Below are 115343 nucleotides of genomic sequence, written 5' to 3'. Positions count from 1 at the left end.
ACCAACTTGTATAACCCCTACTACATACCTTTTATCTGCGAATGATCACACCACTTCGTACCTCGGGACCCACAGAGATCTGACGACCGTCTGTGTCAGCATCGCCTTCACGACATACAATGCCTGCGGACTCGTGTCCGGTCACCATCAGAAGTCGGCCATCTGCACCATTGCCCTGAATGCTCTCAAGCTCCGCCCCTTTACACTGGTGCAAATGAACCAACGGACCTTCGGTGATCTGCGCCTGCAATTCAGCGATATGCAGATGTTTTGCATGAGCACATTGGATACCACTGCGAGCTTGCACGTTGTAACGCTGGATGATCACCCCATCCAAAGGCAGTTCCGGCAATCCACTCACAAGCAACGCAGTGTCGGCACCGGCACAGACCACATCCGATATACGAATATCCCGGAACACTGGCGTCTCTTCGCTAATCTCCTGAGACAGATCACTGCCCCGGGCAGACCCTTCCTGATTTGCATAGAAAAAGGAAAACGAGATCGCTTCCATAATGATATCTTTCATATATATGCGCTCAATCTGAATGTCTTCAACCACTCCGCCGCGCCCACGTGCGCTTTTGAAGCGAAGTCCAATGTCCGTGCCGATAAACGTACAATCCGATACTCGCACATGCCGCACACCACCGGACATTTCACTGCCAATCACAAATCCGCCATGACCGTGATACACCGTGCAATCCCGAATGGTGATGTACTCCGATGGAAGACCCAGTTCACGGCCTTCGGCATCCTTGCCTGATTTCAGACAGATCGCATCATCACCGACATCGAATACACTCTTCTCCACCACCACATGACGGCAGGATTCAACGTCCAGCCCATCTCCATTCTGAGAAAACCACGGATTCCGCACACTCACGTTACGAATGGTGACATGCTCAGATGCCCAGGGGTGCAGATTCCATGCAGGCGAGTTCTGGAAGGTTGGACCGTCCAGCAATACCCGGTTGCATCTCCGTAAACTGACCATGTTGGGACGTAAAAAGTCTCTGACTTCTTCATAGGCAGCGACATCACGCACCTGCTCCTGATGCAATCGATTCGCGATAGCGCCGCCCTCAAGTGCAGCTGTGGTAGGCCACCAGATTTCTTCATCTCCGCCGGATTGCTCTACAACACCACCGGAAGCGACCAATTTGTTCCATTGTGAAGTGTTCATTTTGGAGCGTTTCACCGGACGCCATGCCTCCCCGCCACCATCCCATATCCCCTCACCAGTAATCGCAATATCCTCCAGTTGATCACCATCGATCGGGGATTGGCAACGTACCACTTGCCAACCTTCGAAGCTTGATGCAATTAATGGGTATTGATCAAAATCTCGGCTAAACGTAACCAGTGCCCCTTCTTCCACATGTAGTTCGATCCGGCTGCGCATTACAATCGGACCTGTGAGCCATACCCCGGCCGGAATTACGATTCTCCCACCTCCTGCTTCAGCACATGAAGCGATGGCAAGTCGGAACATCTCCGTATTATCTGTTACGCCGTCTCCAACAGCTCCATAGTCTGTAAGCTGAAAATCCTGTACAGGAATGACAGGCAAATTGGCTTCATAAGCTCGAACATCGGACTGGGCACTTGCTCCTGTTGATATTGGGGAGTGATATGTATTCATCGTGCAGAATCATCCTCTCTACATGTAATGGAATTGTTATAGGGTCAATACATCGCTTTTACTTTCCTTACTTACGTTCAAACGGACGCTCTCTCGTTCCATCATATCAATGGCATGACGTGTAGGGTTGAGCTTTCTTGCCATGTACACGTGGAACTTGATGCTATTTGTTTTGTTAATCAGAGTCATAAATCAAACATCACTTTCAGTATACTCTATACAACTATTCCAAAGGTTGGAAAGCAACTAGGAGAATAGATTCATTTTTCTGTCAGGATTCGTCACAAGGAGTTTAATAACATGACAGATATATAACATATTTTCTGGCTATAGCCCTAGGGAACCCATTACTTATGTCATGTTTTATCACAAACCAATTGCCATAAGCAGGATGACTATGTATGATTAAATAACTAGTTTCAATTTATTCCTTATTATTCCTTTTACACACAGACGTTGCAGAAAGGATGGGGTGTACTCTTGATTGAATTTAGGGGTGTCCAGAAACATTTCGGTCATTTTCATGTCCTCAAGGATATCCATCTTCACATTGAAGAAGGAGAAGTCGTCGTCATTATCGGACCTTCCGGCTCCGGCAAAAGCACGTTACTCCGCTGTATTAACCGCCTGGAGACCATTACCGAAGGTGAACTTGTCGTCAGTGGGATTCCTCTACATCAGAAAAAGGTGGACATTAACCTCTTCCGCCGTGACATCGGCATGGTATTTCAACACTTCAATCTTTATCCTCACAAAAAAGTCATCGATAACATTACCCTTGCACCCATGAAGGTGCGCAAACAACCCAAAGAACAGGCAGCCGCAACAGCAATGAAGTATCTGACCCGGGTGGGCATTGCCGACAAAGCAGACAGTTATCCCTCCCAGTTGTCCGGTGGACAGCAGCAACGGGTAGCCATTGCCAGAGGACTCGCCATGGAGCCCAAAATCATGCTTTTTGACGAACCTACCTCTGCTCTCGATCCCGAGATGATCGGGGAAGTCCTCGATGTTATGCGTTCCCTTGCCCATAATGGCATGACCATGGTCGTCGTTACCCATGAGATGGGATTCGCCCGTGAAGTTGCGGACCGGGTCATCTTCATGGACGAAGGCCGAATTGTAGAAGAGGCCCAAGCTGCTGAATTTTTTGACAACCCCAGAGAAGAACGAGCACAGCAATTCCTGAGCCGTCTGATTCATCATTGAGAATAATCCACTATTCCATTTTGAAAGGGGTCTTTATTCATGAAGAAATTATTGAAATGGCCATCATTTATGCTTGTCCTCATTCTCTCCCTTGTATTGTCAGGTTGTAGTACAGGTACAGATACACCTTCAGCGAGCGGTGGTGGCGATGCCGAGGCGAAAGGCACGATTGAGCGGATTAAGGAACGCGGCAAGCTCATTGCCGGTGTGAAGTACGATACGAAGCTGTTTGGCTTGAAAGATCCTGCAAGTGGCAACGTTGAAGGATTCGATATTGATATCGCCAAAGCACTCGCCAAACAGATCCTTGGAGATGAGACCAAGGTCGAACTGAAAGAGGTCACTTCCAAGACACGTATTCCCATGCTGCAAAATGGAGACATCGACATCATCATCGCCACGATGACAATTACGGATGAGCGTAAGGAACAGGTAGATTTCAGTGATGTTTATTTCGAGGCAGGCCAATCCCTGCTGGTGAAAAACGACAGTGCGATTACCGGCCTGGAAAGCCTCAGCGGGGTGAAAGTACTCGCGGTGAAAGGCTCCACATCCGCTCAGAACATTCGCGAGAAAGCCCCGGATGCTGAGGTGCTTGAATTCGATAACTATCAGGATGCATTCACTGCTCTCAAAGCAGGTAAAGGCGAAGCGCTGACCACAGATAACATCATCCTCATCGGTATGCAACAGACGGATAACAGCTTCCAATTGGTTGGTGGCAATTTCACAAGCGAACCTTATGGTATGGCCATTCGCAAAGGTGACACTGCCTTCGTGGAGGAAGTCAACACGCTGCTCAAAAGCATGAAAGACAGCGGGGAATATGACACATTACATGAGAAATGGCTCGGCTCCAAGCCCGAGTAACCCGAATTAAGATAGTTAAGCGGCGATTACGTCTGCTGGATGCGAAGCATGAGCAGACGTAATCGCCGTTTCTACATCTGGAGAACGGAGGCTTCGCCTATATGGGCACATTGGATTTCAGCGTACTGATGCGACACTCGGATCGTTTTCTGGAAGGGTTCCTGAATACGATTCAAGTGAGCATTATGGCTCTCATTGGCAGCTTTATCCTTGGCGCGATCCTGGCTATCTTTCGGATATCCCCTGTGAAACCGCTGAACTGGATCGGCACGGCTTTTGTGGAATTTATCCGAAACATCCCATTGCTGCTGGTTGTGTTTTTCTTCTATCTTGGACTGCCTGCACTAGGCATCTCGCTGGATGGGTTTGTCTCCGGTACTCTGGGTCTGACCATCTACACCGCCGCTTTCATTGCCGAAGCGATCCGAGCGGGCATTCAGACCGTGCCGCGTGGACAACTGGAAGCAGCAAGGTCTTCCGGCTTGTCCTATGTACAGGCCATGAACCTGATCATTCTGCCCCAGGCCATCAAGATTGTACTGCCGTCCATCGGCAACCAGTTCATCAATTTGGTCAAAAACTCATCCATTCTTGCCGTTGTCGCCGGTATGGATCTTATGTATTTTGCCGACTTAATTAACTCGGATACGTTCCAGCCGCTAAGTGTGTACACCATTGTTGCGCTGTTCTATCTGGTGCTGACACTACCACTTAGCTTCCTGGTGCATTATATGGAGCGCAGGTTTGGACAGAGCGATGCAGAAGCGCGCAGCACCAAAGGCAAACCGAAAAAGAACAAACCGGCAGGTCAGGTTACCATGTAACAGATTGACTTGTACCTGCGCAGATTTTTAGGGAGATATATTGGCTTGTCCATGCCCCATCTATTGATCTTCGATATTCCATTCCTGCACACAGAAGGAGGCTAATAAAATATGGACTTTAGCGGGGCCTATGCGTGGCCCAACCTTCGTTTCCTGCTTCAAGGATTCCTGATTACCCTACAGGTAGCAGGGCTATCCATTATATTCAGCTTTGTGCTCGGCACTGTGCTGGGTACGATCCGGTTTACCCGTATCCCTGTTCTGTCACAGATCGTCGCAGTGATCGTGGATACGATCCGGAATCTGCCGCTGTTGCTCATCATTTTCTTCATCCACATGGTACTTCCACAGCTCGGGATTAAAATGTCCGTCTTCTGGTCCACAGTTGTTGGACTGAGTCTGTTTGAAGGCGCGATGATCGCCGAGATCGTCCGTAGCGGTCTGAAGTCTGTTGAGCGCGGTCAGGTGGAAGCTGCCCGCTCCTCGGGCCTCAGCTACATGCAGACCCTCGGCGGCATCATCATGCCACAGGCGCTACGCCGCATGTCCCCGCCGATGGTAAGCCAGTTCATCTCACTCCTGAAGGATACTTCACTGGCGATCATCATCTCTCTGCCGGAGCTGATGCACAACGTGCAGATCCTTGGCGGTCAAAGTTTTGATTACATTATCCCGGCCCTGCTGCTCGCAGCCGTATTGTATTTTGTCATCAACTACGCGCTGTCCATTGTCGCAAGGCGACTTGAGGCACGGATGAATTGATAATCAGAGAGAATAAGGCATGAAGGAAAAATGAAGGAACAACTAGGAACATCAAGGAACCGAGACCCCATGATTGATCAGATATGAAGAAATGAACTTGAAGGAAAGAACCTAATAGATGAAAAGAATGAGAACGCCCCAAAAACTCTAAATTCACCTATGCTATGCAGTGGATTTGGAGTCTTTGGGGCTACAGTTATGCTCATCAATTCACAAGCTTCCCACCAATTTCCAACGAACTGAGGGAAGCTTATTTAGCTATTTTGGGGATAGTTTCTAATCTAACGAATCGTAGACGCTCTATTCTTCCGATTCACCCCACTTTTACCCCCTATTGCAGGGTTTTGAGTAAAATAACTTCACTGAGATTCGTTACATTTTTCATTTCAGCTTATATCCCGAAATTAGACGCCTCAGGTTCGTTAAAACTTACGCCACCACCGCGAATTAAATAAACACCCACTCCCACTATTAATGATTCACCCGATTCGCCCAATTCGTCCACAATCAGCTCATCCGCTAGATCGCTGCTCCGTTGCGACGTAATTCCGCCTGTAACAGCGCGATCGGCAGTTCCACCGGGTCCAGCTTCATCTTCACTGTGAGTGCAGCCGCTGTTCCCGCGGCCTCCCCGGTAGCCATACAGCTTGGAGTCAACCTTGTCGTTGCATGCGCCTCATGTGTGGTGGAGATGCAGCGTCCTGCCGCCAGCAGATTGCGGATATTTCGAGAGATCAGACAGCGATACGGAATATCATATGCTCCATCTCCCTCTATAAAGGCAGCCACAACGCCTTGACCCGAAGGGTCATGAATATCAATCGGATAACCACTTCTGGCAATCACATCTTCAAATTTTTGTCCTGCAACCACATCCACCTGGGTCAAAGCGTAATGACCTATGATTCGCCTGGATTCACGGATACCAATCTGCGTTGCTACTGCCGAGATCGAAGCCCGTTTGAATCCAGGCACATCACGCTGCAAAAACTCAGCGATCATTAGCACCTGCTTCCGGCCTTCCTGTTCCGCAGAAGTCAGATCCTCGGCATCTGTCGCATCAAGTCCCTGCACCCGGGTACAATTAATCAGCACTTCATCCTCTGCCGGTCCGGTAAAAAACAACACCTGGTCGCGATTAATCGGCACACATGCTTTTTTCCACTGGGAATAGAAACCACTCACCCCGGTTAACGGAATGCTGTCCAGTTCAGCAAAAGGAGTTTTCACATAGAAATCCTCCGGTTGCTCCAGCATGTATTGTTTCACTCGTCCAAGATCCACACCACGCATGCGGAATTTCATGGTCATCGGCTGTGACTGGTGGTCTCCGTCTCTTCCCTTTGCCACAGAAGCACCCGCAAGATAAGCCAGATCCGCATCACCGCTTGCATCCACAAATACGTTCGCCTGGAACTCCTTTCTTCCAGACTTGTTGGTCACTCGCACCGCTTCCACCCGATCATCTACAACGACCACCTCGTCCACAAAGCTGTGCAATAACAGCCGGACACCAGCCTCCTGCAACATCTCTGCCGCAACCACCTGAAAGATGGCTGGATGGTACGGCGTGACGGTATGCACAAATCCAACCGTATCGCGCAGATGCCCCGGGGAGCCGCCACGTACCTGCAAACGATCCACAATCTCCTGCGCAATACCTTTAATGACCTGCTCACCGCGCTCCGTATGGAAAGTCATCCAAGGATAAACCATAGCGGCGGTTGACATCCCGCCCACGAATCCATATCGCTCCACCAGCACTGTTCGTATCCCCTGCCGTCCAGCCGCAATGGCTGCCGCTATACCCGCAGGGCCCCCTCCCACAATAACGACATCTGCTTCTTCTTTTTTCATGCTCTTCTGTTCACGCAAATGTTGTCCCTCCTTCCGTTCTATTGCACATGTTGCACTGCTCACTCTTTCAGCCCTGTCATGGCAACCCCCTCAATGAAGCGCCGTTGTGCCAGGAAAAAAACAATTAACAGTGGCAAGGTTGCCATGACGGTGGCACTCATCAGATATTGCCAGGCTGTACCCACTTCATCTGTGAACAGGGATAATCCAAGCGGCAGCGTCATTAGATCACGCGAGTTAATGAAGATCAACGGATCAAAAAACTCATTCCAGATGGTCACAAACGTGAAGATCGTCAGCGTAGCCATACCCGGCTTGGCAATCGGCAGCATAATTCGCGCATATATCCGGAATCGGTTGCAGCCGTCCATCATCGCTGCTTCCTCCAGCTCCGTTGGCACCGTAATGAAGAACTGCCGCATCACAAAGATGCCAAACACACCACCCGCCCCAAAGATCGGCAGTAAAATCAACGGAAGATGGGTATCAATCCACCCCAGTTGTCGCATGAATAGAAACATCGGAATCGCCGTGACCTCATGGGGAATCATCATCGCACTTAGCAGGATGAGAAATACCACATTACGTCCTTTGAACGGAATTTTGGCAAATGCATACCCTGCGAGGGAGGCAAAGAATACAGTTCCTAGCACAACCAAAGCAGAAATGTAGATACTGTTCCAATAAAAACGGTGAAACGGAATCAATTGAAAGACATCGATATAGTTCTGAAATCGGAATGTTTCCGGTATCCACTGCGGTGGATAGGTGAATATGCTCTGGGGTTCCTTGAATGATGTCGATATCATCCAGATAAATGGCACAATCATAATGAGGGAAATCAGAGTCAGCAACAAATACGTCCCCAGAGTACTTCCTATCTTCCGCCCCGAAGGACTAGGCATCGCCTTCATTGAATACCCACCTCTTTCGGAGCTGCCATTGCAGCAGCGTCAGAATTAGCACGATAAAGAACAGTACATATGCGAGAGCAGAAGCATAGCCAAACTGAAATAACTTGAATGCTTTTTCCCAGATATAATAAACCAATACCTTGGTGCTGTTGCTCGGCCCGCCCTGTGTCATCACATAGATCTGCCCGAATACTTTGAGTGAACCAATCACAGTCATGACTACCGTCAAAAACACGGTTGGCGTGATCATGGGCAGTGTGACGTGAAAGAAAGTTCCCCTCTTGCCCGCCCCGTCTAATGTTGCCGCTTCGTACAGCGAACGCGGTACCTGCTGAATGGCTGCTATGAACAGCACCATGTTCAGACCTACATTTTTCAGCACACTTGTCACGATAATCGCTGGCATTGCCAGATCCTGATTGTAAAGCCAAGCCGGACCTTTGATCCCCAGCATCAACAGAAGCTGATTAATCAATCCAGACTCAGTCGCATACATCAGCTTCCACACGATGGCCCATACGATCAACGAGGTCATGACCGGAACAAAGATCGCTGTTCGGAAAATTCCGATACCCCGCAGATTTCTGGACAGCAGCAACGCGAGCAACAGGGCGAGCACAATATTAAGCGGCACCAGCCCCGCTGTGAAATAGACCGTATTGGCAAGCACTTTCCAGAACATCGCGTCTGTCATAATATTCTGGTAATTATCCAATCCAATAAAATGATGATCCCCCAGCAGTGGCCAATCGGTCAGGCTCATGTATAACGCGAGACCCATGGGAAATAACAGTAGCAGGGTAAACCCAAGCACCATCGGCGATACAAACAGCCAACCTGCGATCTGGGCCTCTCTGGCGAGCGGCCCCCCTCTTTTGCGCTTGCGTGAATGGGTCAATCAGGCCTCCCCCTTTTAATCCAATTTCCTCCGAAGCTGAACTCTGTGACGATTCTATATAAGGTGAACTATACATTTACACAAGAACGTAGAGGACAGAAAAGACCTGAAGAAGCGAAGTGGTCGCCTTTATCCCCGGATTTCCCCTTTATATATGGGATTCAAAAAAATCTGGGGATAACAGCGATCGGAAGGTTGTTCTGGTATCGGAGTGGCAAGTGTAAATATTCTTTAGTTCAACTGATTAATCCCGACGGTTCAGACTGTCCACCGCATTACGGAACCCGTTCACAGCCCTTCGCAACTGCTCCTCCGTGTTGCCTGTCACGACCGCCCCAAGCATGATCGCCTTTACCCCGGTATCGCGCAGCACCCGAACATCATCCGGCACCAGCTTTCGCTGGGAAGGAACCAATACCGGTATCTGGGCTTGCAAGACCAGACGGCGATACTTGAGCACATCCGCAAAGCTGAGCGGTGCACCATATTCTTTTCCAGGTACAATGGATGCCTCCAGAGCGGTGAAGCCGAAGTGCGCTGCCGATGTTACGAGGGAAGCATCATATTCTTCATTGATCGCAAACGTTGGGTCCAGCCCCAAGTCATTCAACATGAAGGATGGCAAGTGATGTGCATAGATGGAATAGAAATCAAAACCCAGCCCGGAAAGCCCCTCCACATCCTCTCGCCTTGATCCATCTATACTGCCAGATGGTACGACCCCAAACGGACCACCAAACTCACTGCGGATCGCCCGAAACACCTCGGCGTACATGTCTAATGGACCAAAATGATTTCCGCTGGCGCGATGACCGACATTATAATGCACCTTCAGTGCATCAGCGCCCTCTTCCATGGCTGCCCGAGCCAAAGCAATATCATTCTCAGGCAGACTGACCACCAGCGACAGCGGTTTCCGTTCAAGTAACTCTTTGAATTTGCCCATCGTTCTCACCTCCGGTTTCGATTGAATGATTTAGGGTTGCAACACACTTTGGATCTCTTCCTGCATTTGTTTCAGGTTATCCTCAGCTGTCGCTGTCTTTGCAAACAGTCGGTCAAATCCCTGCAATACCGCATTGTCGATATCCTGCCAACGGATATGACCGGGAATTAAGCGCGCTTTTGTCATTTCATCAATGACGGCCTGCACGATATGCTCTTTGCTCGGGTTATTCGGCTGAAGAATGAATGCATCTGAGTTCAGAACAGAGGTACGCGGAGGCACAAAGTAGGTGGCTGTCGCCTGAATCCCCTGCTCACTGGCAAAATACTTCAACAGCTTCTTCGTTTCCTCTGGATGTTTGCTGTCGTTGAACATGGCATATCCGGCCTGCCCCAGCATCGGCACACTGCCTTGAGAGCCGGAAGGCATAGGAGCGATGCTCCATTCAAAATCCGTAATTTCTCTTGCTTTGGAAACATAGCTGTAATTATCAAAGAACATGCCCACATTACCCGCATCAAAGCTGACCTGTTCGCCCGCCTTCGGGTGTGATTCATCGGTGAACATCATGCGTTCCAGCAATTCAAAGGTCTGTACGCCATAGGCATCGTTCCAGGTGAACGTTGTCATGCCTTCGTCGAATGGACCGCTTCCATTGGACCAGGAGTAGGAAGAAAGCACCGCCCAGGTCTTCCAGTCGCGATAAAAGTTGGCGCCATAGATTCGGTTGGTCGCATCCTTGCTGGTAATGGCTTTGGCGGACTCTTCGAACTGTTCCCATGTCCATTGTCCTTGGGTGGCAAGTGTGTTTGGATCAGTCAGACCGGCCTGGTCAAACAGCGTTTTATTGTAAAACATGACCACCGGAGGTGTAGAGAAGGGTAGCCCTAACAATTGATCGCCATCACGGAACAAATCCAATGTACTTGGAATATAATCATCCAGCTTAAACTGTGCATCATCCTTGAACTCGGATACATCGGCCAGAATGTGATTGGACTTGAATTGTGGTACCATTCGCTCCGATACCCAGGCAAGATCGGGAAGAGAGCCTCCGGCAGCAAGCACCGAAATTTTTTGCTGGTATTCTGCAAAAGGTACGGATTCCATCGTTACTTTGATGCCTGGATTTTCCTTTGTGAAGTCATCGATCAACTTGTTGTATACATCCATATGTGCCTGATTGCCCCACATCATGAACTTCAGCTCGACCTCTCCATTCTCTCCGCTTGCACTCCCAGATTCACTGTTAGAACTGGAGCTTGCGCACGCGATTGAAGCCATCATCATGAATATAAAAACCAGTATCAGTCCTGCTTTTTTCATGGAAATCCCCCTTATGGACGTCGTGGTATACATGTGCAACCAAAGTATAACGAAAGCATGGTTCCCCCTTAAATCACGTCAACTACAGAAATGGTATGGTTTTTCAAGAGATACTGAATCGGTCTCGATATTCTCCTGCGGTCCATCCTACCTGTTGCTTGAACACCAGCATGAAGTGTTTGGGGCTCTGATGCCCGGATAACCGTGCCACATCATAGATTTTGAGACCCGTGTTGATCAGCAACCACTTGGCCCGCTCCATACGTGCCTCCGTGATGTATTCGGAATAATTGATGCCTATTTCGTTCTTGAACAATTGGCTTAAATAAGTAGGGTTCAAGTTAACAAGATCGGCTATCGTCTGAAGTCGCAGATCTCCATCGGGATGTTGCTTGATGTGCTCCTTCACATCTCGGATAATCTTCCGCGTATCTCCACCAGCGTGTTCTGTTTTCCCAGATGGCTCCGGGATAGAAAGGGTTGAAATACCGTATCTGCGATCCAGCAGCAATTGAATCTTTTGTATGCATAATGCCAGTTCATAACGATCGATTGGCTTCAACAGGTAGTTCAACACCCCAAACTCCATCGCTCTGCGTGCATATTCAAATTCACCGTAACCGCTAATGATGAGCATTAACAATTCAGGGTACATGTCTCTGGCTTTGCTTACCAAAGTTAAACCGTCCATTTCACGCATGCGGATATCCGTGATTAACACGTCCGGCACCTCACATCGCAGAAAATCCAGCGCCTCGGTACCGCTCGACGCTTCGCCCGTTACCTGAAACTGAGAAGACACTTGTAAGATCAGTTCCCTCAGTCCCTGACGGATGACCGTCTCATCCTCTACAAGCAATACTTTATACATGCGCTTCAATCCCCTTTCGGTAGAAGTTGAATGGATATCGTGACCACCAGGCCCTGCCCGGGACTCCCATCAATGCTTAGGCTGCCGCCTTCTCCATACATGAGGCGAATCCTCTGAGCGATATTGTTAAGCCCCAGACTGTCCCCGGCATGGCAACGTAATACCTCATTGGAAGGCTGTTTTAATATGGACTCATTCAACTCGTCAATCTTTGTCTGAGTCATACCCTTACCGTTGTCTCGTACACTAATCAGCAGCTCATGGTCGAATTTCAAGGCAGATACCCAGATTACTCCTCCATTTTCCTGCCCTTCAATGCCATGGTAGACTGCATTCTCCACCAGCGGTTGCAGTACCAGCTTGGGAATCAAATACTCGGTTATTGCTTCTTCGATGTCATAGATAATCTCTAACTTGCCGTTGTAACGGACCTGCTGAATGCGTACATAGGATTGTACAAAAGCAAGTTCTTCCCCAAGTGGAACCTTCCGGTCCACCTTATCAATCGTATAACGCAGCAGCTTGCCAAGCGCCGTCACCATGTCCGACACCTCAGCATGCTTCTGGCGAATGGCCATCATGTTAATGGACTCCAGCGTGTTGTATATAAAATGGGGATTCATCTGGCTTTGCAACGCTGACAACTCTGCCTCCCGCTCTTGAATGCCCAGCAGAAACACCTCATTGAACAGTCGATGAATCTCTTCCATCATTCGGTTAAAGCCCCGGCTAATCTGTCCGAATTCATCACTGCTGAAGTGTGATACACGCTGGCTAAAATCTCCCTGCTCCACCCGAATCATGTGGTGCTTCAGTCGAATCAGCGGCCGGGTGATACGATAAGATAACAGAACCGCCAGAATCGCTATACCCGCCATACATAACACAGCGAACCATATTGTGAAGGTTAGCATCTCACCCGACTCCTTTTGAATCACAGCAATAGGTGTAAGACTGATCACCGAAAGCCCGGAATAGCTAGAATGGTGTTGTACATAGAGATAGGGCTGCCCATCCAGAATAACTTTTTGGTTTCCTGCATAGCTTTGAAGCTGTCCCTGCATTAGCAACTGGTCGTACGCAGACATCCCTCCGATTGAGGTCCGTTCGAACAGCAGACGCTGCTTGCTGTCTACAATCATCAGGCTTGCATCTTGCTCATAATTCAGATTGGATAACAGTTGACCGAAGGCCTCCAGACGGATATCAATCAGAATGTAACCCAATCGCTGGAGCGTGCCCGGATCTCGAAGCACTCTGCCCACCGATATATACGATTCTTGCTGACCGCCCGTGTAATAGCCGGGTTGATGCGGAGGAAGCAGACGCCATGTCCCTTCCGAGTCTTCAAGCTCTGCAAACCATTCATCCTGCCTACTGTCCCATACCGGCTTGACCGCCAGTGAATCGAGATTGGAGAACAAAATACCGCTGTTGCTGATCAGATGAATTCCCCGAATCTCGGGCCGGTCATAAGCTTGACCCGATGTGTAAAGCTTCATTTTCAGATAATCCTCCGACCTCGCCCATGTTCCCGACCCCATTGAAGCGTTGTATTTGCCCAGAATGCCAAGCACCATCTGATCGTAAAGCGGCAAGAGCGACAACCGCTCAAAGTCCTTCAACAGCCGATTCAGATTGGCGTTAATCTGGCGAACCAGTTCAATGGTGAACTGCTCGGTCTTGCGATCCATCGTCTGCGAGAAATGCTTGTAGTTCATCATTCCCTGCAAACTTAGCGGCAGCAACGTCAGCGCCAGGAACAACAGGAGCAACTTGGTGCGCAGGTTTACGTTTTTCCCGAAAAAAATGCGTACCTTGTCCATCATTTCCGTTCATCCCTCCCTCTCCCGATCATTGTATGAGCCCCCTTCACAGATCAATCTGGATATAACTGGGGTCACCATATCCAGTTTTAATGATCATCCGCTATCCTGCCAATCCTGGAATTGGTACGGAATCTCAAGTTATCCGCATAGGTTTCAGGGGGAACGCAAAAAAAGCCGACTGTATCGCTACAGTCGACTACGCTATTTATATAAGAACACTAATTAGACCAAAAAACCGACTGCATTATGCAATCGGTTGTCTGTTCCTGAGATGGCTTTTATATTTGAATCGATTATATTCATTAATAAGCTCGTCCAGTACCATGGACTGTCGGAGGACTTGGTTGTCCTGCATGCCATGATTCTCCGCCAAACGACTCAACTCTTGCCTGTTCCGTTCGATTTTATCTGTGATCTGTATCGGTTCACTCACAGCATGCACCCCCTCTTTGTATAACATTTTAGGATACATTGCCAAAAAATTCATATTATATTCCTTTGCAGAACTAATTGATTGTTTGCAAAGGTGGTTTTCATAAAACAAAAATTAATTTATATCTCCCTACTTTACCTGTCTCAAAAAAGCTAAATCAGGATTGATGCCATCTCCCGTTTGAATAAACGCCTCATATGATCCGCTTAAAGATTACTGATCTCAGCCGGACTCATTTCTTCATCTACATAGGGTTCATTGTCGATTGCAATCACTAGACACATAAATCAGATGTGTACTGATCGTTGCAACGGTATTGACATTTATGATCAGTTTTGCGGGGTTCATTGTAACCTTGATTGGACTGATTGTAACTATTGTCATTGCCTTAAATAATCAAAACAAAAAGAAATAGACCGCCCCAGCTAAGGTAATGGTCTATTTCAGCTACCTATGCACAGCCACCGCCCATAGAAGCGGCTGTTGTAAAGAGCAGGATGTTCGCGCATCCTTGCTCTTTGTTATTATCTCCAGTTTAACACAGTTTGTTACATAAGTTAGCTCTTTACTGGTAATTATTGTCGCTCAGTTTTGGAGTAGAAGGGACGTGGAAAAAATGGAGAAACACCTCTCCTCACTTCACCTGCTTCAGAAACGCCAAGTCCGGATTCACTCCATCTCCCATTTTAATAAACGTCTCATATGATCCGCTAAAGGTTATTTTACCTTGATGAATAAAATGCAGAACACACTGGATATTTGCAATATCCTGCAAGTGATGGTTCGAGACCAGTACAGTGCACTCATTATGGAGTGCCAGCTTCTCAATCCTTTTCAAGATATGATAACGCATTTCCGGATCGATACCCGCTAATGGCTCGTCAAAGATGTATAATTCCCTCTTCATTAATGTGATTGCCAGAATACACAGATAACGCCTCTCCCCAACAGATAATTGCCCAAACTCCATATGCCATACCCGCTGTACCAATTCAACCTCTGCTGGACTCATATCTTCATCTACATAAGGTTCGTTGTTCACTTCAATGCGGTTTGAGTGATCGGAATACAGGAAAAAGCGAAAGAGATCTTTGGCCTTCAAAGTTAGAGGAAATAACAAACCCTGGAGCTGGTAGATGATCTCCTTCTCATCCGGAATACCTTGTATTTCTGGCGGACGTTTAATCACATTTGCGATCAGATCAAATAAAGTCGTTTTGCCAGAACCATTTTTGCCAATGATCATATTCACGGTTTGTTGGGGAAACTCCACATGTAAATGATCCAGATTTTGACGAGAGGCTTTGGGATAAGAGAAGCTCAAATTTTCAATTTTAATCATAGATCCTCCTGCTATGTCCGATGTGTTCTGGATATGACTTTCACAAATTTGAGTGCGATAAGTCCGCAGGTAACATAACAAAGTGTGATGAAGCTCATGTTGATCAGACTCAAATGTGGGAAAGGGCTATTCATAAACCATTCTGCTAATAAAAAAGTTACATTCCTGACGTACTCCATAGGGTTGATGAAAACCAGAAGTAGACCATACTCTGTTGAATACGCCAGTCCCTTTGCAGATAGAAAAAACATGACCAGTAAACTCATACTGACCACCGCATTCAGCGACTCCTGCCTTACTGGAAGAAGCATTAGGATAAGCGTTAATAAAATGACCATTACAGACCCCAATATACAGCTTGTTAAAGACACGGCGAGAAACAAAGCAACCTGTCCAAAGCTATCCAGGAATATCACTCCCGATACTAGCGAGAACAGGAGAATGGTCAAGAACAGAAAACCAATCTGGTTCAGAGCCTTTCCCCAGATAATAGGGTATTTACTACCTGAGATAAATTTGAACATCTTGAAAAAACCGCTCTCTCTTAAAGAGATCAGATTGGTCGTCACATCGATGGACATCACGAAGATAATATATGAAACAAATACACTGGTTTGGATGTAAAATTCATTGATCTCAGGCCCCTGAGTAAACCATTGATAATTAAAGATAAAAAAAGCAATGAGGGGAAATAACAGATACCATACGAAAGCTACTTTGTTGCTTAACATCATTTTAGTAAACAGACGGAAGTATTCACGAGTTATTTTCAAAAAACAACCTCCAATTTATCCAAACGGGAGCATTTTCCCAATATTGTGTAATCGATTCTTATAAGGCTTCAAGATTTCGACTTGAGTTGGGTCTATTTTTGCAGCATACATGTGATGGAAGCCTTTATTTGTTATAATTTTAACAATTTTTGTATTTAACTCTCCATCAAGAGCTGGTATATAACAAAGATTAAAATCCATTGCCAATTTTAAAGAGATTTTCTTAACTGTATTATAAAATTCATTAGGATCAGCTGTGTCTCCATCTATTAGTTCACCACGCACTTGATCTGATTTCTCTAGGTATTGAAACTCGCTTTTTAATTCATCTACACCAAGTCTCTCCATAAAATAATGAGAGTAAAGTAATGGATCAACTGAGTATTCCGTATTTTGATAATTTGATTTTTTTATAGGCTGCTCCACAGTTACATATTGGAATAGCTCTTTTAAACTGCCTGTTATTGCACCTTGGTAGTCCCAATCAGCACTTATCCCAACACCTTTAGTTTTTGCTCCAAAGGCGATTGTAATTACTACCTTGACCTCATCACACAACGATATATCGTACATAAAAATCTCATCTACATGTATCCGAGACATCTGGATAATGGATTGAAGATCTATAAATTTTATATCTTCAAGATGAATCTTTTTAGCAGGAGATTTAGTGAACCAACTAAAGAGCAAGCTTTGTCTTTCAAAGAATTCTAAAAATGCAGAATTTATAGACTGATGGGAACTAACATGAGAGGCCATTCCGCAGGTATCGCTATATATATTATCTAGATTTAATTTGTTAAGTATAGGATCATTCCAGTTCAACAAAATACGATGTAGAGGAAATTGTTCTATTGTACCATTCAGCATGTTGACTCCCTCTACTAATTGATCCCTGAATCTATGATAATTGTTAAAAACAGATACCCTCTCTATATGCTCTCCTATTGCTGCTTTAATTGATTTTCTTTTATCAAAATCAATTGCGCTTGCAGGCGGACCATTCTCAGAATACGTAATAACATCACTCTGAAAATAGTCAAGAAGAAATGAATTTTGTTTGATATGAAACCTTTCAATCATAAAAGGTGTGCCGTTAACTGGATTATTTATCAAAGCGTATTCTCTCCCCTCTATCACACTACAATACAGTTAGGTATTTTCAACATGCTTTGCTCGTTAAGATTTATCGTATTTACATTCATAGGGTTTCTTAGGTTAATGTACTCTTTTAAAGGAATATGATTAAAAAGATAAGGAGAGTATATTTTTATACATTTAATTTTTGTAGTTACCGTTTGTTTTAGCGGAATCATATATACTTCAGCCACCCAAGGAGGAAGTATATTTAACAAATTGGAGATTGTTAATTCTTTCATCGTTTTTTCATAATCACTAGTTGAGATACTTCCGTACCCTACAGATAAGTAATCAATAATCCCAGATTGATTTTCATATTTTTTCTTGAACACTTGGCGTGACATAGCAACGAGTTCATTACTTTCTTCTTTCCACTGTAATAAAACGGCTTCTTGTGTGGATTTAAGGATAGCCTCTTCAATGGAAAAAGAGCTACCCACCCCAGAAGAGCACACAAAATTTTTGTGAAGAATAAAACAAAATACTACCTTTAAGGGATAGAAATATTCATTGATAAAAAAAAGAACTTCTTTATTTTTTTGATACATTAATCCAGATAAAATTTTATGTTTGTTTATCAGAGATACATCTAGTTTAATTTTAGAGCCTTGTTTACCATACCAAAATAGATACAAGGCATTTTTTTCAATAATTTCTCGGAGAGAACTAACAATTGCTTTTTGTGACGAAATATGACTAGAGGTTCCGGTAGTATCAATTGGGAATTCTTCTGATAATGAATACGTTGAGTATTTCTTATCAATAAGTACACTACTTGAATTAACCATATTAATAGCATATACACTCTTCTCATCAAAAGGGATGCCCCCGGCAGATATTGCCCTTCTCTCGATCATTTCTGAAAAAGCTTTGATTAGAGACTGTTGCTTATTAAAATCTATTGCAGTGGAACTATCCGGCCCTATATAACCATTTTTAAGAAAGTTCCCAATTCTTGAGAAGGATGTGTATGTGTCGTCAGTAATAAATTTTTGCTCCGGTATATTAAAGTGAAGAGGATTTGATAAATACAACATGATATCGACCTCATTTTCCTGTTGAATCCGTGTATCCAAACCATTGAAGCATCACTATTGGACACAATCTCACATTAAGACCACATCGCTTAGTCAGTTCGTTATCATTGAATCCAGACCAACTTACCTCTCCGACACCTTTACTCATTTTATGGAGAGAATTTTTAAACACTTGGCTCATGGCTCCTACCTCTATTAGAGCATGTCTGTACCCTCTGATATGATATTTGATTATTGATCTGCGTAAGTCTGCTGCATATGCGATACAAATTTCCGGTAGATCTATTGCATCATGACAGACATACTTCTTGATATGAAGTGCTTCGTCTTTGGCCCAAGACGTTATTTTTAACAATGTTTGTTCTATCCCATCATATACGTAAACTCCTCTTGTCAAAGTATCATGATCTTGGAACACGAGTACCAACGGAACTATGGGATAGAGAGCACCAGCAGAACCATATTTTTTAGACCCCGTTTGTTTATCTCTTATAAAAGCACCATTTAATAATTGGGATAACTCTGCAAAATTGAACAGTCTCTCTTTGTTAAATGATCTGTAACTTCCGATTACATTCACTTCTGTGCTTGTATTAAGATTAATTTTCTGTTCGTAATAATCAGGAGTGATATCTGTGTACTGCGCATATTCAAGCCATGGAATTACGTTATCATCGATGGATTGGTGCTTGGAATCAGGCAACTTTAGCAAAGTACTGCTTTGATGAAATTTAAGAATATAGTTCTCAACTTTCTTTGGTATATAAGAAGCGTAAATGTAATCAGTGAATGACCTTTCCACTGTGTTATGTTCTAGACTTCCAACATACTTATTTTTCATAGCAGTCACATAGCTCCCAATGTAATGAATAATCTGTATAGTAATTATTCGTTTGAAGATCAAATACGGAACATTCATGCAACTCTTCATTATGGATTATTCTACCATTTTCTAAGGTGAAATATTTACTTATTTTATTACTTAATAACGAGAGTATATTCAAAATATTATTTTTGTTTAGAGGAGTATGAACCTTGAATTTGGGTTCATCTTTATAAATCGAATCGATAATTTGCTGATAAGAGATATTCCCAGTAGAATCTACACGCAATTGCGATTCAATGTGGCCTATGTGGCAAAAATGACATGGATTAGATGCTTGAGGGCTATAAAGAGAATCAATATAAAAATTGTTGTTATACGTGTAACTCATTAATAAAATTGAATTCTCACTCTTTCTTACAAGTGAAGTAATCTTATTGGCCATTTCTTTACTGTAAGGATTCATAAATACTACATATAAAGTATTACTATTCTTCTCTGAAAGTAGTGTGCTATTCGATTCTTCATTAAGATTTACAATTGAATTTTTCATATTTTGGTTCTCAAAAAGAAACTCTTGGGACACTTTAAGTATTTCATCATTGTTACTTAAGAAAACGCATTTTTCTATTGAGAAGTTCACCTCTTCTTTAGTAATGAAGATGTAATTATTCTCTAAAAATGCTATAGCATTTGAATAATCTTCTTGAAAAACATCCATAAGTTCTTCTTCATGGACTGATTTAATATTATTGTTATCCCATTTCTTAATTTCTTCTATTAATCTTGCTTCTTTTATTTTCACTATCCCATAATTATGCATTAAAACTAGTTCATTTGAGTTTATTTCATAGATAACAAAGTTATTCAATGTATACGTAGTGTACTCTTCTGTAATCAAAGTGATATGACACCTCCGCTTTAAACTTCAAGTGCGGCTAATATCCTAAATACGCATATTGCCGCACTCGAATCAATATAATTATTGGGAATCAAAAAAAGTCCTATAGTTCAATTTGTTTTTGTACATTATCCGCTCCACCACCTTTGCCACAACAACAGCAAAGTACACAACTTACATTAACACCACAGCTACCGGTGTTCCCTGTTCCCCCGCCTGTATTTGGGGGGTTTTGAAATCTGATTGCTCCAACACCGAAATCCCCGCTAGTCAAATCGGGATATTTATTACTACCTTTACCAGGTTTACTTGCTCCCATATGCTCACCTCCTTATTTAATATAGATAAAAAATTCATTTAACCTTTTCAAAAAATGAACTAGTATGTTGATCCCTTTTTTAAAATATAATATTTTGCAAAAGAATATTATATTTTATTTATTTGAATAATTATACAAATTAACATGTGTAATTATTTAATTAAACTTAAATAACATATCGTTCATTTCCTCATATTTACTCCTAGAGTAAATCGATTATATTCATTAATTAGCTCGTCCAACGCCATAGACTGCTCAAGCACTTTCACATTCGGGATTCCATATTGATCTACCAAGCGACTCAACTCTTGCCGACCTTGCTCTATTTGGTCTTTTAAGATACTTAGTTCTCTCATGGCATGTACCCCTCTAGGACATTCTAGAAAAACATTTAGAATAAGTATGTTGTTTAGTTTTGGTCATGATGAAAAGTTCTCTTAAGAACATATTATGTTTTGCATAATATTGTAAAAAGAATTCTTTAGAAAAAGGCATTGCGCTCTATCTTTTCAAGGAAGCGAAAATAAAAAATAGCCTACTGATTGCAGTAGGCTAAACTATAAACTCGCTTCTATATAAATATTATCTATTAGTATTTTATAATTATCATGATCTTGATTAGTTAAATGCTCCTTAAACTGCCCATAGAGATTTACACATTTTGAGATCAGAACGTCATCTTTGACAAAAATACTTATCTCTAAACTTATTAACAGAGAAGTAGCTCCGAGTTCAAACCTCTTCTTGTTAAAGTAGTAAAAGGCCAATTCGTAGAATAGCACCACTCTTCGATAATACCAACTCTGTACAGTATATCTTCCTTGTGAACGTACGTCATTGAATTTAGCATCGATCCGAGCTTTAAATCTCATCAAGACCTCATCTATATCATATTGATATCTATTTGCTGATTGAAGAATTTTGACCATTGCAGGAAGAATTTCCTCTTCACTATGTTCAATGTAAGTGATGTATTCAGGGATGACCTCTTTTCTTCCCATCATGACTTTATACAAACATTTGTTGAATTTCGCCCATTCTCTAAATTTATGAAGAACTTCATAATCTGCAACTTTCGCTTCATTCTCAATGATTTTCTCATATATATCAGTGTACTTTAAGGCTTCTTTGTAATTTTTAGCATAATCACAATAGTTAGAAAAAAGTAAGTTGGCATAGGCTTTGTATACGAAGAAAGGATATTGAGATTTAGATACACGCTTTTTAGTTTGTTTCATAGCCAGGTTAGCTCGTCTCTCAAGTTCTTGCGATAAACCCTTCATTTTATTCCACTCATGCAACCCCCAGTAAGCATTCGCCAAATCCTTAATTGCATCCAATTGATAGTCCTGATCTAATCGCTCTATAAAAGGTTCAAACTTTGAAATAATTACTCTGTTTTCTTTTTGGTCAGAACCCATACTAATCAGAAATATACGATACTGGCACATAGCCAAGCGTTCAGAGTGCTGATATTTTTCGCATTCAGACACACATTCATACAAGATAAGTGCTGCTTGCTTCATTCCTTTGTTATACAAATCTTCGGCTACTTCAAACAACTCATCTATATATGAATGATCATCTGTCACATGAGTAATGACTTGTTGAATAATATCCAGCTTACCGAGCTCAGCACAACGGTATATAAACGGTTCTAATCGTCTCCAATGGGGTGCTGACTCAATAAAACATTCCACACCATACATATCATAAAAGTACCCCTGTTCCAAACCCATTGCAGAGGTAATCTGGTCTAGTTGGTTCATTGAAATAAGCCTTGTTCCTTTGACGATAGCACTTAATGTACCCACATTAATGTCGACAATTTCCGAGAATTGTTGTAGCTTGTATCCCTTATTATTCATGTGATTTTCAATATAGGAACGTATATTGGACATTTTCTTCACCGTCCCTTCCCAGATATTTCATCATCAAAAAGTCGGTAAACTTAACTTTTCTATTACTTTTTTGTACTTTCTGATCTGTGTTTCATTGGCTTCACTCCTATACTCCCCATACAAATCTAAACATTTAATGCACATTAGATCATCTTTACTTGAAGAAGAGAGATCTAAGCAAATAAGTAAGGCATCAATTCCAAGTGAATAATTATATTGATTTATTTGATATTTTGCCAATTCATAATAAAAAACTCTATATCCATGGTCTATCATTTGATCGGTATAACTACCTTTATTATGAGCGTCCGTATTAAACAAATTAATCGGATGTTCAAACTTTTTCAAAACATGATCAATATTAAATCCATACTGATTAGATGCTTCCAAAATATTTAGCAAACCCGTTAATATCTCTTCCGGATTTTTTTCTAAATATCCTAAATAAGGGGAAATCACACTCTCCTGACCTACCATTATTCGGAATACATATTGATTCCCCTCTCCCCATTTCTTAAATAGATCTATTATATTTTGATCCTCTTCTGTAGGATTCTCAATCTCAATTATCTCCATGTATTTTTGCAGATAATTTATGGCCTTATCGTACTCCTTGCGGGTACCATAAACGCTTGATATTAATAAGTTTGCATAGGCTGTATATGTAAAAAGAGGATAGGCTGTTAGCCTTCTTTTATTTTTCCGCCTACGATATTGAATTTTTAATTGAATTTCTGCTTTCCGTTCCAGTTCCCTTGCCCATGCATCAACCTTGTCCCACAAATGTATCGTATTATACACGTTGGCCAAGTCTTTAATTGCATCCAATTGCACTTCTTCATTTAATTTATCAATATACGGTTCGAACTTTACTGTTGCATTGAGATTATCAAATTTACTCAGTGTTTTATGAAGCAGGAAGATACGGTACTGGCAAAGGGCCAACCGTTCAGAATGTTGATACTTCTCACTGTCGGCCACACACTCATATAAAATGAGTGCAGATTCATTCATACTTTTACTATAGAGACTCTCTGCCACATCAAACAACTCATCAATATAGGATTGATCATCTGTCACATGAGTAATGACTTGTTGTATAATATCTAGCTTACCAAGTTCAGCACAACGAAATAAATACGGTTCTAATCGCCTCCAGTGGGGCGCAGATTCAATAAAACATTCAACTCCATACATTTCATAAAAGTAACCCTGTTCTAAACCCATTACAGATGTAATTTGATCTAGTTGGTTCATTGAAATAAGCCTGGTTCCTTTGATGATCGCACTTAATGTACCAACATTAATGTCAGCGATTTCTGAAAATTGCTGTAGTTTATATCCCTTATTCTTCAAGTGACTTTCAATATAGGAACGTATATTGGACATTGTCTTCATCGTCCTTCCCCAGATGTTTTACTATCGAAAAGTTGGTACACTTAACTTATCTATTAGTTTTGTATACTGCTCTTCCTGGGTCTTACTAGCGTGATTTCTGTATTTTCCGTACAAATCAATGCATTTGATACACATAAGATCTTCATTACATAAAGAAGAACGTTCTAAACTTGTAATTAAATGTCCTATTCCCTGTTCAATCTGACTTTGACTTAATCTGTACTTTGCTAGTTCGTAGAATAAGCGTATATATCTAAAATTTGATGCCTGTTCGTTATATGCTCTTTTTACTTTTACATATTTCTTTGTTCTAATCTCGTTTATCTGATTTTTGAATCTATTCAGTGTGTAGTCAATATTGTAAGAGTACTGATTGGCAGCTTGTATAATATATACGAATGCTGTTGAGATTTCCTCATGATTAGCATCTAGGTAATCTAGATAATTATTCAGGACCTCAAAATCACCTGATAGTATCTTGTACAAATATCGATTTCCCTCCGCCCAACCCTTGAACAGTCCTATTAGTTCTTGTTCTTCTCCAGTTGGATCTTTAACATTGTTCACTATATCCTCATAAATATCTGTGTACTCTAAAGCTTCTATATATTGCCTACATTCTCCAGATACATGTGCCTTGTGCAGAATGGCATAAGCTTTATAAGTGAAAAGAGGATAAAAAGCAACTCTAGGTTTCCTTTTCCTTCTTAAGGATTGAAAATGAATTTGTAAGTCAGTTCTTCGTATCGACTCCTCAGCCAACTCAAAAACCTTATCCCACAGATTCATTGTGCTATACAGGTTAGCTAAATCTTTAAGCGCATCCAGTTGCATTTCCTCATTCAATTTATCAATATAGGATTCAAACTTTACTGCGGCGTTCATGTTAATGAGTTTATTCAGTGTTTTATGAAGCAGGAAAATACGGTACTGACAAAGGGCCAGCCGCTCCGAGTGTTGATATTTCTCACAGTCTGCCACACATTCATACAGAATAAGAGCTGCTTCTTTTAATCCTCTAGCAAAAAAGCTCTCAGCTACATCAAATAACTCTTCTATATAGGATCGATCATCCGTCACATGAGTAATAACTTGTTGTATACAATCCAGCTTACCAAGTTCAGCACACTCGTATAGGTATGGTTCCATACGTCTCCAGTGAGGCGCAGATTCAATGAAGGACTCTACCCCATAACTCTCATAAAAATAACCTTTTTCTAATCCCATTACAGAAGTAATTTGATTCAGTTGGTTCATAGACATCGGTCTGCTACCTTTAAGAATGGCACTTAAAGTCCCAACATTAATTCCTGTAATATCGGAAAAATGCTGCAACTTGAGATTTTGTTCTCTCATAAATCTCTCAATATGTACTCTTATTGTAGGAACCAATTCCACTATCACACCTCCGCCACCTAAATCACTTATAATTCAATAACATATAATAAATGTTATTTTAATCCTGTATTTTACATTGGTCAATCTATGAAAATACAAAAAAGCTTACTCTCGTTACTTGAAAGTAAACCTTTTTGAAAAATTTAATATATCTTTTCTGTTATAATCTTCCTGCACCATGCGGATAATTCAGTATTTGTAAAGGTGCATCGATATCAAAATTACCTAATTGACTGATATTAATAATCATAAAGCTAAGCAAGATTACATAGAAGATTTTCTTTTTTTTCATAAGATTTCTGAACCTCCATCATTATAGTTTTGTATTGGTGCTCGATTTCAGTGGTACCCATGTTTTTGTACTTCTCATATAGGGAAATACAATGAATGATAGCTGTTTGATTGTTAAATCGTACAGATTCTCTCAGACAGTGCATAAGCTGCTTCAAACCCTCTCGATATTCATGGCGATTCAAGTGATAGAGAGAAAGTTCTAACAAGAATGCAACACAAATCTCATTTTTCATCTGCTCAGTGTAGCCTTTTAAACGTTTAATTTCCGAGTTAATTTGATCCCTGAATTTATACAAAATATCATCAATATTTTGATCAAACTTATTAGCTGCCTCCAAAATATTAATGATTGCAGGTAAAATTTCTTCTTCATTTTTCTCGATAAATTCCAAGTAAGCAGGTAATACACTGTGTTCACCCATCATTAATTTATATAAATAAGTATTGGCTTCCGTCCATCCAGCAAATTTATCAATGAAAATCTGATCTTCTTCATCCGGTTCAGAGACATTAGCGAGTTTGGCATAGATCTCTGTGTAGACTAATGCCTCGTCATAACGCCCCTGCCCCTCACATGCCGATGATTTAAGCAAGTTGGAATAAGCTCTATATACGAACAAAGGATAGGAGGTGAGTCTATCACTTTTGTCTATTTTTTTCTTTGTATATGACTGCAAAATTTTAGTTTTCTGATCTAACTCTTCTGCCAAATCAAATACCTTGTCCCAATACCTTAAAGCCAGATACGTATTCGCCAAATCCTTAATCGCATCCAGTTGTCGTTCCTCATCCAACCGATTAATATACGGTTCAAAGTGCACAGCGGCCCGCAGGTTATCATGTTGATTCTGACCAAGCGAGAGGGTGAAGATACGATACTGGCACAGAGCCAGACGTTCCGAATGTTGGTATTTCTCACACTCCGCCACACATTCGTACAACATCCGTGCAGCCTTCGTCTGTCCACGTTCAAGCATGCCTTCCGCCATCTCGAACAATTCCGAGATATACGAGCGGTCATCCGTCACTTCCTGGATAACCTTATGAATACATTCCAGCTTGTCCAATTCAGCACAGCGTTGCAGGAATGGTTCCAGTCTCCTCCAATGAGGTGCCGATTCCACGAAACATTCAGCCCCATAAATCTCGTAGAAATACCCCTCTTCCAGCTTCATGCCTTGGGTAATCAGATCCAGTTGCGCCATAGCGATGGGCCGAGTCCCCTTAATAATTGCGCTAAGCGTTCCAGCGTTAACTCCCGATATATCGGCAAAATACTGCAGGGTGTACCCCTGTTTCCTGATGTAGTCCTCAATATATGAGCGTATCGTAGTTGTAGGTTCCATGTATCCCACCTCCACAATGAAAATCCATAATTTTGAATTTATATGATAAGCACAATATTAATCCTAAATTTTACAGCGGTCAATAAAAATCGTGGCAATTCCCTTCACATTTATGCAAGGAGGCCTCGCTGTTCCTGCTTATAGAAAAAATCCATTAGAAGAATCCGTGAGAACGTGATACATTTAATCCAACTTACATATCCTACTATTTCAATAGGATTATACGACACAGATATTATCAATTCAGTTCGAGGAGAAGGTCAGATGAAATTTGCCTTGTTTAGTCTCATGATGAATCTGCCTAATGCCGTAACCGGGGAAGCTCTGACGACTCAGCAGAAATTCCACAATATATTAGAGCAAGCAAAGCTGGCTGAACGACTGGGTTTTGATGCTTATGGAATCGGTGAACGACACGGTGCGCCTTTTCTATCTTCCTCGCCACCTGTCGTATTAACCGCAATAGCCGCAGCAACCACACGCATTCGGTTACTAACCACCGTCACTGTTCTTAGTATACTTGATCCAGTCCGGGTTGCCGAGGATTATGCCACGTTGGATCAATTATCGGGCGGACGGCTGGAGATGATCATCGGGAAAGGCAATGACCCTCGGCACTATCCGCTGTTTGGCATAAGCGAAGAGGAACAATGGGACTCACTCGATGAACGCTACCATCTGCTAAGACGGCTGTGGTCTGAAGAGAATGTAACCTGGCAGGGAACGTATCGCCCTCCGCTTGATGGAGTGACCACGTGGCCCAGGCCGCTTCAGCAATCCATCCCAATCTGGCATGGTAGCGCGTCCAGCACGGTCTCGACGGAACTCGCTGCCAAATATGGCGAGCCACTCTTCACGTCGAATTCTTTTCATCCTCAGGCCAAATATAAAGCGTTAATTGATCATTATCGGGAACGCCTGGATTATTATGGTCATGATCCGCAGCAGGCAGTGATTGGCTCTGGTGCCGGCAGCCTCTATCTTGCGGATACGGGCGAAGAAGCCATTCGCCGATATAAGCCATATTATGAAGCGTTCCATGCCACCGCCGCCGCACAGCATAACCAGTCGCCCTTCAGCGATCTGGAGGATAACATTGCACGAGGCCCTGCGTTAATCGGCAGTCCGGAGCAGGTCATTGAGAAAATTCTGGACTATCATGCCGCTTACGGACATCAGGTGCTGAGTATCAGCGTAGATGGACTGACGCATAGCGAGCAGTTGGAGCAAGTGGAGCGTTTTGCCAAGGAAGTCGCCCCTGTATTACGCCGCGAACTGCCAAGTCCGATATGGAACGCACCCCCGATGTTAAGAGAGCACTCATCCTCCCTTTCCTCCAACGCTACAGACTCATGGCCCACAGCCATCTCACCTATATTCCAGGTCTAACTATCTCCCACGTACAATACACAAATGTTCCTTCCAGGGTGATTCCTACGAATTGCCCTCTTCCCCCTCCCTCTTTCTCTTCCTCTCATCGGTATTGTCGCTCTCCCTACATCTACTTGGACTGAATGCCTCCAAACAGGGAATTTAGCAACACCTCTACATAGGAATCATCCATCGCTTCCCCCGTCACTAACATACGATAGAACACCGGCCCATAGATCAGATCAATGTATAATCCAATGTCCGTCCCACTCTTTAATTCGCCGCGCTCCACACCCTTCTCCAGAATCCCCCGAGCTTCACGCCGACGCGGTTGGATGTATCTTGTACGGTATTCTTCGGCAAGCCCTTCATCCGACTGCCCTTCTCCAATAATCTGTGTAATCACCTTACCTTCACGACTGGTCAAAAAACGAACCAGATTACTCGCATGTATGCGTATATCCTCCAATACCGAGCCTGTATCCGGCACTGGCAATTTTGCCGTTGCAGCAGACATATATCCGTCCATAATGACAGCGCCTTTATTCGGCCACCATTTATAGATAGTGGCTTTGCTCACCTGTGCACGTTCAGCAATCTTCTCGATTGTAACCACCCCGAATCCGTGCTCCAACAACAACTCATACGATGCTGTAAGAATGGCATTCTGGGTTTCCATGTTACGTGGACGTCCTCTTTTGGCAGTCATCTTGAGCCCTCCTGGATGTATAAAATATATTTAATCATCAGTATTTTTCATGAAAACGATACGTTCATTATACTAAACTGCCATGAGTGCACACAATTCCATCCTACGCTTACCTTTTCATCCTCATTTATATTCTCATTAAAATATGTAGAGCCTATTTACAATACTATACGTTTAGTTTATTATATATTAGTAATTAGTGTACACACCGTTTAGTAATTAACGTTTTTAAATATCGCCTGTTTATTGGGAATACCAATTTAGAACTGTGGAGGATGATTATGATGGATATGAGACAACAAGTGAAGAAGGCACCTGTACCCACCTGGATTATTTTTTTGCTGGCATCAGCTTGTGGATTGATCGTGGCAAACCTGTATTATGCTCAGACCGTTATCGGTCCGATCAGCATGACAACGGGTCTGTCTTCTGCCGCTGCCGGATTGATCGTAACGTTGACTCAGATTGGTTATGTCATTGGTTTGCTGTTTATCGTGCCGCTCAGTGACATTACCGAGAATCGACGCCTGGTCGTTCTTTTCCTCATCGTACTGGTTGTTGCCCTGATTGCTGCGGCTTTCTCGCCCACTGCTGTTGTATTTCTGACTGCCTCTCTGTTCATTGGGATAGGTTCTGTTGTCGCTCAAATTCTTGTGCCCTATGCGACATATCTTACTTCCGAGGAACAGCGCGGACGGGTTGTCGGTAATGTAATGAGTGGTCTGTTGCTGGGCATCATGCTGGCTCGTCCTGTCGCAAGCTTTATCACCAGCCTCTTCGGATGGCAGACGGTCTTTGTATTCTCCGCCATTGTCATAACACTTCTCATGTTGCTCCTATCACGTGCTCTTCCTGCTCGCCAGCCTGAACCCACCTTGAAATACGGGCAATTAATCGTGTCCTTGGGCACACTGTTCAGAACGATGCCGCTGCTGCGCCGCCGGGCGTTCTATCAGGCCAGTCTCTTTGGTGCTTTCAGCTTGTTCTGGACCACGGTTCCGCTCAGACTCGCTAACGATTTTGACATGTCACAGCAAGGCATTGCCTGGTTCGCACTGGCTGGTGTCGGAGGTGCTATTGCCGCTCCCATTGCCGGGAGACTGGCTGATCGCGGACTAACACGTATTCTGACGGGTGCTGCCATGGTGATCGCTGTTGCTTCGTTCGGTCTTGCTTATGTGTTCCAGAGCCACTCCACGTTAGCACTGATACTGCTTGTGATCGTGGCGATCACACTGGATATGGCTGTCTCGGGAAATCTGGTGCTGGGTCAACGCATTATCTACTCCTTAGGAAGTGAAGCGAGAGGACGTGTGAATGGCATATTCATGTCGATCTTTTTTGTCGGCGGTGCGATTGGTTCATCTCTTGGAAGCTGGTCTTATGCTAACGGGGGCTGGAGTCTCACAACGCTGATTGGTCTAATCATGCCGTTGCTCGCTTTGGTGTATTACTTTACGGAAAAGAAAGCAGCCGTTGTCAGCAAACATCTATAAGTGCGTGTTCAAAAAGGGCGGTTTTCAGTACCGAGAACAACCTCTATAACAATTCTTTCATATATAAAGAAGGGCAGAGTGATCTCTAAAGATCCGCTTCTGCCCTTTTCCCTTATTTCATGACACTGAATTTTTTGGTCGCTGCCCTAACTTGATCATCCTCGCCCCATACAATGACACCTACCACTTTGGTAGCTTCCAATTCCATCGAAGCAATCTCAACTGCATATTGTTCAAAGGCATTGTTGAGCGACTGGCCTGTCTGTGAAAAAACAACATGGCTCAGTCCCCCGCTGTCATCTGAGCAGAGTTTGGCCAGATTGATCAGTTGATTCTCGCCGGCCTTCAGAATGACAGTGCTATATCGGATGCCGGCATGCTGAACGCCGCTATGATCCAGCACAGGTTGATCAGAATATAACTCCGGCTCATTCAGCGATGCTTGTCCCATTAACAGGGCAGCCACATTAGCGGCGGCGCCAGGTTCCAGATTTTTATCTAGTATAATAGCAATTCTTTTCATATGACTGTATTCACCCTCTGTGTATTTTGTGTAAAACATACCCATGGCATATTGATTCCCTCGCGCAATACTTTGTAGGTCACAAGCCCGTAATGATCAGCGCATAGCTGATTCGTGAGCGCAATGGACTTCTCCGTGTTGTGCATGACCTTCCTGCAAGCTTCAGGGTTGGACGATACGGTGCTGTTCTCTCTATAGGTTGTATCAAGTTCAGATAACAAGTATGTGGTTGCTGGATGATGATAGATAATATCGATCTGATCGGGACATACCGCATGGAAGCCGGATAGAACCAGCGCAGGAATTTTCTCCACAAAGCTCTCAGACACCGCTAGTTCAGAATCCATGATGAAGCTGTTGAGCTTGGGATACGCCCCGGGGACTAGCAAGCAGGATATGATCCCTGATCTCAAGTCTTCCGCAGCCGCTTCAAATTCAGGGTATGGCTTGATACGTTCCGAGTTGCCTAGCTTCTTCGCGATATGCATGCTGCAAGTGAGGAATCCTTCATCGTCTCCCAGTGTTCCCAGTATGGCATATTTCTCTTTAACAATCTCCATTTATTTCTATTTCCTCCTTTTTATTTCTAATCCGCTAAAGATCGTATACCAAAAATTTCCTATTGTCAATTAACACTTTAACGCAACATAAATATGTATTTTGGTTCATATTTTTAACCAAAAGGTGTATTCAAAATGGAAAATATTGAGCTATAATGTTATGAAATGAATTTTTACTATTTTTAGTATTTTGTTGAAAGGGGATATACGAGAACGTATGAAAACCATTGTATACATATCTGATTTCAGGCTTCCAACTGGATTAAACTTCGTTAAACCTTTGCAGAAATTGGCTGATCACAAGAAAATTCTGATTATTGAACGGCATAATTTGCATCATGATGAGGTCCTCAGGGACTTCTTTGATGAAATTAGATATGTCGATCATCTGGAGTCCGTAGATGCCATCAGGGAGCATATGATGCAGATCCGAGAATCCCATTCCATCTCTGCTTTGTTAACGCCGGGTGAGAATTCGATTGAGATCGGTGGTCAGCTCCGTTCCGAGTTCGGGATCCCCGGTATGCAACGCAATCAGGCTGAGGCTGTTCGCAACAAATGGATCATGAAACAAATGCTGCATCAACGCGGAATTCGGACATCCGAAATTGCCATTGCTCTACATGAACAGGACTATATTCGTTTCACTGCTGTACACGGGTTTCCGATTATTGTGAAGCCACTCAGCGGATATGGAAGTATCAATACGTTCAAATTGTCCAGCATGGATGAACTGGTATATTATCTACACCATACAAGACAAGCACAGCAAAGGGATTTGCTGGAGGAATTCATCCACGGTACGGAGTTTCATTGTGATTCCATTGTGTCCAAGGGCAAAGTTGTATTTGCATCTGTTTCCCAATACCTGTATAACTGCCTGGATATTGCGACGAAGCAGAAACCTCCAGCCAGTATTACGTTCCCTGAAGGCACGGAAGCTGATTTTATCCATCACATCAAAGAACTCAATGAACAGGTCATTGCTGCCTTGGGTATCAATCAATCCGTAACACATGCCGAACTTTTTCTGACTCCAGAAGGAGAAGTGGTGTTTGGAGAAATTGGTGCAAGAATCGGGGGATCACATGTTATGCCTCCTTGCATCAAGAACACCCATGGCGTTGATTTCTTCGAAGCCGTCACTGATCTGGAAGTTGGAGTATATGAATTTAAGCAACAGGAGACGAGCCATAAATTCACAGGCATGATCTGCTTCCCTTCACGCGCAGGGGTAATTCAACACATATCCGGGATAGAGGATTATGCGGATATCCCTGGCATCATTGAGTTCAATGTATCCTATCAAGTGGGGCAGCGCGCCGGGGACGTCAACGATACCATGACCCGATCAGGGTATGCTATCGTGGAGGGTGATTCGTTCGAGGAATTGCGTCAAACCCTGCTGGAAATGTACGATCGCTTCAAGATTGAAGTGACAGTTGCTGAAACCGTATAAGTTGTACGGATGAACCTCACTGTTTTTGGTCTGGAGTGAAGGTTATCTTGGGGAGGGCTGGAATTATTGTCGTTATTCAAAACGTACGCGGGTCTGAGCCGCGATATCTATTATCTCTGTTTAGCCAGAACGATTAACAGCACGGGAGATTTTGTATTCTCCCTGATTACCTTGGTGCTTACGTTACAGATGGGCATGAATGTGGTCAATGCAGGGATCTTTGTGTCCATGGCAGCCCTGATTAGCGGACCCGGTGTGCTTCTTGGCGGCTATTTAAGCGATCTTATGGGCAAAAAAACAATTATTGTCATCGGGCAACTGTTGTCTGCCATCCTGATTATAAGCTGCTCTTTTTGGTCAGGCACCCTTACCGTTGGTTATCTTCTGATTGCAGTCATGTTTTTCATCAGTATTACCCGGCCTGCTTATAATGCACTGATTATTCAACTGTGCACGGAGGAGAAAGAGCGAAAGTCCGCCTTTTCCCTCATGTATCTGGGGGCCAATCTGGGTATAGCCATCGGACCACTGGTCGCCGGTTTTTTTATCAAGGATCACGTCAACATTGTCTTTATAAGTATCGGTACCGTGTTTCTGATATCTACCTTTATCATCATCAACCAAGTTAAGATCGGCACACGCAAGGAATTGGCATCAACAAACAGCGAACATGCTGGACAACAAGAACAACAACGATCGAGCCAACCACCTTCGCCGTTATTCAGACTACTGCTGAAAAATCCACTTGTTGCCTTCTTCATCGTTGTGTCATTTCTTAACTATTTTATCTATATGCAATACTCATTCAGCCTCCCACTCCAGATGAATCACTCATTTGGCGAGAACGGAGCAGCATATTACGGCTCTGTCATGACCATCAATGCCATTAGCGTCATTATTCTTACCACCGTGATCCTGTCCGCTACACGCAAATTAACTGCCCTAAACTCGATAGCTACAGGCGCACTCTTCTATGGAATCGGATTTGGAGCCTTGAACCTGCTCGGAACCTTCCCCCACTTTTCCATCGTCGCCTTATCCACGGTGCTGTGGACCATTGGAGAGATTCTCGTGCAGACCAATATCAATCTGTATATTGCTTCGCGTGTACCCGACACACATCAGGGGCGGTTTAATGGCTTGCTGTTATTCGTAGGTTGCCTGGGTTATACACTTAGCCCATATTTGACAGGCATTTTCATCAAAAGCATGGACATGGAAAGTGTATGGATCATTATTCTGGCTGTCAGTCTGTTCTATGCGTTGTCTATGATCATTCTCTGGTATATCGAAAAAAGCTCAACAAGAAGAAACGAAATGAAACCGCTGGATCACTCAAAAAGTATCTGAACCTCAGGGCAGCCTATTCTGCCCTTTTTTTCACTTTATTTTCACACCAAAACAGGCAGATGCTTAGCAGCATCATACTCGACCAATCGCTCAACAGCATTCAATTTACGCACCAGATCAGGGTTAGAGATAAACGGTCTGCCGAACGCAGCCAGATCTATGCTTCCCTTACCAATCGCGTGCTCTGCGGTCTGAACATCCAAATCCCCCACACCAATGATGATTCCATCCCACTGACTTCGAATCCGTTCGTGAAAGGACTGCTCCTCTTCCCACGCTTTTGTATATTGGTCTGTTGAGGGATGCAAGATCGTAATTCCCGTCTCACGGAACAAGTTCAGATATGCATCGATCATTCCAGCTTTGTCTACCCAAGCATAGGATGCATCATCATCCTTTTTCTCTGAAAATCGTACCGATATGCGATCCACAGGGATCTCTTTTTTCACAGCCACAATAATATCCCGCAAGAACCGCAATCTGCCCGCTGTGTCTCCTCCGTATTTGTCTGTTCTGTGGTTGGTCTTCTCATTGATAAACTGGTCGATCAGATACCCAAGCGCAGCATGCAGCTCGATCCCGTCGAACCCTGCCAGAACCACATTGCGGGCGGCCGTCTGAAAATGCTGAATTGTATCCGCTATATCCTGTGTACTCATCGCTTGAGGAACCTGATACGGCTTATGTAGCTTATGCACTCTTCCCTCTGCCGCAAGGCTGGAAGGTGCCACTGGAGAGGTTCCGATCAGATCGGAGTGGGACAACCTGCCGACATGCCATAGTTGAGCAATAATGGTGCCGCCATGTCTGTGGACAGCATCCGTTACCCTTTTCCAAGAAGTCGTCTGTTCATCTGTATATAAACCGGGGATGCCGTAAGTGCCTTTGCCTGCCAGATTCGGGTTAATGCCCTCGGTAATGATCAGTCCCACACCATCTCGCGCACGCTGCCCATAATACGCCACCATCTCATCCGTCACGGTCCCCTCCCGATCATCAGCAAATCCCCGGGTCAACGGTGCCATCACAATTCGGTTCCTTAATTGCCACTGATGAATCGTTACCGGGCTTAATAATGTTGAACGTGTATTCGTGTTATCCATGTCATATCCCTACTCTCTTTGTCATTAAGGATATTGTACGGCGGCTCCGATATATCGTAAAATGATTGAAATATATAGTTGTATCTCTTAGAGAGATACCTAACATTAGCATCTGCGGAAGCAATTGAAGTTAATCAACGTTCAGGAGGGGACAGCATGGAACTTTCCGATATCGATATTGTTCTCGCGGTGGCACGTTCAGGCAAAATCTCACAGGCCGCCAAAGAACTGAATTACGCACAATCCAATGTCACTACACGTATCAAAAAACTGGAGCAGGAATATCAAATCCAGTTGTTCAACCGATTTCCCAAAGGCGTTGTACTGACCTCCAAAGGAGAACAGTTCGTCCAGTACGCCACACAGATTCACAACCTTTTACATGATCTAAAGCAGGATATGACCGATCCCGGTGAGCCTTCTGGCACGCTGAAAATCGGCATTGTGGAAACGGCGGCATCCAGCCGCTTTATGGAGATCCTGAATGAATATCAGATAACTTACCCGAAGGTGTCCATCTCACTCGTTAACGCCACTTCACCCAAAGTACTGCGCAAGAAAATACAGGACGATGAGATTGATGGTGCTTTTATCAGCGGGGCTTGTGTGAAAAAAGGTTTGAAGGTGGAATACGAGATGCAGGACGCCGTTCATATCATCTCCAAGCAGATGGATACACCACCCGAAAGTCTGTGCCAAGTATCGTGGGTTGTTTTCCCCGAGGGCTGTCCGTATCGTGAAATGACCGAAGAATTTTTGCAGGAAGAAGGGTTGTCCGCACGTAATATCATCGAAGTGAGTACGATGGAAAACCTGCTCAGCTGTGTGGAGTCTGGAATTGCTTTTACCATTATGCCGTGCAATGTTATTCACAAGAAACCGGATGAATTCTCCGTATTTGATCTGGCAGATCGTTTTACCCATACCACGACAACCTTTGTCCGCGGCGAGGATCGGTATGTCAGCAGTGCGCTGGATCAATTCATGAAGCTACTGAACCAGAAGTGCATTACATTTTGATATAGAGAACTTTTATAAGCAGCAGTATAGTATGTACATTCACAGCAGTCAGGAGAAGATCAGATGAAACTCACGAATCTTTTATATAGGCTCATTGATGCCCGGCGTGTCGACAACAATACTGAACAAGTGTCCTTTCCATCCCGTCCACATCATACGCTGCTTGTTGTGATCAAAGGGATCTTAACCGTCAAAGTCGAAGACAAAGTCATCTCCCTATGCGCTCCTCAAGTCCTTTCCGTCCCGCCTTCTCACACCTGTATCGCAACCACCGAGGTACAGCATGATTTTGAATGTGTCACCTTAACCTACAATGTCTACAACGAAGAACTAGATGGCAACATGCAACGAGTTATTGATCCACATCTTGAATTCATTGCCGCTGTTGTTCCCTCAGCTCCCGTTCTCGCCATTCAAATCCATGAAGGTGGGCAGAAGGAAGATCCATGGGCTGGAATGGCACGTCAGATCCTCTTTCAGGAACTTTGTCTTGTCCTATTGAAGCAAGAGAAGCAAAAATCCCAGGAAGGTACCGCCATGGAAGCGGTAAGGCAGAGCCAAAAATATATCAATACACATTATCAGGATAACTTCACACGCGAAAAACTGGCTGAAATGGCTGGACTGAGTGTCAACCGTTATTCCAGATTGTTCAAAAAAATGATTGGACAAGGTCCCATTGAATACTTGAACGCCGTACGCATCCGGGAAGCCGGTGATCTGCTACTGGCCTCGGACAACACGATCAAACAAACAGCCCGCCAGGTCGGGTATGAAGATGAATTCTATTTTAGCCGAAAATTCAAAGCAACCACCGGATTGTCTCCCATGGTTTATATTAAAAAGCATCGCTCCGTAACACGTATCGCTTCACTTGCCCATCCCTATACGGGACATCTGCTTGCCCTTGGTATTGAGCCTTATGCGGCACTGATTAATCCGTTCCATAGGACATCATATGAATTCAAAAATGTGATTCAAGTGGGCAGAGATCAGCCTGATCTGGAACTATTAATGAACGCACACCCGGAACTGATCATTGGGTATGAAGGAACCGACTATGAAGAGCCCAAAAAAGCCGAATTATTTCGGCATATTGCCTCCACTTGCACCATATCTTTTGCAGGAGATTGGCGTAAACAGTTGTACTCCATTGCACAATCCGTGGGCAAAATAACAGCTGGTGAAGAATGGCTGGAACGTTATGATCTATCGGTCAAACAAAAAATCTCCAGTATACAGCATGCCATCGATGACCACCCTGTGGCTGTGGCGCAATACGAAGATGGACAGTTCCGGGTCTACGGCAACCGTAATCTGGGTACGGTACTCTATGATGATTTGCAGTTATCCGTACCCCAAGCCCTACACCACGTATCCCATTCCCGTATAATGTCACTGGAACAGCTTGTTCAGTCGGATATTGAACACTTCATTCTGTTTACAAGTGGTTATGCAGAAGAGCGTGCGCACATTGTAGCGTCACTTATGCAAAATTCAATCTGGCAGCAATGGAAGGCGGTTCGTATGAATCAAATCTATGAATTGGGCGATTCCTCCCCCTACTCCTGTTATACTTCCTTGGCCCATAATCTGTTTCTGAATCGGGTTAGTCAATTGTTCCTGAGCCAAACGTCCATGCATTAAACAGGAATATCCATGGATTACGATTTGGAATGGACCTATAATTATTTTGATAATGATAATCAAAATCAATTAAAGGGTGTGTACAACGTGTCTTTACCTAATAACCAACGCTTCTCTACCTTTTTCAAATCAGGACGATTCCTTATAACCGTTCTTGTTCTATGCAGCATGCTTGCGGGCTGTGGGACTTCCCAGAACAGTGAGAACTCCCCTTCACCCGAATCCAGTAGGGCAGAGCCATCAACCGCTGAACAGGGAAGTGAGAATACACGTACCATTTCTACGATCAAAGGGGATATCGAAATTCCTGCCGAACCCCAAAAAATTGCGGGTATGCTCTACGTCTTTGCTGACCAGTTACTCGCTCTCGGCATTGAACCAACAGCCATGGTAACGTATAACGATCTCGGATTCCCTGAATATCTGGCGGATCAGATGAAAGATACCACTGCCGTAGGTTCCGGCGAGTCTCCCAATTTTGAAGCATTGCTCCAGGCTGAGCCGGATCTCATTCTGGCCTCCAAAACGTTAAATGAAGCAAACTATGAGCAACTCTCCAAGATTGCTCCAACGATCCTTTTTGATAATGAAGAAAAAGGAGACTGGGAGCGATTCATGGAAACGGCAACTGTTCTTGGCAAAGAAAAAGAAGCCCAAGCGGTCAAAGATGCCTATGATACCAAAGTCACCCAAACCCATGATGAGCTTGCCGTAAAAGCCAAAGACGAAACGGTGGCCTACATGCGCGTGCAGGATAAACAGCTTCAGTTGATTAAACCTGATGATAACTTCACTCTGTTTGGTGCTCTGGGATTAACCCCTGCTTCAGTAGACAGTGTAGATTTCGAGGGATCATGGAATGTGGCAATTTCCGAGGAAATTCTGCCTGAGCTGAACCCGGATCGACTGTTTATCATTCTGCGTCCTGGGGAAGAAAACAAGGTAGTGCTTAATAACATCATGAATACATCCATCTGGGCCAATCTGAATGCAGTTAAGAACGATCATGTATATATCGGTGATGCCAACCTGTGGTTTGCAGGATACGGTCCCATCGGTCTTAGCAAAATTATTGATGAGATCGCTGCTTCCTTCGAGTTATAGAGGGACATGATGAAACCCAAAACAAGTCTTAGGCAGACCGTGATCGAACGACGTACGATTCAGGAATTTAATGGCCTACCCATTCCCTTGGAAACGATTCATGAGATTCTGGAGGACGCGATATGGGCTCCTTTTCACTCCAAAAAGGAACCTTGGCGCTTCATTCTGTTTATGAATGAGGGCAGAGAAACATTCGCAAGCGCTGTATTGAGTACACGCAATCCTGAATTTATAACAAAGTACGGACAACAAATCAGAGCTGCCTATTGTGCAAAGACACCTGTGCATCTGGTTGTGGTTATGACAGCCAACCTGCCCTCCAAGGCGTGGGAAGAGGCTTTTGCTGCAACCTCGGCACTGATCCAGAACATACAGTTGCTCGCCTGGGAACAACACATTGGCGTCGTATGGAAGACAAGTCCTTTCAACGAAAATCCACTATTCTGTGAAGCCATTGGTGTGACATCAGAGGAAAAAATAGTAGGTACACTACACATGGGGTATTTTAACGCTGAAGATCAGCCTATGCCCAAGCCTCGCACACCTCTCCCTCAACTGTTGCATCTCATTGATCACTAAATGGACTAGAGCACATTGATCGAGAGCATAAAAAAAAGGGATGTCCTATAAGTCATGAATATGACAGGGGACATCCCTTGTTCGTGTTATTTTGTTTTAATGAACCTGAGACCCTTACTCCACCTTGAATCGCGCAGCCGATTCGGCCAGCTTTTGCGTCAATTGATCGATCGTATCAACCATGTTGGCCAACTGCTGTACTGTTGAAGATTGCTCCATCATGGTTGCTGTTACCTCTTCAACCGAAGCGGATACCTGCTCTCCTGAAGCCGACAAACTATGGGCAGACTCCAGTACGTCATCCTTGTTCTGTAACATCTCCTGCATCTGTCCTGCCATCGTAGCGATCTGTTGATTAATGACCGTTACCTTCTCCAAAATCAAATCAAATGCCTGACGAGTCTGCAAGACAAGCTCATCCTGTCTGGACGAGATGGTGTGAATTTCGGCAACACTTTGGTTGTTCTCGGCGACATCGGCCAGATTCTGCTCGATAATGCTGGAGATTTCCTTGGATTGGCGGGAGCTCTGCTCTGCCAGGTTGCGGATCTCCTCGGCTACAACTGCAAATCCTCTGCCATGCTCACCTGCCCGTGATGCTTCAATGGAAGCATTCAATGCAAGCAGATTGGTCTGCTTCGCAATCTGGCTGATGGCTTCCGTGATCTGACTAATACTGCCCGAACTGGTTTGAAGTTTGACGGTAATCTCCGAGATTTTCTCCACTTCCCGTTCGTTCACCTCGTTGATACGCATCAGTTCATTCACGACTTCATTCCCATTGTGGAATACCGTTTCGATCTCATCTGCTCTTGCCTTCACATCCTGTGCACTGCTGTTCATGGCAGCCACTTTATCGCCAAAGCTGTTGAATTTGCCTACAATCTGCTCGGTATCTTCCGATTGGGCCTCCATGGCTTTGGCAATCCCCATGGACGTTGCCGATGTCTCATCAATGGATCTTGCCGTCTGTCTGGATGTCTCCTCCAACTCCTGAGTGCTGGCCTGAAGGACATGAATCGAACTATTCATATCGGTAATAAGGTTCCTGTTCTGCTCCACCATACCATTGAAGCTCTCCGCCAGATCCTTGAATTCGCTGTTATACTTGCCATTGGCCTTAACGGTCAGATTGCCTTGAGCAAGCTGTTGGAACAGACCGCTCAGACGTATGATAGGTCTTGTAATACTGCGAGAAATCAGCAATCCCACACCAATAGCCAGAGCAATCCCGATCAATATCACGATAACCATCTGGCGCTGCATATCCTCTATCGGACGCTTGATATCGTCATAATCGTCAATAATGAGCACAGAGAGATCTGCACCCGGAATCTGATTAATACGATAGTAGGTATCTTCTCGATCCATCGAAGTGATTTTCACTTTGTCGGTGGCTCTAGCCTCGATAATTCCCATCGCGTCCTTATCTTCTTCCAGCGTTTGTCCCACAACGGAAGGGTCCAGTGAATCATACATAATGATGCCGCTCCGACTCAGTACTTCAACTCTGCCTTGACCATTGATTTTAATGTCTCCGAGTTGCCCCAGGAAGAAGTTGCTGTCCACCGACATAGCAAGCACACCCAGGTTATTCCCCTCTTCATCGGTGATAGGCTCCGAGAATACAATAATGAGCTTCTTGCCAGTCTTAGAGACGACCGCGTCACTGATGAAGGATTTCCCCTGTATAGATTCCTTAAAATATTCCCGATCTCCCCGTGACTGACCAATGACTTCTGGCATGGTTCCTGCCACCATGATTCCTTCCTTATCAAAAACGAACAGATCTGGCTTACTTCCTTCCGTTTCCGATATACTGTCGGTCAAGATCGTATTGGCCTTATTGAAATACGGGTTCTCATCCGATAAAAATTCTTCATCCGTCATGTCAGTTGTATCACGCAACTTTAAGAGTTCTTTAAAAGTACTATGTACGGATATCGAATGACTCAATTGTTGTTGAAGTTGCATAGCTGTCCAAAGCCCTTCCCCAAGGCGGTCAGCCATCACATTCATTTCATCCTTGCTTTTCTTGACCACAACATCAGATGAAATCATATAACTTGTGGTCGTTGCACCAAGCAGAACCAAAACAACCAATACACTGATCATGAAAGGCAGCTTGATTTTAAGCGACATATTTTTGATCTTATGTCCTACACCTTTTCTTTTCCCCATTTCCTTCTCCCCACTTCCCTGAACCATCTGCATCTGAACGATGTACATACATTATCGGAAAAATCCATAATAAAATTGATCAATTAGGGAAATATTGCCACTGTTTTTCTTTTTTTGAAATTCTGATACTAGAGTAAAAGGCTGGGCAAAACCCAGCCTCTCCTCATCAAACCGTACGTGAGGTTTTCCCTCATACGGCTTTCCGATGTTTGTCATTCATGGGCATGCAGATTACAATAGCGTTTTTAATTCATATTGACTGGCGATGTACTTAACCTCAGCTATTGAACCCATCCATTTTCTGCGTTGTCTCTTCTTCGCGTACCACCGTGTTAACCGTTGCAACATATACCAATCCAGCTTAGCTAGTCTCTTTTGGCTGTAACTCGTGTAGTAATAGTTTCTCCACCCTTGAATTTTCGGATTGAGCCATTTCACATGTTCCGCAAACGATCTAGATCGCATACTCGGTGGGGATAATCGCTCTTTAATGACTCCACGAATTCGTTCTTCCGCCTTTTTGGTTAGCCATTGCTGTGTGGTGTAATATACCTTCCCTTGCGACGTTTCTGCTTTCGTTTTTCGGTGGTGCATTCCTAAGAAGTCGAATCCCTCGTTTCCTGTCCATAGACCTACAATGCGAGTTTTGGTCGGGTGCAGGGTTAGCTCCAGACGTTCCATAATTTTGCCTATGTGTTCATACGCATGCTCGGCGTCCTTTTTGGTTTTACAGATGACTACAAAGTCGTCTGCATACCTTGTCAGTTCTCCCAGACCTCTTCCATGTTTCTCCCATAGTCGGTCAAAATAGTTCAGATAGATATTCGCCAGAAGCGGTGAGATCACACCACCTTGCGGCGTTCCTAAATCGGAGCGCCTTACGTTTCCTTCTTCCATCACTCCCGCCTGAAGCCACTTCCGTATTAATTTCAGTATCCGCCTGTCGTTGATGCGCATCTGCACCAATTTCATAAGCTTCTCTTGATTAATGTTATCGAAGTAACCTTGGATATCGACGTCGACTACCCAATTCCCTTTGCGGTTGCAGGCTTTCCGAATTCGTTCCAGCGCTCCTTTCGCACTTCGTTTTGGGCGAAATCCGAAGGATACGTCCTCAAAATCCGCTTCAAAGATGGGTTCAATCACCAGTTTCGTTGCCATCTGTATGACTCGGTCGCGCACGGTGGGTATGCCCAGCGGCCTTTGCTTCCCATCTTTCTTGGGGATATAGTGCCGCCGTACAGGCCGCGGATGGTAGTTGCCTTCTTTCAACGCTCGTTCGCAGTCCTTAAGGAAGTTCATTTCTCCTTGTTCCTCCACATCTGCCAGCGTCATGGCATCTACTCCTGCTGCTCCCTTGTTCGCTTTCACTCGTCTCCAGGCTTCGCACAAAACATCTCCCCGGTAGACTTTGTCGTACAAGGCATGGAATTTACGCTTGCTGTTCTCCTTGGCCACATGACCTAGCTTTTCTTGGAGTTGTTGAACTTTTTCCTTTGGTGTTGTTAGCCGATTGGCATTCACTCACTCGTACCTCCTCCAAAAGCATAAACAAAGCAGGGCTCCTTCCCTCCCCAAGGTTATGTTGTCCTTGGGTTCTTCGGTACTATGAGCCCCTCGGACTCCCTTCCCACAGACGTTTCACTTCGTCTTTTGGACTTATAGAGCATCTCTTTACGAATTCCTAAAAAAAAAATCCGTGTGGGGGAGGGTCTCCCCAGTTCACTGCATGATCTTTCAAGCCATGCCGCTCCCTTTACGCCGGAAGGTTCTTCACTGTTGTTCCAAGTTCTGCACAGCTTCCTTGGCCTTCATCTATATGACCGAGACTCGGCACCTTCTTTTCCCCCTTGCAGGGCCTTTTTGACGACGCGGCAGGATTCACTTCATGTTACGGCCTGGCTTGTTGCTCGCCCTGTTTCTGACAGGTACTTTTGTCGATGCGCTTTTGCACACAGATTTCGCCATATGCAAGCATCCTAGCTACCAAGGTGGCTTGGCCCCTCCTTGGGTTGGACTTTCACCAACAAGATCATGCGTGCCTCTGGGCACGCGCAACATAAAAAAATGGCCTGTCAGATCGACTATCCATCTTGGAAATGGATGTTGCCGTTATCTAACAGACCGTTTTAAGTTTTTTTATGAATCTATTAAGTTTACTTGCGCAATCTCCGGGAACTCAATGAGTGATGACCATTCTGCAAGAATGTACTGCGCGTATTCTTCATCTGTTCAATCCGTCGCTCAGCCAGACGATCTGCGGCAACATAGGTTGCGATGCCCTCGGTACGTGAGCTTTCGAATATTTTCTCCAGAGTGGAATAGATCTCTCCGATCTTGCTCCACGCCCGATCCGCGTTATAACCGTTCAACTCATCCGCAATGTTAATTACGCCACCTGCATTGATAACATAGTCAGGCGCATATACGATGCCCATATCATACAGCTGATCCCCATGACGGGTCTCCAGCAGCTGATTATTGGCACAGCCCGCTACAACCTTTGCCTTGAGCGTTCTGAGCGTATCGTCATTAATCGTGCCGCCCAGTGCACATGGTGCATAGATATCACATTCCACACTCGTGATGTCTGCGGGATCAACTGCTGTTGCGCCGAAGCGGTCCACAGCCTGTTTCACCGAGTCCTTATGGATATCCGTAACGATCAGATGTGCACCTTCCTCATACAGATATTTGCACAGATGCATCGCCACATTGCCGACACCTTGGACCGCTATCGTTTTACCCTCCAGCAGATCGGTACCAAATGCTTCTTTGGCTGCTGCCTTGATCCCACGATATACACCCCAAGCCGTTGCAGGCGATGGGTTACCGGATGAACCATAACTCGCCGAGATGCCTGTTACATAATCGGTTTCCTGATAGATCAGGTTCATGTCCTCTTCCGTTGTTCCCACATCTTCGGCCGTGATATAACGTCCGTTCAACCCTTGAATATATCGTCCAAACGCCCGAAACATTGCTTCGTTTTTGTCGCGCCGCGGATCTCCGATGATAACGGTTTTGCCACCGCCCAGATTCAGGCCGGATACCGCATTCTTATATGTCATACCACGGGCAAGGCGCAGGGCATCTTCAATGGCGGCTTCTTCTGAAGCGTAAGTCCACATCCGCGTGCCTCCCAGCGCAGGGCCGAGTGTTGTGTCGTGTATGGCGATAATTGCTTTCAACCCTGAATTTCGATCCTGGCACAGAACCAGTTCCTCATAATTGTGATGCTCCATTGCTTCAAACCAACTCATGTGCTAACCGTCTCCTCCAACCATTTTTGCGATCCAATCGCATTGTTCTCTATTCATTGACCATCCTCTATTGTACCCATGAATACCCAGTTTGTGCAAAATCACATCGCAATGTCAGAGAAGCATCGATCGATGTTTCTCATATGGCGGGAGCAAAGCTGTCGAATTTCAGATTATAATTTTATCGTCTATCCATAGAAAAACCTCTCTCCCTTACAGGAGAAAGGTACAATTCTCTCAACTACATCAACCTATTCGCCCCGAGTAGGCCAATTAATCGTTCACATTTAAGGGAGCGTCTCAACCACATTGATTGGATGCAAATCGCCATCTACAGCAAATGAAGCCTGTCCTGTCTCCTCGGAGACAACTAATACAACCGCATCCGTCAATTCACTGAGTCCCAGTGCTGCCCGATGACGAGTGCCTATTTTTCGTTCATGCACTTCCGCTTGCGACAACGGCAGCACATTACCAGCGGATACAATCTGATTGCCACGAATCAACACAGCCCCATCATGCAGAGGTGCACCGGGAATAAACAGCGATTCCAGCAACGCATGCGTCACTCTTGCATCCACAGTCACGCCTGAGTGAATGATCGACTCCAACGGAATCTCCCGTTCAATCACAATCAACGCCCCATATCTCCGGTCAGATAGATGCTGTACGCTCGATGTTAATTCGGCAAACTTCTCGGTAAAGGGTGACAGATAACAATCCAGGTAAAACGAAGAGGCGAGCACCTCAATCTGCTTAATTTCCGCTCGAATCTCTGCAAACTGCCCCAACAGACAGACACTGTCATTGTCAAAACGGGATAACGTCATGTTCATTCGATCCGCCACACGATGCAGATCTGCCTTGAGCTTCTGTCTCATCGAGGAACTGTCACAGTCTGCTTGGTGAGTCATCATTCGCCGCCTCCTCTGGTTGGGTTGGGCTTCACGCCGCATCATTAGTACCCATACCTTCCCCTCCGTAGCAGATATTTATGCAATGGCAGGGTGGTATGAGCTAATCACGAGCTTCATTGTAACTGATATAACAAGCAAAAAAAGAGCCTGTCCGCAAAACTCCACGGTCAGACCCTATTCGCATAATAATTTGATGTTTGTCTACTTTACTTATTGCGCTTTGCCGTATGAACCTGTCTTAAATGTAGTCGGATCATACCATTTGTACCCTGCCGCTGGTGCAGCCCATGGCTCAAGTTGCGGCTCGGTTGATGCGGCCGGAGCTTCGATAGGAAGCAGGCTTGTTGCCGTATCCAATGTCAGTCCTGGCACTTGTGCCAGACTGGTGTAGCTCTCTTTGACCGCGAGCCATTTCACAGTATTCACAAGGAACGTTGCATCGTCCACTTCTTTGAATCCATCATAGGTCTTCTTGGTAGCACCGGTCTCTTCACGCAAATATTTCGGAGTCGCGTCTTCTACAGGTGAAGAGTCACCGATAAATGCGGCTTTGCCTGCACCAACCTTTGCAATGGCAGCATAGGCTCCTTCAGCTCGTCCACCACCATTATATACGCCCTGATCCACGGCATTGCCCCACTTGGACACACCACTTGGTACATAGACCAAGCCTTTGGCTTTGTTCGGGTCTATAATCGCAATGGTCGATCCCGCATGCATGGCTACAGAATTAACACCAGCTGTAATGCCGAAGGATTGTGCAGGTGCAACGATATCCGATGCATTTACATCTCCAAGGGCATTGTAGCGGAAACGAACACCAAAGTTCGTCGCGAGCCAGTCTGAACTCGTCACACTCTGCATCGCTGGTGATTCGGCTTCAGCCGAAGACATGCCTTTGGCCGGATTCAGGAAGGCACCGCGGCGATAGCCGTTAAATACTTCGGAAGAATCCCAGCGGTTTTTGTTGCGGTCTGCATTATAGTGGTCGGAGATGAAGAAGATACTTCCTCCGTTCTGCACGTACTGCACCAGCGCTGCCTGCTCAGTCGCTTTGAACGGCACGTTGGCTTCGCCGATGACAAAGACGTCGTAATCTTTCAATTTATTATAGGTGATAGCTTGCTCACCGAATGTATACGGGATGCTGCGTTCCAGCTGATCCACGGCAAAGCCTGCGTTTCGCAAACCATTGGCAAAATCCGAAAATGCCCCGTCAATAATCCAGTCGGCAGCACCTGCTGTCTGGGCGTGGGTATTATCAAACAATACTTTCTTGCCGGTACCGTCCGGCAGTGTTGTACCCGGGTTTGGTTCTGGATCAGGATTGGTTGTTCCGGAGGAAAGTGTGATGGACGTTGGGTTTTTGACTCCTGCATAGCTGTTGTAGGCACCTAAGGTTCCGGTTACGATGATCTTTTTTCCTACAAGACTGGGGTTGGACGCCAATCCATATTGCGAACGGAAAGATGAGGGAATCTGTACATCCAATAATCTGGCGTTGGTCCGCTCTGACGCTGAATCCGCAATCAGAACATTAAAATCATTGGCATACGGAGATGTAAACTTCGCGGTAAGCGACCCGGTAGCATGTCCAACAATGATTCCTTCAACCGTTGCTGTGCCTCCACCGCTCTGGGCAGCGATGGCCTGAGATACCGTAAGTGGTGCTGCAGCTTGTACCGGACTTTGCGAACCCGGCCCCAGCAGTGCGGTTGCCATCATGATAAAGACCAGGAATGCCCCGATCCAGTGCTGCCATAACGCCTTCTTCATATTCCCTTTCTCCTCCTCCAAATTACCTGATAATGGCTTATCCTCCTTTAATTTAATTGTTCATATGCTGAATTCCTCTTTCTTTTTGTAAAGTTTATGAAAAAGTTTAGAAGTTGAGTCTATTGGCCCATACTGATTATCATTAGAATTACATTTACCGAAGGAGTAAAACGATGATGAAGTTAATATTTTTGTTGCTCTTGTTGATTGTTCCGCTGATTATGGCTTATGTTGCTCTTCGTTCCCGCATGGTTACCCGAGTATTCCATATTCTTGCGCTACTCTGTTTCTACAGTGCGGCAACCGTCATAGCTGGTGATGTATATGCGACGAATGCTCATATGACCACATTCACCACCGAGATTCACCATTTCCTGTTGAATGGCTGGTTCCTGTATCCATCTGCATATCTCGGTGTATACATTCCCTATGTGCTGTGGATGAGCCTATTTTCAGAAAAAAGTTGAATTCGATGCGGACTTGGGATTGCATTTTGCCAGCGTTCATTGCATAATGAATATATAAACATGATAATGATTATCATTCTTGAACTTGTCTCTTTGTAACTTTCTACTGCATATGATTTTACGATTTTATAGATAAAGGGGAACGAACATCGAATGAATACAACTCTGCAAAAGGCTGATCTGCAGCTTGACGATTATTTGGATCTTCTGAACCTGGCAACCAATCTGGGTGATACGAGATGGCAAAAGGAAATTATCCGCAAGTTGGCTTATACTTATCCCGCAGTTCAATGTAAACAACCACAATAGCATTCCACATACATCATAGATCTACATTATGGCTCATGACCGATTCATTCGTTGAATCTGTTATGGGCTATTTTTGTTGTACAATGGACAGTAAAGTTATTCAAACATGAAGGAGTGAACAACGATGCAATTGGAGACCGAACGACTCATCATCAGGGATATTCTGGAGACAGACTGGAAAAGTATACATAGCTACACATCCATGCCGGAAGTTACACAGCATACAGCGTGGGGGCCGAATACCGAAGAGGATACACGAGCTTATGTGCAGTTTGTGTTGGACATGCAGCAGACCAAACCACGAGAAGGCTATGAACTGGCGATATGTTTGAAAAGTGATGGAAGACTCCTCGGCGGAGTCGGTATTCACGTTATGGAGAAAACCAATGCAGAGATCGGTTATGTCCTTAACCCCGCTTACCAAGGGAATGGTTATGCCGCCGAAGCAGCCAGTGCTCTACTAGGCTTCGGTTTCAACGAACTGGGCATTCACCGGATTTACGCCAAATGTCGTCCGCACAACACAGCTTCGGAGAATGTCATGAAGAAGATTGGCATGCAGTGTGAAGGTCTGCTGCGGGAGCACTGGTTCTACAAAGGTTCCTTTCATGGCTCTGTGATCTATTCGATTCTCTCCAGTGAATATGCACATGAACAATTTCAAAGAAACACAAAAAGCTGACTCCCATATATGGGACGCCAGCTTTTCTTTTACTCCGTAACAACCCCAATCGCCAATGGAGGTGAAGCCTTGAAGCCTCATTTGGAATCCAAATCAAATTTGTTCCTCGGGAATGCAACCGTTGTGCTTCCCTCAACTCGGAACACCGGAACAAGTTATTTTACAGTCGGCACAGCTCTACCGGACAGCTCGGGAATGTAGGACATCCACACATACAACGCAGGGCTGCCAGGTCACGAATCATCAGTTTGCCGTCCATCATATCCAGCGTACCTTGTTCCTTCCATGCCCCCAGCATCCGCGTTACGCTCTCCCGGGTAGCTCCAATCATCTCGGCAAGATCGGTATGGTTCAGCTTCATGTCCAGCACAATACCATCCGGTGTAACCCTACCATACGAATTGCTGGCACGGATCAGTGTCGAAGCGAGCGCACCCGCCTTGCCATAGAGCAGCAAATCACGGAATCTCGACTGGGTGATCCGCTGCGACAGTGCCATCCATTGCAAGAATTTCAAGGCAAGGTCGCCATGTTTGCTGAGTATACTTTCCAGATCGCTAAGCGAGATAATGGCCAGTTCCCCTTTTTCCGCCATCTCTGCACTGTAGCTATGATTCAATCCGCCGATGCCACCGAATTCACCGATGAGATCGCCGCTTTGCTGAATGGATAAAATAATTTCCTTGCCATCCTCCGTCGACTTGGTCATTTTCACTCGTCCCGAACGAATGTAGTACAGATATCCGGCTTCATCGCCTTCGAGAAAGAGACTATACCCCGACTTCACCCGTTTGGGCTGCATTTTTGCTTCAATCAGGCCCCATTGCTCAGATGTAACGAACGAAAGGATTCCGCCTGTTTCTCGTGTCATTTTGCCCGCCTCCGTTTGTTTCTGCTCTGCTCTCTGGGTTGTTCTTTCTACAAATACTGTACCCATAACCTTCGTCCCCCTCGGTGATTCCTTATGTATCCATCATACCGCGAAAGTAGCGCGAGGGTTATCGGGGGATTACCTGATCATTAACGAGAAACTCCCTGAATTTGCTGTGAGAAAAGTCACATTTCACCGATATGCCTCATCCTTCGCATTTCTTCAATCCCTTGGTGCACCTGATTCAGGAGTCCTCCACTGCCTAAGTTCAGTAGATTATAGAACGGAAATAGGGGTTTTCCCTGAATTACAACGTACGAGAAAGGGTCTACAATAGAATTAACATTGTAATACCCTTACTTTAAGATGATCCTAAAAGGTTAATGATAATAATTACAGGTTACGTACGTTATAATTTCGAAAAAGGAAGTGTCCTCTCATGCATGATGAACTGCCATCTGGCATTCAGGAGATGATCGACGGCCTGCGCCTGAACACATCCAGCGACTTCTGTGGACTTGCCTGTCTGAACGGGACGATGCTACGCTGGAAGTATACCTCTGGGGCTAGTAATGAACGGGTGAAACGCATGGAAATGCGCCCCGGACAAGATCTGGTGGGCACAGCCCTTCGGACTGGACGCACAGCTCGATCTGATGCACAATCCACCGGAGAGCATACACCCGGTCGTTGCCCGTTAATGCTTGCTGAGCGGCTGGTATGTGCCATAGCGGTACCTGTGTTCCAGGAAGGAAGCGTGCCTGGCGCCGTGCTGCTCGTTGGCAGCAGACTGCCTTGCACCTTCTCATCGGACATGATCCGGCAGACGGAGCAAGTAGCTCTACATCTTCAGCCGAAGGTGTTTGGATAAAAGTTTGAACTAGAGCGTGAGAGAAGCTATTCGGAGATTAAAGCTCTGAATGGCTTCTTTTTTTGTTATGATATAGATAGAACTAGGGAAGCGGACAGGGGGAAATCATGTGATTCAACTATTAGTTGTAGACGACCATGTTGTCGTACGTTCCGGGCTGATCGCCTTACTTGAAGGAAAGAATGATATACATATCGTTGGAGATGCCGCAGATGGCGATGAAGCCATTGCCAAGGCTCAAGAGTTGAAGCCAGATGTAGTCTTGATGGATTTCAGCATGCCGCCAGGCAAAGACGGTCTGACCGCTACGGCTGAATTGAAGAAATTGATGCCAGATGTCTCCATTTTGATACTAACCATGCATGACGATGAAGAATATCTGTTCCGCGCCATCCATGCGGGAGCATCCGGATATATACTCAAAAGTGCGCCGCATGAAGAATTGCTTGCTGCGATTCGTTCCGTAGCAGAGGGTAGCGCCTATCTGTACCCCAGTGCAACCAAGCGGCTGATGAGTGAATACCTGGACAAAGCCAAACAGGAAAACGCCGGACCGTATGACACGTTATCCGAGCGGGAGAAAGAGATTTTGTCCTGGATTGCCAAGGGTTACGCCAACAAGGAAATCGCCGAACATCTGATCATCAGTGTCAAAACGGTCGAATCCCACAAAAGCAATCTGATGGAGAAACTTGGCCTGCGTACACGACCGGAACTGGTGAAGTTCGCTATGAAAAAGGGGTTGCTGAACTTTGAGTAGTGCACGCAAGAACAGATTAAGTGGACTCGCAGACCAGCCCGTACGCCTCCTGCTGGACGAAATCGATAATCACATTACGGATAATGAATTTCGCAGCAGGTTGAAGGGTTCCCTGCATCAACTGAGTGATCTGAAATTTGCCTTGGATGAATCCTCCATTGTAGCCCTGACAGACCGCAAGGGTAAAATCCAGTATGTGAATGATAAATTCTGTGAAATCTCACAGTATGAGCGCGAGGAACTGATCGGTAAGGATCATCGAATCATTAATTCCGGATACCATGGCAAAAGCTTTATGAAAAACCTGTGGGACACGATATCCTCAGGTAAGGTATGGAACGGGGAAATTCTCAATCGTGCCAGAGATGGCAGTCATTATTGGGTCAACACCACCATCGTGCCTTTCCTTGATAACGACGGGGAGCCATATCAATACCTAGCTGTACGCAGCGAGGTCACCAAGCTGAAATCCGTCGAAGCCGAATTGCAAAAGATGATGTCCCAAGTGATGAATATTCAGGAAGAGGAACGACGCCGGATCTCGCGTGAACTGCATGACGGGATTGGACAGAGTCTCTTCTCTCTGGTGATTCAGATGGATCGCCTGCTGGCAGACCAGCCTCACCCCGGGGTTGAAGCACTTCGTAAGCAGGTCACGGGTATCATGGAAGATGTACGCGGTATGGCATGGGAGCTGAGACCATCCGTTCTGGATGACCTGGGTGTTGTTCCGGCGATTCGTACGTATATCGAGAATTACACCCGACACTACGGGATTGAAGTTGATTTGGAATGTAATTTGCGCAAACGACTGGAGATGAACCGGGAGATAGCCATCTACCGAATTATTCAGGAAGCCTTAACCAATGTCGCAAAGTATGCCGATGTTGCCGAGGCACGTGTTACTATAGAAGACGCTGAGAACATGACGATGGTTATTATTGAAGACCAGGGTGCTGGATTCAGCGAAGCAACCGCTGGCAATGGCGTTGGATTGTTTAGTATGGAAGAGCGTGCCCGTGGTGCAGGAGGAACGTTGAGAGTTTCTTCCGAGCCTGGCGAAGGGACTACCGTTACCCTTTTATTGCCCAAGACAGCACAGGGATAACCGTACATGCTTCGTATCACACTTTGTGCTTTACTCCAGCTTATCTATTATTTAACGGCTGCTCGCTATTGGACTATGCGAGTGGTCTTTTTATTTCCGATTGGTCGAAATGACAAAATGAAGGCTCAAAATCGGTTAAATTCAATAATCATGATAAATAGATTGACTCCAGTTACGATTCGTCATTAAACTATGAATGCCACATACACATTGTATGTTTAGTAAAATTTTATTGTTTATTTCATATAGCGAGAGAAAAGGATGGTCAACATGTCAGAGAAACGCTCCTCCAAAGGAGGAGAAATTCCACAAATGTACAATCTGGACGAGATGGATCGCAAAATCATCGCCGCGCTTCACCACAACAGCCGAATATCCTATACGGATCTGGGTACACAGATCGGGTTGTCACGTGTAGCCGTTCAGGCGCGCATCAATGCGTTATCCGAAAAAGGAATCATCGAACGCTTCACCGTTGTGATCAACCCTGGCAAAGTTGGGCTTCAAGTCTCGGCCTTTTTCAATGTCGATGTCGAACCGCCCTTCCTGGATGAAGTCGCTGAGAAACTGGATGAAGAGCCAGCCGTCACCAGCCTTTATCATATGACAGGCCCGAGTACACTGCACATGCACGGTATTTTTGCGGATATGGAAGAGATGGAGCAGTTTTTGCTGGAGAAGCTCTATAAGATGCCGGGTATCGTCAAAGTGGAATCACAGCTATTGTTGAAACGTTATAAAAGCCGGATGGGCATGAGACTCTAGGAGGAAATCAGCATGGGTTGGAAAGATTACAACGGTCTCGTCATCGGAATGGTACGAACCGGAATTCTCGGATATGGCGGCGGCCCTTCGGTGATCCCGTTAATCCGTTACGAAGCCGTTACGCGTTACAAATGGGTCAGTGATGAGGAGTTCGGCGAGATTTTGGCTATCGCCAACGCCTTGCCGGGTCCCATCGCGACCAAAATGGCCGCATATCTCGGTTATAAAACCAAAGGTGTGCTGGGCGCGATCGTGTCTGTACTCGCTCATATTTTGCCGACAAGTATTGCCATTATTGCTCTGCTCGGTTCCATGTACGCGCTACGCGAGTCGAAAGTGGTAGCAGGCATGGTAGCCGCCGTAAGGCCAGTCATTTTTGTCATGCTGGGCATGATGGCTTATGAATTTGCCATGAAAGCCTGGAAGGGACTTGGTAAAGTTTTTGCCGCCCTATTCGGCGTAATTGCCTTTGTACTATTGCAGCTGCTGGATATCCATCCGGGGATTGTGATCGCAGTTTTCCTTGGATATGGTGTCTTCCATCTGGATTTGGTTCAGCGCTTCAAGTCCAAAGGCGAGTCCGATAAGGGGGTGTCCTAAGGATGCTCCAGACCTGGTGGGAATTATTTTGGGGATTTTTCGTAGCAAACATCTTGGGATATGGGGGCGGTCCAGCTTCCATCCCGCTTATGCAGGAAGAGATTGTGAACCACTACCAATGGATGACCACCGAGCAATTCGGTGATGTACTGGCGATTGGTAACGCCCTTCCCGGCCCGATTGCAACCAAAATTGCTGCATTTGTCGGGTACCACGTAGCAGGCTGGTTTGGGGCATTTATCGCAAGTTTTGCCACAATCGTGCCTTCCGCAACCGCACTAATTATATTACTTCGTCTGTTGAACAAACATCGCACGTCACCAAAAGTCAAAGGTATGACTCTACTCGTACAGCCTGTTATCGCTGTACTCATGATTCTGCTCACATGGGAATTCGGGCAGCTGTCCACTGATTCCATCGGCATCTGGCAGACGTTGATCATTGCAGGCATCTCGCTCTGGGTCATGACCAAAACCAAGTTGCATCCGGCCATTCTGATTGTGATCGCTTTTGCCTATGGTGCGCTGGTACTGTCTCACACGATGTAGTAGTAGAACATACGGGGAACGTCACAGAATCACTTGGTTATACATCTGTAATAGGATGGTGTATGCGAGGGTTCTGGACGTTGGCGAATGGCTAGATTATTTTCATTTTCTAAGGAACTCAGGACGTCTTATTTGGTCTTTAGATCCTCTTTATAAATTGTAAGGAATCTCAGACACGTTATTCACCAAAAATACCTGACAAAAGTGCTATAACAGACTGTACTTTCCGATATAACGTGTCTCAGATTCGTTAGCGCTTGAAGACATGCCTAGTTTATAAACAAAAAACGGTGATGCCAGCTATTAGCTGGCATCACCGTTTTATTTGCGCGTTTCACACTCACATTTGGAAAAGCAATTACTTCGCTTCAACCACTACCGTTACTTTGGTTTTCACACCTGCAAATGTTACTGTAATCGTTGCTTTACCTTTGCCGTTCGCCTGAATGATTCCATCTTTCACCGATGCTGTTGCAATACGGGAAGATTTCCAGAGAGCCGGTTTGGATACATCAGCTTCACTGCCATCGGCATACGTTGCAGTTGCAGCCACGGTTACCTTTTCACCAGGTTTCATGGTCAACGTTACTTTATCCGTCTGCAAATATTTCAGTGTATCCACATCTAGAGCAATCGTTACAGACTTGCTGCCGTATTTTGCTGTGATTTTGGCTTTACCTGAACCTGTAGCTTTGACTTTACCTTTGGTCACTTGAGCTACTTTGTAGCTGTTCGTTTTCCATTCAGCTTTGTCAGAAACATCACGCTCGCTACCGTCGCTCAAGAAGGCAGTTACCGTCAGATCAGCTGTATCGCCTGATTTCAGGGAAAGAACCGGCTCGGAAGCTTCAATACGTGTGATGACATCCACTTCAACTTGGATCGTCACTTTTTTGGAGCCGTATTCTGCTGTGATGTTGGCTTTACCACTGCTGTTACCTGTGATCACGCCTTTTTTCACATCTGCTACACGTGCATTGCTGGATTTCCAGGTTGCTTCGGATGTAACATCCAACGTGTTGCCGTCCTCATCCGTACCTGTTAGAAGGATCGTCTGAGTTTCTTTGGCAGACAGAACAACGAAGTTCACATCTGCTTCCAGTCCACTAGCCATACCTACTTCAACAGGCAGAGTCAGTGTTTTGCCTTCAATCTTCGCGGTAATGGTTACTTTACCTGTAGCAACACCTGTGATAACCCCTTTGCTATCTACCTCAGCGATTTTGTCGCTGCTGCTGCTCCAAGTTGCATCTTCAGATACATCTTTGGATGTTTCACCATACAACGCCAGTACTTTGGCAGAAGTCGTTCCACCAACGGCTACCGATGCTTTTTTCTTGTCCATCTCATACTTGTCTGCTACGTCTACATTCACTGTGAATTTAACCGTTTTACCGCCATAAGCTACAGTGATCGTAGCCGTACCGGATTTGTATGCAATTAGATCGCCGTTTGATACATATACGACATCTGGATTGCTTGAAGTCCATGTTGCTTTGGAAGTTACATTTTCTGTACTGGCATCAATATATTCGGCATTGGCTACCAATGTCTTAGACTTGTTATCACCGGTAACACTCATGGCGAGCTTGTCATTTACATCTTTGATATCCAGATATCTTGCCGTATCTACATCTACAGCAATTTCTACAGTTTTTCCACTATAGGTCGCTTTGATCGTTGTTGAACCTGCGCTAATGGCTGTAATCTGCCCCTTGAATACCGTTGCAACTTTCTCGTTGCTGGATGTCCATGTCGCCTGATCCGTTACATTCACATCGCTACTGGTTGGATAAGAAGCCGTTAATACGATATTGGCTGTATTCTTGTCCCCACCCAAACGGAAGAAAATACTTTGTTTCTCCACACTCAGCTTGCTGGTCAGATCCACATCCACGTCAACGGATACAGATTTCGTACCGTATTTGGCTGTGATCTTGGCAGAACCTGCCGAGTATCCTGTAATTTCGCCTTTGAGAACATCTGCGACCTTCTCATTGCTGGATGTCCACTCCGCCAGATCGGTTACATCTTTGGTTGTACCATCTGGATACGTAGCCGTCACTTTCACACTTTCACTTTTGTTCAACAGCAAGTTAACTTGCTGTTTATCTACATCTACACGTTTAACCACTTCAACGTTAACATCCACCGTCACGCTTTGGCTGCCAACTTTGGCTGTGATCACAGCTGTACCCGCGCTTTGTCCAGTTACTTTACCATTCACCACGGTAGCAACCTTCTCATCACTGGTAGACCATTCTGCAGTACTTGCTGCTTCATTATTTGTTTCATTGTCACTATACGTTGCTGTCAAAATAATTTCTTTTGTATCTCCCGTGCGCAAATCCAGACTTTGCACGTTTTTCGAAAGGGCTTTGACCTTCTTCGTTACTTTCACTTGAACGGTCTGACTCTGGCCCTGGTAAGCTGCGGTAATCGTCGCTTTACCTTCTTTTTTGGCCGTGATTGCACCATTATATACAGTTGCTATCGAAGTATCTTCGCTACTCCAGGTTGTACTAATCGTTACATTAGCCGAGGTATTGTCTGAATATACCCCTGTCACCGTAACAGACCCAGAATCACCAACTTCGAGCGACATCTCATTCTTGGAAACCACAATTTTGGACAGTTCTTTATCTGCCGCAGCGGCCAAGCCTACGTTGGAAATACTCAGCATCAACACCAGCATCATCACCATGTACTTGGTCAATCTTGGCTTTAACATCATTTCCCCCCGATTATCATCATTTTTTTCCTTATGTTTTATGTCGGCAAGTTCTTTCCAGATGTTTAGACTTTCAGGAAATTTTCAGGGAATTCTATGGAAATTAATTTATCTTCTATTCCTGTTTCAACCGATCATACCTGCGAATATTGCGCATACCTATGTATATTGGCAGTCTTGAACTTCTTTTAACAGGATTGGAGGAAACATAATGCATCAGCCTTTTGATTACATCGGGTATTGGGAGGAAACATATCGTTCGGGTGAAACTTCTGGGAGGGGTTCATACGGGGTTTTGGCTGAATTCAAGGCCGAGGTCGTGAACGGACTGATTCAACGTGAAGGGATTCATCGTGTCATTGAGTTTGGATGTGGGGATGGCAACCAGTTGCAATACATGAATTATGAGGACTACCTGGGCGTGGATGTAGCGGCTTCTTCCGTAAAGCGTTGTGCTTCCCAATTTGCCAAGGATTCGTCCAAGAGTTTCATGCTGTATACACCAGGCCTATGGATTAACCGTGGTTTCCTGCAAGCCGATCTGACGGTCTGTCTCGATGTGTTATATCACATCACGGATGAAACGGATTTTCGTAATACCCTCTATGATATTCTGCACTCCTCAACAGCATGGGTGGTGCTTTACACCCGTTTGAAAGAAAACGGCAACCCGGGGATTGATACAATTCAGGACCGTAATCTGTTTGAATATCTCTTCGACTATCCTGATTTCAAAGTTCATGAGATTATTCCGCAGCGCTATCCAGATCAATCTTCTGCCGACTTTGTCATCCTGAGACGTACACCTTCGAAGTGAAAATTGATCTTTTCAGTAGAGCATAGCTAAGTCTGCACCCCAACTGGACCCGTAAGAATGAATATTCATAGGCCAGATACTTCTTTTGTCTTCCTTCAATTATGTACACCATCTGCCTGTCCGCTCACCTTAATTTTCTATCCAGAGCTCAAGCTTAGGTATACTCTGTCTCCAATAGAAGGAATATCGTTCCTGATACTGGAGACAGTCTCACGCGGACAGGTGATGATGGTTTGCTAATGACGCTACTGACAATAAATACTGAATATATAACTGGTTAACTAGTTGAATCTAATGAAATAATTCGAAGGCTCACAACACTAATACCTTACTAATCCGTTCTCCCCTTCAGTTCTTCCAGCCCGTAGTTCTCAATTCTTCTTTTAAAATAACCCCGCATGTCCACGCAGCTTCGCCAGCGCTTCCATATAGAAATAATCGCCGTATATAATCGGCACATTCAGCCCTCGCCCTTCCGGGTAATGCACCGTTCCCTGCATGATCAGACCTTCTTCCGCTGCCGAGTCGCCAGAGCTATAGTGCTCATGCAACCCGCGGACGATACGTTCTCCCGCGGCAGCATAGATCTCCCCGCGTGGCGACAGCTTCGCCAGCTCAAGCAACCCGCTCGCGGCAATCGCCGCAGCGGACGAGTCCCACGCCACCTGATGCTCCGCAGGTGCGCGGAAATCCCACACCGGCACGATCTCTTCGCCAAGCATGGCGAGGAAGAAATCGGCCGCACGCTCCGCTGTCTCCAGATATCGGGCTTCGCCCATATACCGGAAAGACAGCGCAAACCCGTGCAACGCCCAGGCGGTGCCCCGCGCCCAGGCGGAACCTGGAGCATGGCCCTGTCCGCCATGCTCTCGCAGCTTCTGCCCCGTGTGTGGATCAAACTCCACCACGTGGCAGATGGACCCGTCAGCGCGGATGAATTCGCGCGCGACGGTGTCCGCATGTGCTTCCGCCAGCCAGCGGAAGCGAGGATCGCCGCTCTGCTCGGATGCCCAGTAGAGCAGCGGCAGGTTCATCATGCTGTCAATGATGGCTACGCCGCGCGTATCCATTGCTGACGAGCTGAAGTTCCAGGCGCGGATGAACTCACCGCGCACGTGGAACCGGGCAGCGAGCAGGTTGGCGGCAAGCATTCCGCGCCGCCGTCCATCCATGCTACCCGTCTGGCGATAGTTGGCTACGCCACTAAGCAGCCAGATGAACCCCAGATCGTGATCCACCGATTCGGGATCACGCAGACAACCTTCCAGTTGCCGCTCACAGCTTTCGGCAATGCGATGTAGCGGAGCGACCGCTTCACTTTCCGGAGCATCCTCATAGACCAGCCATAACAATCCAGGCCAGAAACCTGCTGTCCACCATTCCGGATCATTCCGGTCATACGTCCCCTGCGGGGCAATGTGTGGAAATGTATCCTTGATCCGCTTTGCATTCCGAATTGTCTTGGCAACGCCCTGTTGCCACGCTTCTTCGAGCCATTTTACCGACGTTGATGTGTTCATGAACATAATCCCTCCTCGATTCAATACCAGACATCTATGCTTGATGCTCCAGGTCATCCTCAACTTATCTATAGCGTCGTATGCCGTAACTGCAATAGCTATCCGTTAAATATCACTAATCATCCACGAATAACACTTTTAACTATGCTTCGAGCTGTTTTGAGATGTTTGGAGATCTAATGATCCTCAACCTGAACACCTTCAGTTAACCTCGCCCAATCGGATCGCAAATGACAACCTACGTGCTCCGTTCACTTCAATCCGGGCTTCCTTCAGTAAACCATTACGGGAGGCCACGGCCTGTTCCTCCAGATGAATTATGGCTCCCTGATCCAGCGCAGTGGATTCTACATACGCCCCCCGATACTTCGTTCGTACGCTATGATCCGTATGGGTAATTACCGCCTGTTCACGACCATCATGGAACATCAACGGAATGAGTGCCCCTGCTGCAGCGATCTCTCCTTCGAATTCATACGTTATAGTCAGCACATCCGCCTGTTGTACATAATGGGTACGCAATATTTTAATTCCGGGTAATGGACCGACCCATGTCACGGCAAAAGCATTCTCCAAGGCGTTCACGCCATCTTCTGCCGCTCTTTCCTCCAGATGCTGCTCCACTTGGTTCCGTGTATCAGGGTCCACCTTCTCATACACAATGGAACCACCTCCCTGAGCAGGGTCTAATCCAACATCCCGATCATATGCACCACCGGATGGAATCCCCTCTGCAAGACTGTGCCATACCCCATCTGGTGTCTTCCAGGCAGGACAGTAACTGAGCGGACGAACCGCCCCTTCGGCAAATTCCGTGAACCCGGCCTGCACATGGCTGGCAGCCGACGGACCAATCAGACCAGGTAACCCCGTCTGTTGAATCCGTACCAAACCAGGAATCGTATACGGATCATTCATCGCCGTGTGTAATACCAGTTGCTGACCAGGTATGGAAGCAATCACAGTTTCAAACCACCCATCGGTCTGCAGAACCCTGCTGCCTAACTCGGAAGGAAGGTATACTTCGCTCACATCGTCTCCCGGATCACTGAGACAAGCGTGAGCAAGCGCTGCTGCCGTCCACAGGTTGTAACAGGTGTGGTTGGTATATATCTCGTACCCGTGCCGATCTTCTGGCGCGTATTCATTGCGTACGATTTTCAAACGTCCATCTTCCATCTTCCAGCGCTCAACAGCAGCAAAACACCGATTGGCCGCACGTGCAAAAGCACCCGCCATCACCCGATCTCCCGCCTTCAGAGCCTGCGTTGCATGTGTGGAGCATACATAAGCCGCCGCCGCTTCATTCCACTGATGCTGGGAGCTGCGACCACGCGGTGGAATCTCACCTAGCGGCGAGAGCGTCAGTAACGAGCTGAAGGCACCATGGCGCAGTTGCTCACGTAACGTATCGGCAGTGGTTCCCTCGTAACCAGCTTCAAGCATCACCCCAAGGTGATAACGGGTGGCAATATCATAGGAATATGGACAATTTGGACGGTCCAGCGGTCCATCCTGATACAAGCCAAGGGCCGTAAACCGGGGTAGATGATAGGCTTCCAGATAACGATCCATCCACGCAGTACCCTCATTCGCCAGCTGTTCATGCCACCGCAGATATTCGCCAGAGATCATAATGGCGTTCCAGTTAATCATGCGATTGGGATTGTTCATCTTGCTCATCGTAAATACATAATCTTGTTCAGGACTGATTGTCTTGAGTGCCTCAGCCCAGATCTGTGCATGTTCAGGCAGGTGTGATTTCAACAACATATAGGCTCTTATCATGAGAACCGGAAAAAAATCGGGGTGATTGTCAGGTACGCTACCATTGACCACGGTATCAATGCTCTGTGACAGGGCTATTGCTGCCGATTGGAGCAAATCTGTACGCCCTGCATCAACCAGAACTGCCGCAGCCATCGCATAGGCCGGTGTAGAATAATATCTCTCCACACCCGAGAACGGGTCGATAATTGCCCCCTGGCTGTCCTGATATGGTGTGTAAGCGCGAACAACACTTTCAACAAGTGCCAACTTGCGCTCCCTATTCCAGCCGTCTGCCGGAGGGGGGCCCGCTTGTTCTGCCAATGTACGGTAATGTTCGAGTTCGTCTTTCCATGGATACGTGGACGCAGATGTATATTTACTCACGCATGCTCACCTCGGTTTCTCCCATTTTCGGTTCAATGATGAAGCGTACCTCACATATCGTTTCAAGCGGATTAGGGCGTTCTGTCCGAACATCCGTCTCATCAATTGCACCTGTCCATGATAGTGACGTCCGATAGAATGTGACTGGAACATTGTCATGATCAACTGTGTCCAGTTTCTCCGTAAGAATTTTCCACTGGTTCGCATCATACGTCATATGGATCGCCCCATGTGCACCTTGCCAGCGAAGATTACCGCTCTTCACCACCTCAGGTTGTACTCTGCTCATCCAGCGCTCCACTACGCTCGAACATCCTGCATCTGACTCATCCACCGAAGAGAATCGTTCTGCCGAAGACACCACCCTGCTCTTCCATTGAAAACGGTCAATGAGACGCAATTCCGCTCCATTCCCGCTCCCGTCAGAAGCCATCTTCCAATGAAATTGGCGCGTATAACGAGCCAGTGAAGCTGCCCCAGAGTATGCGGATGTCAGATCCAATGTAGTATCCAGCTCACCGCCACCCTCTGCCAGCTTTGCCTCTAACACATGGGCTTGCGCTTGCCGACCGGAGCATTGCTCCTGGCCTTCAATGAGCGGAACGTTATGCCCGGATGACGAGATGTGGAACAGTTGCTCTCTGCCTGGCGCAAAATACACTTGGGTATACAACCCTGCTCCTGGATCACACAGAATATTCTCACCACCGCAATGGATAATAAACTGCCCCAGATCATTATGGTTGTGAGGTTCATCGTTATGCCCGCCTTTAATGGAAATAGCCACATGAAGGGGTGCGCCGTTCGCATGTTTTGTATCCGGAGAATCGAATGGTCCTTTTGCAATCATCCATCCCAGATTTTGAAAAATAAATCCTCGTTCAGCCTGCCCAGAGGCACCTTCATCACCGTACACTGGCGGATCGCTCCACATCACGTTCCGCAACAGATGAGCCCAGCGATGACAGGGATCATCGGTAAGCAGTGGAATATGAAGCGGCAAATCCACCTGCAACCCAAATCGGGATGCGAGCAGGGAAAGCAATCCGGAAGGGATCTCTTCCTGCTCGGCACTGTCCGAATAATTTACGAATGTTCCACCTGACAAATGAACTCGCAGCGGGAAGGCTGCGATGGCTGCTATTTTGGTACCCGCTAGCAGATCTAGTTCGCCCTCACTGTACTCACGAAGCATCTCGGCATAATAGGTGAAATAACCAAATCCATATACCCAATATCCAATGCCTTCGGCACAGCCGCCATCCTCGCCATATCCGCTCAAGAATGCGTTCATACAGCTGACCGTATGGGAGATCGATTTCTGTAGTGTGAGCTCATCCTCCAAAAGCAACAATGCGGCCATGCCACAGCAGCCACCACAGACCGCCGACCAGTTGTGATCCGCTGTCTGCCAATGGAACTTCCGTTGCTCCTGGTAAAGCGGGATGAAGATTCGCCGCTCTGCTTCAGACCTGATCCGCTCTATGACAAGGCGATCCAGCCGCTCGGCGTGAATGGTCACAATCTCGGCCAGCATATGTACTGTCTCTGCGGCGAACAGATCGATGTTCCCATTCACCTGGTTGACCTCTCCCGTACCCAGATGCGCGGGTAAACACCACGTATACTCACCACACACGTCCCACAACATTTCTTCCAGCGCTTGAAGGGCATCCGTCCTAGCCGTGTCCAAGGCGAGCATCGCCACAGCAGCAAGTCTGCCCCTTCGATCGAAATAAGCCTCTTCATAGGCTTTCCGCTCACCCGTATCGCTGAACTGTCGATATAGACGGAACGACAAGGAAGGCATGGGTTCATTCAAGGCACGTTCACCGTAAGCCTTCAAGTCTGTGTATAACGTAGCCAATTCAGGCCGGGATAACTTCTCCAAGAGTCTGTCGGCACTTAAGGAACTCAATGCTCTGCTCTCAGTACCACGTTGGTTTATATTTTCATTTTCGACTTCGTGAATGGAATCTTCCACTGGATTCACCACTCTTCGTTAATGGATTGTCATGCCCATATTATAATGTAATCGATTTCATTTTACCGGATATGATAGCATTTTTGAAGAATTATCCATTAGAACCCTTTCCACGACGGTACTCCCTTCTCCTTCCTAACCAAAAAAAACGAAGAACCTTCGTCAGGTCCTCCGTTGAATTCGGCCTGTCACCACAGGCTTTTTATGGTTATCTCATATTCTTAACTATCTTATATCCTCATCCTCAATTAATCCTGAATACCTATAATGCTGTTGCCCATATCCTAGCTGTCCGCTGTTGTTATCACACAATCGCAAGCGAAGAATTCTGTACAACAGACAACCATTGGCGTGCAATCAGCTCATGACCTGCTGCGGTTGGGTGTACGCCATCCCACAACCAGTACGCTGCATCCGCCTGTTTCAGAGCGTCATTAAACGTCTGCTGCAATGGTACCCACACAGCTCCAAATTCTTCAGCAAGACCTTGGGCCAGTTTCTGATATTGACCGACATACTCTTCCCAGGCTTCCCATTTCTCCGCAGTCGCTCCGGTTCTCAGAATAAACGGCTCCATCAAAATCAGCCCCGTATCTGGCATCACTTCCCGAGTTTCTTCGAGCAAATGGCGATACGCCCGTCCGAAACGATCCGTTACCCCGCTAGGTTCACCATTCATCGTGCGCCAGGCATCATTAACCCCAATCAGGATGCTGATCAGGTCCGGTTTTAGACTAATGGTATCCTCATTCCAGCGTGCGTACAGGTCCGATGCCCGATCCCCGCTGATGCCTCTGTTATAGAAGGTCTTTTGCTTGCCCGCCAGTTCCATACCCAGTTTGCTGGAGATCAGATACGCATACCCGTGTCCGAGAAAATGATTTGGATCATCATTGCGTGATCTTCCCCCATCTGTAATCGAGTCTCCCTGAAACAATATAACGGATGGACTTGTACTCATGATTGAAATCGTTCCTTCCTCTTGTGCAAAATGGAAACACTGTACACCTCAGTCTTCATTTTATCCCTTTCGGCTACAATAGAAAATAGCGTTTTCATCACTGAGTTTCGCCATCATATGACTCTCCTAGCAATTATCCGATCCAATATCGCAGTATCATCATAGCCACAATACCGACCATTACGGTTCCCAGCAGACTGCGTGTCCAGATGGCTACTGCAATCGTAGGCAGGGAGGCCCACAGAGCTGCATTGTGCGTAATCGGCACTAACTGGTTGCCCGACATGAACAGTTCCTGACCAATCAGCGCTGCCATGACCGCTACGGGTACATACTCCAGCCAGCGTAACAACCACATCGGAATCTGTATCTTGCTGAACAGCATCAATGGCAGTACACGCGGGATAAATGTTAACAGCGCCGAACCCATAATAATCCAGAAAACATCCCATCTTACTTCCATCGTTCCATGATCACTCCCATCGTTGCCGCAATGACCGCAGCCACAATGACACTCATGCTGCCAAGTGAAGCCATGCTGGCGAAGATTACACAGACAACGGCGATAATAGCCACATTAATGTGTATTTTTTTGTTTTTGCGATGCACCAACTGGAGTACGACCAGTCCAATAAACATCGCTGGCAGGGCATAATCCAGACCCAGTCGTTCCGGGTTAGTGATCCAGCGTCCAAAATACGCTCCCGCCATATTAGCCACGAACCAGTTCAGATATGCGGTAATATTCAGACCGTGCATCCAGCGTTCACTAAGCCTTTCCCTGCCAATCGCACGTGTCATCGCCACGCCGAAAGACTCATCGGTAAGCAATGAACCAATCCACATATTTTTAAGCGGGGTCAGATGCCGAAAATACGGCGATACAGCTGCACTGAGCAGCAAATGGCGAAGATTCACAAAAAATATGGTGAACATGATGGCTATTGCTGATCCATTCGATGCGAGCATGCCTGCTGCAATGAACTGAGCCGATCCTGCATATAAAATCAGGCTGAGCAGTGCCGTTTCCGCCAGACTCAGACCTGCGGTCATTTCAATAACACCCGCCGCAAAGCCAATACTCAAATAACCAAGCAGGGTTGGGATACAATCTTTGACCCCCTGCATGAATGTAGCTTGATCCTGGACCTCTTCCATGTTCTCCTGTCCAGATATCTGTAGTGTACTTTGGTCCAACTGCCTTACAACCCCTCTCCAATTTCAGTCCCCATAAACCGATATATATGGATGTAGATCCATCAAGGTCCACTCTTCATGAAAACAACTTCTTTGTGTATTCAACATGACCAGTTACATGTCTTATGGATTTCACATTTTGCAGAATTCACTTCACAATAATTCAGAAATATACCACAAGATGTGCACTAAGGGAGAGACAGATTACTTTTTATAGAACAGATGTAATCCTAAATACCTACAAAATCGAAAAATATTTTCGCGAAACTCATAAATTATGTTGAATAAACGCGAAATTTGTCATACGATAGCACCAGAAACTTCTGGAAAGGATGGAATGAAATATCTTTTACCAGATGGGCTTGTCCACTAGACATGGGGATGGGTTACACAGAGGGGGGAATGTGTATGAAAAAAATTCGTAAACAAGGGGTCAAAAGAACGATGCAGATGAGAGAGAAACTAATTTTGTCATTTGCCATTGTATTGCTCATTCCAACCATTAGTCTGGGCATTATCTCGTTCCAAACAGCTGATGCCAAGGTTGAAGAGAAAATGTATGAGAACGCGATCAGCAGTGTTACTGTGCTCAACCAAACTATTGACCAGATCATTGGTGCAACACGCAAAAATGTTGATTTCCTGGCAAGTCAGCTGGATGCAGGCAATGTCGGACCCAATCAGGGTGACGAAACCGATACCATCCGTACCTTGCTCGACGCTTACAAGGAAACGCATGATGACGTGGAACTTGCCTCCATCGGTACCGATCAGGGCGTGTATATTAACTCCCCTGTAACTGCGGTGAACAAAGAAGGTTATGACCCGCGCGAACGCCCGTGGTATCAGGCTGCTACGCAGAACAAAGATGTCCCTACCGTAATCACCCCCTACTTATCAAGCAATACCGGCAATGTTGTTGCTTCGGTAGCTCAGACCTCAGCGGATGGCCATGGTGTCGTCTCTGTCAGCCTATCGCTTGAAGCCCTCTCGAAGACGGTTAACTCCACGAAGATTGGCGAGAAGGGTTATATCTATATCATTGATAATGCCAATAAAATCATTGTACATCCTACCGAAAAACCGGGGACCGAAGGAACCATGGCACCCTATAAAGATATTTTTGCACAGAAAAACGGAAGTCTGACCTATACACTAAATGGAAACCAGGAACACGCCTTTTTCTCCACCAATGAAACGACGGGCTGGACCGTGGTTGGTGTCATTGACAGTGGGGAAGTGACGGCTTCTGTCCGTCCGATCCTATATACCACACTTATTGTTGTCGCGATTGCAATTGCGGTAAGCTCCATCATTATTTTCTGGATTGTGCAATCAATCACCAAACCACTGAACCGCTTGGTGAAGGCATCTGACGAAATTAGTAATGGTAATCTGACCATCGAGGTTGCTGTATTGGGACAGGATGAATTCGGCAAGCTGAGCACCAGCTTCAATAAGATGAGCGAATCCTTGCGAACCGTTATTCAGGACGTGCGACACACAGCTGACGAGTTAACCGCCTCATCCACACAATTGGCAGTCAACTCATCGGAGACAACCAAAGCAACAGAGCAAGTCGCCCTAATCACGGAAGAATCCGCAGCTGGACTTGAGAAACAAACAAGCAGCCTGAAACATACGGCACTGCAGATGAATGAACTTGCTGGAGGTGTGGGACAGGTAACGAACAGCACACAGCAAGTATCCGAAGCTGCCATGCAAGCAAGTGAGCTCGCGGATAAAGGGAATGCTACCATGCAGACGGCCGTATCCGAGATGAGTTCCGTCAGTCGCTTTGTGCAAGGTATGGCAGATACTGCTGGACGACTTGAACAGCATTCCACATCCATTGGTGAGATGGTATCTGTCATTACAGATATCGCTGCACAAACCAATTTGCTTGCTCTCAATGCTTCTATTGAAGCAGCACGTGCAGGTGAGCATGGACGCGGCTTCTCCGTTGTTGCCAGCGAAGTCCGCAAGCTGGCGGAACAATCGAGCCTGTCCGGCCAGAAGATTGTAGAGATGGTCGGAGCGATTCAACAGGAGATTTCAATGGCCAATCACAATGTACAGATCGGGCAACAGGATGTAAGCAACGGCATTCGTGCCGTTCAGTTTGCAGATGAAGCTTTTGCCCAGATTAGTGAGGCTGTTGGGGTCGTCAATCATCAGCTTGAGAACATTGCAGCCGCCTCACAACAGATGTCTGCAAGTACAGCCGAAGTGGTGCAATCCATTGATCAGATCCACGCCATATCGGAAACCAATGCCGATGGAACGGAGAACATCTCTGCTGCTACGGAGGAGCAAGTGGCTTCCATGCAGGAGATATCATCCTCTGCTGATTCCCTTGCCCATCTGGCTCACAAGCTACAGAAGCTGGTGGAACAATTCAAGCTGTAGTCGTTGAACTAAAGATTAGTTACACTGACACTACGATGACAGAACAACCTTCCAATCGCTGTTATCCCCAGATTTTTCGATTCCCTTTTCCATAGGGGAAAATCCGGGGATAAAGGCGCACGCTTCGCTTTTTCAGGTTTTTTCTGTCCTCTCCGTTATCGTGTAAAAGACTGGTTCAACTTATATAACAAGTAGTCTCTACACACCAAAAGCCCCTTTGCCATCATATTGGCAAAGGGGCTTTTGGGTTAATTTGAGTTATAAGGAACGGGCATTTCAGAAAGGAAATGCCTCTCCTATTCAGCAGATTGCTTTTTATCTCCGTGGTACCCTTGATCTCCGTAGGGCTCTAACTGTTCAAACCAGCGATTCAGACATTTGGCGAGTGCATCTTTGGAATCGTAATACGGGTTATCGTCTTGTTTCAATGTCTCCAGCACCTCGATCACAAACGCAGTCTCTCCATATTCATTCCATTCAGCCTGCAATCTTCGATTCAGATGACTACCCATCTGTAACATAAACCGTTGTCCATTAATGGTTTTCAGGTTCAGTGTGCTGTCGATATAAACTTTACCGTTACGTTCATTCCGAATTTGGTAGACGCCCGCTTCCGTTTTAACTTCTTTGGCCTGTTCCTGCAATTCTTTGCGACGATTCATCTTCTCCTGCTCCCCCTTTTCTTTGCGCTCCTGTTTTCCAACTTTGGCGCTCTGTTGATCTGTGTGGCTTCCCAACCAATACTGACTGCCGTCTGGCTCACGTTCCAGCAAACCATAGTCGACGAGATACCTCCGTATTTCCACGTAATCATCATGAACTTCCTTCAGAAGCTCATTGACCTGTTTCTCGGAATATTTGCGCTCTGTCTCGAATCGTTTGGCAATTTCGATGAGCACAATATATTTATGCTTTTGCTGCATATGAAATGTCGTCAGCCGACCGCCAGTACCCTCTGGAAAATACTTGTTTAACACCTTCTCCCGATCCTGTTCTGTAATATCAAATGAGTTCGGATGGATCGTATGCCCATGTCTTGTCACCGGCGACACCCATTCAGCCGGGGCTTGGGTATCTTTACTCTTGAGAAGCTCCATTAATGCCAGAAATATCTTGGCCTGCCGTTCCTTCTCCTTTAATACAAACCGATGATTCCGGATCGTGGAAGCACTCCCGATGCCAAGGGTCTTCTGTACTTCAGCATCCTTCTTGCCTTCATAGAATTGTGACAACAATCCCCGCTGGACATCAGACAATCCGGTTACGCTTTTATCCAGCTCCAGCAAATATTCAAATACCGATCCATGAACCTTCTCAATGTGCACTCGCATATAACGGGCTGCCTCATAGAGCACTCCTTCTTCAGGATAGATAATCCCCGCTTCCGTCCTGTATCCGCAGCAGACACATATATAGGCGGGACCCTCCTCCATATAACCACGCTTGATCTCTTCCAATGAAGCTGTTTGCAACCAGGATTCCGATGATTTCATGTAAAAGCTCCTTTTTATCATTGTTATAGTCATTACAATCGTATATTAATTAAATATTTTATAATAATGTTTGTTTATTTATAGATATAATATATTTTTGTTTGTTATATGTCAATATAACGGAAAAGAATGCTGTGTTTAAAGACATAACGGATGCCCCTTGTTCAACAGAAAAAAGACCGCAGGGTCGCAACCCTGCAGTCTCATCGCAGAAAGGGCATTTCAGCACCTTCCATAAGCATTTATCCTCAATCATTATCATTTCAATCTCTGTTACAACTTAAACCGTTCAATCATGCTTTGCAGATCTTCAGCCATACGTGACAATGCTGCCGAAGAAGCTGCAACCTCTTCCATTGTAGCCAACTGCTCTTGAGCCGCCGCTGATCCATCTTCCGTTCCAGAGGCAATTCTGTCCGACAGAACCATTGTATCACTTACTGCCTTGTTGATATGACTCATGCCCCCATCAATTTGGCGGGAAGCCGTGGATACTTCTCCAGCTTGTGCAGCCACCAACTGTACCGCAGTACGAATGTTATTGAATGCTTCGCCTGCTTCTGTAACCATCTGCGAACTCTTCACCATACCTTCTCCCGTACGGGCAAAAGTGGATTGCACCGCATTGGTTTTCTCCTGCATCTCATGCATAAGCTCATTAATCCGCTCGGCTGAAGCGCCTGAACTGTGAGCCAGTGTCTTCACTTCGTTGGCTACAACCGCGAATCCGCGCCCTTGCTCGCCAGCTCTTGAAGCTTCAATGGATGCATTCAATGCAAGAATGTTCGTCTGCTTGGCAATGGCCGTAATCTCGGCCACAATCACAAGAATCTCTTCATTTTTCGCGCGCAGATCCTCAATGACCACAGACATGGCTTTGCTCTCATCATTCACCTGCTGAATATGGGTAACCGCTTCTTCTACTGTAACCATACCTGCTTCCGACTTAGTGGATGCATCCAGAGCGATACGAGCGGTGTCTTCAGCACTTGATGAGATCTCTTTGACTCCAATGGACATTTCGCCCACGAGTTGACCTGTAGCAGCAAGACTATTGTTCTGCAAAGTCGTTCCCGCAGCTGCATCCTGCATCAGTTCAGCCACCTGTTCTGTGGCTTTGGATGTCTGCTCGGAACTCGCCATCAGTTCTTCAGAAGATGCCGCCAGCTGGCTGGATGTATCATGCACCTCTCCAAGCACACTACGTAGTGAAGTCGTCATCGTATCAAAGCTATCTCCAAGCTGTCCAAACTCATCCTTGCGCTGTAAACCTACCCTTACGGTGAGGTCCCCGGCGCTTACTTTGGATGCTGCCTGCGTTAATTGCAGCAATGGCCGGTGAATGCTGCGGATAATGAATATAAGCAGAATCAACCCGATAACCAATGCAGATGCCACAATTGTAATTGCACGGATCAAAATAGGCATTACGGCTTCACTTGCTTCGGAAGGAACCATCTCGCCAACAATTTTCCAGCCTGTCACCGGATTGGTGAAATACACAGCTTCCACTTCGTGACCATCATATGTATACTTCACCGTTCCACTTTCCTTCGTATACATCTCATTAATGTAGCTTTCATCCGACTGTGTACCGGATTCAATATTGTAGTGGAACAGGAATTTACCCCCGTTATCCAGCATGTACAGTTTGCCTTCTTTACCAATACGTATCTGATCAACGGATTCTTTCAGATGATTGAGACTGACATTGGCCCCGAATACCCCTTTGCCATCAGCCAGCTTGGCAGCTGCCGTTACAACCCATTCACCTGTTGTGACCGACTGGAACGTATCCGAGATTACAGGTTCGTCCTGGGACATGCCCATCGTATACCATGAACGTTCACGTGGATCATAGATCTGTTCCCCGGGATCAGGAGATTTCATCCAGCTGCCATCTTCCGCACCTGCGGTGAGTACACCCAGTTCCTTATGATTCTGAGACATCCGATCCATCTGCCTTTGCAGTGCAGGGGATTTATTAATAATATCGTTTGAAGTAATACCCGCAGCCATCTGCGCTGCGTTATCCTTCTCCATATCCAGCATTTGATTTATCTGCAGACTAAGCATTTCTGTTTTGGCTTGTGCGGAACGAATAATTTCCATTTTAACCTGGTCAGCAGCTTTTTGATAAGACAACCAACCAACAGTAATGCTCGGTACAATCAGGAACAGGAGTAATGCAGCGATCAGGCGTTTTTTTACGGTTAAAGTAAACCAATTTCGAATCCTTTTCTTCATATAACTATCCCCCATCATAATCTTCACCCATCCTTTTATCGGACAATCGCTGTAAAAATATTATGTATAGATACTAAATTAGAATAAATTTAATCTTTTCAGTCAGTTTAGATGGATTCACCTAATCCTTCTATTCGTTTTGACCCCCTTAGCGAGATCGTTTACAATGCTCATAAGCTGGTTATTCATGAAACGATTGGAAGGAGAGGATTCAAATCTTACGCAAGTCACATGAAAGGCAACATGTTTCCACTGTATATTCATCCATGTTCCGCATTCTGTTAGCGCTCATCCTGTGTGCAGGCCCGATTCTGGGACAAGCTGGTATTACGGTATCCGCAGCGCAGGCGACGCAAGCAGTTCACATTGAAGTGAATGGTGAGCAACAATCCTGGAAGAACGCACCACTTATCATCAAAGGTTCAACGTTTGTTCCACTGCGGGATGTGGTCACATCGGTTAAAGGCACGTTGAAATGGGATAATCGCACCAAGACGGCTACCATTACCGTTGGCAGAGACAAGCTGATCCATCAGGCTGGCAGCAATTCCATTAAAGTAAACAAGGTCGATCTGGCTACAGGTGTGAATTCACGTACCGTTAACGGTACGTTGATGGTACCTGTCCGGGCCATGGCTAATGCAATCAAAGCAGACATCACGGTCCAACGTACAGCCACGGGGCAGATGAGTGTAAGTATGGTCACTGATCAAGTCAGCCTGCTGAACAGCGAGGTTGCCAGCGTTGATACGTATCTGCGCGAGATCAACTATCCAGGTATGGCTCTGATCGCCCGCGATGGTGAAGTACTTCTAAAGCAAGGCTACGGACTTGCCGATGAACAGACGCTGAATCGCCCGGATCAAAAGACCCGAATCGCATCGCTGAGCAAATCCTTCACGGCCGCGTCCATTCTGAGTCTCGTGGAGGATGGTAAGATTAATGTGCAAGATCCAATCTCCAAGTATATCTCTGGTATACCAAAGGGAGATCAGATCACGCTACATATGCTGTTATCCCAGACTTCAGGTCTGCCATCTGCATTTGGTCGGGGTGAAGGAACTTCTATGGAAGAGACTGTAGAGGAGATTCGCCACAAAACGCTGAAGTTTGAACCAGGGAGTACCTATCTGTACAGCAACAGCGGTTATGTTCTGCTTGCATACGTCGTTGAACAGGTATCTGGCATGAGTTATGCCGACTACGTGCAACAAACGATACTGAAACCACTTGGTATGAAAAATTCGGGAGAGGCCTCCCGTAAAGTGCACACGATTAGTGGTTTTGTTCAAGAAGATAACGCATGGGTAACTGCACCTTACTATGTGTCTCAATCCGGATCAGGAACCATCTATTCCACGGTGGACGATATGCTGAAATGGGATCGTGCGCTGTATACGGACAAGATTCTAAGCCAGGATACGATTGAACAGATGTATGAGCCTTATTCTGATAAAAACTATGGCTACGCCTGGATTCTCAAAGAGAATGGCGCAAACCGTACCGTCTTCCACAACGGTAGTGGTGGCGGGTTTGCCACAGCCTTTTCACGTAATCTGTCCGATGATATCACCATTATCCTGCTTGGCAACCACGCAGGTATGGACATGACTTCACTTTTGGATGAAGTTGAGGCACAGACAGCCAAAGCACTGCAATTGCAATAATCTATAATTAATAGCTTATAATGAGCAAAGAGACGGTCCTTTAAAGGATCGTCTCTTTGTGTTGTATATGTTCTCATTTTAACGACTCACACTTCCGTTTCGCTCAACCCACAATCCATCTCTTCTCCATCCTGCAAAAGGCAGATTTACTCATATTCTTATTACTGCCTAGGAGACATCCGCTCTTTCATCATCTGTCTGCTTTAATGTTACAGGAAGTTTCCCCGCAAAAGGAATGCGCCCCATCAGCGCCTGAGCGACGCTATCCATGGCAAGTGGCCGGCTCTCGTAAGCCGCTACATAGACCTGGGCATCCGGAAGCGCCAGCAGATCATAGGGGCTTCGCAATGCCACAACAGCCAGCGGTTTGCCCAATTGCTGTATCCAACCAATCAGCCTGCACTGTGGATCGCCGGAGGGACTTCCCGCATTGTAGGTTCCCACCACAATCTGCCGAATGTCATCTGCTTCCGCTGCCTGAAGCAGACGGGCGGAACGAATGGCAACCTCCTCGGGCGTGACCGTCAGATCGACAACATCCAGACCATACATGGATAAGGCTGAGCCCAAGGTGAACGTCTGAGTCAGCTGTTCGTCTGCAATTGTCGTCACGGACGTGGCAACCGTTATGACCAGCGTGCGTTCCGGCTTCAAAGGCAGCATATTCAGCTGATCGCGCACCAGTGTGATACTGTTCTCGCTAATACGGCGAGCAACCTCTTGGTGTAATGAACTTTTGCGCTCTGAACCACTGGATAGAGCAGGAGCGTTTGATGCCTTTGGCAATGATGCATTCGATACTACGCCATACACTTCCTCATCACCTGCATCACCCGTTTCACTCTCTAACAAACCACGTTTCGCCTTGTACATCAGCAAGCGATTCACCGACTCATCAATACGTCTCTCGCTAATCCGCCCGCTCCTCACAGCTGCTAACAAAGCATCAAATGCCTCTGCCTGAAGCTTAGCCGTATGGCTAATTAACACCAGATCTGCCCCGGCCTCTACCGCCATTACGGCTGCATCGACAGTGCCATAGTTCACGGCAATGGCATCCATCTCCATGCAATCTGTCACGATCATGCCCTCATAACCCAGTTCCTGGCGAAGCAGACCGCTTAATACGGTTTGCGATAGCGTTACGGGCAGACGCTCTGGCTCCAGTGCAGGGAAATAAATATGCGCCGACATCATGGCATCGACACCTTCGGCTATAGCCGCTCGGAATGGAATCAACTCCAGGCGCTCTACCCGTTCCCGATCATGAGTGATGATCGGGAGATCCAGATGGGAATCGGTATCCGTATCCCCATGCCCCGGGAAATGCTTGGCTGTCGCTGCAATCCCAGCGTCCTGTATTCCCGCAATGGTTCTGGCCCCATATTCTGCAACCGATTGTGGAGATTCGCCAAATGATCGTACACCGATGACCGGATTGGCCGCGTTATTGTTTACATCCAATACCGGAGCAAAGTTCATGTTAATGCCCATGGCCTTCAGCTCCAACCCACTGATATATGCCGCCTGATACGCATCGTCAATGGAACCGGCAGCGGCAATGGCCATTGGTCCAGGCATCAAGGTTATCCCTTGGGTAATTCGAGCAACCATGCCGCCCTCCTGATCAATGGATATCCAGAGCGGCACATTACCGCTGCTTTTGGCAATCTGTTGTAACCCTGACGATAACCGCTCTACCTGCTCTGGCGACTCAACGTTGCGAGCAAAGTAGATTACGCCACCGATTGGATACTTTCGTAGAAAGGGTTCCACATCGCCAGCAGCTTCGGTGCCATGAAAGCCACAAAGCAGCATTTGCCCGATTTTCTCACGCAAGGTCATCTGTTTCAGCTTCGACTGGTATAACTCTTTTGGCCCACTCATTTCATGCCTCCCTCCGCTAACAAACATCCGTTCATTGATATAACAAAAACGGCTTTCGCCGCTCCTTCCATTCCGCTGCCTGTACATTCCACGTGTCCATTAAACGAATGAATTCCGCGCGGTCATGAATCGTTTCCCTGGCTTCCTTACCCCCTGCCAGCAGGTCGATAAAGTACCTTGAACCCGGCTCTGGTGGCTCCAGCCAGCAGAATTGCTCCGGATAGAGTGACACCAGTTCATGCAAAAGCACCAACCCTGTCTCTACCGCCCGAAATTTCCTACTGTCCGTTACAAAAAACCTTACGCCACCACACAGCTCACCTGCGTGTTTGGAGAATGTTGGCGACATGTACACTGGATGCACATGTACACCTTCCAGCTTGTATTCCCGAAATCGTTCCGCCAAACGCTCACCCTCAACCCAGGGGGCTCCAATCCACTCGAATGGGCGGGTCGTGCCCCTGCCCTCCGATACATTAGTGCCTTCAAGCAGGCACGTACCCGCATATACCCGCACACTGTCCAGCGTGGGCATATTGGGAGAGGGTAACATCCAGGGAAGACCACAATCCGCAAACTCCATGGAGCGCTGCCATCCTTCCATGGCAACCACGTCCAATTCGCAAGGTACATCCATCTCGCTGTTGACCATCAGGGCGAGTTCACCTACCGTCAATCCGTTACGTACAGGTACACGCCAAGCGCCAACGAGTGATTCATACCCCGCGTTCAACACACCGCCTTCCACAACGTTTCCACCGAGCGGATTGGGACGGTCCAGAATCAGCATATGTTTGCCTGCTCCAGCACAGGCATCCATCATATGGAACAAGGTTGAGGCATATGTGTAATAACGGATGCCCACATCCTGAATGTCGAACAGCACCGTATCCACTCCAGCCAGCATTGCAGGTGTAGGTTTCTTGTAATCTCCATACAGGCTGAACACCGGAATGTCCAGACGTGGATGAAACATGTCTCCGAATCTGACACCCGCCTGAAGCTCTCCATACAGTCCGTGCTCACAGGCATAGAGCGCTGTAAGCTCGGTATTAGCCAGTCCGGCGCACACATCTATTGTCGATACAAAATCCGCTGTAATACCAGTCGGGTTTGTAATTAGACCGATTCGGTTACCTGTTATCCATGGATGCGATAACCCTCTGGACAGAAGATCAACTCCCGTTTTTACAGCCGGGATCTGCTCGGTCCCATTCAACTGACCCATCACACATTCCCCTGGCTGATCCAGCCTGTATGCTGGTGATCATTACCGCCTGTTACGATAGGCTCTTCTTCAGGCTCTAGCACATTAAGAGCAACCTTATGCTGATAGATGGCAAACATCCCTCCAAACAACGCTCCGAAACCAACGACAGTCAGCATCAGTAGAGCCGTCAGGCACATGGCCTGAAAACAAGCGCCCATCGTGTACCCCGGGTGACGGAAGAACAGCTTTACACTTTCCCCCATCGCATGAACGATGCCCATGTTTTTTTGTAAAACAAGCTGCCAGGTATAGAACTGTGACATCAGCGCCATGAGAACAAAGAACGTCTGGAATACACCCACTGCTGTACCTGTAATTCCACCCTGTCCACCGTAATACCACCAGGTTGACCATAGAATGAAGCCAAGCACTGCGAAAAGCACACCCACCGATCCTCCCGGGATTATTCCCTTCAACGTTCCGATCCATATATCCTTAAGCCCATTGCGCCGTTCCTTACGTTCCAATCTGTGATGTACGGCATAACAGACCCCGAACAGGATGGGCATATACATCAAGGCCAGAAGCAGTATAGCGATCGGCAACGGAGCAAACATCAGAATGGGAATCAAAACGATGGAGCTAACGACACTGTACAAGGCCACCGAAATAATATCCCGATAGATTTCCGCACCCGACTTGATCAATACTTCACTCAGCTTACGCATGTTTATTCTCCCCTTTCTCACCGTTCCTTCTTCACCAGGCATCGTCTCTTACTCACGTCCGATCGCAAGCTCCGTCTCTGGATCGAAAAAGTGTGCTTTACGCAGGTCCAGTACAAAATTTTTGTCCATACCTACATAAGCATGTGTTTCCGGGTGGACCTTGGCCGTAACAGTACGGGCACCGGAATGGAAATATACCAAATTCTCGGAGCCCAGATGTTCTACAACCTGAACTCGCGCCTGCAGCATATGGTCTGTCGGGATATTGGGAGCGACATCGTCACCAAAAATATGCTCTGGACGCAGACCCATAATCACCGGCTTGCCTTGATGACTCTGAAGACGAGCGAGTACATCTGCTGGCAAGGTGAATGATGCACCGTCCACGACAACCTGCGTGCCTTCAATCCGGGCATCAATGAAGTTCATCGCCGGAGAACCGATAAATCCGGCAACAAACATATTCCGCGGACTCGCATACAGTTCTTTTGGTGAAGCCACCTGCTGAATGTCTCCATGATTCATGACCACGATGCGTTCCCCAAGTGTCATGGCTTCTACCTGATCATGCGTCACGTACACAATCGTGGCACCGAGACGTTTATGCAACTCACCCAACTCCACCCGCATCTGTACCCGCAACTTGGCATCCAGATTGGACAGTGGTTCGTCGAATAAAAACACCTGCGGATCACGGACGATCGCCCGTCCTACCGCAACACGCTGGCGCTGACCACCAGACAGCTCGCGTGGTTTGCGCTCCAGCATCGCTTCCAGTCCCAGAATGGAGGCCGCATTCTGCACCTGTTCATCAATATAGGACTTTGGCTTTTTCAGATTTTTCAGGCCAAAGGAAAGATTCTCACGGATGGTCATATGCGGATAGAGTGCATAATCCTGAAACACCATCGCGATATCCCGATCCTTCGGATGCAGATCGTTAACTAGCCGGTCACCGATCACAATATCACCGCTTGTTTGCTTTTCAAGTCCGGCAATCATCCGCAGTGACGTTGTCTTGCCACAGCCCGAAGGACCCACAAACACTACGAATTCCTTATCTTCTATAACAAAGTCCGAGCCGGCCACAGCCGTGAACGTTCCTTTATGATCGTCTTTGAATTCTTTGCGCACTTGGCGAAACTCCACGCGTGCCATAGGTAGATCCCCCTTTACGTTGTCGCTTGTCCTGAACTATATAAGTTCAACTAACGAATCCTTACACTGGCACTCCGATGACAGAACAACCTTCCGATCGCTGTTATCCCCAGATTTCTTTGATTCCTTTATAAAAGGGGAAATCCGGTGATAGCTTAGGCTTCCGATGTAGCTTTCTTTCAGAAAGCTTTTAGGCGAACGCTTTCGCTTCTTCAGGTTATATCTGTCCTCTCCGTTATAGTGTAAATGTTTAGTTGAACATATATTGGAACTAACCTTTTACTGCACCGATCGTAATGCCTTGTAGGAAATAACGTTGCAGTGAGAAAAACAGAATGATCATTGGCAGCGCACCTATTGTTGCCCCTGCCATCATTGCGCCGAAGTCCGTTGATTCGGCAAATACAAACGAGGCGAGCCCCACCTGAATGGTACGCATCTCGTTGGAATTGGTAATGAGGAACGGCCAGAAGAATTCGTTCCACGAAGCTACAAACGTGAATATCGCCAGCACCGCAATTCCCGGCTTTGCCATCGGCAGAATGACTTTCCAGAAGATACCGAATTCACTACATGCATCGATACGTGCCGCATGTATCAGCGATGTGGGCAGCGTAGACATGAACTGTTTCATCAAGAAAATGTTGCCCACGCTAACGGCAGCAGGCAGAATAATCGCCGTATACGTATCCCCCAAGTCAAACACGTTAACCATCAGAATGTACAAAGGAATTAATGTCACCTGCGCCGGGATCATCATGGTCCCAAGCAAAGTCCAGAATACCGCCTGACTACCCGGAAACTTCAGTTTGGCAAACGCATATCCCGCCAGGGAGGCGAAGAATACATTTGTGACGGTCAGAATAATCGAGATGAGCAGCGAATTGTATAACCAGCGCCAGGCATCGGTTTTGGCAAAAAAGCGCTCATATGGTGATAACGATAACTGCTCCGGAATCATCTGTGGTTTAAACGAAGCCGACATCGCACTATCCTGCACCGAACCAACGAGCATCCAATACATCGGAATGACCGTCACCAGCGCCCAGACCACCAGCAGAATGGATGCAACAACGAGCAGTATCTTTTTCTGTGTTGATTTCATGGATTTCATTCACCCCCGGATGCTTAATGCAACGTGCTCTAATAGTCCGTGTTTTGAACTACCTCTAATACTCAATATCGCTGGAGAAATATTTGAACTGTATGACGGAGATGACAATGATGATAATCGCCAGTACAAACGACTGAGCCGAAGCCAATCCAAATTCATAGAACTTGAATGCCGTCTCATAGATCAGATAAGCGATTGTTGTTGTCGCAAAGTTTGGTCCACCCTGTGTCATCAGATAAACCGAGATAAACACCTGGAAGGATGTAATGACACCCGTGACGAGCAGATACAGCGTCGTTGGTTTGAGCAGCGGCCATGTAATCTTGCTGAACTGGGTCCAGCCGCTGGCATGATCAATATCCGCCGCTTCGTACAGCGATTTCGGAATACCACCCATGGCTGCCAGATACAGAATAATGCCCGCTCCGTGCGATCCAAGCCAGTTCATCAGAATGAGGGAAAAGAGTGCCGTTCCCGACTGGCCCAGCCAGATCACCGGATCCAGGCCGAACAGACCGAGGAAACGGTTAAGCAGTCCTGAATCCGTCGGGTCAAAGATCGCCAGCCATACAATGGAGATGGTCACCCCGGAGGCTACCGCAGGCAGATACATGGTAGCTTTGAAAAATGTCTGCCATTTGCTTTTCATTTGATAGATGAAATAGGACAGTACAAATGTAATGAGAATATTGACCGGGACTGTGCCTACGGTGAAGATGACTGTATTTTTAATCGACTTCCAGAATGTCTCATCCTTCACCAGTCGCTCGTAGTTATCCAATCCAACCCACGTCGAGTTCATAATATTGTATTTCTGGAAGCTCATCACAAGAGCCGTCAGAACGGGATACAGTGTGAAAATGAGAAACAGCAGGACAGGCGCCAAAATAAACAAATACGCCCACCCGTAGTCTCGCCAAAACCGGGCAACCCGGGAAGTCCGGGGCACTGACGATTTTGGCGCAAGGGCGGTCTGCATGGCGAATCCTCCTCTCCTAATCAGTGTGGTTTTACGTTATGTTTGATTGTCCGAGTTATTGTCCAAACATCTGCTGGCCTTTGCTCTTGAAGTCTTCTGCGATCTGCTCCGGTGATTTTTCACCCGAGAACAGCGCCTGAATATTAGGCTTCACAACCTGTTCCTTGAATTGTTTTTGCTGAGATGCTTTGTCGATATCCAGTTCAAGTACAACCGGCATCGCGATATTCTCTGCCATGACTTTTGCAGCAGCCAGATTATCCGGTTGACCAAGCTCTTTTCCTTTAAACAGATCCACCTGGGACTGTCTTACGAATGGAAGCGCCAGTTCATTGGCCGAGTTCCCTGCTTTGGCACCACTAAGCGCCTCCATCACCAGGAACGTATTTTTGGCATGCTGTTCGCCCTTGTCCTTTTTCTGTTTGAAGGCTACATACCCTTCGCCGCCCATCGTTGTGGCCGCAGGTTGATCATCATTATGTGGTACAGGCAACAGGACAAAATCAATCTTCTCTCCCTGCACCTTGCCATCATCGATGTCCTTGTTGCGATTCTGAATCATCACATCATAATAAGGAATCGCTTTGGAAATAATCGCCGTTTCCCCCGCGTAGAACATATCCGTCCGTTTCGCTGGAGCGAGAGCCGCCGTTTCCTTCGGCATATACCCTTGATCCATCAGGTTTTTGATAAAAGAGAGGGTATCCAAAATGCGACCATCATTCCATTGGAACGTGCCGTCTTTATCAAGAACATCGATCATCCCGTTGTTACGAGACAGCATTTCAATGAAGTCAAGCGAGGTTCCGTCGGTAACCAGTGCATATTGCTTGGCCCCGCCATCCAGCGTTTTGGTCAGCTTGGCAGCAGCATCGTTGAATTCGGACCAGGTCCAGCCATTTTGTTGAATGGACTTCCAATCAATGCCCGCTTCCTCCAGAATGCGTTTGTTACCACCCCAAGCCCATTGGAATTGATACAAAGGCAGTCCATACTGTTTCCCCTGAATCTGGCCTAAATCAAGCGTACCTGGCAGGTAGTCGTCCTTGATCTCAGGTGTCAGGTAGCTGTCCAGCTCAAGTGCCAATCCCGTATTCACATATGTGCCGTCTACGCTATGAAAGTAAAGATCCGGCGGGTTGCCCGCGTTCAGAGCGACATCGAATTTTTTGGGCCCTTCCGCCCAGGAGAGCATTTCCGTCTTCACGGTAATGTTCGGGTGTTCTTTATTGAAATCAGAGATTAGATCCTTCAGTTCTTCTTCATATGTGCCATGTACAGGATAGGTCCATACCGTCACCGTATCATCGGCATTCGGGTCATCCGAAGCAGCACCTCCGCTATTCCCACAGGCAGTAACCAAAACCATCATCAACAACATTGCCCATACCAGACCCTTCTTTTTCATCCCTTCATCTCCTTTTGCATGTCATCATCCGATTCTTTCATTGCCTAACCATGCTACCCCTTTGTGATCGTTCGGCCTTCAAACGCAATCCACCTATACACGCGGCAGTAAGGAAAAGCACCTCCCCTGTAGATTGGGCCTGCCAGTCGCAGGCTAAATCTCTTAAATGCAATATTAACGTCAACTTAATTGACATTAACAGTATTAATTCCTTCCAAAATTGTAGATTGAATTCATTATATGAGTTGTAAAATAAAAATTCAACATTATTTTTTATTATAAAATTTAATTTTACTTTTTCTTTTCATGCAACTATACTATGTAAAAAGAAAACCCAAGCAAGCGAGGTGAGCCACTTTGCGAGTATATGTAGGCGTAGATGGAGGCGGTACCAATACTGATGCAGCAGTCATTTCTGAATCTGGTGAAATTCTTGCCCGACTCAGCGGCGGTCCCACGAATCCTCACAGCGTATCAACTGAACAGGCCATTTCCGAACTGCAACGAGTGCTGGAACAGCTATTTAATCTAATAAGTGATTTATCGACAAATTGTGAGGGTATATGCCTTGGTATGTCAGGTGTAGATACGATCCAAGAACGGCAACTTATAGCCGAAGCAGTAAATAACTATATGAAGAGTCGTAATCAACAGGCATCAGAAGGTTGTCCAGTCTGGGTTGTATCCGAAGGAGAGATTGCTCTGATGGCCTCTCTCGGACATACGCACGGTGTATTGTGTATCTCTGGAACAGGTTCCATCGTGTACGGATTTACGCGGGAAGGCGAGCGATACCGTGCAGGAGGCTGGGGTCATCTGCTCGGAGATGAGGGGAGTGGCTATCGTATTGGGCAGCGTGCACTCCAAGTGGTTATGCAGAGTTATGACGGTGTTCTTCCTCCAACCCGTTTAACCCCGCTTCTTCTAAAGAATCTGAGCCTTCGGGATATATCGGAGTTAAAGACGCGAGTGTATCAGACGGATTGGGGCAAAACCGAGACCGCATCCATCGCCCGCTTAGCTATGGAAGCAGCTGAACTCGGAGATGAGGCCGCCCAGGCACTGATCATTGACGAAGCCTCACAATTGGCGGATACCGCCAAGGCGCTGATTGCCCGTCATCCCGAATTTGCAACCACTCCGGTTGTCCTGTCCGGATCAATGTTTCGATACGCTACACTTTTCCGAAATACATTTATCCTGAAGTTATCGGGATATTATGGAGAGTTGGACTTTGTATATCGTGAAAATGCCCCCGCTCCAGCGGTTGGGGCAGCACAACTGGCAAGAATACGCTGTTCCCTGAATGAATCATTTTAAAAGAGAGAAGGAGGCCATACGGATGAATCACATGCTGAATTCACTACTAACAGAACAACCCAATCCACTAACGGATCATATAGATGAATTGCCTTCGGCAGAAATTATGGAACTCATTAATAAGGAAGATCAACGCATTGCGGAGCTCATTCAGCCCCTGATTCCGGTCATTGCTCAAGCTGCGGATCGGATCTTGGAGGCGTTTCAGTCTGGCGGCAGGCTATTTTATGTAGGCGCAGGTACCAGTGGACGATTAGGAATACTTGACGCTTCGGAATGCCCGCCTACCTACGGAACCCCGCCCTCCATGGTGCAGGGTATTATTGCAGGGGGATTCCGGGCAGTGAAGGACCCGGTTGAAGGTGCTGAAGATAATGAGGAGTTGGGAGCTGCCGACCTTGATGAACATGGCTTAGACAAAAACGATGTTGTGGTTGGCATTGCAGCCAGTGGACGAACGCCGTATGTGCTGGGTGCGATGAGACACGCCAAGGAGATCGGGGCTACGGTGATCAGCCTGAGTAATAATACAGGCACGCCGATGACCCTGTTGGCTGATGTGAGCATTGAGGCTGTTGTCGGCCCAGAGGTTGTCATGGGTTCAACACGTATGAAGGCAGGCAGCGCCCAGAAAATGATTCTGAATATGCTCACCACTACCGCCATGATTCGTCTGGGCAAGGTTTACCGTAATTTCATGGTTGATCTGAACCCTTCGAACGAAAAGCTTGTCCATCGGGCCAAACGCATGATACATCTGGCAACCGGAGCAAATGAAGCGGATATTGAAGAGGCTTTTACCGGTGCAGACGGTCATGTAAAAACGGCAATCGTCATGCTGATGGCAGGTGTGGACGCAACGGAAGCCCAGCACAGGCTTGATCTGGCTGACGGATTTGTCCGCAGCGCCATTGCGGGGCCTTCCTGAGCCGTACAGGGGGTATTATTAGAGGTTGAAAGAGAGGAGCCCAACATTAGTCTGGGCTCTTTTTTTATTTTTTTATTCTAAAAGCGGATATAATCCGTCAAAAAATCCCCTCCTGCATAAACAGAAAGGGATTCATATGGTTCTACTTCACTTGTGCTCCAGAATAGCCTGTCGGCTCTTCTCCAAATATTCCACCGACTGGTTATAATCCCGACTGGCAATCGCCAGATACAAAATATCGATCACGTTCAACTGTGCAATCCGTGACGAAGTTGCTCCGCTCCGAATATCACTTTCGGTAGAAGTAATCATCAGGGGCACATCCGCCATACTACTGAGTGTATTGCTGCCCCACTTGGTAATGCTGATTGTCGCTGCACCACCATCATGAGCATGTTTGAGACAGGAGATTACGTTCGACGTCTCCCCTGAATACGAGATACATACCACCGCATCATCCTCACGAAGCGTCGTTGCGGACGAAATCTGCATATGCGGATCGGCGAACGAAAAGCTTGTGCGATTGATTCGCATGAACTTGTAATGTGCATCCAGCGCAATCAGGTTGGAGGCCCCTACTCCATAGAAAAAGATCCGGTTTGCCTGATGAAGCACGTCCACAGCTTTTTCCACCAGACGTGGGTCCAGAATATGAACCGTATCCTTCACCGACTGAATATTGTTTGCGGACACATGCTGAATAATGCTCTCCATGGAGTCCTGGGGACGAATCTCCGTATATTGATATGGCTCACTCGTCTGCAAATCTCCGGCGATCTTCAGCTTCAGCTCCTGAAAACCCGTTACACCTAGTGATTTGCAGAGACGGATAATGGCAGCTGGGCTGCCTCCACTCCGTTCAGACAACTGGGCCACCGAGGATTGAACAGTTTCTTGCGGGTGATCGAGAATATAAGCTCCGATCTTCCGTTCGGACGGGGTCAAGTCATCCATTAATGCGCGTAAACGTACAAGTCCACCTTTCATGCCTTCCATTCGCTCCTCCTTTCCGTACTGCATTCATGTACAAGATTTTATCTTATAATTCCACTCGCGTCTAATCGAATTCCTCGCCCTTCCATAACTGAACTCATATTAAATTCAGGTCTCACTAAAGTGTGAGATTGCCCGAGATTACGGCGTGTTTTGCGCCGGTTACTGCCGGAAGTGTATTGGTTCTTCCCATAAGTGCCTCATGGCCAAGTAAAGCAAATCCAATGGCTTCCCGAGCATCATCGGGTATACCATAATCTGCCGTTCGCTCCAAACGGATATCCTTCGGTAGTCTCTGACGGATCATCTCCATTAACGTGGCATTGGAAGTGCCACCACCGCACGCGAGCATGGCCGATATTTGCACCTTGGGCAGGATAAAATCCTTCACTGCACGCACGATGGTTTCCGCGGTCAGACAGGTGGCAGTAGCCAGCGTATCTTCAAGAGATAAGGAACGCTTTGCGGCCATCTCCATCAGTCTCACTGCATACGCGGCTCCATATACTTCTCGCCCGGTACTTTTCGGTGGAAGTCTTTTGAAATACTCATCCTCCAAACACAGGTCTACCAGACCCTGATCGACCTTTCCCTGTGCGGCAATACTTCCATTCGGATCATAATGCTGCCGCCCATCCGTTGCCTGCCGCACAATGGCGTCCATCACCATATTCCCTGGTCCCGTATCAAATGCCGAAATACCTTCGGTAGAAGACTCGGAGGGAAGCACCGTCACATTGCCAATGCCACCGATATTCTGCACCAGCCGTCCTTCCGTCGGGCTACGGAACATCAGAGCATCCGCATAAGGCGTAAGCGGGGCACCTTCCCCACCAGCGGCCATATCCCTTGCCCGCAGGTTGCCAATCACTGGCAGTCCTGTCCGTTCTCGAACGACAGCACATTCACCGATCTGCAATGTCGATACCACATCAATACTTGCTCCCGTTGGCCCTGGAAATGCAGATGCTACAGGAGCATGCCATACCGTCTGCCCATGCATGCTAATCATATCCACCTGCTGCGTTGAGATACCGGCAGACTGCATCAGTTCCGTAACGCTATGCGCATACCACTCCGATACACCAAAATGCGCGGCTGTCAGCTCGTCGACACGCGCCGTCCTCGGTGAACATAACCGGATCAGTACGTCTCTCAATCCATTCGAATACGGCACACAGACGAAATCAACCAGCTCGATCTGCTGTAATACCCCGCTCATATCGGTTTGAATACGCACCAGTGCCGCGTCAGTTCCATCAAGTGACGTTCCTGACATTAGTCCGATGACCAGATGCTCCTGCTTCAAACGATACTTCTCCCACATCGGATAGCTGCCTGTATCCATCCACTTCCAACCTCCTGCAAGACCCGATGAACACGTCATCCTGCCATAATTTCACCCAGTATATGATATTAAATTTCACAAGTCAAACATTATATGAAATTTAATTACATCATTGAAAATAAAAAGAGAGATATTCATCCCATTTGCGATCACACATCATGTTTTCTTCCATCAATTTATAATTAGATATCAGAAGAGAAACATTTTTACATTTTTACCGTTTATAATATGTAGGGATATTTTGGAATTAAGAAAATGATCTAATATTAGTCGAGGTGCATAATGAAGAAAACCATTTTACTACTGTTTTTGAGTCTATTCTTACTCGTTTTGCTCCCTAATCAGGGAAATGCCGCTGCAAGCACGTCGAAAATCTTTATGGATGGAGAGGAATTAGTCCTCCCAAGTGATGTACAGGTGACGATTATCAATAAAAACGTGATGATCCCAATTCGTGTCGTTGCCGAAAATTTGAAATTCAAAGTCGATTGGAACCAACAAGCACGCACTGTAAAAATTCAGCAAGATCAACAGACGATTTCCCTAACCGTCGATCAAAAGCAAGCCATGGTTGCTGACAAACAAGTCACTTTGAACACAGCACCGCAGATTTTGAATAAAACGCTGGTGGTTCCCATTCGATTTGTCAGTGAACAGATGGGGCTTAAGGTGAGATGGAACAATCAAGACAAGATCGTATACTTAACGAACACTAGTAAGGAACCTGCTATTGAACCAGGAAATAGTCCTGGAAAAGGGGATTCAAGCTCTACCGCTCAGGTTACCGATATCCAATTTGCCAATAATCAGCTCGTTTTATCCACCGATGGGGCCGTTCAGCCGATAGTAACGACCCTCAAGTACCCTGATCGTCTGGTTGTGGACTTGCCCGGAGCCACCTTTGGCGATATCTCCCAGCCGCTGGATCAAGGACTCAATGGCAAGTTGGATGTGAGCGGTTATCCCAATGTGACAGAAGTGAGATATTCACTGTTCAAACGAGAACCGGCACAAGTTCGCATTGTCGTAGAATTGAATAATGTGAAGAATGTCCAGTACAGCCACAATGTGATTGCCGACAAACTGATTATTGATCTGAATGTTGCGGGTGACAATGTCACACCTGCTCCAGTCACTCCAGTAGGCGACTCAGGACGCAAGGTTGTGGTCATCGATCCAGGACACGGTGGCAGTGATCCAGGGACGATCAGCATCACGAACAAACCCGAAAAGGAATACAATCTGGCATTAGCTCACAAAGTACAAGCCCTGTTGCTCAATGAACCCAATATCGAATTGGTGATGACTCGTGAAGGTGATACCTATCCGACCCGCCCTGAGCGTGTTCAACTCGCCAATCAATTAAATGCGGATGTATTTGTATCTATCCATGGCAATAGCGTGAAGTCCGCCCCCCAAGCCACAGGTACGGAGACATATTATTATCAACGCAGTAACAGCAAGGAATTAGCTACAATCATTCATCAACGTTTGGTGAAAGCCATGGGTCTCAGAGATCGTGGTGTGAAGAATGGCAACTTGGAAGTAATCCGAGACACGACCATGCCTGCAGTGCTTTTGGAAGTAGGATTCTTGAGTAATGTAATCGATGAAGAACTGATGTCGTCCGAAGTTGTTCAGATGAAAGCCGCTCAAGCGATAGCCGATGGAATCAAGGAGTATTTGGGCCTATAAATCATCAAATAAATCAGATAAAGGAAGTGTTTCTTTGAATAAGAAGCTAGGTTGTGCACTTATATTATCATGCTTGATCCTTATCGGAGTTGGATGTGCCCAGAAGCCAGTGAGCCAATCCGGTTCGAATGAACCTGCTGTTCAGGGAGGACAGGTGCAGGCACCAAACCCATCCGAAACGGAGGTGGATCTGGGCACAATGAATACACAAGTCGTCGATGTATATTTGGCAGATTCTCAGGTCCTTGAGCTAGAGAAAACAGAGCAGGAAATTGAGTACAAGGATGACTCCGAAAAATATGAAAAAACATTTGTAGCGTTGCAAACGAACACCGATTCAGAGCTTGTTTCCCTCTGGGAGCAGGTGGAATTGCTCTCTGTCCAATATGCTGAGGGTACGGTGACTTTGGATGTTCATATCCCCGCTGAAGCGAACCTCGGTACCAGTGGAGAATTGCTCGCATTGGAAGCTTTAACAACAACGATGTTTCAATTTGATGAAGTGAAGAGTCTGGATATACTGGTGGATGGTGAAGCCGTTGATAGTTTGATGGGTCATGCCGAACTGGAGCACCCCATTCATCGCGAACCCTAAATGATCAGACAACAATGGAAAAAGAACGTCCCCAGGGACGTTCCAATCTGACGCATCAATTCGATTCATGCACAATTCACACATATAGCTCGTCACCAGCAGACAGTGAATGTATCACTGTTCTCGGTGACGGGCTATTTCTGAGCAAACCTTCTTTTAATCGGTCCGTCTCTACCCGGTCAGCATGCACAAGGACCGTATGCCTTGCTGGAACCTGATGCAGCATCCGTTCAACATCCTTCCAGCCCTGATGAACTTTATAACGTATTTTCCGCACCTCACATGCTCCATACTTGTCAGGAACCCGTAGCAACTTATCAGCAAATGTACCATGAGCAACATGCCCAGTGAGCAGAATCAGATTCTCCTCCCTGTCCGATAATTGACTATAGTACCAACGGGCAAGCGAGGACTGCATCATGCCGTCCGGAATGAACCATAGCGAAGCAGCATGATGTTCCAACAGTTGTTCCCGCTCTTGGGTGGTTGTAGGTAGATCCCATCCTCGTCCGGTCAGAAAGCAATCGATTTCGTCTTTCAACGAACTTCCGATGACATGCTCTCCCTTCTCCCTCAACCAATACGGAACATGCAGAAGTTGCTTCATACCGTCCACCAGCCCTTGTTCCACTACGATTGGAATAGCCGGGAATTGTTGCTGTGCCCACAGTATGATCTCCTGTCCACGCCCTACGACAGGCATGGGTAGTAGCACCTTTCCACCGCGTGCAATCGTATGGCGAATGGCTCGTTCGAGCTGTTCCAGTTTGTCAGCCTGTGTATCTTGGTCCGTACCGTAGGCCGCATCAACAATCGCCAGATCTACCAGCCCGACTGAAGATATTGCTGCTCTATCTACTCCGCTTGCTCTGCCTACTCCATCTGCTTCTTTGGATGTGAAATTTCTCTGCTTCATGGGTATCTCCGTGGATACGAGTGTTCTTGACGACGCTTCTGATGCAACAGATGTCTGATCTGGTGACGTTATGAGTTCTCCAGCCTTTTGCCCACTGTTTATAGCAATTAGTTCCTCCGTACCCCACCGCTCGCTGCTCGGAGCATCGAACACCGGATTCTCACGAAGCATGCTTGTCTGCCAGAACGCCTCCGCTGGACAATCCTCCTGTAAAAGCATCGATTCAGACGTGTAGTCCCCGGAATAAAAAATCCGCTTACCTTCCATTTCAACCCCAAACCACACCGATCCAGCCAGATGTCCACTGCGTCCCCACATCACTTTTACTTCAGGAATGGGTTCGAACCAGGTTTGGGATACAACCTCATCCTCCAGATACCGATAACGAATAGCTTGCTCATCTGCTTCATCATAAGGAAGTTCTTCGCCTACACGTTCTACAAACCTTCGCCAGTTGGCAAAATACGTACGCAGCTGCGCCCTCGTCTCTCTCGTCGTCCACACTTCACCCTGGTAGCCCATCTTGTACAGCAAAGGGATGGCGACCGAATGATCCTCATGGGCGTGGGACAACAGGACCGCATCCAGTTGCGGGACAATCTCCGGGTCAATCATCGGATACTCGCCCGTACCTTCTTTTTTCACACCACAATCCAGCAAAAGGCGAACATTGCTGCCGCTCAGGAGATAGGCGGAACGTCCATGTTCCCCTGCCCCGCCCCATACGTTCAGTTTGATCATGATGCATTCCACTTTCTCTTTGAATTCAGCATTTCGATTCCAAGCAGCATGAACACCGTCATACCTACAGTCACCACGGCCATCGCCATTCCCAGTGATACCTGACCTTGTTCAAACTGGGCAAAAATATACGTAGCCGACGTCTGCATCGACGGCGGAAGAATCAATAACGATCCAACCAGTTCTCTTGTTGCAATCGTGAAGGTCATCATCCAGCCGGCCAACATGCCGGGTAGGATCAGCGGGATCAGGATACGCCGCAGAATATACAGCGGCTTCCCGCCAAACACTTGCCCAGCTTGGAACAACGTTCCGTCAATCTGGGTAAAGCTCGATTTTACATACTGCACGGTGTAAGGCAAGAAGAGCACAACGTACGTGAGCACAACCATGCCATAGGTGTTATACAACGTGACTGGCATCCAGGGTGAGTTCCAGAACAGAATCAAACCCACCACCATCACGATACCCGGCACCGTATTAGGCAACAGACTGAACAAGTCAATCACACGCTGCATGAATGAAGATGATCTGCCGATCGCTAGTGCAAATCCGGTTCCGATAATAACAGCGACCGTTGAAGCCGCGAGGGATAATCCCAGACTGTTCCCGATGGCCTTCATACTCACTGATCCCCAAGATAACAGCTCCTTGTAATGATCCAAGGTGAGATTATCAAAAGCAATTCCTGATCCCCGTAACTTCATGGTCGAAGCGGCGATGATGGAGAAATACGGGATACCTATCGACAGGATCAACAGAATCGCAAGATACACCCCGCATAACAATCCTGCTCCGCCACGAAGAGAATATCGCTTCGAACGTTGCCCTTTGCCACCGACCAGACGATACGTGAACTTTCGACTCATGGCAGACTGCATATACCACATCACCAGACAGACGGACAACAGCACCGATGCCAGCGAAGTCGCCTTGCCGAAGTCAATCGGCCAACTGGAGATGTACTTATGGATCTCGGAGGTCATGACATAATAGCCAATCTTGCGCCCGAAGGTTGCCGGAGTTCCGAATTCCGCAATCGTTTTGACAAAGACCAGCATGATCCCCATGCCGTAGGACGACAACAATAAGGGTAAAATAATACGTCTGAAACGGTATCCTGCACGTGCACCGTGCACAGCTCCCGCTTCTTCGAGATTGCCACCGATGCGGATCAACGCATCTCGAAGCAGCAGATACAGGAACGGGAACAGGTGCAAGCTCATGATGAGCACCATGCCCCAGAAGCTGAAGAACAGCTCACTCCAGCCCGCAGATGAGGGCACCCATTGCTGCAGATATCCCCCTTTTTGCATAAACAGAATCCAGCCCATCGAACCGATATACGGCGGGGTCATGAACGGAATCATCAGGATTACATCGACCCAGCGATGCTCGCCCATTCGGGTCTTCGCCATCATCCAAGCCAGCGGTAGCGCCAGCAGCGTAGTTACCGCTACAACGCAGATGCCAAGCCAGACGGAATTCAGCAATACACCTGATAGATGATGACCGGTAATCGTGCGAATCGGAGCCATCCAATCCCACTGCCCGTCCGGATACACACTTTGCCAGAAGATCAACAAGAGCGGTACGCCAATGCTTATGGTCAGCAGAAAGAGGGCCAGAATCACGCCCACTCTCCGAAAAATTCGGTTGTTGTCTATTCCAACAGGTTTCACTACGTTCACCTCACATGACTTTCCACAGACAGCAGGTATTCCTTTTGCCTAATTGTCTCTATCCTTGTTCTTCTTATTTAAAAGTCTCGGAAAAACGCGCCGCTGTCTCTTCGCCATGTTCGCTCATCCAGTTCCAATCCACTTTAAGTTGTGGAATATCCTTCACATTGGCACGGTTAGTCGCTTCAATGTCTTCGCGGCCCGGAATCAGATAAGCATCTGCAACAAGCTTCTGTGCTTCATCGGACAACAGGTAGTCAATGAACGCTTTGGCGTTCTCTACATTTGGACTGGATTTCAGAATCGCTGCCGGTCTTGGGCTGATGACCGTGCCTTCCTCAGGATATACGATATCCAGTGGTTCGCCTTTTGCCTTGGAGGAATACGCCATGTAGTCCACACCTGCTGCTACGATGCTTTTGGCACCCGTAATGACTGGATCAAGTGCTTCCTGATTGGCACCTGCCATCGCTACACCATTGGCTTTATAGGCACTCAGCAGATCCCATCCTTTTTCACCATTCGCACTCAGGTATCCTGTGATGAAGTCGAGTGCTGAACCTGATAATGTAGGGTCGGGAATGTTTACTGCATCTTTCCACGCAGGCGTAGCCAGCTCTGCCCAACTTGTTGGTGGTGTAGATACCAGTTTGGTGTTATACACAATGCCCAGTGCGGAAGCACTGCTGCTAAAATAGTTGCCCTCTGCATCCGACCAGTCCTTGTTCAACTTGTCTGCATTGGCTGCTTCAGGGTATGGCATAGTCAGTCCATCGGCTTTCAGAGCCTGTGCGGAAGGTAAAGAGGCCAGGATCACAACGTCTGCAACCGGATTGGATTTCTCAGCTTCCATACGAGCCAGAATTTTTCCTGTCGTTCCCTGGAACATCTCAACTTCGATCCCTGTTTTGTCTGTAAATCCGCTCACGATGTTATCCGCCAGCTTCTGTGGGCCAGCACTGTACAAGACCAACTTGCCACCAGCCGGTTTCGTTGTTTCCGCCGCTGCTGCCGTGTTTCCTTCGCCCGCGGGTTGTGCCGCGTTGCCTGTGGTCGAGTTCCCTGTACTACATCCGAACAAACTGATACTCATTACCGCTGTTAATAACAGCATTGCGCTCTTTTTCCGTGTTTTCATACCCAACATATTCGTCCATCTCCCCTGGTTTCTTATAAAATGTGTACTTCTGCTTCCAACTGCGTGCTCGTTCAACAATTTAATATGCCACTGCGATCGCTTCATTCTGCTTCATACTCGGGTGGTCATAACCGTCCATTCGGCATATCCGCTCAGGGGTTACATAGAGCTGCACACGCTCCCCTACGCGCACTCTTTGGTTCATATAGGCTGTCCACACGCCAAGCCCTTCCATCTGCACTCGTACTTCATAACGTTCACCTACATAGCTGACACTAAGTACCGTCCCCGGATAACACAGATCGTCATGACCTGTTTTGTTCCAGGTGACATGCTCTGGACGCACCATCGATTGATTAGGCGTGAGCCAGTTGGACTTTCCGATAAACGAAGCAACATACGGATCACTTGGCGCCGAGTAGATCGTTTCCGGGCTTCCCTTTTGCAATATCCGCCCCTTCTGCATCACCACAATCTCATCTGACATCGACATCGCTTCAATCTGATCATGTGTGACGTACAGCGCAGTCAATCCCATGTCCCGAACCAGTGACATCATCTCAATCCGCATCTCTTCCCGGAGTACAGCATCCAGTGCGCTCAGTGGTTCATCGAACAGGATCACACCAGGTCTGACCGCTACGGCTCTGGCAAAAGCAACCCGTTGCTGCTGTCCACCAGACAGCTGATGAGGATAACGATCTTCCATGCCTTGCAGGCGAACCATGCCAAGCGCTTCGTTCACCTTTTGCCGCAGATCAGATTTCTGTTTTCCGGCCTTCAGGCCAAACGCTACATTTTCGTATACGGTCATATGCGGCCATAATGCAAAATCCTGAAACACCATGCCCAGATTACGCTTGTGTGTTGGTATGTCAATCCGCTTCGCCGCAGAGTAGATACACTGACCATCTGCCCGAATCTCCCCCGCGTCCGGCTGTTCCAGCCCGGCCAACATGCGAAGCAGTGTTGTTTTGCCACAGCCCGATGGGCCGAGCAGGGTCGTGAACTTTCCATGCTCCAGCTTTAGATCTGTCGGCAGCAGTGCGGGTGTTTGATTAAATGATTTTTGAATTGCTGTCATCTCTAATTTCATAAGCATCCCTGCCTGTCTTCTGTTACTTGATCTCTTGCACTGTTCTCAGTCTAACGTCCGCTTTCGCGAGTTGTATGTCTTGTATGTAAAATTGGAATTAACTTTTTAGATGAATTCTGTTGATGTTCATAGATTAAATCTATAGTAGGTGAACTAAATTAATTTTCATGTTGTCGCTTCGATTACAGCACCATCTTCCGATCGCTGTTATCCCCAGATTTCTTATATTCCCTTTATGAAGGGAGAAATCCGGGGATAAAGGCGAACGCTTATGCTTCCGAAGCAGCTTTCTTCCAGAAAGCTTTTGGCTTCGCTTCTTCAGATTGGTTCTGTACTCTCCGTCTTTATGAAAAACATTAGATCATCTTATATATTGGGGCTAGTAGAAGTGAGAGGAGTGTCGGGACATTGAATCTGATCAAATTGCAAATTGTTGAACTGATCGACAAGCATCATCACATGACAAGCGTGGCCGAGTTACTGGGGATCAAGCAACCCACCGTTACATTTCATATGAAGTCATTGGAGGAAGAGATGGGCGTGCGATTATTCGAATCGCGTAGTGGAAAGACCTTTTTAACCGAAGCCGGACAGGCTTTGCTCCACTATTCTGTCAAAATCAATGCTCTGACCCAAGAGGCAAGACGGGTCGTAAAGGAATATGACAGTCTCTATCGGGGCACCCTGCACATTGGAGCAAGCTATGTACCGGCTACATATTTGCTGCCTACCATACTCAACACCTTTTCTCAGGAATTCCCGGGCATTCGTATTGTCTTATCCGTCAAACCATCACCTGTTATTCGCGAGATGCTGATTCGGCATCAGATTGACCTGGGGGTGATCTCTTCCGAGCCATTTGTTGGCCCTGCCCTGCAAGCAGAGACGTTATGTGAAGACGACCTGGTTTTAATCTGTTCCCCGCAACATGGGTTGGCCCAGAAGGATGCATTAACACCTGATCATATCGCGCAGATTCCTTTTGCCTTACATGGCAATGAATCCAGTACACGGCGGCTAACCAATCAATGGCTTGCGCAACATGATATTCGTTTGCGGAGTACCGTGGAGATGGATTCCCTGGAAGCGATCAAACAGCTCGTGTTAATCGGGGGGCATGTCTCATTCATGTCTCGGATGGCGGTACAGTGGGAGGAACAGCACGGGCTCATTCAAGTTCTTCCAATTCCGGGAGAGCAGGCACCGCGCCATATCTATACTGTACATAACAAGGATCGCCACCCTTCCGTTCAGGTAAACCGCTTCAAAGAAGTGCTGCGAGAGGTGAGTCACGGCTTCCCCATTTTCCATGGCTGATTGCCCTGATCCGCTATAAACTATCGTTTGCCATTCATCAAATCTATACAGGGTTAACGCAATGTGCGCTTCCCTTTAATCGCTTTCATATATTCAGGCGATAAAGTGAGTCTGTACGTTAATCCAGATTAGGAGAGTGATTGGTTTTGAAAAAGTGGAAAAAGGTAACCGCCTCATTGATGTTGAGCATCGTAACATTGGGAAGTGGAATGACATTTCTGGGAGCACCCCAGGCTTCAGCTGCTGCCAATGCCGTTCCTGCTTATGAAGTAAAGTTTCTGGCCAAGCCGGAACTTGTATTGAATACAGATGGGACACCACGCAGTGAAGTGATCCAGACACTCGGCCTAAATTCCACGCCAAGAAATATTAACGTAGAGTACTTCGACACCAATGCTCTCGGATTGGATCAACAAGGATGGAACGTTCGTTTTCGCAAAAAGGATGACAAGAATAACTACGAATTGACTTATAAAAAACGCTACCCTGTAATCAATGGCGACATCAACGCAGCGCTGACTCTGGCTAACCAAGAGGGATTTGATAAATCGGATGATAACTACGAGGCTGAGATTGATTGGGGATACGGCAAACAGACGCTGAGCTTCTCCAACACCAAAAAAGTCGATACCAAAGCGACAGGAGTCCAACTTCCTTCGCAGCAAGAAGCCTTGAACATGTTACTGGACAAGCTTCCGGGCAAATTGAAAAACTGGTCTGCCTCCAACTGGGGCAAGCAGCAATTGACTCAATCCCGTGCATATGGTCCAATCACATTCCAACGATATGAAGGTACATGGAGTGGTCAAGAGCTTACACTCGAAGTATGGCCGATCCGTGACGCAGCAGGTACAGGTATTGAGAATATCGTAGAGGTTTCTTTCAAAACCGATGATGCTGTAGCCGTATCCGGACTCCGTACCCAACTGCTGCAATTACTGGAGAACAACAACTGGCTGATTCCTGCAGATGGCTTGAAAACACAGACGATTCTGGAAAGATACTAATCGCAAGCTCTAATTAAAAAGACAAGTTCCTCTTCCTGCGGACATCGTAGGAGAGGGGCTTGTCTTTTTTTGCGTAGTGAATTAAATGATCTGTTATTTAAGTAATTCTACGATTAACATCAGTTAAGATTTTCACTAATTATTCGCTCAACGGTTTAGATGATGGGAACTATGTATTGGCTATTTTCCAACTCGGTAACCTATTTCAATTCAAGTTATAGTGGAAAGTTACGCGGTTCAATGATTAGAATTCGCTATTTCATTTTCATATTATCATATGGACTTCTTATTTGAATGACAATATGCGATAATTGATAATTATTCTCAAATACATCATATGTAATGTTACTATTGCAAGTTAAGGAGGGATTCTGGTGACTTTGCAAGTCTTTCCACTGATATCTAACGGTGACCATACCCGTGACCTATATGCAAGATTCAAGACATCCGAAGTTCTCGATCAAGCGTCTTTTCTTGCCCCATTCGTATTAGCGGACTCACATCTTCTGCTCATCTGTACTGGCGGTGAAGCCGATATCCGTATTGGGCATAGGCTGAATCATGCCACACTCGGCAAGATGTATCTGATCCTGCCAGGAACAGCGATAGAATATACAACGGATGAGGTTCATCCTTTACAGGGCATCGCGATATATTTTGATATGTTGAAGCCTCTCTCCGACATCAATAAAGCTACTTCCGGATCTACTGTAATGGAGGTATACCAAAAAGGGTTACTTCGTTCGGCTTATGCTGATGAGTTGCCGCATGAACTTTTTCAGGAATGTACCAGAATTGCCTCACAGCTCCATGAATGCATCTCTGTACCTCAAGAAAATCGTCCATTTCGCATTCAGACTTTGATGCATGAATTGTTAACCCATGTGTATGCTCCTCCCAAAGAAAGTGCAATAGGAGATTCCGAACACACCTCTGCTTTGGATCAAACGCTTGAACTTATTGAGCTTGGATATGCTGAGCATCTTTCTCGTGAAGTTCTTGCCGGAGTGGCAGGCATGAGTGTGTGGCACTATTCGCGGGTATTCAAAAACAGCACTGGCATCAGTCCCATGGAATACGTGAATAGCATCCGCATGGACCGGGCCAAAGAGATGCTGCTCGTCCCCGGCCAAACCATCAAACATATCGCCTCACAGGTTGGTTTTCAGGACGAGTTTTACTTTAGTCGCAAATTCAAAAAATATGTTGGCGTGTCTCCCTCTACCTATCAACGACAGAAACGCAGTAAAATTGCCGCTCTCTCCTTCGGAACCACTGGCCATCTGCTGGCATTACAGATCATCCCCCATGCGGCATTGATCGATAACCGACGGGATCAACACAGGAATCTTTTTTTCTCCAATATCCCTTATCATCTGGGGCGTAGCAAACGAATGAATCCTCATATCTGGCAAACCAACGTTGAGTTGTTGATGCAAGCGAGCCCTGACCTCATACTCTGTAATGAGTACGAAGCCCATACGTTAAAAAGAACGCTACAGCGAATTGCGCCTACCATCGTTATCCCATGGAAAGGATTGAGCTGGCGGGAACACTTCATACAAGTTGCCTCCATTGTGGGACAGCAACAAGATGCTCAGCAATGGTTGGAGCAGTACGATGACAAGGTAATCCAAGCCAAAGAGCAGCTTACTCATTTAATCGGTAAGGATACGGTCTCCATTATTCATATCATGATGGGTCATCTGTTAATCTACGGGCGACGCAATGGGGGCGCTGTTCTATATAACGACCTGGGCGTGGCGCCTTCACATGATCTGCTTCCAGGGCAAGTCTATCGTGCATTGGATGAACAGGAGTTGCCTCAAATGGTTGGAGATCGCATGTTACTGATTGTGGACCAGGACTCAGAATCCCAGCAACGTTGGCATAAACTACAACATACTCAGCAATGGCAAGATTTGATGCCTGTGCAGAACCAACATGTATATCTGCTAGATGAAATGCCGTGGTTGGATTATTCACCATATGCTCATGATCAGATCATCGATGAAACCCTGAAACTTTTTGGTGGAACTCAGCACATTAATCCATGACCGGATAGCACAGAAGGCTATGTCTCCCCCAACATGAGACCGCTACAATATAAAGTGTACTGAGAATCAATATCATTAGAAACACAGGGGGATTATGATGTACAAACAGCAATATGTCAAAATAACGGGGATCCTGTTCATACTCGCGATGTTACTTGTTGCGTGTGGACAGACACCTGCAAGCACTTCGCAGCCATCTGCAGATGGCGTAAAATCAGCTGCGGGGACAGATGGGGACTCATCCACTGAATCAGCTACTAAGACCGTGGAGAGCGCCAGTGGCAGCAAAGAAATCCCGGCACATCCCGAACGGATTGTGTCCATTAATATGGAGGACATTCTCCTCTCCTTGGAGGTACCACTGGTACTTGCTACACCTATTGGTCGGCAAGATTACCTGAATGAGCAACTTGAAGCTCAAGGCGTGGATGTCGAACCCATCAATGAAAGTGTCAATTTTGAAGCTGTAGTCAGCGCCAATCCGGACCTCATTATTGCCAATGCCAGTTTGGATGCCAAAATTCTCGAACAACTCGAGAAGATCGCGCCTACGATCACTTATGATCGCCGTAATTGGCAGGAATCTATCGTGCAGGTAGCTACTGCGCTAGATATTGAAGAGCGGGCTGAACAGCTTTTACAAAAAAATAAAGACCAAGTAACTGAATCTCAGAAGCTCGCAGCCGATATCACCAAGACCAAACCTACAGCTGCATTCCTGCGCCTGGAAGAGAAGGATATGCGTTTGTTCTTCTCTTCCATTCCATCCACGCCATTTCCAGCTTCCAGTTATGTAGGAGCGGGTTATGAGGTTGGATTCACTCCCGACGCTCTCGTTACCAAACTTGAGGCAGAGAATCCGGAACGGATGAATGCCAGTATCTCGGTTGAGCTTTTGCCTGAAATCAAAGCAGACTATCTGTTTATCGTGTCCATTAGCTCAGATGGGTCAGCTGAAGCGTTGCAAAAAACAAAAGATGAACTCAATGAAATCCAGCAACTTCAAGTATGGAAAAGCCTACCCGCTGTTCAAAATGGTCATGTCTATGTCCTCAATGCTAAGAAATGGCTCATTGACGGCCCTATTGCCGAATCGCTCAAACGTAATGAGATGCTCGAAGTTCTTGGACTACCTGCTCCATAATAGTAAACATACTTCTGTTTCATCCACAACAAACAAAAGGAGATTCCCCGGATTTTCGGTGGATCTCCTTTTTATTTAATATTTCAAATGGCCTCATTCAGTTCTGTTTCATGAACAATCATTCTACATGCTTAACAGCAAATGTATTTCATGTACACCTTTCTCATCCTGCAATTAATTAGGGATAGGTAATCATCAAAATCATATATAATTTTCCTACTTTTAATATATTTTGAAATTTTGGGCTGTTTCAATCCCAAGTGCACTCTGGATAAACGTATTAGCCACTTTTTCTACAGGTACAGGATTAAATCCAATAAAGAAATCCTTATATTTCTCCGCCGACTCTACAAACAGATTAGGACTAACCGAATTCAAACGAATGCCTCTTGGCAACTCAAACGCTGCCGCTTTAGCAAACGAATCAATAGCCCCATTGACCATAGCACTTGATGCACCTTGCTCAATAGGGTGGTCTTGTATAATGCCACTGACCAGCGTGAAACTCCCCTTGTCGTTAATATAGTGCTGTCCAATCAATACGATATTGACCTGTCCAAGCAGTTTACCCTGCACACTAATCATATTGTTCTCAGGTGTCAGTTCTTCGAGTTTCGCATAATGGGTCTGGCCCGCCGCCACAATGACGTAATCAATATTTCTCACCGTTTCGAAGAGGGTAGTAATACTCTCTGTCGACGTCATATCCACCTGAACATCCCCGGATTGTCTACCTGCGGTAATAACCTCAACGGAATAATCTCTCAGTTTCGCAACAACGGCTTTACCTAATGTTCCGTTTCCACCAATGACCAGAGCTCTTTTCATTACTGTTTGTCCTCCTTTATAACTAAATACGGTTAATCAGATAAGAATTGTTCTATTTATTTAAACAAAGATTCCATCCTTAATCAAATGACAATTGACCCTATTTTAAATAAATTACACTTATTCTTTTTAACACAAAAAAAGCCTTTGCTATAAGCAAAGGCTCTTCTATATGTTACTCGGAAGCGGGTGATGGGAATCGAACCCACGCTATTAGCTTGGAAGGCTAAAGTTCTACCATTGAACTACACCCGCAAATAAAAAAAATCGGGATGACACGATTTGAACATGCGACCCCCTGGTCCCAAACCAGGTGCTCTACCAAGCTGAGCTACATCCCGATACTTATGAGAATAATGGCGCGCCCTGAGAGATTCGAACTCCCGGCCTTTTGATTCGTAGTCAAACGCTCTATCCAGCTGAGCTAAGGGCGCAAATATTGGAGCGGAAGACGGGAATCGAACCCGCGACCCTCGCCTTGGCAAGGCGATGCTCTACCGCTGAGCCACTTCCGCAAAACATATGGTGCGGTCGAGAGGACTCGAACCTCCACGGGGGTTAGCCCACACGGACCTGAACCGTGCGCGTCTGCCAATTCCGCCACGACCGCAAAATATAATGGTGAGTCATGAAGGGCTCGAACCTTCGACACCCTGATTAAAAGTCAGGTGCTCTACCAACTGAGCTAATGACTCGTAATGAAATGGCTGGGGATATAGGATTTGAACCTATGCATGACGGAGTCAAAGTCCGTTGCCTTACCGCTTGGCTAATCCCCATTAAAAAATCATGGGGCGATCGAGGGGAATTGAACCCCCGAATGCCGGATCCACAAACCGGTGCGTTAACCACTTCGCCACGACCGCCATAGAGTAAGCCATTCATCCACTAAGAGAATCTTAGTATTAACAATTTCACTTGTAATATACATTCTATCACAAATTCAGATGTAAATACTAAAAATGGTGCCGGCGAGAGGACTTGAACCCCCAACCTACTGATTACAAGTCAGTTGCTCTACCAGTTGAGCTACACCGGCACGGTGTATATTTAATTAAAAAATGGCGGAACCGACGGGATTCGAACCCGCGATCTCCTGCGTGACAGGCAGGCATGTTAGGCCAACTACACCACGGTTCCAGATCACTTTCTCAAGGAAAGTATAATTGCGGGGGCAGGATTTGAACCTGCGGCCTTCGGGTTATGAGCCCGACGAGCTACCGGGCTGCTCCACCCCGCGTCGTTATAAAGTTATATGGTGGAGGCTGAGGGGATCGAACCCCCGACCCTCTGCTTGTAAGGCAGATGCTCTCCCAGCTGAGCTAAGCCTCCATAATATGACCCGTAGGGGATTCGAACCCCTGTTACCTCCGTGAAAGGGAGGTGTCTTAACCCCTTGACCAACGGGCCTTGCTAAAAAAATATCTGGCGGAGAGAGAGGGATTCGAACCCTCGAGACGCTTGTGACGCCTACACGATTTCCAATCGTGCTCCTTCGGCCAGCTCGGACACCTCTCCATATGGCTCCCCGAACAGGGCTCGAACCTGTGACAACTCGATTAACAGTCGAGTGCTCTACCAACTGAGCTATCAGGGAATGGTGGAGCCAAGCGGGATCGAACCGCTGACCTCCTGCTTGCAAGGCAGGCGCTCTCCCAGCTGAGCTATGGCCCCATACACTGTGTATTTCTTGTTGTGGTCTTGCTATGGGCCCTGGTGGACTCGAACCACCGGCCTCACCCTTATCAGAGGTGCGCTCTAACCAACTGAGCTAAGGGCCCTAATATATATCCCTTATTCCTTAGCAAGGGGGCAAAAAAAATACCCCAAAGGGAAATCGCTTGGCGGCGTCCTACTCTCCCAGGACCCTGCGGTCCAAGTACCATCGGCGCTAGAGGGCTTAACGGTCGTGTTCGGGATGGGTACGTGTGGAACCCCTCCGCCATCGCCACCAAACGCATAGCTTAGCTTACATTCAGAGATCGTTCTCTGAAAACTAGATTCGAAACGAAACACGCGAATTATCACTTGCTATTGGATAAGCCCTCGACCGATTAGTACTGGTCAGCTCCATGCATTGCTGCACTTCCACCCCCAGCCTATCTACCTCGTCGTCTTCAAGGGGTCTTACATACTGGGAAATCTCATCTTGAGGGGGGCTTCACGCTTAGATGCTTTCAGCGTTTATCCCGTCCGTACATAGCTACCCAGCGGTGCTCCTGGCGGAACAACTGGTACACCAGCGGTACGTCCATCCCGGTCCTCTCGTACTAAGGACAGCTCCTCTCAAATTTCCTACGCCCACGACAGATAGGGACCGAACTGTCTCACGACGTTCTGAACCCAGCTCGCGTACCGCTTTAATGGGCGAACAGCCCAACCCTTGGGACCTACTTCAGCCCCAGGATGCGATGAGCCGACATCGAGGTGCCAAACCTCCCCGTCGATGTGGACTCTTGGGGGAGATAAGCCTGTTATCCCCAGGGTAGCTTTTATCCGTTGAGCGATGGCCCTTCCATGCGGTACCACCGGATCACTAAGCCCGACTTTCGTCCCTGCTCGACTTGTAGGTCTCGCAGTCAAGCTCCCTTATGCCTTTGCACTCTTCGAATGATTTCCAACCATTCTGAGGGAACCTTTGGGCGCCTCCGTTACTCTTTAGGAGGCGACCGCCCCAGTCAAACTGCCCACCTGACACTGTCCCCGCACCGGATTACGGTACCAGGTTAGAACCTAGATACGATCAGGGTGGTATCCCAACGTTGCCTCCATGCAAGCTGGCGCTCACACTTCAAAGGCTCCCACCTATCCTGTACAGATCGTACCCAAATTCAATATCAAGCTGCAGTAAAGCTCCATGGGGTCTTTCCGTCTTGTCGCGGGTAACCTGCATCTTCACAGGTATTAAAATTTCACCGGATCTCTCGTTGAGACAGCGCCCAAGTCGTTACGCCATTCGTGCGGGTCAGAATTTACCTGACAAGGAATTTCGCTACCTTAGGACCGTTATAGTTACGGCCGCCGTTTACTGGGGCTTCGGTTCACAGCTTCGGATTGCTCCTAACCACTCCCCTTAACCTTCCAGCACCGGGCAGGCGTCAGCCCGTATACTTCGCCTTACGGCTTCGCACAGACCTGTGTTTTTGCTAAACAGTCGCTTGGGCCTTTTCACTGCGGCCCCCTCGTGCTATTCACACTACCGGGGCACCCCTTCTCCCGAAGTTACGGGGTCATTTTGCCGAGTTCCTTAACGAGAGTTCTTCCGCGCGCCTTAGAATACTCTTCTCGCCTACCTGTGTCGGTTTGCGGTACGGGCACCATCACCTGGCTAGAGGCTTTTCTTGGCAGTGTGAGATCATGACCTTCGCTACTATAATTTTCGCTCCCCATCACAGCTCAGCCTTACAATGTGCGGATTTGCCTACACATCAGCCTTACTGCTTAGACGGACATCCATCAGTCCGCGTCACTACCCTACTGCGTCCCCCCATTGCTCATAACGGCTTACGGTGGTACAGGAATTTCGACCTGTTGTCCTTCGACTACGCCTTTCGGCCTCGCCTTAGGTCCCGACTTACCCTGAGCGGACGAGCCTTCCTCAGGAACCCTTAGGCTTTCGGCGGATCAGATTCTCACTGATCTTTTCGTTACTCATACCGGCATTCTCACTTGTATAATGTCCAGCGCTCCTTACGGTACACCTTCAACCCTTATACAACGCTCCCCTACCCCTGATGCAAAGCATCAAGCCATAGCTTCGGTGGTGTGTTTAGCCCCGTTACATTTTCGGCGCAGAGTCACTCGACCAGTGAGCTATTACGCACTCTTTCAATGATGGCTGCTTCTAAGCCAACATCCTGGTTGTCTGTGCAACTCCACATCCTTTCCCACTTAACACACACTTGGGGACCTTAGCTGATGGTCTGGGCTGTTTCCCTTTTGACAATGGATCTTAGCACTCACTGTCTGACTCCCGGAAGTAAGTCTATGGCATTCGGAGTTTGACTGAGCTTGGTAACCCTTGCGGGCCCCGCACCCAATCAGTGCTCTACCTCCACGACTCTGTTTTCCGAGGCTAGCCCTAAAGCTATTTCGGGGAGAACCAGCTATCTCCGAGTTCGATTGGAATTTCTCCGCTACCCCCACCTCATCCCCGCATTTTTCAACATGCGTGGGTTCGGGCCTCCAGTGCGTGTTACCGCACCTTCACCCTGGACAGGGGTAGATCACCCGGTTTCGGGTCTACGTCCACGTACTAATTCGCCCTATTCAGACTCGCTTTCGCTGCGGCTCCGGCTCTTCACCTTAACCTTGCACGGGAACGTAACTCGCCGGTTCATTCTACAAAAGGCACGCCATCACCCCTAAAACGGGCTCTGACTTTTTGTAAGCACACGGTTTCAGGTTCTATTTCACTCCCCTTCCGGGGTGCTTTTCACCTTTCCCTCACGGTACTGCTTCACTATCGGTCGCTAGGAAGTATTTAGCCTTGGCAGATGGTCCTGCCGGATTCATACGGGGTTTCACGTGCCCCGCACTACTCGGGATCCGTCTCGGAGGGAACAGACTTTCAACTACAGGGCTTTTACCTTCTTTGGCGGGCCTTTCCAGACCTCTTCGCTTAACCGGTTCCTTTGTAACTCCATGTGAGACGTCCCACAACCCCAAAGAGCAAGCTCTCTGGTTTGGGCTTCTCCGCGTTCGCTCGCCGCTACTGACGGAATCACTATTGTTTTCTCTTCCTCAGGGTACTTAGATGTTTCAGTTCCCCTGGTATGCCTCTGCATAACCTATGTATTCAGTTATGAGTAACTGGAAATTACCCCAGCTGGGTTTCCCCATTCGGACACCCCCGGATCAAAGCTTGCTTACAGCTCCCCGAGGCAGTTTCGTTGTTCGCCACGTCCTTCATCGGCTCCTAGCGCCTAGGCATCCTCCGTGTGCTCTTAGTAGCTTAACCTCGTGCTCCGGTTTCGACTGCTCGCTTCTCTTGTTTTGCTTGCGCAAAGCCAAAAGTCGCTCCCACCCGATACCATCGTACGTGCAATCTACCTTATAAAAACACTTCACTTGTTTACACAAGATCAGCTTAAAGGAATGTTCTAATTCGCGTTTGTTTCGTTTCGATATCTAGTTTTCAAAGAACAAGCTCCATGCAAAAGCAAGCTGTTTGAGAGTTTGAGCTCTCAAAACCGAACAACGAGTGAGTGTTTTGCAGCTAAGCTGCGTATTTGAATGTTTCCGTTGCAGGAAACGATTCTCCATAGAAAGGAGGTGATCCAGCCGCACCTTCCGATACGGCTACCTTGTTACGACTTCACCCCAATCATCTATCCCACCTTCGGCGGCTGGCTCCTTGCGGTTACCCCACCGACTTCGGGTGTTATAAACTCTCGTGGTGTGACGGGCGGTGTGTACAAGACCCGGGAACGTATTCACCGCGGCATGCTGATCCGCGATTACTAGCAATTCCGACTTCATGCAGGCGAGTTGCAGCCTGCAATCCGAACTGAGACCGGCTTTGTTGGGATTGGCTCCATCTCGCGATTTCGCAGCCCGTTGTACCGGCCATTGTAGTACGTGTGTAGCCCAGGTCATAAGGGGCATGATGATTTGACGTCATCCCCACCTTCCTCCGGTTTGTCACCGGCAGTCTATCTAGAGTGCCCACCCGAAGTGCTGGCAACTAAATATAAGGGTTGCGCTCGTTGCGGGACTTAACCCAACATCTCACGACACGAGCTGACGACAACCATGCACCACCTGTCTCCTCTGTCCCGAAGGAAAGATACATCTCTGCATCGATCAGAGGGATGTCAAGACCTGGTAAGGTTCTTCGCGTTGCTTCGAATTAAACCACATACTCCACTGCTTGTGCGGGTCCCCGTCAATTCCTTTGAGTTTCAGTCTTGCGACCGTACTCCCCAGGCGGAGTGCTTAATGTGTTAACTTCGGCACCAAGGGTATCGAAACCCCTAACACCTAGCACTCATCGTTTACGGCGTGGACTACCAGGGTATCTAATCCTGTTTGCTCCCCACGCTTTCGCGCCTCAGCGTCAGTTACAGCCCAGAGAGTCGCCTTCGCCACTGGTGTTCCTCCACATATCTACGCATTTCACCGCTACACGTGGAATTCCACTCTCCTCTTCTGCACTCAAGTCACCCAGTTTCCAGTGCGATCCGGGGTTGAGCCCCGGGATTAAACACCAGACTTAAATGACCGCCTGCGCGCGCTTTACGCCCAATAATTCCGGACAACGCTTGCCCCCTACGTATTACCGCGGCTGCTGGCACGTAGTTAGCCGGGGCTTTCTTCTCAGGTACCGTCACCTTGAGAGCAGTTACTCTCCCAAGCGTTCTTCCCTGGCAACAGAGCTTTACGATCCGAAAACCTTCATCACTCACGCGGCATTGCTCCGTCAGGCTTTCGCCCATTGCGGAAGATTCCCTACTGCTGCCTCCCGTAGGAGTCTGGGCCGTGTCTCAGTCCCAGTGTGGCCGATCACCCTCTCAGGTCGGCTACGCATCGTCGCCTTGGTGAGCCGTTACCTCACCAACTAGCTAATGCGCCGCAGGCCCATCCCCAAGTGACAGATTGCTCCGTCTTTCCAGTTCCCTTCAGGCGAAGAAAACAATTATTCGGTATTAGCTACCGTTTCCGGTAGTTGTCCCAAACTTGAGGGCAGGTTGCCTACGTGTTACTCACCCGTCCGCCGCTAACCATCCGAGAAGCAAGCTTCTCTTCAAGTCCGCTCGACTTGCATGTATTAGGCATGCCGCCAGCGTTCGTCCTGAGCCAGGATCAAACTCTCCAATAAAGTATTGAAAAGAGCGATAAGCTCATTTTGAATCTGACGAGATTAAAAATCTCATTTGTGCTCCAGTCGATCCAAGCCAAGGCTTGTCTCAAACTTTTGCGTTCATTCTGCAAGCAGAATGTTTACTCACTCGTTGTTCAGTTTTCAAAGATCAAACTTGTTTTGTTACCGAATGTTGTTCTCTTCAGCAACTCTTATATAATATCATGTCCGAACCAACTTTGCAAGCTCTTTTTTTAAGTTTCTTTCGAAGCTTATTTCATTTGCTTGCCGCACCGTGTAAACCGTGTTTTCTTGGCCGGAATTAGAATATATCATGTACAGATTTCAATTGCAAGTCTTTTTTCAAAAATGATAATCACCCCACATCATCAGCACGATATGTAATCTGACGCTCCTGTACTATAGAAATCACTCTCAGCATCCTCATTACGGCACTTCTAATATACTTATCCATTAAACATAACCAGGGAAGCCACTTCCACTGCGATTGCAGTGAACAATTGATTGTGTACTAGCCCCGGTTTTCAGAGATCACATTTTTCTTTCCTTCTATAATAAATAAAGTACACTTCTCAGGCACAGCTTACACACTCCGCTTCACTTCTCAGTGCTTACAATATGCGCTTACCAAGTAACGAAGCAATCAGTTCCACACCAAGTCGTGCCGTGTGTCTATTGCGATCCAACAACGGATTCACCTCAACCAGTTCCATGGACGTAACTTGATTTGTGGAAGCAAGCATCTCCAATGCATAATGTGCTTCTCGGTAATTCAAACCACCCGGTACTGGTGTGCCTACACCTGGAGCTTCACGTGGATCCAGACAATCCAGGTCAAAGCTGACATGAATACCATCTGTCCCTTTTCCAGCTATAGCTATTGCCTGCTCAATAACTTGCTGTATTCCCATCCGGTCAATATCATGCATCGTAAATGCTCGGATTCCCAGTCCCTTAATCTGCTCTTTCTCATACTCATCCAGATCACGCAGACCAATATAGACCAAGTTGGACGGATCAATAAACGCGCCCGCTCCAGCAATGTGCGACAGATTGAATGCAGTATGCCCCAAGGATGCAGCCACACTCATCCCATGCATATTACCGGACAAGCTTCGTTCTTCCGTATTCAAGTCTGCATGCGCATCAAACCAGATCACACCCAAATTCGAATAGTGCGCTGTTAGACCGGCAAAAGTACCAATCGCTACACTATGATCTCCCCCAAGCACAAGTGGGAAAGCCCCCTCCTCTACTGCGCCTGATACTTCACTACACACCTTCTCACTAACCTGACGTACCTCATTTAAGTGTTTTACACGATTCCGCTCAATAGGGGTAGCAGGTTCAGAAGGACAATCTACCCGCACTTCTTTGGAAAGCACTAACCCAAGACTCGCAATCTCCCGCTTCAGTCCAGCTGTAATCAATTCATCTGGCCCCAACTCTGCTCCACCTCTTGCTCCACCGAGTCCAAATGGAACCTTAATGATAGCAATATTACGCCGCACAGATGTTTGACTTGTATCAATAGAAGTATCTTTTATTCCACCATGTACATCATCATCATTTTTCATGTAGGTCAGCTCCCTCATTGGTGATCAACACCTGCTCAATTCTCTCCAGTGCCCAGTCAATCTCGAACTCTTTAATCATCAGTGGTGGGGCAAATCGAATGGTTGTCTCATGGGTTTCTTTACACAGCAGTCCAGTAGACATCAACCGCTCACAATAAGGGCGGGCTGGTTCATGCAGTTCAACACCAATAAATAAACCTTTCCCCCGAATATCCCGTATGGCTGAACTGCGAATATCTCGAAGTCTTTTCATAAAATAGTTCCCCAGACGCTCCGATCGCTCAGCAAGCTTCTCATCTTCAAGAACATCCAGAGCTGCTATAGCCACGGCGCAAGCGAGTGGGTTACCCCCAAACGTAGAACCATGAGACCCCGGCTCAAACAAATCAAGTATCTCCGCATCAGCAGCGATAGCCGAGATGGGCATGACTCCTCCCCCCAGCGCTTTGCCCATAATCCAGATGTCTGGTTCAACCCCTTCCCAGTCGGAGGCAAAACGGCGACCTGTTCTGCCAAATCCGGTCTGGATCTCATCAGATACAGTCAACACCTGCTGGCTCTTACACAGAGCAAAAGCTTCTGCCAAATATCCATCAGGCGGGATAACGATTCCAGCTTCGCCCTGAATAGGCTCTACAAGAAAACCAGCCGTATTTGGTGTAATGGCCTGCTTCAGCGCTTCAATATCTCCATAGGGAATAATCCGGAATCCAGGTGTGAACGGCCCAAAATCTTTTTTATACTCCGCTGAAGAAGAAAAAGAGGTAACCGTCAGAGTTCTTCCATGAAAGTTACCAGAGCATACGATAATCTCGGCTTGATTTTCCGGTACACCTTTGCAACGATAAGCCCATCTACGTACCGCCTTCACCGCAGTCTCCACCGCCTCCGCTCCTGTATTCATGGCGAGAATCTTCGATTTCCCCGTGAATTGTGAGAGTTTCTGATAAAAAAGAGAAGCTGAGCTGCTGTGGAATGCCCGTGATGTCAGCGTAACCTGATCTGCCTGATCCTTGAGCGCCTGTATGATCACAGGATGTCTATGACCATGATTCAATGCAGAGTATGCACTTAACATATCCATATAACGGCGGCCTTCAGGGTCTTCCACCCACACCCCTTCCGCCTGTTCAATAACAATAGGGAGCGGATGATAATTAGGTGCAGCATAACGCTCCGACCAATCAATTAACATTTTGGAATCTGACATACACACCCAACACCTTTCCAAAATATTGTATACAAAATACAATAACAATGTATGCGATGCCATCGCCATTTACGACTACATCTCTCTTTTTCCACTCCAGCCTAATCCAATCCTTTATCCATAGTTAGCGAGAAGTAGAAAGTCTACGTTCCAACCAAGAGAGTAAATTTGCCAGTGTAAATGTGATTATAAAATAGAGGCCGGCGGCAACAAGCAGCGGAGCAAGCGGCTGGAACGTAACACCCTGAATCGTTCTGGCCGTGTAAATAATCTCGGCTATGCCGATCATGGAGACAAGCGAAGAATCTTTAATGATAATAATGAATTCATTACCGATGGCTGGAAGCATGTTACGAAAAGCCTGCGGCAGTATAATATAACGAAGTGTCATACCATTTGTCATACCAAGGGAGCGCGAAGCTTCGGTCTGTCCTTTATCAATCGCTTGAATCCCGGCCCTGAACACCTCTGCCATATAGGCCGAGCTATTCATCGTCAGAGCTACCACCCCCGACATAAATGCCGGCAAGTTCACACCTACAACCGTCAGACCATAATGAATAATAAGAATCTGTACGAGCATTGGCGTTCCTCGAATGAGTTCAATATACGCCGATGCCACAAATTTAATTGGCCATATTCGGGATATTCGCATTAGCGCCATGATTACACCCAGCAACGTACCAAACAATACACCGAAGAAGGAAAGTTCAAGCGTGACCCACGCACTTCGTGCATAATCCTGCCAATGTTCTAATAGAAAGGAAAAATCTAAATTCACGGCATATCCCTCACTCGTCCGGTTTATTCGCCGAGCATCTCATTCGCTTCAACGACGAACCGTTCAATATCTCCGTTTGTTTTGAGCTTTTCCAATGTAGTGTTGATCTGATCCAGCAGCTTCTGATTACCTTTCTTCACTGCGATGGCCGAACCACCCTCGTCTTCAGCCTGTTTAATCTCCACACCTGCAACAACAAGCCCCTCTTGGTTCTTCACATACTGTTCAGCCACCGGCTTCTCCAGGATGAGTGCGTCTACACGCCCCGTCTGCAACTCCAGAATCAGTTCAGGTATTTTGGCCAGAGAAGTGAGCTTTGCCCCCTCTATTTCCCGAGCAATCCCTTCCTGAATGGAACTCTTTTGTACACCAACCTGTTTACCTGATAGATCATCTATGGACTTTAATGCCGCACCTTCCCCATCTCTAACAAGTACAGCCTGCTCTGCATAATAGTAGATATCCGTAAAATCAACATTCTTCTTTCGTTCTTCGGTAGGGGTTAAGCCTGATATCACAAAATCAACCTTATCTGTACCAAGGGCCATAAGAAGGCCATCAAAGTCCATGTCCTCAATCTTCAGCTCGGCTCCCAGATCAGCCGCAATTGCTTTGGCAATCTCGATGTCAAAACCTACAATGGTATCTTTACCATCAATTTTCTTATGAAATTCATAGGGTGCATAGTCCGCACTGGTTCCAAGTACAATGACTTCCTTTTCCGCAGAGCTACTGCCCGAAGACGAAGTAGCGTCTGATCCGGTTCCTGTCGTTTTTTCCTGCCCACATGCGGACATGAATACAACCACTAACAACAGCATCATTGGCAAAAGCACTTTTTTCACACATCATACCCCTATTCTTTTTTTTGAATAAGTAACATAATGGTTTGCATACAATATACATAAGACAATATATGGACTTATATGTAAGTAATACTAACAAACATTCTGGTTTATCACAATCATTATTTAAACATTTATACGCTTTAATTCCATAAAATGTGATATATATAACATAGAATTTACATCGGCTGAAACATGAAGTTTGCTTGCCCAACTTCCCCCTCGGTGTTAAGATGATAAAAACTTGAAACTCCTGAACGGCGCGTACAGTACGGCCCCACACCCATCTATTTATTCACTATACATAGAAAGGAGGATTCGGTATGGAGGTACCCAAATACCGGTCCTTGAAAGATCACGTATACGATTACATTGCCCAGAAGATTCAAGACGGGACGTTGCTTCCCAACCAGAAGATCAACGAGGCAGAAATATGCAAAAAGCTGGACATCAGTCGCACGCCTACTCGGGAGGCGCTTTTCCAGCTGGCTTCAGACAATCTGCTGCAATACATCCCACGCAGGGGATTTATTGTCACTCCTTTTGATGCAGGCAAAAAACTGGAATTCTCCCAAGCGATCGGTGTGCTGGAGGCACTTGCTGCCACACTTGCAACAGACCACCTCAGACCATCTGAACTTTTGGAGATGGAAACTCTGGTTGTTCGAATGGACGAAGATATCAGCCAGCTTGATCTTGCTGCCTACAACAAGAACCAATATCAGTTCCATAATCTGTACATTCAGCGATGTGGTAATGCAACAGTCATTGAGATGTTAAACACATTGAAGAACAGTTTCATCCGGCAATCTTATGTTAGTGATAATAAACCAAAGCTATCTGAGGTACTGCTCGAAGTTAATGAAGAGCACCGGCAAATTTTAAGTGCTTTTCGAGCCAAAGATAAGAACCAACTGGAAGCCCTGCTCAAACACCACTGGCGGATTATCGACAACGATATGTTGTAGTACGTTCTGTCAAAACAAACTAAAGGCAACCCACACGATTGTGTGAGTTGTTTTTTTCCTATTTTTCCTATTTTTCCTTTTTGACCTCCAACGGTGCCCTAGCCGCAAAAACAGCATATCCCAACTTTTTGCCGTATTTCGCGAGCAAACGATCATTGGTTTGACTCATTCGCTGCATACGTTCATCCTCAAACCAATTCATATCGATCTCGCGATGTGGATCATGATCAACGCTCCATTTTGCAATGGATCGCGAATGTTCTTTGACCTCTACCTTGGTGAAACCACACTGCTTGAGGCGTTTTCTCCATGCTGTGGCCGTTACCAGGGTTCGTATACCGTAAAATTGCTTTAACCTGCGACACATCAATTCGGTCTTCTGGCCTGATAGAACCATCTCCCGATCCACTAAAAGTCCTCCGGGCTTCAACACCCTTCTATACTCAGCAAGTGCACTCCGCCATGGGGTGAAGATCGTGACCGACTCCACAAATACCACGTCAAAATGATTTTCCGGAAAAGGTAACGATGTTACATCAGCCTGAACAAATCGAACATCCACCCGTTCTCGTCTCGCTCGCCGAACTGCCTTATCCAGCATATTGCGATGAAGATCAATCGCCGTTACCCGATATCCACTTTTAGCCAGGTAACACGCAGTCCTCCCAGTGCCGCACCCTATCTCAAGAATATGATTACTCACTGGCAGAGATAAGCCATCCAGCAACTTCAGTGTTGCCAAAAATCCTCCAGGATGGGCACTTCCCTCCCCTAACCGAGCCAGCATGTCATGATAATCCACGCGACATCCCCTCCTCACTTCTCCCAGTGTATGGAGTAGATTCAAAAACGGCTCCTCCCCATTCGATTTTCCGGGTACTCGTCCATACCAATTGGTCTTCTTTTTACTATGATATACAAACCGTTGAATTCAAGCGGCAACCGCATCTAATGAGGAGGATTTGCATGTACAGAATTAATCGGGTATGTGAAGAAACGGTTTCTCCGCACGTTGGACGTTCCGTTTGTCTCGTTATGAACGACGGTAAGCATATGTATGGTACGCTTAGTCAATGTCGTGATGGCAAAATTTATTTGAACGGGTGTTTCGAGGGACCACGGCTGTGTTCCGTCAAATCCAAACAGCAGCTGGTAAAAAGCATCAAGAAAAACGCTGTTGCAACAAAAAAAGTTAAATCTTCGGCCTACGGTCGATATGGTTACGGAGGATACGGTGGGGGTTACGGCTATGGAGCAGGAATCGATCTGGCTCTGGTAGCAACATTGTTTCTGCTGCCGTTCCTGTTCATCTAAATTCCAATCTGATCGTTGTAAAAATTGTAGTCATAACAAAGACCCTTTTTGCTTATAGCGAAAAGGGTCTTTATCTTTTTCATATGATTCACATCAATCACACTATATTTTTCTGTTAAAAAATGATACAAAAAAAGGCATTCGCCAAAACGAATGCCGGGAACTTCATATTTAATACCCTTACCTTCGCACAGGGTGTCTATTTGATCTTAAAAAAAAACACCTCGTTAGAGGCGGGTAAGCTATGTTAAATCCGATTTC

95 protein-coding genes, 17 tRNA genes and 3 rRNA genes (1 of these 115 running past the window's edge) are annotated in these 115343 nt (G+C 46.6%); 36 read left to right on the top strand and 79 right to left on the bottom strand.

The window, feature by feature from the left end; all coding sequences use genetic code 11:
- Positions 1-31: 31 nt before the first annotated feature.
- A complete protein-coding gene (locus tag MHI52_RS02220; protein WP_405158358.1) occupies positions 32-1645 on the bottom strand; it encodes a glycoside hydrolase family 28 protein in 1614 nt (537 codons plus the stop codon).
- A gap of 480 nt (positions 1646-2125) precedes the next feature.
- Between MHI52_RS02220 and MHI52_RS02215 the strand changes: the two genes are divergently transcribed.
- The 4 genes from MHI52_RS02215 (at position 2126) to MHI52_RS02200 (ending at position 5310) form a co-directional block, all read left to right on the top strand.
- Entirely contained in the window at positions 2126-2854 is a 729-nt protein-coding gene (locus MHI52_RS02215) for an amino acid ABC transporter ATP-binding protein (protein WP_051447440.1), read from the top strand.
- Positions 2855-2893: 39 nt separating this feature from the next.
- Positions 2894-3724 (top strand): transporter substrate-binding domain-containing protein, encoded by an 831-nt coding sequence (locus MHI52_RS02210; protein WP_017691036.1) that lies wholly within the window; start codon positions 2894-2896, stop codon positions 3722-3724.
- Between the two features lie 101 nt (positions 3725-3825).
- A complete protein-coding gene (locus MHI52_RS02205) occupies positions 3826-4548 on the top strand; it encodes an amino acid ABC transporter permease (protein ID WP_340983658.1) in 723 nt (240 codons plus the stop codon).
- Between the two features lie 111 nt (positions 4549-4659).
- On the top strand, positions 4660-5310 hold the full coding sequence (locus MHI52_RS02200) for an amino acid ABC transporter permease (protein ID WP_017691038.1): 651 nt from the start codon (positions 4660-4662) through the stop codon (positions 5308-5310).
- 519 nt (positions 5311-5829) lie between these two features.
- Here MHI52_RS02200 and MHI52_RS02195 read toward each other — a convergent pair.
- The 8 genes from MHI52_RS02195 to MHI52_RS02160 all read right to left on the bottom strand — a co-directional run bounded on the left by MHI52_RS02195 (position 5830) and on the right by MHI52_RS02160 (position 14384).
- Positions 5830-7167 (bottom strand): FAD-dependent oxidoreductase, encoded by a 1338-nt coding sequence (locus tag MHI52_RS02195; RefSeq protein ID WP_405159348.1) that lies wholly within the window; start codon positions 7165-7167, stop codon positions 5830-5832.
- A gap of 59 nt (positions 7168-7226) precedes the next feature.
- Positions 7227-8081, bottom strand: a complete 855-nt coding sequence (locus tag MHI52_RS02190; RefSeq protein WP_074093196.1) for a carbohydrate ABC transporter permease — start codon at positions 8079-8081, stop codon at positions 7227-7229.
- Positions 8065-8979 carry a carbohydrate ABC transporter permease gene (locus tag MHI52_RS02185; RefSeq protein ID WP_405158357.1) on the bottom strand — a complete coding sequence of 305 codons (915 nt, stop codon included), beginning with the start codon at positions 8977-8979 and terminating at the stop codon, positions 8065-8067. The genes MHI52_RS02190 and MHI52_RS02185 overlap by 17 nt, the downstream gene beginning before the upstream one ends.
- Before the next feature lie 244 nt (positions 8980-9223).
- A complete protein-coding gene (locus MHI52_RS02180) occupies positions 9224-9925 on the bottom strand; it encodes a hypothetical protein (protein WP_405158356.1) in 702 nt (233 codons plus the stop codon).
- Between the two features lie 30 nt (positions 9926-9955).
- Entirely contained in the window at positions 9956-11251 is a 1296-nt protein-coding gene (locus MHI52_RS02175) for an ABC transporter substrate-binding protein (protein ID WP_405158355.1), read from the bottom strand.
- A 103-nt stretch (positions 11252-11354) separates the two neighbouring features.
- The gene (locus MHI52_RS02170; protein WP_405158354.1) at positions 11355-12122 is read right to left on the bottom strand and encodes a response regulator; all 768 of its coding nucleotides are present in this window, start codon (positions 12120-12122) and stop codon (positions 11355-11357) included.
- Between the two features lie 5 nt (positions 12123-12127).
- Positions 12128-13951, bottom strand: coding sequence for a sensor histidine kinase (locus MHI52_RS02165; protein ID WP_405158353.1), 1824 nt, complete (start codon positions 13949-13951; stop codon positions 12128-12130).
- A 244-nt stretch (positions 13952-14195) separates the two neighbouring features.
- On the bottom strand, positions 14196-14384 hold the full coding sequence (locus MHI52_RS02160; RefSeq protein ID WP_036673231.1) for an aspartyl-phosphate phosphatase Spo0E family protein: 189 nt from the start codon (positions 14382-14384) through the stop codon (positions 14196-14198).
- 325 nt (positions 14385-14709) lie between these two features.
- Here MHI52_RS02160 and MHI52_RS02155 point away from each other — a divergent pair, with 325 nt between their 5' ends.
- On the top strand, positions 14710-14799 hold the full coding sequence (locus MHI52_RS02155; RefSeq protein ID WP_235193912.1) for a putative holin-like toxin: 90 nt from the start codon (positions 14710-14712) through the stop codon (positions 14797-14799).
- A gap of 219 nt (positions 14800-15018) precedes the next feature.
- Here the strand turns inward: MHI52_RS02155 and MHI52_RS02150 are convergent, their stop codons facing one another.
- A complete protein-coding gene (locus tag MHI52_RS02150) occupies positions 15019-15726 on the bottom strand; it encodes an ATP-binding cassette domain-containing protein (protein WP_036673109.1) in 708 nt (235 codons plus the stop codon).
- A gap of 87 nt (positions 15727-15813) precedes the next feature.
- Between MHI52_RS02150 and MHI52_RS02145 the strand changes: the two genes are divergently transcribed.
- Positions 15814-16350 (top strand): hypothetical protein, encoded by a 537-nt coding sequence (locus MHI52_RS02145; protein ID WP_405158352.1) that lies wholly within the window; start codon positions 15814-15816, stop codon positions 16348-16350.
- Between the two features lie 164 nt (positions 16351-16514).
- Here MHI52_RS02145 and MHI52_RS02140 read toward each other — a convergent pair whose 3' ends face one another.
- The 10 genes from MHI52_RS02140 to MHI52_RS02095 form a co-directional block, all read right to left on the bottom strand.
- Positions 16515-17615: a YcaO-like family protein gene (locus tag MHI52_RS02140; protein WP_036673106.1), complete on the bottom strand. Its 1101-nt coding sequence runs from the start codon at positions 17613-17615 to the stop codon at positions 16515-16517.
- Between the two features lie 20 nt (positions 17616-17635).
- Positions 17636-18676 carry a YcaO-like family protein gene (locus MHI52_RS02135; protein ID WP_036673104.1) on the bottom strand — a complete coding sequence of 347 codons (1041 nt, stop codon included), beginning with the start codon at positions 18674-18676 and terminating at the stop codon, positions 17636-17638.
- A 10-nt stretch (positions 18677-18686) separates the two neighbouring features.
- Positions 18687-19517 (bottom strand): SagB/ThcOx family dehydrogenase, encoded by an 831-nt coding sequence (locus MHI52_RS02130; RefSeq protein ID WP_036673102.1) that lies wholly within the window; start codon positions 19515-19517, stop codon positions 18687-18689.
- Positions 19507-20400 (bottom strand): McbB family protein, encoded by an 894-nt coding sequence (locus MHI52_RS02125; RefSeq protein WP_036673101.1) that lies wholly within the window; start codon positions 20398-20400, stop codon positions 19507-19509. Before MHI52_RS02125 ends, MHI52_RS02130 begins: the two co-directional genes overlap by 11 nt.
- A gap of 103 nt (positions 20401-20503) precedes the next feature.
- On the bottom strand, positions 20504-20719 hold the full coding sequence (locus MHI52_RS02120) for a hypothetical protein (protein ID WP_036673099.1): 216 nt from the start codon (positions 20717-20719) through the stop codon (positions 20504-20506).
- Positions 20720-20901: 182 nt separating this feature from the next.
- Positions 20902-21075 carry an aspartyl-phosphate phosphatase Spo0E family protein gene (locus tag MHI52_RS02115; protein ID WP_084650459.1) on the bottom strand — a complete coding sequence of 58 codons (174 nt, stop codon included), beginning with the start codon at positions 21073-21075 and terminating at the stop codon, positions 20902-20904.
- 201 nt (positions 21076-21276) lie between these two features.
- On the bottom strand, positions 21277-22620 hold the full coding sequence (locus MHI52_RS02110; protein ID WP_162163211.1) for a helix-turn-helix transcriptional regulator: 1344 nt from the start codon (positions 22618-22620) through the stop codon (positions 21277-21279).
- A gap of 33 nt (positions 22621-22653) precedes the next feature.
- Positions 22654-24009: a helix-turn-helix transcriptional regulator gene (locus MHI52_RS02105; RefSeq protein ID WP_162163210.1), complete on the bottom strand. Its 1356-nt coding sequence runs from the start codon at positions 24007-24009 to the stop codon at positions 22654-22656.
- A 30-nt stretch (positions 24010-24039) separates the two neighbouring features.
- Positions 24040-25416: a helix-turn-helix transcriptional regulator gene (locus tag MHI52_RS02100; protein ID WP_036673097.1), complete on the bottom strand. Its 1377-nt coding sequence runs from the start codon at positions 25414-25416 to the stop codon at positions 24040-24042.
- A 254-nt stretch (positions 25417-25670) separates the two neighbouring features.
- Positions 25671-27056 carry a hypothetical protein gene (locus MHI52_RS02095; RefSeq protein ID WP_036673096.1) on the bottom strand — a complete coding sequence of 462 codons (1386 nt, stop codon included), beginning with the start codon at positions 27054-27056 and terminating at the stop codon, positions 25671-25673.
- Between the two features lie 264 nt (positions 27057-27320).
- On the opposite strand from MHI52_RS02095, the gene MHI52_RS02090 reads away from it, so the two are divergent.
- Positions 27321-28445, top strand: coding sequence for an LLM class flavin-dependent oxidoreductase (locus MHI52_RS02090; RefSeq protein WP_036616601.1), 1125 nt, complete (start codon positions 27321-27323; stop codon positions 28443-28445).
- A 112-nt stretch (positions 28446-28557) separates the two neighbouring features.
- On the opposite strand, the gene MHI52_RS02085 is transcribed toward MHI52_RS02090, so the two are convergent.
- The gene (locus MHI52_RS02085; protein WP_405158351.1) at positions 28558-29136 is read right to left on the bottom strand and encodes a TetR/AcrR family transcriptional regulator; all 579 of its coding nucleotides are present in this window, start codon (positions 29134-29136) and stop codon (positions 28558-28560) included.
- Positions 29137-29417: 281 nt separating this feature from the next.
- Here MHI52_RS02085 and MHI52_RS02080 point away from each other — a divergent pair, with 281 nt between their 5' ends.
- Complete coding sequence (locus MHI52_RS02080) at positions 29418-30632, top strand: MFS transporter (RefSeq protein ID WP_405158350.1); 1215 nt, start codon at positions 29418-29420, stop codon at positions 30630-30632.
- A gap of 112 nt (positions 30633-30744) precedes the next feature.
- On the opposite strand, the gene MHI52_RS02075 is transcribed toward MHI52_RS02080, so the two are convergent.
- The gene (locus MHI52_RS02075) at positions 30745-31155 is read right to left on the bottom strand and encodes a DUF2000 family protein (RefSeq protein WP_340983665.1); all 411 of its coding nucleotides are present in this window, start codon (positions 31153-31155) and stop codon (positions 30745-30747) included.
- Positions 31152-31715 (bottom strand): hypothetical protein, encoded by a 564-nt coding sequence (locus MHI52_RS02070; RefSeq protein WP_036673091.1) that lies wholly within the window; start codon positions 31713-31715, stop codon positions 31152-31154. The genes MHI52_RS02075 and MHI52_RS02070 overlap by 4 nt, the downstream gene beginning before the upstream one ends.
- A gap of 217 nt (positions 31716-31932) precedes the next feature.
- On the opposite strand from MHI52_RS02070, the gene MHI52_RS02065 reads away from it, so the two are divergent.
- On the top strand, positions 31933-33174 hold the full coding sequence (locus MHI52_RS02065) for an ATP-grasp domain-containing protein (protein ID WP_405158349.1): 1242 nt from the start codon (positions 31933-31935) through the stop codon (positions 33172-33174).
- A gap of 66 nt (positions 33175-33240) precedes the next feature.
- Entirely contained in the window at positions 33241-34524 is a 1284-nt protein-coding gene (locus tag MHI52_RS02060) for an MFS transporter (RefSeq protein WP_405158348.1), read from the top strand.
- Positions 34525-34565: 41 nt separating this feature from the next.
- Here the strand turns inward: MHI52_RS02060 and MHI52_RS02055 are convergent, their stop codons facing one another.
- Positions 34566-35627 carry an alkene reductase gene (locus MHI52_RS02055; RefSeq protein WP_405158347.1) on the bottom strand — a complete coding sequence of 354 codons (1062 nt, stop codon included), beginning with the start codon at positions 35625-35627 and terminating at the stop codon, positions 34566-34568.
- A gap of 156 nt (positions 35628-35783) precedes the next feature.
- Between MHI52_RS02055 and MHI52_RS02050 the strand changes: the two genes are divergently transcribed.
- The 4 genes from MHI52_RS02050 (at position 35784) to MHI52_RS02035 (ending at position 39977) form a co-directional block, all read left to right on the top strand.
- Positions 35784-36647, top strand: coding sequence for a LysR family transcriptional regulator (locus tag MHI52_RS02050; protein ID WP_405158346.1), 864 nt, complete (start codon positions 35784-35786; stop codon positions 36645-36647).
- 63 nt (positions 36648-36710) lie between these two features.
- Positions 36711-38294: a helix-turn-helix domain-containing protein gene (locus MHI52_RS02045; protein WP_405158345.1), complete on the top strand. Its 1584-nt coding sequence runs from the start codon at positions 36711-36713 to the stop codon at positions 38292-38294.
- A 12-nt stretch (positions 38295-38306) separates the two neighbouring features.
- Entirely contained in the window at positions 38307-39398 is a 1092-nt protein-coding gene (locus MHI52_RS02040) for an ABC transporter substrate-binding protein (protein WP_405158344.1), read from the top strand.
- 6 nt (positions 39399-39404) lie between these two features.
- Positions 39405-39977, top strand: a complete 573-nt coding sequence (locus MHI52_RS02035; protein WP_405158343.1) for a nitroreductase — start codon at positions 39405-39407, stop codon at positions 39975-39977.
- Positions 39978-40091: 114 nt separating this feature from the next.
- Here the strand turns inward: MHI52_RS02035 and MHI52_RS02030 are convergent, their stop codons facing one another.
- The 5 genes from MHI52_RS02030 to MHI52_RS02010 all read right to left on the bottom strand — a co-directional run bounded on the left by MHI52_RS02030 (position 40092) and on the right by MHI52_RS02010 (position 48063).
- Positions 40092-42158 (bottom strand): methyl-accepting chemotaxis protein, encoded by a 2067-nt coding sequence (locus MHI52_RS02030; RefSeq protein WP_405158342.1) that lies wholly within the window; start codon positions 42156-42158, stop codon positions 40092-40094.
- 231 nt (positions 42159-42389) lie between these two features.
- Positions 42390-43682, bottom strand: a complete 1293-nt coding sequence (gene ltrA / locus MHI52_RS02025; RefSeq protein ID WP_405158341.1) for a group II intron reverse transcriptase/maturase — start codon at positions 43680-43682, stop codon at positions 42390-42392.
- Positions 43683-44314: 632 nt separating this feature from the next.
- Positions 44315-45421 carry a Leu/Phe/Val dehydrogenase gene (locus MHI52_RS02020; protein WP_405158340.1) on the bottom strand — a complete coding sequence of 369 codons (1107 nt, stop codon included), beginning with the start codon at positions 45419-45421 and terminating at the stop codon, positions 44315-44317.
- Between the two features lie 287 nt (positions 45422-45708).
- Positions 45709-46338, bottom strand: a complete 630-nt coding sequence (cdaS, locus tag MHI52_RS02015) for a sporulation-specific diadenylate cyclase CdaS (RefSeq protein WP_338590224.1) — start codon at positions 46336-46338, stop codon at positions 45709-45711.
- A 210-nt stretch (positions 46339-46548) separates the two neighbouring features.
- On the bottom strand, positions 46549-48063 hold the full coding sequence (locus tag MHI52_RS02010) for a DUF6359 domain-containing protein (protein WP_307417004.1): 1515 nt from the start codon (positions 48061-48063) through the stop codon (positions 46549-46551).
- 224 nt (positions 48064-48287) lie between these two features.
- Between MHI52_RS02010 and MHI52_RS02005 the strand changes: the two genes are divergently transcribed.
- The 3 genes from MHI52_RS02005 (at position 48288) to MHI52_RS01995 (ending at position 49572) form a co-directional block, all read left to right on the top strand.
- Positions 48288-48581 (top strand): hypothetical protein, encoded by a 294-nt coding sequence (locus tag MHI52_RS02005; RefSeq protein ID WP_076329895.1) that lies wholly within the window; start codon positions 48288-48290, stop codon positions 48579-48581.
- A gap of 153 nt (positions 48582-48734) precedes the next feature.
- Entirely contained in the window at positions 48735-48890 is a 156-nt protein-coding gene (locus tag MHI52_RS02000) for a hypothetical protein (RefSeq protein WP_017691064.1), read from the top strand.
- Positions 48891-49014: 124 nt separating this feature from the next.
- Positions 49015-49572 (top strand): GNAT family N-acetyltransferase, encoded by a 558-nt coding sequence (locus MHI52_RS01995; RefSeq protein ID WP_405158339.1) that lies wholly within the window; start codon positions 49015-49017, stop codon positions 49570-49572.
- 160 nt (positions 49573-49732) lie between these two features.
- On the opposite strand, the gene MHI52_RS01990 is transcribed toward MHI52_RS01995, so the two are convergent.
- Positions 49733-50509 (bottom strand): Crp/Fnr family transcriptional regulator, encoded by a 777-nt coding sequence (locus tag MHI52_RS01990; RefSeq protein WP_235193905.1) that lies wholly within the window; start codon positions 50507-50509, stop codon positions 49733-49735.
- A 373-nt stretch (positions 50510-50882) separates the two neighbouring features.
- On the opposite strand from MHI52_RS01990, the gene MHI52_RS01985 reads away from it, so the two are divergent.
- From MHI52_RS01985 to MHI52_RS01960, 6 genes are all read left to right on the top strand, one after another.
- A complete protein-coding gene (locus tag MHI52_RS01985; protein ID WP_076319582.1) occupies positions 50883-51314 on the top strand; it encodes a GAF domain-containing protein in 432 nt (143 codons plus the stop codon).
- Positions 51315-51423: 109 nt separating this feature from the next.
- Positions 51424-52074 carry a response regulator transcription factor gene (locus MHI52_RS01980; RefSeq protein WP_017691068.1) on the top strand — a complete coding sequence of 217 codons (651 nt, stop codon included), beginning with the start codon at positions 51424-51426 and terminating at the stop codon, positions 52072-52074.
- The gene (locus MHI52_RS01975; RefSeq protein ID WP_127548054.1) at positions 52067-53182 is read left to right on the top strand and encodes a PAS domain-containing protein; all 1116 of its coding nucleotides are present in this window, start codon (positions 52067-52069) and stop codon (positions 53180-53182) included. Before MHI52_RS01980 ends, MHI52_RS01975 begins: the two co-directional genes overlap by 8 nt.
- A 270-nt stretch (positions 53183-53452) precedes the next feature.
- Entirely contained in the window at positions 53453-53947 is a 495-nt protein-coding gene (locus MHI52_RS01970) for an Lrp/AsnC family transcriptional regulator (protein WP_036616550.1), read from the top strand.
- Between the two features lie 12 nt (positions 53948-53959).
- Positions 53960-54547, top strand: coding sequence for a chromate transporter (locus MHI52_RS01965; RefSeq protein WP_017691071.1), 588 nt, complete (start codon positions 53960-53962; stop codon positions 54545-54547).
- A gap of 2 nt (positions 54548-54549) precedes the next feature.
- Entirely contained in the window at positions 54550-55095 is a 546-nt protein-coding gene (locus tag MHI52_RS01960; RefSeq protein WP_017691072.1) for a chromate transporter, read from the top strand.
- Positions 55096-55453: 358 nt separating this feature from the next.
- On the opposite strand, the gene MHI52_RS01955 is transcribed toward MHI52_RS01960, so the two are convergent.
- Positions 55454-57829, bottom strand: coding sequence for an Ig domain-containing protein (locus MHI52_RS01955; protein WP_405158338.1), 2376 nt, complete (start codon positions 57827-57829; stop codon positions 55454-55456).
- A gap of 208 nt (positions 57830-58037) precedes the next feature.
- On the opposite strand from MHI52_RS01955, the gene MHI52_RS01950 reads away from it, so the two are divergent.
- On the top strand, positions 58038-58643 hold the full coding sequence (locus tag MHI52_RS01950; protein WP_036616541.1) for a methyltransferase domain-containing protein: 606 nt from the start codon (positions 58038-58040) through the stop codon (positions 58641-58643).
- Positions 58644-59026: 383 nt separating this feature from the next.
- Here the strand turns inward: MHI52_RS01950 and MHI52_RS01945 are convergent, their stop codons facing one another.
- The 6 genes from MHI52_RS01945 to MHI52_RS01920 all read right to left on the bottom strand — a co-directional run bounded on the left by MHI52_RS01945 (position 59027) and on the right by MHI52_RS01920 (position 66420).
- Complete coding sequence (locus MHI52_RS01945; RefSeq protein ID WP_405158337.1) at positions 59027-60163, bottom strand: glycoside hydrolase family 88 protein; 1137 nt, start codon at positions 60161-60163, stop codon at positions 59027-59029.
- A 201-nt stretch (positions 60164-60364) separates the two neighbouring features.
- Entirely contained in the window at positions 60365-62317 is a 1953-nt protein-coding gene (locus MHI52_RS01940; RefSeq protein WP_405158336.1) for a glycosyl hydrolase, read from the bottom strand.
- Positions 62310-64310, bottom strand: coding sequence for a heparinase II/III family protein (locus tag MHI52_RS01935; protein ID WP_405158335.1), 2001 nt, complete (start codon positions 64308-64310; stop codon positions 62310-62312). The genes MHI52_RS01940 and MHI52_RS01935 overlap by 8 nt, the downstream gene beginning before the upstream one ends.
- A gap of 295 nt (positions 64311-64605) precedes the next feature.
- On the bottom strand, positions 64606-65262 hold the full coding sequence (locus tag MHI52_RS01930) for an SGNH/GDSL hydrolase family protein (RefSeq protein ID WP_047840427.1): 657 nt from the start codon (positions 65260-65262) through the stop codon (positions 64606-64608).
- Between the two features lie 133 nt (positions 65263-65395).
- Entirely contained in the window at positions 65396-65725 is a 330-nt protein-coding gene (locus tag MHI52_RS01925) for an AzlD domain-containing protein (RefSeq protein WP_036616530.1), read from the bottom strand.
- Entirely contained in the window at positions 65716-66420 is a 705-nt protein-coding gene (locus tag MHI52_RS01920; protein WP_405159347.1) for an AzlC family ABC transporter permease, read from the bottom strand. Before MHI52_RS01920 ends, MHI52_RS01925 begins: the two co-directional genes overlap by 10 nt.
- A gap of 447 nt (positions 66421-66867) precedes the next feature.
- Here MHI52_RS01920 and MHI52_RS01915 point away from each other — a divergent pair, with 447 nt between their 5' ends.
- A complete protein-coding gene (locus MHI52_RS01915) occupies positions 66868-68868 on the top strand; it encodes a methyl-accepting chemotaxis protein (protein ID WP_282319636.1) in 2001 nt (666 codons plus the stop codon).
- 296 nt (positions 68869-69164) lie between these two features.
- Here the strand turns inward: MHI52_RS01915 and MHI52_RS01910 are convergent, their stop codons facing one another.
- Positions 69165-70361 (bottom strand): DUF2087 domain-containing protein, encoded by a 1197-nt coding sequence (locus MHI52_RS01910; protein WP_405158334.1) that lies wholly within the window; start codon positions 70359-70361, stop codon positions 69165-69167.
- Between the two features lie 273 nt (positions 70362-70634).
- Entirely contained in the window at positions 70635-72608 is a 1974-nt protein-coding gene (locus tag MHI52_RS01905) for a methyl-accepting chemotaxis protein (RefSeq protein ID WP_340018973.1), read from the bottom strand.
- A 266-nt stretch (positions 72609-72874) separates the two neighbouring features.
- Here MHI52_RS01905 and MHI52_RS01900 point away from each other — a divergent pair, with 266 nt between their 5' ends.
- Entirely contained in the window at positions 72875-74275 is a 1401-nt protein-coding gene (locus tag MHI52_RS01900) for a serine hydrolase (protein WP_405158333.1), read from the top strand.
- Between the two features lie 168 nt (positions 74276-74443).
- On the opposite strand, the gene nagZ is transcribed toward MHI52_RS01900, so the two are convergent.
- From nagZ to MHI52_RS01865, 7 genes are all read right to left on the bottom strand, one after another.
- Positions 74444-76162: a beta-N-acetylhexosaminidase gene (nagZ, locus tag MHI52_RS01895; protein WP_076253937.1), complete on the bottom strand. Its 1719-nt coding sequence runs from the start codon at positions 76160-76162 to the stop codon at positions 74444-74446.
- Between the two features lie 31 nt (positions 76163-76193).
- Positions 76194-77390: an exo-beta-N-acetylmuramidase NamZ domain-containing protein gene (locus MHI52_RS01890; RefSeq protein WP_405158332.1), complete on the bottom strand. Its 1197-nt coding sequence runs from the start codon at positions 77388-77390 to the stop codon at positions 76194-76196.
- Positions 77390-78100 carry a hypothetical protein gene (locus MHI52_RS01885; RefSeq protein WP_405158331.1) on the bottom strand — a complete coding sequence of 237 codons (711 nt, stop codon included), beginning with the start codon at positions 78098-78100 and terminating at the stop codon, positions 77390-77392. The genes MHI52_RS01890 and MHI52_RS01885 overlap by 1 nt, the downstream gene beginning before the upstream one ends.
- A 48-nt stretch (positions 78101-78148) precedes the next feature.
- Positions 78149-79258: an ABC transporter ATP-binding protein gene (locus tag MHI52_RS01880; protein WP_047840436.1), complete on the bottom strand. Its 1110-nt coding sequence runs from the start codon at positions 79256-79258 to the stop codon at positions 78149-78151.
- 271 nt (positions 79259-79529) lie between these two features.
- Complete coding sequence (locus tag MHI52_RS01875) at positions 79530-80363, bottom strand: carbohydrate ABC transporter permease (protein ID WP_017691096.1); 834 nt, start codon at positions 80361-80363, stop codon at positions 79530-79532.
- 64 nt (positions 80364-80427) lie between these two features.
- Entirely contained in the window at positions 80428-81351 is a 924-nt protein-coding gene (locus MHI52_RS01870; RefSeq protein WP_036616502.1) for a carbohydrate ABC transporter permease, read from the bottom strand.
- Positions 81352-81406: 55 nt separating this feature from the next.
- Complete coding sequence (locus MHI52_RS01865; protein ID WP_405158330.1) at positions 81407-82759, bottom strand: ABC transporter substrate-binding protein; 1353 nt, start codon at positions 82757-82759, stop codon at positions 81407-81409.
- Between the two features lie 357 nt (positions 82760-83116).
- On the opposite strand from MHI52_RS01865, the gene MHI52_RS01860 reads away from it, so the two are divergent.
- Positions 83117-84079, top strand: a complete 963-nt coding sequence (locus MHI52_RS01860; RefSeq protein ID WP_405158329.1) for a BadF/BadG/BcrA/BcrD ATPase family protein — start codon at positions 83117-83119, stop codon at positions 84077-84079.
- Between the two features lie 22 nt (positions 84080-84101).
- Positions 84102-85007 carry an N-acetylmuramic acid 6-phosphate etherase gene (gene murQ / locus MHI52_RS01855; RefSeq protein ID WP_338707568.1) on the top strand — a complete coding sequence of 302 codons (906 nt, stop codon included), beginning with the start codon at positions 84102-84104 and terminating at the stop codon, positions 85005-85007.
- Between the two features lie 147 nt (positions 85008-85154).
- Here murQ and MHI52_RS01850 read toward each other — a convergent pair whose 3' ends face one another.
- Positions 85155-85994 carry a MurR/RpiR family transcriptional regulator gene (locus MHI52_RS01850; protein WP_036616797.1) on the bottom strand — a complete coding sequence of 280 codons (840 nt, stop codon included), beginning with the start codon at positions 85992-85994 and terminating at the stop codon, positions 85155-85157.
- A gap of 124 nt (positions 85995-86118) precedes the next feature.
- The gene (locus tag MHI52_RS01845; RefSeq protein WP_405158328.1) at positions 86119-87348 is read right to left on the bottom strand and encodes an anhydro-N-acetylmuramic acid kinase; all 1230 of its coding nucleotides are present in this window, start codon (positions 87346-87348) and stop codon (positions 86119-86121) included.
- Between the two features lie 282 nt (positions 87349-87630).
- Here MHI52_RS01845 and MHI52_RS01840 point away from each other — a divergent pair, with 282 nt between their 5' ends.
- On the top strand, positions 87631-89043 hold the full coding sequence (locus MHI52_RS01840; protein WP_405158327.1) for an N-acetylmuramoyl-L-alanine amidase: 1413 nt from the start codon (positions 87631-87633) through the stop codon (positions 89041-89043).
- A 34-nt stretch (positions 89044-89077) separates the two neighbouring features.
- Positions 89078-89638 (top strand): GerMN domain-containing protein, encoded by a 561-nt coding sequence (locus tag MHI52_RS01835; RefSeq protein ID WP_036616485.1) that lies wholly within the window; start codon positions 89078-89080, stop codon positions 89636-89638.
- A gap of 76 nt (positions 89639-89714) precedes the next feature.
- On the opposite strand, the gene MHI52_RS01830 is transcribed toward MHI52_RS01835, so the two are convergent.
- From MHI52_RS01830 to MHI52_RS01815, 4 genes are all read right to left on the bottom strand, one after another.
- Positions 89715-91295 carry an MBL fold metallo-hydrolase gene (locus MHI52_RS01830; RefSeq protein WP_405158326.1) on the bottom strand — a complete coding sequence of 527 codons (1581 nt, stop codon included), beginning with the start codon at positions 91293-91295 and terminating at the stop codon, positions 89715-89717.
- Positions 91292-92977, bottom strand: coding sequence for an ABC transporter permease (locus MHI52_RS01825; protein ID WP_405159346.1), 1686 nt, complete (start codon positions 92975-92977; stop codon positions 91292-91294). Before MHI52_RS01825 ends, MHI52_RS01830 begins: the two co-directional genes overlap by 4 nt.
- 73 nt (positions 92978-93050) lie before the next feature.
- Positions 93051-94124, bottom strand: coding sequence for an ABC transporter substrate-binding protein (locus MHI52_RS01820; RefSeq protein WP_036673000.1), 1074 nt, complete (start codon positions 94122-94124; stop codon positions 93051-93053).
- Between the two features lie 70 nt (positions 94125-94194).
- Positions 94195-95211 (bottom strand): ABC transporter ATP-binding protein, encoded by a 1017-nt coding sequence (locus MHI52_RS01815; protein WP_405158325.1) that lies wholly within the window; start codon positions 95209-95211, stop codon positions 94195-94197.
- 408 nt (positions 95212-95619) lie between these two features.
- On the opposite strand from MHI52_RS01815, the gene MHI52_RS01810 reads away from it, so the two are divergent.
- From MHI52_RS01810 to MHI52_RS01795, 4 genes are all read left to right on the top strand, one after another.
- Positions 95620-96528, top strand: a complete 909-nt coding sequence (locus MHI52_RS01810) for a LysR family transcriptional regulator (protein WP_076253950.1) — start codon at positions 95620-95622, stop codon at positions 96526-96528.
- A 146-nt stretch (positions 96529-96674) separates the two neighbouring features.
- Positions 96675-97535 (top strand): hypothetical protein, encoded by an 861-nt coding sequence (locus MHI52_RS01805; protein WP_076319606.1) that lies wholly within the window; start codon positions 96675-96677, stop codon positions 97533-97535.
- A 374-nt stretch (positions 97536-97909) separates the two neighbouring features.
- The gene (locus tag MHI52_RS01800; RefSeq protein WP_315371995.1) at positions 97910-99592 is read left to right on the top strand and encodes an AraC family transcriptional regulator; all 1683 of its coding nucleotides are present in this window, start codon (positions 97910-97912) and stop codon (positions 99590-99592) included.
- 94 nt (positions 99593-99686) lie between these two features.
- Positions 99687-100736 (top strand): ABC transporter substrate-binding protein, encoded by a 1050-nt coding sequence (locus MHI52_RS01795; protein ID WP_405158324.1) that lies wholly within the window; start codon positions 99687-99689, stop codon positions 100734-100736.
- A gap of 222 nt (positions 100737-100958) precedes the next feature.
- Here MHI52_RS01795 and MHI52_RS01790 read toward each other — a convergent pair whose 3' ends face one another.
- From MHI52_RS01790 to MHI52_RS01670, 25 genes are all read right to left on the bottom strand, one after another.
- Positions 100959-101564, bottom strand: a complete 606-nt coding sequence (locus tag MHI52_RS01790) for a short chain dehydrogenase (RefSeq protein ID WP_076329870.1) — start codon at positions 101562-101564, stop codon at positions 100959-100961.
- Between the two features lie 184 nt (positions 101565-101748).
- Positions 101749-101819, bottom strand: a tRNA-Gly gene (locus tag MHI52_RS01785).
- 12 nt (positions 101820-101831) lie between these two features.
- Positions 101832-101905 (bottom strand) — tRNA-Pro (locus MHI52_RS01780).
- A gap of 16 nt (positions 101906-101921) precedes the next feature.
- A tRNA-Arg gene (locus MHI52_RS01775) sits at positions 101922-101998 on the bottom strand.
- A 6-nt stretch (positions 101999-102004) separates the two neighbouring features.
- A tRNA-Gly gene (locus tag MHI52_RS01770) sits at positions 102005-102079 on the bottom strand.
- Positions 102080-102087: 8 nt separating this feature from the next.
- Positions 102088-102174 (bottom strand) — tRNA-Leu (locus MHI52_RS01765).
- Between the two features lie 9 nt (positions 102175-102183).
- Positions 102184-102259: transfer RNA gene (locus MHI52_RS01760), tRNA-Lys, on the bottom strand.
- A gap of 9 nt (positions 102260-102268) precedes the next feature.
- Positions 102269-102343, bottom strand: a tRNA-Gln gene (locus tag MHI52_RS01755).
- Positions 102344-102354: 11 nt separating this feature from the next.
- A tRNA-His gene (locus MHI52_RS01750) sits at positions 102355-102430 on the bottom strand.
- A 97-nt stretch (positions 102431-102527) separates the two neighbouring features.
- Positions 102528-102603: transfer RNA gene (locus MHI52_RS01745), tRNA-Thr, on the bottom strand.
- A gap of 23 nt (positions 102604-102626) precedes the next feature.
- Positions 102627-102704, bottom strand: a tRNA-Asp gene (locus MHI52_RS01740).
- Between the two features lie 26 nt (positions 102705-102730).
- A tRNA-Met gene (locus tag MHI52_RS01735) sits at positions 102731-102804 on the bottom strand.
- A gap of 16 nt (positions 102805-102820) precedes the next feature.
- Positions 102821-102896 (bottom strand) — tRNA-Val (locus MHI52_RS01730).
- Positions 102897-102902: 6 nt separating this feature from the next.
- Positions 102903-102974, bottom strand: a tRNA-Glu gene (locus MHI52_RS01725).
- Positions 102975-102990: 16 nt separating this feature from the next.
- Positions 102991-103082, bottom strand: a tRNA-Ser gene (locus MHI52_RS01720).
- A gap of 3 nt (positions 103083-103085) precedes the next feature.
- Positions 103086-103161, bottom strand: a tRNA-Asn gene (locus MHI52_RS01715).
- A gap of 1 nt (position 103162) precedes the next feature.
- A tRNA-Ala gene (locus tag MHI52_RS01710) sits at positions 103163-103238 on the bottom strand.
- Between the two features lie 33 nt (positions 103239-103271).
- Positions 103272-103345 (bottom strand) — tRNA-Ile (locus tag MHI52_RS01705).
- A 58-nt stretch (positions 103346-103403) separates the two neighbouring features.
- A 5S ribosomal RNA gene (rrf, locus tag MHI52_RS01700) occupies positions 103404-103520 on the bottom strand.
- A gap of 78 nt (positions 103521-103598) precedes the next feature.
- Positions 103599-106524 (bottom strand): 23S ribosomal RNA (locus MHI52_RS01695).
- A 307-nt stretch (positions 106525-106831) separates the two neighbouring features.
- A 16S ribosomal RNA gene (locus tag MHI52_RS01690) occupies positions 106832-108384 on the bottom strand.
- Together the 16S, 23S and 5S rRNA genes with 17 tRNA genes alongside form the textbook arrangement of a ribosomal RNA operon.
- A 614-nt stretch (positions 108385-108998) precedes the next feature.
- Positions 108999-109964 (bottom strand): arginase, encoded by a 966-nt coding sequence (gene rocF / locus MHI52_RS01685; protein ID WP_405158323.1) that lies wholly within the window; start codon positions 109962-109964, stop codon positions 108999-109001.
- A complete protein-coding gene (locus MHI52_RS01680; protein ID WP_405158322.1) occupies positions 109954-111174 on the bottom strand; it encodes an ornithine--oxo-acid transaminase in 1221 nt (406 codons plus the stop codon). The genes rocF and MHI52_RS01680 overlap by 11 nt, the downstream gene beginning before the upstream one ends.
- Before the next feature lie 124 nt (positions 111175-111298).
- The gene (locus MHI52_RS01675; protein ID WP_036671925.1) at positions 111299-111955 is read right to left on the bottom strand and encodes an amino acid ABC transporter permease; all 657 of its coding nucleotides are present in this window, start codon (positions 111953-111955) and stop codon (positions 111299-111301) included.
- Between the two features lie 23 nt (positions 111956-111978).
- A complete protein-coding gene (locus tag MHI52_RS01670) occupies positions 111979-112800 on the bottom strand; it encodes a transporter substrate-binding domain-containing protein (protein WP_405158321.1) in 822 nt (273 codons plus the stop codon).
- A gap of 323 nt (positions 112801-113123) precedes the next feature.
- Here MHI52_RS01670 and MHI52_RS01665 point away from each other — a divergent pair, with 323 nt between their 5' ends.
- Positions 113124-113768: a GntR family transcriptional regulator gene (locus MHI52_RS01665; protein WP_315371174.1), complete on the top strand. Its 645-nt coding sequence runs from the start codon at positions 113124-113126 to the stop codon at positions 113766-113768.
- 67 nt (positions 113769-113835) lie between these two features.
- Here MHI52_RS01665 and MHI52_RS01660 read toward each other — a convergent pair whose 3' ends face one another.
- Positions 113836-114570, bottom strand: a complete 735-nt coding sequence (locus MHI52_RS01660; RefSeq protein WP_405158320.1) for a class I SAM-dependent methyltransferase — start codon at positions 114568-114570, stop codon at positions 113836-113838.
- Between the two features lie 164 nt (positions 114571-114734).
- On the opposite strand from MHI52_RS01660, the gene MHI52_RS01655 reads away from it, so the two are divergent.
- Positions 114735-115082 (top strand): hypothetical protein, encoded by a 348-nt coding sequence (locus tag MHI52_RS01655; RefSeq protein WP_076329980.1) that lies wholly within the window; start codon positions 114735-114737, stop codon positions 115080-115082.
- 247 nt (positions 115083-115329) lie between these two features.
- Here MHI52_RS01655 and MHI52_RS01650 read toward each other — a convergent pair whose 3' ends face one another.
- A protein-coding gene (locus MHI52_RS01650) for a cold-shock protein (protein WP_017691121.1) crosses the window boundary here: on the bottom strand, positions 115330-115343 show its 3' portion. The gene runs 214 nt beyond the window's last position; only the last 14 of its 228 coding nucleotides appear in the window; its start codon lies beyond the right edge, outside the window; its stop codon occupies positions 115330-115332.

The organism is Paenibacillus sp. FSL H8-0283 (assembly GCF_045040675.1).
Lineage (GTDB): Bacteria > Bacillota > Bacilli > Paenibacillales > Paenibacillaceae > Paenibacillus > Paenibacillus amylolyticus.
This window is presented reverse-complemented; position numbering and strand designations above follow the sequence as displayed.

Coding starts and splice junctions, on each gene's coding strand:
- MHI52_RS02095 (WP_036673096.1), bottom strand. CDS start 27,056: ATGGAACCTACAACTACGATACGCTCATATATTGAGGACTACATCAGG.
- MHI52_RS02105 (WP_162163210.1), bottom strand. CDS start 24,009: ATGTCCAATATACGTTCCTATATTGAAAGTCACTTGAAGAATAAGGGA.
- MHI52_RS01925 (WP_036616530.1), bottom strand. CDS start 65,725: ATGGAAGTAAGATGGGATGTTTTCTGGATTATTATGGGTTCGGCGCTG.
- MHI52_RS01880 (WP_047840436.1), bottom strand. CDS start 79,258: ATGGCACGCGTGGAGTTTCGCCAAGTGCGCAAAGAATTCAAAGACGAT.
- MHI52_RS02205 (WP_340983658.1), top strand. CDS start 3,826: ATGGGCACATTGGATTTCAGCGTACTGATGCGACACTCGGATCGTTTT.
- MHI52_RS02005 (WP_076329895.1), top strand. CDS start 48,288: ATGATGAAGTTAATATTTTTGTTGCTCTTGTTGATTGTTCCGCTGATT.
- MHI52_RS02040 (WP_405158344.1), top strand. CDS start 38,307: ATGGATTACGATTTGGAATGGACCTATAATTATTTTGATAATGATAAT.
- MHI52_RS01865 (WP_405158330.1), bottom strand. CDS start 82,759: ATGAAAAAGAAGGGTCTGGTATGGGCAATGTTGTTGATGATGGTTTTG.
- MHI52_RS02010 (WP_307417004.1), bottom strand. CDS start 48,063: ATGATGGCAACCGCACTGCTGGGGCCGGGTTCGCAAAGTCCGGTACAA.
- MHI52_RS02085 (WP_405158351.1), bottom strand. CDS start 29,136: ATGACTGCCAAAAGAGGACGTCCACGTAACATGGAAACCCAGAATGCC.
- MHI52_RS01790 (WP_076329870.1), bottom strand. CDS start 101,564: ATGAAAAGAGCTCTGGTCATTGGTGGAAACGGAACATTAGGTAAAGCC.
- MHI52_RS01990 (WP_235193905.1), bottom strand. CDS start 50,509: ATGGGTACAGTATTTGTAGAAAGAACAACCCAGAGAGCAGAGCAGAAA.
- rocF (WP_405158323.1), bottom strand. CDS start 109,964: ATGAAAAATGATGATGATGTACATGGTGGAATAAAAGATACTTCTATT.
- MHI52_RS02175 (WP_405158355.1), bottom strand. CDS start 11,251: ATGAAAAAAGCAGGACTGATACTGGTTTTTATATTCATGATGATGGCT.
- MHI52_RS02135 (WP_036673104.1), bottom strand. CDS start 18,676: ATGTTGTATTTATCAAATCCTCTTCACTTTAATATACCGGAGCAAAAA.
- MHI52_RS01830 (WP_405158326.1), bottom strand. CDS start 91,295: ATGATCAAACTGAACGTATGGGGCGGGGCAGGGGAACATGGACGTTCC.
- MHI52_RS01840 (WP_405158327.1), top strand. CDS start 87,631: ATGAAGAAAACCATTTTACTACTGTTTTTGAGTCTATTCTTACTCGTT.
- MHI52_RS01905 (WP_340018973.1), bottom strand. CDS start 72,608: ATGAAGAAAAGGATTCGAAATTGGTTTACTTTAACCGTAAAAAAACGC.
- MHI52_RS01820 (WP_036673000.1), bottom strand. CDS start 94,124: ATGTTGGGTATGAAAACACGGAAAAAGAGCGCAATGCTGTTATTAACA.
- MHI52_RS01955 (WP_405158338.1), bottom strand. CDS start 57,829: ATGATGTTAAAGCCAAGATTGACCAAGTACATGGTGATGATGCTGGTG.
- MHI52_RS02080 (WP_405158350.1), top strand. CDS start 29,418: ATGATGGATATGAGACAACAAGTGAAGAAGGCACCTGTACCCACCTGG.
- MHI52_RS01845 (WP_405158328.1), bottom strand. CDS start 87,348: ATGGATACAGGCAGCTATCCGATGTGGGAGAAGTATCGTTTGAAGCAG.
- MHI52_RS02165 (WP_405158353.1), bottom strand. CDS start 13,951: ATGATGGACAAGGTACGCATTTTTTTCGGGAAAAACGTAAACCTGCGC.
- MHI52_RS02030 (WP_405158342.1), bottom strand. CDS start 42,158: ATGGGGAAAAGAAAAGGTGTAGGACATAAGATCAAAAATATGTCGCTT.
- MHI52_RS01890 (WP_405158332.1), bottom strand. CDS start 77,390: ATGGGTCAGTTGAATGGGACCGAGCAGATCCCGGCTGTAAAAACGGGA.
- MHI52_RS02195 (WP_405159348.1), bottom strand. CDS start 7,167: ATGAAAAAAGAAGAAGCAGATGTCGTTATTGTGGGAGGGGGCCCTGCG.
- MHI52_RS01665 (WP_315371174.1), top strand. CDS start 113,124: ATGGAGGTACCCAAATACCGGTCCTTGAAAGATCACGTATACGATTAC.
- MHI52_RS01870 (WP_036616502.1), bottom strand. CDS start 81,351: ATGCAGACCGCCCTTGCGCCAAAATCGTCAGTGCCCCGGACTTCCCGG.
- cdaS (WP_338590224.1), bottom strand. CDS start 46,338: ATGATGACTCACCAAGCAGACTGTGACAGTTCCTCGATGAGACAGAAG.
- MHI52_RS02045 (WP_405158345.1), top strand. CDS start 36,711: ATGAAACTCACGAATCTTTTATATAGGCTCATTGATGCCCGGCGTGTC.
- MHI52_RS02075 (WP_340983665.1), bottom strand. CDS start 31,155: ATGAAAAGAATTGCTATTATACTAGATAAAAATCTGGAACCTGGCGCC.
- MHI52_RS01930 (WP_047840427.1), bottom strand. CDS start 65,262: ATGAGTACAAGTCCATCCGTTATATTGTTTCAGGGAGACTCGATTACA.
- MHI52_RS01970 (WP_036616550.1), top strand. CDS start 53,453: ATGTCAGAGAAACGCTCCTCCAAAGGAGGAGAAATTCCACAAATGTAC.
- MHI52_RS01655 (WP_076329980.1), top strand. CDS start 114,735: ATGTACAGAATTAATCGGGTATGTGAAGAAACGGTTTCTCCGCACGTT.
- MHI52_RS02070 (WP_036673091.1), bottom strand. CDS start 31,715: ATGGAGATTGTTAAAGAGAAATATGCCATACTGGGAACACTGGGAGAC.
- MHI52_RS02145 (WP_405158352.1), top strand. CDS start 15,814: ATGAAGCTCATGTTGATCAGACTCAAATGTGGGAAAGGGCTATTCATA.
- MHI52_RS02210 (WP_017691036.1), top strand. CDS start 2,894: ATGAAGAAATTATTGAAATGGCCATCATTTATGCTTGTCCTCATTCTC.
- MHI52_RS01985 (WP_076319582.1), top strand. CDS start 50,883: ATGCATGATGAACTGCCATCTGGCATTCAGGAGATGATCGACGGCCTG.
- MHI52_RS01680 (WP_405158322.1), bottom strand. CDS start 111,174: ATGTCAGATTCCAAAATGTTAATTGATTGGTCGGAGCGTTATGCTGCA.
- MHI52_RS01900 (WP_405158333.1), top strand. CDS start 72,875: ATGTTCCGCATTCTGTTAGCGCTCATCCTGTGTGCAGGCCCGATTCTG.
- MHI52_RS02055 (WP_405158347.1), bottom strand. CDS start 35,627: ATGGATAACACGAATACACGTTCAACATTATTAAGCCCGGTAACGATT.
- MHI52_RS02120 (WP_036673099.1), bottom strand. CDS start 20,719: ATGGGAGCAAGTAAACCTGGTAAAGGTAGTAATAAATATCCCGATTTG.
- MHI52_RS02200 (WP_017691038.1), top strand. CDS start 4,660: ATGGACTTTAGCGGGGCCTATGCGTGGCCCAACCTTCGTTTCCTGCTT.
- nagZ (WP_076253937.1), bottom strand. CDS start 76,162: ATGAGTGGGCCAAAAGAGTTATACCAGTCGAAGCTGAAACAGATGACC.
- MHI52_RS02170 (WP_405158354.1), bottom strand. CDS start 12,122: ATGTATAAAGTATTGCTTGTAGAGGATGAGACGGTCATCCGTCAGGGA.
- MHI52_RS01875 (WP_017691096.1), bottom strand. CDS start 80,363: ATGAAATCAACACAGAAAAAGATACTGCTCGTTGTTGCATCCATTCTG.
- MHI52_RS01995 (WP_405158339.1), top strand. CDS start 49,015: ATGCAATTGGAGACCGAACGACTCATCATCAGGGATATTCTGGAGACA.
- MHI52_RS02050 (WP_405158346.1), top strand. CDS start 35,784: ATGGAACTTTCCGATATCGATATTGTTCTCGCGGTGGCACGTTCAGGC.
- MHI52_RS02150 (WP_036673109.1), bottom strand. CDS start 15,726: ATGATTAAAATTGAAAATTTGAGCTTCTCTTATCCCAAAGCCTCTCGT.
- MHI52_RS01920 (WP_405159347.1), bottom strand. CDS start 66,420: ATGGAAGAGGTCCAGGATCAAGCTACATTCATGCAGGGGGTCAAAGAT.
- MHI52_RS02000 (WP_017691064.1), top strand. CDS start 48,735: ATGAATACAACTCTGCAAAAGGCTGATCTGCAGCTTGACGATTATTTG.
- MHI52_RS02065 (WP_405158349.1), top strand. CDS start 31,933: ATGAAAACCATTGTATACATATCTGATTTCAGGCTTCCAACTGGATTA.
- MHI52_RS01850 (WP_036616797.1), bottom strand. CDS start 85,994: ATGAAAGGTGGACTTGTACGTTTACGCGCATTAATGGATGACTTGACC.
- MHI52_RS01885 (WP_405158331.1), bottom strand. CDS start 78,100: ATGCGTAAGCTGAGTGAAGTATTGATCAAGTCGGGTGCGGAAATCTAT.
- MHI52_RS02220 (WP_405158358.1), bottom strand. CDS start 1,645: ATGAATACATATCACTCCCCAATATCAACAGGAGCAAGTGCCCAGTCC.
- murQ (WP_338707568.1), top strand. CDS start 84,102: ATGAATCACATGCTGAATTCACTACTAACAGAACAACCCAATCCACTA.
- MHI52_RS02035 (WP_405158343.1), top strand. CDS start 39,405: ATGATGAAACCCAAAACAAGTCTTAGGCAGACCGTGATCGAACGACGT.
- MHI52_RS01910 (WP_405158334.1), bottom strand. CDS start 70,361: ATGAAATCATCGGAATCCTGGTTGCAAACAGCTTCATTGGAAGAGATC.
- MHI52_RS02190 (WP_074093196.1), bottom strand. CDS start 8,081: ATGAAGGCGATGCCTAGTCCTTCGGGGCGGAAGATAGGAAGTACTCTG.
- MHI52_RS01950 (WP_036616541.1), top strand. CDS start 58,038: ATGCATCAGCCTTTTGATTACATCGGGTATTGGGAGGAAACATATCGT.
- MHI52_RS01965 (WP_017691071.1), top strand. CDS start 53,960: ATGGGTTGGAAAGATTACAACGGTCTCGTCATCGGAATGGTACGAACC.
- MHI52_RS02020 (WP_405158340.1), bottom strand. CDS start 45,421: ATGAGTTGGTTTGAAGCAATGGAGCATCACAATTATGAGGAACTGGTT.
- MHI52_RS02090 (WP_036616601.1), top strand. CDS start 27,321: ATGAAATTTGCCTTGTTTAGTCTCATGATGAATCTGCCTAATGCCGTA.
- MHI52_RS02180 (WP_405158356.1), bottom strand. CDS start 9,925: ATGGGCAAATTCAAAGAGTTACTTGAACGGAAACCGCTGTCGCTGGTG.
- MHI52_RS02130 (WP_036673102.1), bottom strand. CDS start 19,517: ATGAAAAATAAGTATGTTGGAAGTCTAGAACATAACACAGTGGAAAGG.
- MHI52_RS01960 (WP_017691072.1), top strand. CDS start 54,550: ATGCTCCAGACCTGGTGGGAATTATTTTGGGGATTTTTCGTAGCAAAC.
- MHI52_RS01795 (WP_405158324.1), top strand. CDS start 99,687: ATGATGTACAAACAGCAATATGTCAAAATAACGGGGATCCTGTTCATA.
- MHI52_RS01815 (WP_405158325.1), bottom strand. CDS start 95,211: ATGAAATTAGAGATGACAGCAATTCAAAAATCATTTAATCAAACACCC.
- MHI52_RS02155 (WP_235193912.1), top strand. CDS start 14,710: ATGATCAGTTTTGCGGGGTTCATTGTAACCTTGATTGGACTGATTGTA.
- MHI52_RS01915 (WP_282319636.1), top strand. CDS start 66,868: ATGAAAAAAATTCGTAAACAAGGGGTCAAAAGAACGATGCAGATGAGA.
- MHI52_RS01945 (WP_405158337.1), bottom strand. CDS start 60,163: ATGAACACATCAACGTCGGTAAAATGGCTCGAAGAAGCGTGGCAACAG.
- MHI52_RS02110 (WP_162163211.1), bottom strand. CDS start 22,620: ATGTCCAATATACGTTCCTATATTGAAAATCACATGAATAATAAGGGA.
- MHI52_RS02115 (WP_084650459.1), bottom strand. CDS start 21,075: ATGAGAGAACTAAGTATCTTAAAAGACCAAATAGAGCAAGGTCGGCAA.